This window comes from Halostagnicola sp. A-GB9-2 (assembly GCF_030068615.1).
GTDB lineage: Archaea > Halobacteriota > Halobacteria > Halobacteriales > Natrialbaceae > Halostagnicola.
On sequence record NZ_JASJOC010000005.1, the window covers coordinates 172,833 to 288,175 of the forward strand.

Genomic DNA, 115,343 nt, shown 5'->3' on the forward strand with positions numbered 1-115,343 from the left:
GAACAGAGCCTTGCCAGTTGGGCTGCGGGCTTGGCCATGAATGTACAGGAGATCAGCGCCGACGGCATCGGCGATGGAGACGAACGTCTCGCCGGTATCGCCGACGCCACCGCGAATCTCGTATTCGATCCCAGCGTCAGCAAGGCGGTCCGTTAGCGACCGAATCGTTGCCGAACGTGCCGCGAGTTCGTCCGGCGTCGCGTCACCCTCGAAGTCATCCAATGCGGCCTCGTAATCGTCTTCGGGGTGTCCGACTCCAAGGACAACCGTCGCGTCCGACGGACCGGCGGTCTCGAGGGCAGTATCAAGTAACGATTCGTGGTCGTCGTCTTGTCCCAATGCAACGAGGATTGTATCGAGAGCCATTACACTGTCACTGTAGCAACAATGAGCCAATAATACTTGGTACGGTCGTTCAGCGATACGGTCAATTGTCTGATACAGGCCGACAGAGCCACAGCGTGAAACTTCGCCGAGCAGAACCGACATGCCGACTGTCTCACAGCGACGGTATCACGTCGTCACGCATTACCTCGAACAGTCGCTCTGGATCCGGACTCGTGTTCGCGACGGCGATACGGTCGAATCCCATCTCGGCGTACCCCTCGAGTTGGCCCGCGATCGACGACGGATCGTCGGCGATCAGAAATTTGGCTTCGATCTGTTCGCGGGTCGCGTTCTCGCCTTCCGCTTCGATCGCTCGCGGATCGGCGATCGCTCGGTCGAAGACGTTCTGGGTCGTTGCCCACCACGGACGGGTCGCCTCGAGGGCCGCCTCGTAATCTGGATCGTACGACGCAGTGACGAGCAGGGTCGTTTCGATCTCGTCGGGGTCGTTGCCTTCCTCCTCCGCGTAGCGACGAATCGCGGGATAGAGCCGGTCTGTGTATTCCTCGCCTTTTTTGACGGTGATAAAACCGTCGGCATACCGCGCCGCGAGCCACGCGGTGCTCGGGCCGTTGGCTGCGATGTGAATCTCCGGCGATTCCGCGGGCTTGGTGTACAGTTTCGCGGTATCGAGATCGAAGCGCCCGCCGTCGTAGGACACGAACCCGTCCTCGTCTATCTGCTCACGGATATCGTCCTCGAGCCACTCTCGATCTTCCCACAGCGCGCGGATGATCTGCAGAGACTCCTCGAGTCGATTCCGTCGCTCGGGATACTCGGGCCAGTCGAACCCCAACGGCGTTTCGTTCATCGCCTCGCCAGTCGAGAGTCCGAGTATCACCCGGTCGTCGTGGAGGAGTTGAAGCGTTGCGAACGCTTGAGCGATTTCACCGGGATGGTAGTGTCCCGTCGCCGGCGTCACACAAGTTCCGATCGGCCCGTCGAGTCGCTGGGTGGCGGCTCCGAGCCACGACCACGCGTCGCCGGACTCAGCGTCCGTGTGGAACCACGGGTGGAAGTGATCCGAGGTCCAGACGGTTTCGTATCCGGCGTCTGTCGCCATATCGCTGTATGTTAACAACTGTGCTGGGTCGTACTGCTCCTGATGTGCCATATAATCGATTTCGACCATCGTACCGCCAAGTACGAACAACGGTGCATTAGGTTTTGTGCTCCTCAACAACCAGATACACGCTTTCGGTGGCCACACCGGGGCATGCAATCACGTGCGTGTCGATGGCTCTACAAAACAATGTACGAAAGCAATCGGAATCAGAATAAGCGAGTCGTCTCGTCAGGACGGCCGTTTGCGGTGCGTTTCGACGGCGTCCCAGTCGAGTTCGATACCGAGACCCGGTTCGTCCGGCACCTCGAGTCGGCCGTCCTGGATCAGCGGTTCGTCGTTGATCACGAGGTCATCCCACCACGGCACCTCTCGAGCGTGGTATTCAAGTGCCACGAAGTTCGGGACAGTCGCCCCCACGTGGGCGGTCGCGACGGTCGCGACGGGGCTGCCGATGTTGTGTGGCATAAGCGCTTGATAGTACGTTTCGGCCATCTCGGCGATTTTCTTCGTTTCGGCGATGCCGCCGGTTTTCGGAACGTCCGGAGCCAGAAAGTCGACCGCCTGCGTTTCGATCATGTCGCGGAATCCGTGCCGGCCGTATCGGTTCTCGCCAGTCAGAAGGGTCACATCGACGCTTCGTTTGAGTTCCCGCATCGCGTCGGTGTTTTCTGGCGGAAGGGGATCCTCGACCCACGCCAGGTCGTAGGGTTCGATCGCGCGACAGAGTTTCTCCGCCGTTTCGGGGCTAAAGTTCCAGTGGAGGTCGACGGCGACTTCCGCTTCGTCGCCGACCTCGTCGGTTACTGCCTCGACGACCGAGCGCTTGTGTTCGATCTCCTGTGGATCAAAGTGTCTCGAGAGCGTATCGATGTCGCGACCGGACGGAACGTCGAGATCGAACTTGATTATGTCGAATCCGTCGTCAACGGCGCTTCGTGCTCCCTGGGCGTACGCCTCCGGCTGGTAGACGTCCGCTTCCTGTCCGTCCTCCGCCGAGGAAACCATTCCTTCGCCGGCGTGACAGTCCGCGTAGACTCGAACGTCTTCGCGGAGTTTGCCGCCCAGTAACTGATAGATGGGCTGATCGAGGAGCTTTCCGGCGGCGTCCCAGAGCGCGATTTCGACGCCGCTTATCGCGATCGTTCCAACTCCCCACTGGGAACCACGGCCGGAGAGGCTCTCGCGCATGAGGTTATAGAGGCGCTCGACGTCGAGCGGGTTTTCACCGACGAGAACCGGCCGAAGGTAGTCGGTGATGATCTCGTGAACGCCCGGCGAGGGATACGCTTCGCCGATTCCCATCACTCCTCTGTCGGTCTCGAGCGTGACAATGGTCCACGGGAAGTTCCCGTCGATCACGAACGAGTCGATATCGGTTATTTCGGCCGTGGGGCCGTCTCGAGCGGGCGTTTCGTCGAAATCTGCCCACATCGTCGCTGCGAGCGTGGATGCGAAGTCTTCGTACATATCTGTTAGCTGGTAACGTGTGCGTGAGCCGCGTGTCTCGACGGTACGTCGTCGGTCGTAACCGGGTCGGTTCCACGATGGCGTTCGGGGCCAGCAAGTACGGGACGACCCGTTTGCCGAGCCGATCCGCAGCGCTTCGACGCACCGCTTTCACGACATCGGGTTCCGACGAAACCGTACGACTCGAGCCAAATAAGATCGAAACACCCCGTCGAGACAGCCACGGAGCGATCACGATCGTGAATCTCGAGTCGCATTATCACACGGATTGTAGGAGGTGAGTGTTATAGTTTCCGGTGAACTGATACTCCCGGCTGTAACTATGTGAATATTCTCGCACCCCCGGGGAGACGAGAATTGTGAACGACGTACAGCCGGCAGTATGAGGGAAGAAACCGTCGGGAGTCGTCGATCCGACGGGGGTTGACCGCATCGACCCTCCATTTTTATATATCTCGGCCAAAGATAGTACGGTACGTTCCGATCTATGAAGACGAATGTATCGACGGCCGCCGTGAGACCGATGTCTTTCGCTCGATCACCGACGCCCCATCGCGGACTGCGTCGCGAATCGAATCCCTTCCAACCGACGCCAACTACAGGGGATCCATGACGCGTCACCTCAAGCGGGCGCTCGAGAAGGGTGACAATCCCGTCGGGAACTGGCTCTCGATCGGTCATCCCGCCATCGGGGAAGTGAGTTCCGCCCTCGAGTTCGATTTCGTTCTTATCGACACCGAGCACACGACGATGAGCCTCGAGACCGTCGAAAACGTCTCCAGAGCGATCGACGCGAAAGACGCACCCACGGAGTCGATCGTGCGGGTGCCACGAAACGAGCCATCCCGAATTAAACGCGTCCTCGATATCGGCGTGGCCGGGGTGATGGTGCCGATGATCGAGTCCGCCGACGAAGCGCGTCAACTCGTCGAGTCGGTCCACTACCCACCGGAGGGGGTCCGCGGCATCGCGAGCGGCCGCGCCGCGGAGTACGGGATGGATTTCGTCGAGTACGTCACCGACGCGAACGGCTCCATCGTGACGGTCGCACAGATCGAGTCCGAAGCGGGACTCGAAAACGCGGAGGAGATCGCCGCCGTCGACGGGATCGACGCCTTGTTCGTCGGGCCGGCGGATCTCTCGGGAGCGCTCGGTATCTTCGCACAGTGGGATGCGAGAGAGCTCCAGGAGGCGATGGATCGTGTCCTCCGGGCCGGGGCTACCCACGAAACGCCCGTCGGAACCCTCACCGTCTCGCCCGAACAGATCGACGACCGGGTCGAGGCCGGCTTTGACTTCCTGATCGTGGGCAAAGACACGGCGTATCTCGCGAACTCGAGCCGGGACGCAAAAGAGCGGTACGAATCTGCACTACAGCGTCACGAGGAGTCAGTAACGCAGAACGAATAGCGCCTCGGTAACGCGAACGCGATCACTCCGGAATCGCTGGCGGTTCGATCTCTCCTGTTTCGAATAGAACCTCTCCGACAGGTTAGCTGTACCAGCGCTCGATCTGGATCGTTTTCTCCGTGTAGAAGTTGACGGCGTCTTCGCCCTGTGCGTGGAGGTCGCCGAAGAACGACGCCTTGCGACCGCCGAAATGGAAAAAGCCCATCGGCGCGCAGACGCCGACGTTGACGCCGATGTTTCCGGCGTCGACCTCGTACTTGTACTGGCGAGCCTCGCTTCCCGATTCGGTATAGATGGACGACGCGTTGCCGTACTTCGTCGAGTTGACCATCTCGATCGCGTCGTCGAGATCGTCGGCGGCGGCGAGACAGAGGACGGGACCGAATATCTCCTCCTGAGCGATTTCCATATCGGTCGTCACTCCCTCGAGCAGTGTCGGGCCGAGGAAGTTCCCTCCCGAGAGTTCCTCGCCCGAGTGTTCGAAGTCACGGCCGTCGAGGACCAGTTCTGCCCCCTCCTCGAGCGCGGTGTTTATCAGATCGAGAACGCGCTGGCGGGAGTCCCCGGTAATTAGCGGTCCCACATCGGTATCCTCGGCGACGCCAGCCCCGACGGTGAGTTCCTCGGCGGCGGCGATCAGTTGCTCGCGAAGATCATCGTACGCGTCGCCGACGCCGACGACGACGTCGTTGGCGAGACAGCGCTGGCCGGCGTTGCCGTAGACGGAGCCGGTGATGTTCGGCACGCATTCCTCGATGGCGGCGTGTTCGGTGACGACTGCGTAGTTCTTCGCGCCGCCCTGTGCCTGCACGCGTTTGCCGTGCTGGGCCGCCGTTTCGTAGACGTGTTTTGCGATCGGAGAACTGCCGACGAACGAAACGCCAGCGATATCCGGATGCTCGAGGAGCGCGTTGACGGTGTCCGCGCCGCCGTTGACAAGGTTAACGACGCCGTCGGGAAAGCCGGCCGCGTCGACGGCCTCGAAGATCAGTTGCGAACTCAGCGGCACTTTCTCGCTCGGCTTAAGAACGAACGTGTTTCCTGTCGCGACCGCGTACGGGAGAAACCAGAGCGGGATCATCGCCGGGAAATTAAATGGCGTGATCGCCGTGAAAACGCCCAGCGGCTGGCGAACCGCGTACTCGTCCATCTCGGGGGCGACGTCCTCGACGTTGCCGCTCCCCTGCCGGATCATATCCGGCATCCCGCAGGCGACGTCGACGTTTTCGATTCCGCGACGGATCTCTCCTCGAGCCTCCCCGACGGTCTTTCCGTGTTCGCGGGACAGCGCGACCGCGATTTCGTCGATGCGATCCTCGAGTTCCGTCTTCAGGTCGAAGAGATACTGGACTCGCTCGACGACGGGCGTCCGTCGCCACTCCTCGAAGGCGTCGTTCGCCGTCCGAACCACGTCGTCGACCGATTCTTCGGGCGAAAATTCGATCGTCGTCAGCGATTCGTTTGTCGCGGGATCGATGACCGGATGAGATTTTTCGCCGGATGGGCTCTTCCACTGACCACCGATGTAGTTGTCGACGCGCGTACGGACTGCTGGTGAGACGGCTTGCTCTCGTTGCTCGGACATACGTGCCAACTGTTGTGATACGAGCACAAATACGTTACGCTCACTACATCGACGGCCCGACTCCGCAATCGCCTGCAGTCGTTGGCCAGGGGACGATGCCGAAGGGGGCGCTCGTTCGTCGGTCGCAAACGAGAGAGAACTGTTCGTAACACACAAACAGTTTAGTGGGAGACGATACAGATAGGCGTATGGGCGAAACGACGGAACCACGGACGATCCAGGCGGTGGGGATCACACTGGAGATTATCGATTACCTCCACGAGACTGACGGCGCTCGAGTCACCGAGATAGCGGAGGGAATCGGCCGATCGAAAGGGACGGTCCACTGCCATCTGGCGACGCTTCTCGATTATGAACACGTCATCAAATCCGGGGAACGATACACGCTCGGCCTTCGCTATCTCGAGCTCGGAGAGGGCGTAAAACAACACCTCGGAATCTACGATGTGGTTGCTGACGAACTGGACGACCTTGCGGGCGAGTGCGAGGAGCTGGTCCAGTTTGCGACGGAAGAACACGGACGAGCGGTCTACCTGTACAAAAAGGGCGGAGAACGAGCCGTTCAAACGGCTTCGACGGTCGGAAAACGAGAACACCTTCACTGTATTTCACTCGGCAAGGCGATGCTCGCACATTATCCACGAGAGCGCGTCGAAGAGATCATCGACCGGCACGGATTGCCAGCGTACACGGAAGAGACTATCACTTCGCGCGATGAACTCTTCAGCACACTCGACACGATTCGGGAGCGCGGCTACGCCTTCGACGACGAGGAGAAAATCGACGGACTACGGTGCGTTGCCGCACCGGTAAACGGTGCGAACGACGAAGTGATCGGTGCAGTCAGTATCTCCGGTCCGTCGAGTCGAATGACGGGTGATCGCTATTACGAGGAGCTTCCGAACAAAGTCATCCGATCCGCGAACGTCATCGAAATCAACGCGAAGTTTTCTTAAGCCGTCCGTAGTGCGTTCATCGCCTCGACGAAATCGATCGACGGAGCGCGAATCGACGGTTCATAGCGGTTTCATCGGAAGGGATTTTCCCTCCCGTTTGCGAGTCACCGCATACTACGATGGCTCGACTCTTGTTTGAGAAACGCAAACGAGGACCCCCGGGTAGCTCCAAGAATTCCTGTTCCAACTTCGGCGAACCGTTGGGATGATTTTTGACCAGTTATTTACACACATACCTGTGTAATCGAATTACACGTTCCCTTGGGACACTAAGACAATCGGTGGATTACGACCATACTAGCGCATCCGCTAATGGTATTCAAGTAGATAATAGACTTTTGTGTAGCAAGAAAGTTAAAGATGATTAATGGAATAGTTGATTTCGATACGTACACAACTGCCCGGAAGAGGTGGTGTTCACAACTATTAGGAGAGAGAAGGCACAATCCAAGCCTAAGCAAACCAAATATGTTCGATTATATACTTTATCGGAAGACACGAAAGGGAATGGACGCGAACAGAACACCCCTGAAGTCGTCTCCAGAACCAATTACGAGTCAGAACATTTTTTGCAGTAAGCCTCTACTGGTATACCAGTGACTGAACAAAACACCGAATCGGAATCGACCACCTCCTGTGGCTGTAAACTCGGTCGAGTTAGCAACCAGTACGGGCTGGCAGAGCTCGACGATGACCTCGTCGCACGCTGGACCGGGAAAGCCGAGCAACAGTACAGTACGCGGAAATTAGCGAAATACGTCAACGAACTCGTTCTCGAGCAGGCCCTCGAAGAGGCAAACGTCGCGGCGAAAGAAGGGGAGATCGAAAACACGTATCGCTTGCTCACCGACGACGACGTCAGTAGCGGGACGCAGGTCCAGACCCGAAACGAGCTCGAGCGCGACGGCGTTCCGGTCGAAGAAGTTGAATCGGATTTTATCTCCCACCAGACGGTCTACAACCACCTGACGAAGTGTCTCGAGGCATCGCTTGAGGAACCGACGGACGAAGAACGACTGGAACGGAGCAGAGAGAAAGTGGGCTCGTTGCAAAACCGAACCGAAGCGGTTACCGGGGACACCATTGCTCACCTTGAGCGAAACGATATCCTCGACATCGGGGAGTACAACGTGGCAGTTTCGATCACAGTGACGTGCGAGGATTGTTTCGAAGAATACACTGTACGGGAACTGCTTGACCAGCAGTCCTGTCGCTGTGGCGGGTTGAGTGATTGAACGGGTTGACAGAAAATCGTCTCAGTAGCCATACTATTCACCTGAGCAACACGTGCAGGTGAAGTGGTAATGCCTATGTGTAAGGAGATAGAATGTAGGGGCATGGAAAGTGAATTAGCCACGAAGAAAGAAGAAGTCCCGACAGCGGCGACGCTCACCGTCGACAACATCGGCGGTATCGACAGTGCCGAAGTGAGCTTCCAACAGGGTGTTACCGTCCTGTCCGGCCGTAACGCAACAAACCGAACGTCGCTTCTCCAGGCCATCATGGCGGCGCTGGGAAGTGATCAAGTGAGTCTCAAAGCCGATGCGGACGAGGGCAGCGCCGAACTCGAGTTCGGCGACGAGCGATACCGACGAAAGCTCGAGCGCCAGAACGGGACGATCATCACCGACGGCAATCCGTACCTCGACGACCCGGACATCGCAGATCTGTTCGCCTTTTTGCTCGAGTCGAACGAAGCGCGCCGAGCAGTCGCTCGAGGCGACGACCTTCGGGAACTGATCATGCGCCCGGTCGATACGGCCGCGATTCAGGCCGAAATCGAACAGTACGAGCAGCGAAAGCGATCGATCGACGAGCAACTCGAGGAACTCGACAACCTCGAGCAGCGACTCCCCGACCTCGAAGCCAAGCGCAAACGCGTTTCCGACGAAATCGAAGACCTCGAGGCGGAACTCGAGCAAGCCCAGGAAGAACTCGATGAAGCGAACGTCGACGTCGAAGAACGCCGCGAAGAGCAATCCGAACTCGAGAACAAGCTCAGCGAGCTCCGAGAGACCCGGTCGGATCTCGAACGGACCAGAGATCGAATCGAAACCGAACGCGAGAGCATCGACGCACTCGAGGACGAGCGAGAGGAGGTCCAAGAGCAACTCGAGTCCCTCTCGACCGGCGAAGAGACCGATATCGGCCGGATCGAGGCCGAAATCGAGACCCTGCAGGAAGAAAAGGCGGACCTCTCGAAAGAGATTTCCCAACTCCAGAGCACCATCCAGTTCAACGAACAGCTCCTCGACGAGCCGGATTCGGTTCTCGCGGACGCGAACCAGCCGGTCGACGACGGCAACGACGACGGGGCGATCACCGACCAGTTGCTCGACGATTCCGAGACGGTCACCTGTTGGACCTGTGGCTCCTCGGTCGCCAAAGAACAGATCGAGACGACGATCGAACAGCTCCGCGACGCGCGCCAAGATCGGATTCAGGAACGAACCGAGATCAACAGCGACCTCGAAGACCGTCGAGAGACCGTCTCGAACATTAACGAAAGTCGAAGTGAGTACCAGCAGACACAGCGGCGACTCGACTCGATCGACGACGAAATCGAGAACCGAACGAATCGGATCGACGAGCTGACCGACGAGCGCGAGGAGCTCACCGACGAAATCGACGACCTCGAGGCCGAAATCGACGACCTCGAAACCGAAGAGTACGACGGCATCCTCGACCAGCACAAGGAAGTCAACCAGCTCGAGTTCAAACTCGAACGGAAAGAGCGAGAACGAGACGATATCGAGGACGAGATCAGTTCTATCGAAAAGCAACTCGGCAACCGCGAGGATCACAAAGCGCGCCGCGAGGACGTGACCGACGAACTGACCGACCTCAGAACGCGGATCGACCAGATCGAGGAAACCGCGGTCGAGGCGTTCAACGAACACATGGAAAACTTGCTTGAAACCCTCGAATACGGGAACCTCGACCGCGTCTGGATCGCGCGAACGACTCGAGAGGCTCGCGAAGGACGCAGAAAGGTAACGAAATCGTCGTTCGACCTGAAAATCGTCCGGAGCACCGACGACGGCGCGGCGTACGAAGACTCGATCGAACACCTGAGCGAGAGCGAACGGGAGGTGACGGGGCTCGTCTTCGCACTCGCGGGCTATCTCGTCCACGACGTCTACGAGACGGTTCCGTTCATGCTTCTGGACTCCCTCGAGGCGATCGACTCGGATCGGATCGCCTCGGTTATCGAGTACTTCGAGTCGTACGTGCCGTACCTCGTCGTCGCACTGCTGGACGAGGACGCCCAGGCAATCGAGACCGAGCACGAACTGGTCACCGAAATCTAACAGTAGTAGACGCGGAAGTCGTTGATTTTTGTCGGATCGAATCGCCCCTTCCTTCGAGTCACTCAGTATCGGTGACAGTCGTCAACGAAACGCCCAAAGGACAGCCCCAAGAGGGCCTCGAGACGGAGGTGTCAGGTTTGTGGACCCAATCTAACTTACCGTCCAAAAGACGGAGAAACGCTTAACAACCAGATAACCACTGTTTCACTCACATTCTTTCATCTAAAAGAATTACGTTCGTCGAATTCGTACGCGGCCTCGGAGCGAACGGTTAAATAACAGACAGGCTGATCCAGTGGATGATGGTGAGAGAGTTGTTCTACCCACCCCGAATCCGGTGTGACCGGAAATATTACGAGTAAGTCATGTTCACTTCGATGACGTTTGCGGTACTCAAGACGCTCTTCGGTATCTCTGCGTTGAACGTCGACTCGTCGAATCGGTTCGTCGGTCCTGAAACGCTGATCGCACCGATTGGCCGTTCGTTCTCGTCGCAGATTGGTGCCGCGACACAGCGCATTCCGATCACTCGCTCTTCGTCGTCGATTGCGTACCCTCGGTCGCGGATTTTCGCCAGTTGTTGTTTCAGTTCCTCGATGTCGGTGATCGTCTTTTCGGTTACGCTGGGGAGGCCGTGTCTCTCGACGATTTCGTCGACGACTTCCTCGGATTCTCTCGAGAGAATTGCTTTCCCCAGTGCCGTCGTGTGAAGATGCACGCGCTTGCCGATGTGCGTATCCAGATTGACGGCGTCGGGCCCCTTCGACTTATTGAGGAAAATTCCCTTTCCGTGTTCCTCGATCATCAAATTCGCATGCTCGCCCGTCTCCTCGGCTAATTTCTTGATTTCGGGAGATGCGACCTGATACAGTTTCATTTGGCTACGGGCGAACCCACCCAGTTCGAGGAATCGCGCACCGACGTGATAGGTTCCATTTTCGTTGACCAGGTATTCCGCTTCAGTCAACGTCTGTAGGTGATCGTGAACCGTGCTCTTTGGCATCTCGAGGGCTTCTGAGAGTTCGGAAACGCCCGCGCCATTGAGTTGATGGAGCGTCTCGATAACCCGGAACGTCGTCGCGGCCGCCTGAACTGGGTAGCGTGATTTGCTCGCCATGTACGGTATGTTAAAGCACATCCTATATAATAGTTGTCCGGCGTGGCCGGAAAAATTTGGTCGAGATCCCACCACTATGGAACCGTGGCGGTAGGTGAGAACCGACAATTAGTTCACAGTGAAAAGTTGCATATGTCCGGTAATGCCGGATGGGGTATTTTGCCGCGGTGTTTCCATCGGTTTCAGTATATAATGATGTAACGCGCACAATCACCGTTGTGTGCACCAGAGAAGCAGAGAGGACAGTTCGTCCAAGAGACCAAGACTGGATCTTGAGTCACTCCTCCCAACCACGACCGAGAAAGTAAATTTATATAGTAGAACGCTAATTTGTGCGTATGGCAGACAGAGGCAGTCGTGGGTTTAGGGGTAGTATGCACGATGAGAACAGTATCTCTCGCCGAAACGTTCTTGCGGCGACCGGTGCCGCCGGGATTATCGGGGCGGCGGGTTGTCTCAGTGACAATGGAGACGAGGAACTGGACATTCCAGAATACGACGGCGAAGAGGTGACGGTCGAATACAGTACCGCGCCGCTCTTCGGCGACGTCGAAGACCAGATTCAGGAAGCGCTACGCGATGCGGGTCTACACGAAAACATCGAGGTCGACGTCTCGACGGGCGTCTGGGGGGCAGACGATCAGGAGGATCAGTACAACCAGATCCTTCAAGCCGGTCAGTCCACCCCGGACATCATGTTGACCAATTTCGCGTACACGTCCTCGTTCGCACCTCGAGGGTGGTTGGTCGACCTGAACGAGGCACTCCCCGAGGAGAAACTCGACGAACTCGAGGACGACTACCACCAGGAAATGGTGGATTCGATGCGCTACGACGGAGGATTGTACGGAGTCCCGCAGTTCGTGGACATTCCGGCGATCCTCTACCGCAAGGATTACGTCGAAAATGCGGGATACGATCCCGAAGGAGAGAATTGGGCGACGGAACCGATGTCGTGGGAGGAGTTCGGTGATATCGTCAGCGACTCGGTCGAAGCGAACGACGTTGACCACGGCTATACGACGACGCTGGACCAGCGGACCGTCGGTCACCAGACTGGATACGAAAAAGTCGTCACGATGGGTGGGAACTACTTCGGTGACATGGAAAATCAACACGGGCCCGTTGGCGACCGGCCGGTAACGATCGACGAGGAGCCGGTGATCGACGCGCTTCGTTTGCTTCGGACGTTCATGTACGGCTCCGACGACGAGCACGCAATCGACGGCATGACGGGCGATATTTTGCCTTCCGAAGCGCTCGGCTGGGACACCCAACCCTCCCAAGAATCGTTCGCCGCGGGCGAGGCCGTCTTCCACCGAAACTGGTCGTACGCAATCGCAGACTTCGCGAGCGAGGACGCCTTCGGCGAGGATATCGGCCTCATGCCGTTCCCGTACGGCGTCTCCGAGGACGAAGCCGAGTACGAGGGAACCGGCGGGACGAACGCGACCCTCGGCGGCTGGCACCTGTCGCTCAACCCGAACTCCGAAAAGCTCCCGGCCGCCGTCGAACTGCTGAAAGTTATGACCTCCGACGAGTTCTACCTCGATATTTTCGAAATTACCGGCTCGACACCTCCAAAGCCGGAACTGTTTGGATCCGAGCAAGCGGAGGAGGTTCCGGTGATGAGCCGGTATCTCGAGACGCTTCAGTTGCAGTCGGAAAACCAGTGGGTTCACCCGATCAACGCGGTTTGGGACTCACAATCCAGTTCGATTGCCGAGGAGTTCCACGCCTGTCTCAATCAGGAGAAGTCACCGCAAGCGGCAGTCGAAGCCGCTCAAGCGGATGTCGAAACGATCGAATCCGAAGAGGCGCAGTAACCCCACCCGATCCACTCACGACACAACGAAAGGTACAAGATTGTTCACAATCGCCATGATTACTGTGCAATGATAGAGAAGCTATATCGAACCGTATCGCCCATCCTATACAGGATCGAACGATTAGACGAGGATAAGTACGGCTATCTTCTCATTGGCCCGATGATTCTCGTGCTTTCGGTCCTGGCGTTTTATCCCCTCGTTCGGACGTTCTGGTTGTCGCTCCAGAGTGACGACCTGTACGGAGAACATCCGATCGGCGAGTTCAGGGGGATCGACGGCTACGTAGAGATACTCACCGGTGAACTGAACATCATCCTCAACTATCCCTTTTTCAGCTTGAGCGATCCGCTCTCGAGCGCGTTAGTTGTTACGCTACTGATTACGGGATTCAGTGTCGCGATCGGGACTGTTCTCGGTCTCGGGATGGCACTCATCCTCAACAAGGAGTTTCGCGGCCGTTCGGTCGCCCGGATGATCGTAATTCTTCCGTGGTCGATCCCAATCGTCATTCAGGGAATGATGTTTTACTTGATGTTTCAACCTAGCATCAGTCCCTTCGTCGAGCCGCTCAACCAGCTCGGGATACTCTCTTCGAGACCGCTCGGCAGCACTCGAGATTCCATTATTATCGTTATTCTTATCGATGTCTGGCGAAAGATCCCGTTCATTGCGCTCATCATCCTCGCTGGCTTAGCGAGCGTCGATCAGAGTCTGTACAACGTAGCGAAGGTCGCGGGAGCATCGAAATGGCAACAATTCAGGCTCATCACGCTTCCGTTGATCAAACCCGTCGTGCTGATCGGGATGATCTTCTACACGATCAGCTCGATGAAGGTTTACGGCGTCGTCGAAGCGTCTGCGGGCTGTAATACGGTTCCAACCCTTACGTGTCTCGTAGTGGACACGTTCCGCATGCAGCGATGGGCAACCGCCTCAGCGATTGCCTTCCTGACCGCACTCATCATCGCGGGGATCGTGATGGTGTATCTGGTCAAATTCCGTGACGAGGTCGATACCTATGAGTAATGCAGTGACAGACGAATCGAAAGGTCGCGTCGGACAGTTCGTGGATCTGATGGTCAACAATCCGTACGACACCTACCGGATTCTGTTCTACGTCGGGCTCACGTCGTTCCTCATGATCACCCTGTTTCCGTTCTACTGGCTGCTCGTTCTGGCGGTCTCTGGCGGGGGTACGTACGGAATGGGCTTTCTCCCGGACAGTGTCAACATCGGCGTCTTCGTCGAAATATTTAGCCAACAACCGATTCATCTCTACATCTTCAACAGTATCGTCATCGCGATGATTACCGTGGTCATCTGTCTCGTCATCGGGAGTCTCGCAGGATACGCGTTCGGTCGCGTCGACTTCCGCGGCAAAGGACCGCTAATGCTCTTGCTACTGATCGTCTCGTACTTCCCCGGAATCGCCTACCTGATTCCGCTGTACGAGATGTTAACGGGATCACTCACGGTTGGTCCGTTCATGACGCCGGACCTCTATAACACGCCGTGGGCGATGGCCTTCCCGTTCACCATGCTCACGCTACCGATTACGATCTTTATTTTGACGACGTTCTTCAGTCAGATCCCCGACGGACTCGAGGACGCCGCGAGGGTTGAAGGGACAACGCGACTGGGGGCGTTGTTCCGGGTTATCCTCCCCCTCTCCGCACCGGGGGTCGTGACGGCCGCGATCATCGTGTTTATCAGCGTCTATCGAGAGTTCTTCTTCTCGTTCATGATGAGTCGCGGTAACCCCGACGACTGGGCCGTGCTCGTCTACGGCATCCTCGCGTTCGAACAGCAATCCGGCAGCCAACACCACTTCATGGCAGCCGCAAGTATCGTCGGGGTCATTCCGGTCGCGGTACTAGTAATATTCGCACAGAAACACATCGTTAGAGGCTTAACGCAGGGCGGTCTAAAGGAGTGATATCATGGGACACGTTACACTTACGGACACGACGAAGCGCTACGAAGAGGTCGTCGCAGTCGACGAAATGAATCTCCAGATCGAGGACGGCGAGTTCCTCTGTCTCGTCGGTCCCTCGGGGTGTGGCAAGTCGACCACCCTCGAGATGATTTCGGGCTTGACGCTCCCGACGAGCGGAACGGTCGAAATCGCTGGCGAGGACGTTACGAACGAGCCCCCTAAAGACCGAAACATCTCGATGGTCTTCCAGAACATCGCGTTGTTCCCGCACATGGACGTTCGCGACAACATCAGCTTCGGCCTCCGTCTCCGCGATTTCGAGGACGAAGAGATCGAACGACGAGTCCAACAAGCGGCCAAAACCGTCCAACTCGAGGGAATGCTCGATCGAACGCCGAGCGAACTCTCCGGCGGTCAACAACAGCGCGTCGGAATCGCCCGAGCCATCGTTCGCGAACCAGCAGTGTTCCTGATGGATGAGCCGCTGGCCAATCTCGACGCGAAACTTCGCGTCCACATGCGAACCGAGATCCAGCGTCTCCAGAAGGAGTTAGACATCACGACGATCTACGTCACGCACGATCAGGAGGAAGCGATGACGATGGCGGATCGGATCGCCATCATCAATCAGGGGAACCTCCAGCAGTGTGCACCGCCGCTGGAGTGTTACGACCGGCCCGCTAACAGGTTCGTCGCGAGCTTTATCGGAAGTCCGTCGATGAACCTGTACGACGGGAGTGCGAGCGGCGACGTCCTCGATCTGACTCACTTCCAGGTCGATCACGCACTCGATCTCGACGCCGATCACAACGACGTGACGGTCGGCATCCGTCCCGAAGACGTCTACCTCGTCTCGAGCGAGGACGAACCCGCGACGCCGAGTACCGCGTTCGAAGCGGTCGTGGACGTCCTCGAGCCGGTGGGCGATCAGACGTACGCATACTTGACGCCACAGGGCGCACAGAGCGACTCCGATTCGGTCATGGGCGAAGGTGGGCCAGAGTTGCTCGTGAGTATCGATCCGGATACCACAATCGAAGAAGAAGCGACGATCGAAATCGTCTTCGACCGGGAGAAAACCCACGTATTCGACGGGGAGACTGGCGATGCAATCGCCCACGGAGTCATCGATGAAACGGTCGCCGAGCCGACGGCAGTCTCCGCCGAAAACGAGGCCAGGGGGGACTGATCGATGGTCACAACCGCAGAAACGATGTTCGTCGGCGCGGCGTTAGTGCTGTTTTTCTTCTGGTTCTACGGCATCGTCTCGTTTTACTTCGATCTGCGGTACCAGTTCGTCCCTGCAGTACGACGGTACTTCCGCGACGGGGATAACGACGAGACGAACAACCGTCCGGACCCCGAAGAGTACCTCTAAGAACGCCTCGTCCCAACGCTTCGTTTTCTGCCGTCGCAATTCTCGTCGCCGTCGATACTCGCTCTTCGAGGTGAGAAGTAATAAGTGAGAAGTGACAAGTGACGAGCCATCGCGCGTGTAAGTGCCCCCTCGACAGTCGAGACTTGAATCGATCAACGCATTTGACACCGTCTCGACGAGCGGAACCCGAGACGATGGCCAAAACGGTCGAATGGGCCGTTCGTCGGTCGCATTCACGTAGGCGTTGATTTTCTCGCTTGCGGGCTACAGTCGTTCGAACGTCCAGATCTGGTGGGCCCCGCCTTCCCACTCGCCGGCACGTACCGTCGCTCCGGACTCATCCGAGGCGTCGGCGACCTCGAGACGCCCGTCGGGAACGTCGATCTGGAAGCCGTTCTCGTAACGTTCCATCCGGTATTCCTCCGGGGTTCCCTGAACCGCATCGGCACCCGAGAACGCGATACCCATCCCGCTGTGTTCGGCGGTGAGGGTGAAATTGCCCTGCCGACCGTCCATCTCGCCCTCGACCGTCCAGCGTTGGTGTGGCTGGTCGTTCCACTCGCCTTGCTGGATCTGTGCTCCGGACGACGTGGAACCGTCGGCGACTTCGAGCACCTTGCCGCTGTGTTCGGCGACGACTCGATACGTTCCGGGTTCGATCGATTGGACGCCGTCCTCCCAGATCGCATCTCGATCTACGTCGCGCTCGACGGTCGTTCCCGGCTGATCGACGACGTAATCGACCTCGAGACTCGTCCCGGGATCGGTTCGCCACTCGAAGACGAGGTCCCACGCTTCGGACTCGGCGTTCCACTCCGGATAGCTCTCCCACGCCGCCGACGCGCCGGCACCGTCGGACGGAGCCGTTCGAGCCTCGAGCGTCGACTGATAGTGTTCCGAAATCCCTTCGACGCGTGCAGCCGGTGACGCATCCGGCTCGAGCGTTGCGGTTCCCCGATCAATCCCGCCGCCGACGTTACCGTGGACGACGGTCGTTTCGGATGCGACGTGGATCCGGCCTGCTTCATCGTCGTCGCTCCCGCCGTCAGATCCGGGGACGCGAACGTCGTTATTGATGAACTGGTTGTACAGACACGCACCCCGTTCGTTGATCGCCCACGGCTGTTCGGGCTCGTCGCGGTCGTCCGTTATCCGGAGATTCGCGAGCGTGACTCCTTCGTTTATCTCCGAGGATTCGCCCATGAGTCCGAGCGACCAGAAGTTCACGCCCGGGCCGTCGGTGTTCTTGATGACGCCGCCGAGGACCTTGATATTCCGAACGTCAACGAGGAGGATACCGGCCTTCGACGCCCCCTGGACGTTAACCTCGCCGACGGTGACGTCTCGAGTACCCGTGATAATCGAGAGACCGCGAACACCGCCCCGACTGACAACGCGACCGACTGAAACGTTCTGACAACCGTTTGCGAGCCGGAACGTGGCGTAATCGAACTGTGGATTCTCGCCGACGACCTGCCCGACCGACGCGTCGAACGTCTCGTTCAACAGGAGAACACAACTCCCCGGATCGACGCCGAGCACCTGTCCGATCTGGATCCGTTCGACGTCGTAGGTCTCTATTCCGTGGTGACCCGTGTTCGTAACGTACGCGGTATCTAACTGAACGTCGGTACAGCCGCCCTCGAGGCGAACGCCCTGGCTGGTGACGCCGTCGATCCACAGCCGTCCGAATGCGAGGTTCGAGGAATCGTCCGCGAACACGGCTCTACTTGCTTCTCCGTCGACGGTGAGACGCGGGACGTGAACGTTTTCGACCCCGACCATCGAAAGGACGTCACCGGTTTCTCCATCGATCGTTACCGTTCCCGCGATGTCGAGTCGGGTGTGGCTCGGCACGTCGACACCGTGTACGTCGTGGTCCTCGCTGACCCCGAGGTCGCTCGTCGCGCGAACGGTCGCTTTCGTCGTTCGATCGTCCTCGAGCGAATCGAGTGCGTCCTGCAGGATCGCCATCGGCTCCTCGCCACTCGAGATCGTTTCGGTCGCGGTATCGGCGTGATAGGTGCCCTCACCATCACACCAAACTGTCACGTCGGCGTCTCCGGACGGCGTATAGGTGTGATCGGCCTCGAGCGACTCGAGATTGTATAATCCGTTTTCTCCCGCGTCGACATCGGCCTCCCACTCGTACCACGGCTGGTTGCCAGTATTCGGAGTGGACCTTCCCCCTTGCCCCGTTGCGCTTCCCGAACCGCTGAACGCGGCACCGAGACCCGCTGCGCCGAGTACTGTCAGTGCGCCACGGCGTCCCATCGAAATCGGAGACGGCGCGGCTGAACGAGTCGATTCCCCTGTCTGGTGGTCGCCAGTCTCATCAGTCATGATATGCGCTGTCGCGTTATTGCGACACACCCACATATCGGAGCAATTGACCTTAATTCTTTGCAGATAGTCACTATATTTGACTTGATAGGAGTCGTCAAAACAGCGATATGGTGCGAGAGTACTGATGGAGCCGACTCCAATCGGAGTGGTGTACGTCGGCTAGTACGAAGACGGCGGTTCGACGACCGAAATCGTTATCCGTCAGTTGGGAGACTATCCGACAATGGCTGTCGAGCAACGCAACTACATCGACGGAGAATGGATCGAGTCCGAAACCGACGACACAGTCGCAGTCGAGAACCCGGCATCGCCGGACGAAACCGTCGCCACCTACCAGTCCTCGAGCGCCGCGGACGCAAATCGGGCAATCGAAGCCGCAACGGCCGCAGCCGACGACTGGGCGGGCATGCCCGCCCCGGAACGAGGACAAATCCTCACCGAGACCAGTCGTATACTCGCCGATCGAAAGGAGGAACTGACCGAACTGCTGGTCCGTGAAGAGGGCAAGACCACGGGCGAAGCGGGCGGCGAGGTTCAACGAGCGATCGACATTTTCAGTTATTACGGCGCGAAGGCGAGCGACCTCGGTGGAACGGTTAAATCGGCCAGCGGCTCGCGGACGAACCTTTATACCGTCAACGAACCCCTCGGCGTCGTGGGGCTGATCACGCCGTGGAACTACCCGATCGCCATCCCGGCCTGGAAGCTCGCACCCGCACTCGTGACCGGAAACGCCGCCGTGCTCAAACCGGCGTCACTCGCGCCCGGCGTCGCACACGCGATTTTCGAGGCACTCGACGAAGCAGGCCTTCCCGACGGCGTCGCTAACTTCGTGACCGGCTCGGGAAGCGAAGTCGGGAACGAACTCGTCACGAGCGACGCGGTCGATGCGATTTCGTTCACGGGGAGTACCGCAGTTGGAACCAGCGTCTACGACCAGGCGACCGAGGACGGCAAACGCGTCCAGCTCGAGATGGGCGGGAAGAACCCGACGATAGTCGCCGACAGCGCGGACGTCGAGGAAGCCGCCGAGATCGTCGCAAGCGGCGCGTTCGGCGTCACCGGGCAGGCCTGTACCGCCTGCTCCCGTGCGATCGTTCACACGGATGTCTACGACGAATTCGTCGACGCCGTCGCCGACCGCGCCGCCGCGATCGAGCCCGGGCCGGGAATCGACGGCTCCGATATGGGACCACACGTCTCCGAAAGCGAACTCGAGGGAACACTCGAGTACGTCGATATCGCCCAGGACGAAGGGGCGAGTCTCGAAGCAGGCGGGAGCGAACTCGACAGGGACGGATATTACGTCGAGCCGACGGTCTTCGCCGACGTCGATCCGTCGATGCGTCTCGCACAGGAGGAAGTGTTCGGTCCGGTGCTCGCGATCCTCGAGGTCGAGGACTTTGAAGACGCACTCGCCGTTGCGAACGGCGTCGACTACGGCCTCTCCGCGAGTATCGTCACGGACGACCACACGGAGGCGAACCGCTTCATCGACGAGATCGAAGCGGGCGTCGCAAAGGTCAACGCGAAAACCACGGGACTCGAACTCCACGTCCCCTTCGGCGGGATGAAAGGCTCCTCGAGCGAAACCTGGCGAGAGCAGGGTGACGAGGGCCTCGAGTTCTACACGATCGAGAAAACCGTCTACGACAACTACTGAACGGAATCGGAATCCGCGCAACAAATCCGGTCCACGATATCGATTCGAACGCGCTCGCCGACGCGGAAAACTCGTTCGATCGACCAATTTTTTTTAGTACGCCAGAGATCCGCCGCGCCGCGTGCCGACCAATGGCAAGACCCAAAACCGTGGCATCCGTTAGTCACACACAACTAATGACAACCCAACTCGAAACGTTCGAAACGAGTCTCGAGGAGGTCCGGACGGGGGTCACCCGGACGACGCCGGACCGGTTCCGAGAAACGCTCGGCGAGATCATCACGGAGCCGGCGATCGGTGCCGAACTTCCCTTCGAAACCGTCTCGCTCGAGGGAACGAACGTTGTCCTCGAGCCGACGCCAGATCAGCTTCGTGAGGCCGCTTGTGGCGTCACGAGCGCCGCGCTCGGTGTCGCCGACTACGGGACCGTCGTCCTCGAGTCGACTCCCGCAGGGGCGGAACTCACCGGTCTCTTTCCCGACCAGCACGTCGTCGTCGTACGCGAACAGGATCTCGTCGACGACATGGCGAGCGCGTTCGAACGCATGGGGGAACGCTTTCGCAACGGGCACGACGACGCCGTTCTCGCCACCGGTCCGAGTGCGACCGCCGACATGGGCGAACTCGTCTACGGCGTCCACGGACCGAAAGAAACGCACGCGATCATCGTGGAGGCATAATGTCGAGCGAACGATCCCAGAAGGCCGAACGAATCCGCCACATCATGGAGACCGAGGGCGACAGCGTCGAGCGAAACGCGCGCGGGTTCAACGAAGGACGATACGAGTCGGTGGACCGACTCGAGGACTACGACGCGTACAAGGATCGAGCGCGGGCGATCAAAGAAGACGCGATCGAAAATCTCCCCTCGCTGATCGAGCAGGTTCGCGAGACCGTCGAAGCCAACGGCGGCACCGTCTACCTCGCCGACGACGCGGCCGACGCGAACCGGTACGTCCGCGAACTCGCCCGCGAGCGCGAGGCCGAAACCGTCGTCAAGTCCAAATCCATGACGACGGAGGAGATAGACCTTAACGAACATCTCGAGACGGAAGGCTGTGAGGTCTGGGAGACCGACCTCGGCGAGTTCGTGCTGCAGGTCGCAGATGAGGCACCCAGCCACCTGGTCGCACCGGCGATCCACCAGTCTCGCGAAGAGATCGCCCACCTGTTCAACGAACAGTTCGATCCGGCTGAGAAACTCGAAACGGCCGAAGAGCTGACCGCGTTCGCTCGAGAGTACCTCGGAGAGCGAATTCAGGACGCGGATATTGGCGTCACCGGCGCGAACTTCGTCACCGCGGATACGGGAACGATCGCGCTCGTGACCAGCGAGGGCAACGCCAGAAAGTCGATCGCCGTTCCCGACACGCACGTCGCCGTCGCAGGCGTCGAGAAGATCGTACCGACGTTCGAGGACCTCCAGCCGTTTGTCGAGTTGATCGCGCGCTCGGGAACCGGCCAGGACATCACCTCCTACGTCTCGTTGTTCTCGCCACCCGTCGACACGCCGACGGTCAATTTCGACAGCGACGAGCCGATCGATTCGGATGCTTCGGATCGTGACTTCCACCTCGTGCTCCTCGATAACGGCCGGATGGACATGCGCGACGATGACCAGCTTCGAGAAACGCTGTACTGCATTCGATGTTCGGCCTGTGCGAACTCGTGTGCGAACTTCCAGTCCGTCGGCGGTCACGTCTTCGGCGGCGAGACCTACTCAGGCGGAATCGCGACCGGTTGGGAAGCGGGCGTGCACGGACAGGAGTCCGCCGACGAGTTCAACGACCTCTGTACGGGCTGTTCGCGCTGTGTCAATCAGTGTCCGGTCAAGATCGACATTCCGTGGATCAACACCGTCGTCCGGGATCGGCGGAATCGAGGGGCCGACGACGGGGACCTGGACTTCCTCGTCGAGGGGCTTACGCCGGATGAGGAGCCGGCAGGACTCGACCTGCAAAAACGCTTTTTCGGCAACTTCGAGACGCTCGCGAAACTCGGCTCCACGACCGCACCCGTTTCGAACTGGTTCGCCGGAACGCCGCCCTCGAGGTACCTTATGGAGCGAGTGCTCGGAATCGACAGCCGCCGCGAACTGCCGACCTTCGAGCGCGAAACGCTCGTCGAGTGGTTCCGGAACCGGGACGAACCTCGACCCGTCGACGCGGAGTACCACGCGGTCGTCTATCCCGACCTCTACACGAACCACGTCCGAACGGAGCGAGGAAAGGCGGCGGTTCGAACGCTCGAAGCCCTCGGCGTCGCCGTCGAAGTCCCCGACGTGGCCTCCTCCGGCCGCGCACCCCTCTCTCAGGGCATGATCGCCACGGCCGAAGAACACGCACGCGAGGTGCGCGACGACCTCGACGCCCACATCGACGCCGGCTACGACGTGGTCGTCATCGAACCGAGCGATTTGGCGATGTTCCGCGGCGAGTACGAACGGCTGCTCGAGGAGGACCGCTACGAATCGCTCGCAGAACGGAGTTACGAACTCTTCGAGTACATCTTCGGACTATTCGAGAACGGCGCGTCCGCGGAGGCACTTCGCGACGCCGAGAGTATCGGTGCTTCAACGGATGTCGCCTACCACTCACACTGCCAACAGCGGACGCTCGAACTCGAGACGTACACGACGACTGTCCTCGAACGACAGGGATTCGACGTTCTCACGTCCGACGTCGAGTGTTGTGGCATGGCCGGCAGTTTCGGCTACAAGAGCGAGTACTACGACCTGAGCGTGGACGTCGGCGAACGGCTACAGGCGCAGTTCGAGATGCCCGATGCGACGAATCGAACGGTCGTCGCGAGCGGCACGTCCTGCCTCGAGCAACTCGACTCGATGTTGACCCGTCAACCCCGACATCCGATTACCCTCGTGGATCCGAAGCGCTGATTGATACCTTCGAGCAGTTTCTCGGATTAGGCGATACATCCAGAAACGTTGCGTTCTGATACTGTTACAATACTAACGGAAAGTTATATTACATCTAATGGTGATTGTCATCACGTGTCACGAGTAGTGGCACGACAAATTATGAGTGACAACACGCCACCGCAGACGGAGCAAGCGGAGCGGACGAATCGAACGGGGTCGGCGATTCCGAGACGAGGCGCTCTCGGACTGATCGGGGCCGCGGGGCTCGGAGCAGCGTTTTCTGGGGCCGCGAGTGCAAGCGGATCGACGAGCGGGGGACCGGAAACAGGAAACCAGCCGTGGTACAAGTGGGACGCCGATGTCGATGCGTGTGATAACGGCCTCTACGATCTGAACTCTCTCGAGGTCGATCACACGTATACGGGCGCTCGAGAACCGGACGTCATTGTCTGGCAGGACGACGACGGGACGTATCACGCCGACGGAACGGACGACTACGTCGCCAGCGGCGACGACTATCTCGGGATTATTCAGGCCGCCGTCGACAGCCTCACCGAGGATCGAACCACGAAAGAACGCGTCCTCGTAACCGCGGACGGAACCGTCGAGGCGACCGACGAACTCGAGCAAGTCGTTCTGCCGAGCTACACCGTCGTCGACGTTCCGGCGACGATTCACGTCGAAGACGAGGGGCAATCGCTGGTCATCCCCTTCCGCGGCCTCGCCGAGGAGGAGATCGAGATTCCGCGCCTGAACGTCACGGGCAACCCACGTTTCGGGCTCGTCCTCCAGAACTGCGATAACGTTCGGCTCGGACACATCAACGTCCAGTTCGAGAACCTCGACGTCCTCGATCCGTATCAAGATCACCCGAACTTCGATCCCGATAACGACGACTTCCCACCCTCACACGAACCCGACCGACCTCGCGACGAACAGCTCGCCGATCCCGTCCACGTGGGAGAGATCAACGAAGGAATTCGCGTCTCCGGGCGTTCGCGCGAAGGCGATGCGACCGATATTCTCCTCGAGTCGGCTTACATCGAGAACGCGAACCACCACGCGGTCGAGTTCTACGACATCGACCGGGTCCAGATCGGCCGGGTTTTAGGCAACGAAATGCAAGGATGCGGACTGATCCTCAACGGTATTACCGACGCCACGGTCGACAGCGTCATCGGGCGAAATCCGAGTTCGAGTACGGCTTACGCGACGTTCCGATGCGCGAACGATTGTGAAAACGCGACGATCGGAAACGTTCTCAGCCGCGACGCGCCGCGAGGGATCCACATCACGTCCGGTTCGGACGATATCACTGTCGGGAACGTAAACATCATCGGCGCAAGAAACAACGCCGGGATCGCTATCGACGGCGTCGAAAACATCACCATCGGCGGCGGCCTCATCAAGAACACCGACGGCGAGGGCGTCCGTGCCTGGGGCAACACCGTCACGATCACCAACCTTCGAGTCGTCGACGAACGAGACGAAGACGAGCGCAATCAAACTCACGGGATCGAGTTCACCGGATCCAACGGCCGAATCGTCAACAACGACGTCAGGGACGGCGGCACGGTGGCCGACCTCCACATCGACGTCGATGACGAGACCGTGGTTCGGGGCAACATCGGCGGCGGACTCGCAGCCGGGACGACGACCCTCGAATCCGACGCGGAGCCGGCAGCCCGCGTCGAAGGCGTCAGCGACGACTGGGCCGGATCGCTCTCGGCTCGAACGCACCTTCAGGACGAACCACCAGGGCAGTACGCTCTCGATCACCGGTTCGAGTGGACCGGCGAGGAGTGGGACCTCGTCTTCGAATGGGAGGCCGACCCGGGATCGAATCTCGAACTCGAGTACGTCGTCGACCGACTCTAGCGATTCGACTCGGCGAACGACTACACTCGGCTCCCGAGTAGACCATCCACAGCTTTCTTTACGGAACTGCCGGCAACGACACGAGACTCGAGGACTGGGAAATCCGAGCAGACACCAGTACCGATCAGACACCAATATTTCGTGAGTTGCCACTCGAGAGCCCCGTTCGATCCATCCGTTATTCGCCTGATTGCTCTCGGATTACCCTGGCCGAAAATTCGACAACCGACAGAAAGATTCAAGGTCCAGCCCTTGGATTTGAACACGATGCAATTCATTCGATTCGCGACTAGCGGCGGCGTCCGCTGGGGCGTCATCGTCGACGACCAGCCGTACGCGCTGGACCGATTCGGAGAACCGACCATCGAAGACCTCGCGACTCCGGGGTACCGCCGGCGCGTCGAGCGCGCCGTCGAGATCGGAGCGCTTCCGGCTATTGACGAACCGACGGATTATCTCGCGCCGATTCCGTCGGTGGAACAGATCATTTGTGTTGGACTCAACTACTACGATCACGCCGAAGAGCAAGACGAGGAGATCCCCGAAAAGCCGATGCTGTTCGCGAAGTCGCCCTCGAGCGTCACGGACCCTACCGCACCCATCGTCCACCCCGACGACGTCGAGCAGGTCGACTACGAGGTCGAACTCGGCATCGTCATCGGACGGACCGCCTGCGAGGTCAGCGCCGACGAAGCCGAGGAGTACGTCGCCGGCTACACGGTCATCAACGACGTGAGCGCTCGGGACGCGCAGTTCGAGGACGAACAGTTCTTCCGCGGGAAGAGCTACGACACGTTCGCGCCGATGGGGCCCGCGCTCACCGCCCCCGAAGCGATCGATCCCAATGATGTGGACGTCGAACTTCGCCTCAACGGCGAGGTCAAGCAGGAGTCGACGACGGCAGAGTTCATCTTCGACGTCGGCGACACGATCGAGTATTTAAGCCACGTTACGACCCTCCAGCCGGGGACCGTCATCTCGACCGGAACGCCGGGGGGCGTCGGTATCTTCCGCGATCCGCCGGAACTGCTCGCACCGGGCGACACCGTCGAAGCCGAAATCGAAGGGATCGGAACGCTCGAGAATCACGTCGTCGAGCAGTAACCCGACGGGACGGCAGATAGCCGCTCAGATATCGGCGACGGTCCTGAACGAGCGGCCGGTGAGCCACGTTCGATCTTTTTTCGAGAGACAATCGACATGCTCGAGCCAGCGTAGGCTCTCCTCGTACGTCGCCTCGTCGCTGACGTTCGGGAAGTCCGAACCCCACGCGATCCGCTCGCGGCCGAACGTCTCGAGCAACCAACGGACGTGATCGTGCACGTCTCGGTACGGAAACTCCGCTTCGGAGCGGTGGACGACTTCGGATATCTTTACAACGACCTCGTACTCGTCGGCAGCGAGTGCCTCGAGAGCGCCGAACTTGCTTTCTTCCGGCGGGACGGTCGGATCGGCGTGACAGAAGTGATCGAGCGCGTACCGCAGGTCGGGGTACGTCTCGACCAGTTCGATAACGTCCTCGAGTTGGTCGATATCGGCGAGGATCTGTACGAGTGCGTCGGTATCCCGGGCGGCCTCCCAGAACGACGTCTCCTCGATCGACTCCCGTAACCACGAGACGGACGGATCGAAGGTCTCCCACATCCGATCGTACGGGCAAATTGCACCCAACCTGAAACCGAGGACGCCCTCGACGGCCATCCGGTCGCGCAATCGATCGGCCGCGCCGTCCGCGAACTGATCGAGCATGACGATTCCCGAGAGCCGGTCGTTCGCTTCGACGCACTCGAGCGTGTAGTGATTATCCGTCCACTCGCAGATCGGGTAGCCGACGACGACCGCCTCGTCGACGCCGACCGCATCCATATCCTCGAGTAGCTTCTCGGCCGTGTAGACGGTATCCACGCCGAACTCGTCGACGGTTTCGACGAGCGGGCCGTTGACCCAGGGATGGTCTCGTGTCGGTCGCGTCCACGCGTGTGTGTGAGTGTCCAGCACCATCAGTTACGAAACGGTCGTCTCGAGTGATACTAAACGTTTTGTTATACGGGTGTTGGTCGAAACTGTACCACGTACATCGAGACAGAAAGCGCAACGACGAGACCGCGTGCTCGCGATGAGAACGAAGCGATAACGCAGAAATTGAGCGCACGGAACCTGTCGGAAGCGGGACTCAGAGATCGGTGAACGAAAAGACGGGTTTGCAGGTTTCGGACTCGAGGAACGCTTCGAACGCCGACGTCGGTTCGTCGATGCTGAACGAGCGATCGATGATCGCATCCGCGTCGATCGCTCCGGCAGACAGCAGTCGGATTGCCTGTTCGAAGTTCTGCCAGGTCGAGCCGTAGGACGTATTCAGATCGACTTCGCCGCGGACCACCGGCGTCATGAACACTTCACTGGGCGCTCCGGGGAGGCCGACGACAACGACCTGTCCGCCTTTGCGCACGTGGTCGATAGCTATCTCGACGCCGCTTTGATGACCCGTCGTATCGAATACCACGTCGAATCCGATCTCGTCGGTCCGTTCGTCGACGGTTTCTGACAGATCACTCGTCTGAATATCCACCGTCTCGATGCCGAGTCGTTCGACCAATGGAAGGCGATATTCAGTGTCTTTGCCCAGCCCGGAAACGATGACGTCAGCGCCCATCGCGTCCGCAACGGCCGCTACGAGAACGCCGATCGGGCCGGGACCTTCAACGAGGACGGTGTCGCCGGGAGTCACGTTCGATTGATCGAACACCGCTCGCGTGGCGATGCTGAGCGGTTCGGTGATGCTCGCCTGGCCGAGCGGAACGTTCTCGGGAATCTTGTGGAGATCTCGAGGTTTCACCGTCGTAAACTCGGTATAGGCACCGTCTTTGTGCATGCCCGTGATCTCGAAATTTTGACAGACGTTCGGTTGGCCGTTCTTGCACTGAAAGCACGATCCGCAGTCGTGGATCGGTTCCTCGACGACGGAGTCGCCGACGGCAAAGTCGGTCACGTTGTCGCCGACAGCAACGACTTCGCCGGAGTATTCGTGACCCATAATCCGCGGAATCGGGATCCACTCGTAGCCGTCTTCGTACTTGTAAGCGTGTGCATCACTGCCACATAACCCGGCTGAATGGACGCGGACGAGTACTTCGCCGTCGTCGGGAACAGCTTTCTCGCGCTCTCGGATTTCGATAGATCTAGGACCGGTATGGACTATAGCCTTCATGTAGGGTTACCTCTCGCTCTGGTCAAGCTATCAGTAGTTGGGGGACTCTCCTACAAATATCTTTAGGTGTGAGAACCGTCGCCGACATTCCGTTGGCGGCGCTCGAGGCCGTCGATTCGTCCCCACGGGCTCGAGAACACCGCCCAGCATATCAGCTGGTGATATTGCCGTCGACGACGGTACTGCTCGAGTACACCTCGAGCTCAGCGGTCGTGCCGCCGTCGCGGACGTCGTTATCGAGAATCTCATTATCGGACGTGTCCGGGCCGGTTTCGCGGATCCCGTATGGTTGTTGTGGGTCATCCCGATCGTCGACGACACGCAAATTTTGGACCGTGACGTCCTCCGCGGGGTGGTGTTCCCCGTCGTCGCGCGAATCGATTCGGACGCCTTCCGCGCCATTGTTGCGAACCAGTCCGCCGTCGACGAGGACATCCTGACAGTCCTGAATCAGTACGCCGTGTTGGCTGGACTCGTAGACATCGAGGTTCTCGACGGTAACGCCGTGGCTCCCCGAAACGCCGAACACGCCGCGACCGCTTTCGACGCTGGTTACCTCGCCGACGTGGATGTTCGGTCCGGCGCCGTTGGCGAATCGGAAGGCCGCGTATCCGCCGCCTGCGTCGGCTCTGAAAGCATCGACGCTGTCGACGGTCGCGTCGGCCGTATCGTTCAGCAAAAGGCCACACCCGCCGGTATCGAACGTCTCGACGGTCCCGATATCGAGGCCGTCGACGCCGTACGTTTCGACGGCGTGGTGTGCGGAACCCGCGATAGTGGCCGACTCGAGGGTGACGTTCGTCGAGCGACCGCCGTCGGCGTCGTCGATGCGGATGCCCAGCCCCAAATCGGTCGTCTCGGAGAGATCCATTCCGATCTGTCCGAGAAACACGTCGGAACAGCTCTGAATCCACACGCCGTACCTCGGGTTCCCTTCTATCTGCAATCCCGGAACGGCGATCGATTCGGCGCTCCGGGCTCGGATCGGAACGACGAGATCCTCGCCCGTGTCCTCGACGTATATTGTCCCGCGAAGATCCAGTTCGGTGTAACTCGGGAGGTCGACGGCCTCGAGTGAGTCCGTCGGGCCGAACGTCCCCGAGTCCATGACGACGACGGTTTCCATCCCGGTGCGACCATCCGAGAGACTGTCGACGCCAGCTTGGATCGCAGCGCGCATGCTCGGTCCGTCGTAAACTGGGTCGCCCGCGTTGTCGGCGTACCACGTACCGCCGTCTTCCCAGACGGTCGCTTCGTGATCGTCAGCTCGTACACTGCCGATGAGTCCGAGTGTCGTTCCAGTGCTGACGCCGATCGTCGCGAGCACGTGCCGCCGTGAAACGCCAGCGCCTGGAGTACTCGTTCGATTCGAATCCGTCGTGCGGTGAATGCCATGTTCTGGCATAGTCAATTGGTATCACAAACCAACTAATATAATTTTTGATTATAGTCAACGGTTGCGTAAAACCCCGCGCCAAATGGACAAGAATCGACGAACAAGGTTCTTTCAATCTGGCTTCGAAACTATCGGTTGGACCGGCTCACATACGGACCGACAATGGATTCAGCAGGAACTGCTGAGCGGTTTTCTCACTATAAACACTTATGGGGCTGTTGAACGCATCTCAGCATGAGTCTTCGAAACGTGATTTGAACTTATGGAAATAACAGATATCAGCGTCACGAAGGTTAGTACCGATTCCTGGGGCGAGTTCGTCGAGTTCCCGCTCGTCACCGTCATGAGCAAGTTCGACGAGTACAACAACGCGGACGGCGACAACCCGCAGGCCCGCCGCAAGTGGATGGGGCCGGTCGGCGACGTCGTCGTCGAAGTCGAAACCAACGCGGGCATCACCGGCGTCGGCGTCGGCAACTGGGCGACCGGCTCGATCGAAACTATCGTCAACGAGACGCTCTCGAAGCTGATCGTCGGCGAGGACCCACACGAACGCGAACGCCTGTGGGACATGATGTACCGCGCGACGATCCCCTTCGGTCGAAAGGGTGCCGCCATCGAGGCAATCAGCGCGGTCGACCTCGCACTGTGGGACATCGCCGGCAAGGAGGCGGAAAAACCCGTCTACGAACTGCTCGGCGGTCCCGTAACCGATGATATTCCGTGTTACGCGAGTAACCTCCACCCCGTCGACCACGAAAAGCTCGAGGAAGAAGCACTCGAGTACGCCGAGAAGGGATTCGAGACGATGAAGCTTCGCTTCCTGCACGGCCCCGAAGCGGGTCGCGAGGGGATGAAAGAAAACGAGGAGATCGTCAAGACGGTTCGAGACGCCGTCGGCGACGACATCGGAATCGCAGGCGACGCGTACATGGGGTGGAACGTTCGCTACGCCAAGAAGATGCTCAAACGCTTAGAGCGCTACGACATGGAGTGGGTCGAAGAACCCGTCATTCCCGACGATATCGACGGCTATGCGGAGCTTCGAAAGGCTTCGAACGTCCCGATTTCGGGCGGCGAACACGAGTTTACCCGATGGGGGCACAAGGAACTGCTCGAGCGCGAAGCCGTCGACATCCTCCAACCGGACGTCCACCGCTGTGGCGGCCTGACTGAACTGCTGAAGATCGACTCGATGGCGAGCGCTCGGGACGTGCCGGTGATCCCTCACTCGGGAACGAACCCGCACCTCCACTTTATCGCGGCCTCGACCAACGCGCCGATGGCCGAGTACTTCCCTATCCCCGAGTGGTATCAAGAGCGCCAGGGCGAGCAGGAATCGACCTACGCCGATGCGATCTACGCGAACCCGCCGAACGCCGAGGACGGGTCGATCCCGATTCCTCAGAGCGTCGGCCTGAGCTCGGAAGTCAACCGCGACGCATTAGAACACTACGCGGTCGAGTAACATGAGCGCGACGGACATCACGTTCGAATACAACGTGCCGGTGTTCGCTGGCGCGCCGGAATCGGGAACCGATCCCGTCCACCGCGACACGCCGTCCTACGAACGACTCGAGTGGGAGACCACCCGAGACTGCGTCCTGAAAGCCGAAGAACTCGGCTTCGACGCCGCCTGGGCTCCCGATCACCTCATGCTCGGGCGCGACCACGCCGAGTACGAGTGCTGGACGCTCCTTTCGGCGCTCGCCGGCTGCACGGACGAGATCAACCTCGGCTCGCTCGTCCTCTGTAACGACTACCGGAATCCGGCACTCGTCGCGAAAATGGCGGCGACACTCGATGTCATCTCCGGCGGTCGCCTCGAGCTTGGACTCGGTGCCGGCTGGCACGAACCCGAGTACGAGGCCTACGGCTGGGAGTACCGGGACGGGTTCGAACGACTGATGCGCCTGGACGAGAGTATCCGCCTGGTGAAGGAGATGTGGAGTGCCGACCCCGACGAAGGCGGCTCGTTTTCGGGCGATCACTACGAGATCGACGGCGCGTACTGTGAACCGGGCCCGGTTCAGGACCCGCATCCGCCGATTCTCGTCGGCGGACAGGGCGAAGAAGTCACCCTGAAACTCGTCGCCAAACACGCCGATATCTGGAACACCGACGTGTTCAACGGGACGCCCGAAACCTTAGCGCACAAGATCGACGTCATCGAAGACCACTGCGACACCGTCGGTCGTAATCCCGACGAAATCGAGTACTCCTGGGACGGTCACGTCATTTGTACGCGTGAGGAGGAGAAAAAAGAGCGCTTGCTCGAGCTCATGCTCCCGATCCAGTTCGAAGACGAGTACGTCGATCAGGCTGACATCGAAACCGAAGCGGACGCCCGCGAGTACTTCCTCCTGGGAACGCCCGAGGAGTGCGCCGAAGCGATCGAACGCCGGATCGACGCCGGTGTGACCAAGTTCCAGTGCTGGTTCGTCGACGTGCCGGACACCAACGGAATGGAACTGTTTGCCGACGAAGTTATCTCGCAGTTCCGCTAACTCCGCCTCGATTTTTGTCGTCGGGACTACCGGGGGACCGATCCGGTATTCGAAGCTTCCTAACAGAATACCTATGGGACTCCCGCTCGATGAACAGGACGCATGGCACGGATTGCATTTCATCTGAAGATCGCCGACGGACAGCGAGACGCCTACCGAGAAGCCCACGAAAACGTCCCCGAGTGGCTCGAGGAGAGCTACCTCGACTCCGATGCCGGACTCGAGACCTACAGCGTCTTCGAGTCGGACGGGCACGTCTTCGGATTCATGGAACTCGACGATCCGGAGGCGATTCACGACGTAATGGAAACGAGTGACGCTCAGGCTCAGTGGGCGGAAACGATGGACGGTATTACGGTCGACGATGACTCCGATCAGTGGATGGACGAAGTCTATCGGATGATTTGAGAACGTAATTGAAACGTCAACTCATACTGCCGGCTGTAACTATGTGAAGATTTTCGCACCCCGGGGCGACAAAAATTGTGAACGACGTACAGCCGGCAGTATCAACGGACCGCGAGCACCGAATGCGTTCCCAAATCGTTCGCCTTCTCCGGATAGAAACACCACTCTGTCCGTAGTAGTCCGCTAGTTGGACGGCTATACTCGCGTTCGACGGCCTCTCGGTTCGTTTTCATTCCAGATCGTTCGGTACTACCGGATTCGTAACTTGAGAGGGGTATGTGTACCTCTCCGTCAGGAATCCATCGTTCGTCGAAGAGAGGTTGTCATGACACGCAGAATATTTACACCCATACTAACGTAAGATACCTCCCACAATTCCCGCGAGCATAATCGGCAGTGTCCGGCACAACCGGACGATTGTCGGTCTGGGGAGGAACGTAACCCAGTTCACAAGATCAATAGAGACCGTAACACTCAGAACAGGTCCATTGGGTGAGTACCTGCCCAATCCTCCGTATTTCCGAAGAGAGTACGACTCGAGCGCAAACGATCGACTACCGGGTTCGAGAACGAGCGAGGACAAAACAGGCGTCTCGGAGAGCGTCCAACTGAAATCTACTGCTCAGAGGATTCGATCGAGATCGGACTGCAATCGTTCGTATAACTCCTCTGCGTCGGTTTTCTCCGACTCGGTGAGGGGAACGATCGGCTCTCGAACGTCACCGCCGTTGTAGCCGGCCAGTTCGAGGCCGTACTTGACCGCCGGGACGCTGATCGCGTCCGCGAGGGAGTTGTCCTCGCCCGTTCGAGTCCGGAACTGCTGGTAAGGAACGGCCGCGTTCTGAAGTTCTCGAGCGCGTTCCCAATTTTCTTCGCGCAACGCCGTCAGCAATGCGGTTCCGAGTCGAGGTTCGAAGTTCGTTACGCCGGCGGTAAAGCCTTCGGCCCCCTGGGACCAGAACGACAGCGCGTACGGTTCTGCCATCCCGTCGACCCAGATCACGTCGTCGTCACCCGCTGCTATCGCCTGGCCGAGTTTTACCTCGTCCGGAATCGCGTACTTGATCCCGGCGACGTTGTCGATCCGGGTGAGATCCGCGAGAAACTCGACCGAGGGTTCGAATCCTCGAACGTACGGCACGATGGCGCTCTCGGCCGTTTCGGCGAGCGCTTCGTAGTACTCGAGGAGTCCGCGCTCGTGGAGGTACGTGTGATCCGGGGGCATGATCATCATCGCATCGACGCCGAGACGGTCGTAGGTCGAGACGAGGTCCTGTGCAGTCTTCGTACTTCCCCCGACTCCCGCGAGCACGCAGTCGTCGTCCGACAACGCTTTTACGCTGGTTTCGGTGATGTCGATTCGTTCCTGGTGGGTCAACGAATGATACTCGCTGATATTCGCACACGCCAGAAAGGTACCGAGTCCCTCGCTCGAGAGGGCTTCGGCGTTTGCGGCCAGCTTTTCGTGATCGATTCGGCCAGCTTCGTCGAACGGTGTCAAGAGACCGACTGCAACGTCTCGTAACCCGTCCCGCAGCTTTGTAGAGGCCATACCAGGCAATTGGATGGCTTTCAGATAAAGATATCGTCACCGGCTCTCGAGCGATTCGCCACTACTCGGTTCGCCGAACTTCGCGATTGGCCGAATCGATCACAATCGGTCACGGTCGCGCCGTCAAGCAAGATTTATCATGTGTCCGTGGGAGTATTAGCTATCGTTACTATGACTGAGTCCCTCGAAGAGGCAGTCTCGAACGTCGCATCGTACACCATCGATCACGACATGGAAAACGAAGTCTGGCAAAAAGGCGTCGCGATCAACGGACTCCTCGCGACGGAGCGCGAGGACTGCGTCGAACGTGCCAGAGATCTCGTCGACCGCGCCGTCGAAACCCAAGACAGCAACGGACAGCTGTCGTACGGCCCGAGCTACCCCATCGAAGTCTTCCAGCACGGGAAAGAGTACGACGCCCACTGGCATATCGACGAGCGAAAGGCGATGAACACCAACAATACGACCTCCATCGGTCACGGGGTTCTGGACTTCTACCGACGAACCGGTGAGGAGCGATACCTCGAGGGCGCGCGAGGCGAGTACGACAACCTGCAATCGATCGAGCGCACGGAAGACGGCGGAATCCCCCACCACGTCCCCGAGCTCTCGGGCGTGAAAGGACTCTGGATCGACTCCGTCTACATGATGTGCCCGTTCTTCGCTCGCTACGGGGCCGCCGCCGACGAATCGGAGGCGTTCGACGAAGCTGCCAAACAGATTATCGTCCACGCGAAGCACCTGCAAGACCCCCACACCGGTCTATTTCGACACATCTGGCACGAACAGCCCAACAGCTACCCCCAGAGCACCTTTTGGGCCCGCGGAAACGGCTGGGTGCAGGCCGCGATCGTCGACGTCCTGGAGTACCTGCCGGAGGACCACGAGGACCGGGACGAACTGATCGAGATTTTCCGGGACGTTTCCTCGTCGATCATCGAACGCCAGGACGATAGCGGAATGTGGTACAACGTAGTCGACGACCCGCACACGCCCCTCGAGAGTTCGGGGACGCTCATGTACACCTACGCGTTCAAGCGCGCCCTCGAGTTAGGAATCGTCGACGACGACGCCTACGAGGAGGCGGCCGCGAACGCGATGGACGTTGCGGTGGGACTCGTCGACGACGATGGCGCGGTGCGTCGAGTCGCCGGCCCGCCGGGCGGACCGGGCGCGCCGCTGACGAGCACCTCCTACGGGCAAGGCTTCTTCCTGCTCGCGGCGAACCAGTTCTAGACGTTCCGTCGGACTTTCAACTCGCTCATCTTCGGGCCCACACCCATGACTCAGCCGGCGACGCGTTCTCACGTAGTGTTTCATAGGGTCGGTTGTAACTGTTTACCGGTCATTCGCCAGATCGGGGTGGCGAATGGCCTGAAATGACTGACAGCCGACCCTATCACGCCAGCCTCGACGAGATTACTGCGAGAAGAACATGATCAATGGTAACATAACGCTTTTAGTGGTCACTCGAGTATCGTTCGACCGTCGGGCCAAATGAAGTAATGCGTCGCGTAGCGCTCGCGCGCGACGCGCTTCGATGGCTTGGCAACGAGTCGTTCCATAGCACGTCTCGAGACCGGATCGGCCGCGGTTTCGGTGCCGATATCGAGTCTCCGAGGCGATCCGGATCGGACGCGATCTCCGTGACGACGCGAATCCGCGTCTTTGGGCCCGTTCGAAGTGATTTACGGCAGCGGCTGCACTAGAAATCGAACGATTATAGTGACGCCCGTCCCTGCGTACCTCTGTGAACGTTTTATTGACTGGCGCGTACGGCCGGTGTGGAACCGCTATCATCGACCACCTCCACGACGAACCCGCCTACGAGTTTACCTATCTCGACCGGGACGACCCCGACGGCGGCGAGGATTACGGCAGTCACGAGACCGTGGCCGCAGACGTCGCCGATGGACAGGCGCTTCGAGATGCGGCGACAGGACAGGACGCGATTATCCACCTCGCGGGCTATCCGTTTACCGACGGAACGTGGCAGGACGTTCACCAGCCAAACATCATCGGGACGCTCAACGCCCTCGAGGCGGCCCGCGAGGCCGAACTCGAGACGGTCGTCTTCGCCTCGTCGAATCACGTCATGGGGATGTACGAATCCGAAAACGCACCCAAACTGTACTTCGGAAGCGACGCTCCGTTCCGACTCTCTCAGGAGGATCCCGTTCGACCGGATTCGTACTACGGTGTCTCGAAGAGTTTCGGGGAGGACCTCTGTCGGTACTACGTCGAGAACCACGAGTACCCGAAGCGGGCCCACGCGATCCGTATCTGTAGCGTTCGCATGCCCGAGTACGACCATCCCTACGGTGACGCCGAGAACGACGTCGATAGCGGCGAATACGAACGCGGGAGCGACGAGTACGAGAAACAAGTTGCCCGTATGAAGGGGATGTGGCAATCGCGTCGCGATTTCGCCCACATGATCGACCGCTGTCTGCAGACCGACGAGAACGGGTTCGAAATCTTCAGCGGTGTCAGCGACAACGACCGGCGCTGGTACAGCATCGAAAACGCTCGAGAAACCATCGGCTACGATCCACGGGACAACGGGGAGGAGTGGGACGCGCCGCCCGAGTAAAGCGGGTCGGATCGATGGGATAGCGGCGGTTTCAAGTGAACTCGCGAGAAAGTGGCCGGTCATGCAGGTAACCTGCGAACTCTACGGGCCCCTTCGGGAAGCGGTCGGCGGAAAGTCACACGAACGTGAGGTCAAGACTGACGCGACCGTCGGTGACGTTTTCAAAGCACTCGCCGCCGAGAACCCCGAACTCGAGGGCTTCCTGTTCGATGACGAGGAGGACTTCAGCGACTCGGTTTCCGTGATTCGAAACGGGCGAAACGTCGCGTTCGAAGACGGGATCGAAACGCCCGTCGACGAGGGGGACGTGCTTCGTGCGTCGCCGCCGGCGGAGGGCGGGTAAGATCGCGGAGAAAGTTCCTAATCAGCCTGTGCGTACTCCGCGACGGTCCCGGACGGGACCGTGCCGTCGTCGTTCCAGCCGCGGAGTTCGTAGTACTCCTCGATCGATGACTCGAGGTCCGGGAGGTCGTAGGGCAGTCGGTCCTCCTCGCCGCCGTGTCCGCGCTGGTTCCGGAAGTGGCGCTCGAGTTCGACGATCCGGGCACCGACCTCGAGGATGTCGTCGTACTCCGCGTCGAACAGCGCCTCGAATCGGTCGCTTTCGACGGCGCGACCCACGCCGAACTGGCAGATGACGCCGCTGTCGCGGAACGCGTTTCGGTTCTCGTTCTCGACCACGAGTTCCGCCTTCCCGGCGGTCCCACGGGGGTCGACGTCACCACCGTACTCGTCGGCGAGTGTCGTCGAGTACATGTGATCGCCGCCACGGTTCGCGACGGCGTAGGACAGGCCCTGTCCATTGATCGCGCGCCCGTCGTGAGCGGCGAACTCCATACCTTTCACGGAGAAGTTCTCGACGCCGAGTTCCTCGTGGCTTCGCGCGACGCCCTCCGCCAGCAGGTCGCCTTCGTCCTCGCGGAACGCGATCTTCTCGACGATGTCGTGGACGAGTTCCGCGTTGCCGAACTCCTCTTCGCTCGCCAGATACGCCGCAACGACGTTTCCACAGGAGATCGTGTCCATGCCGTACTGGTCACACAGTTCGTTCGACTGCATCACGTCGACCAACTCGCCGACGCCGCAGTTCGAGCCAAAGGAAAAGACCGTCTCGAGTTCGGGTCCCTCGGTTTCGATCCCGGTTTCCTCGTCTCGAGTCGGCAGTTTGCAGGCGAAGGCACAGACCGAACAGGAGGCCTTCTCGTACTTTTTCTCCTCGACGGCGTCGCCGCCGATATCCTCTGCGTGTTCGAACGACTGTTCGGAGAAGTATCGCGTCGGGAGCGAGAAATTATCGTTGACGAACTCGATCGAGTTCGTCGTTCCCTGTCGGCGCATGATGTGATCGCTGGTCGCGGCTTCTCGGTGAACCGACGACTGGACGTCTTCGGCCGGTATCTCGACTTCGGGGGCCGAGTCACCCTGGAAGGTGATGCACTTGACGTTCTTCGAACCCATGACCGCCCCGAGTCCACCGCGGCCGAACGCTCGACTGTCGTAGGTCATCACGCATGCAAATCGCACGCCGTTTTCGCCCGCCGGGCCGATCGTCGCGAGGTTCTCGCTTTCGAGGCCGTGGCGTTCGTTCATCACTGCGGAAACTTCGGGGACGGTTGCCTCCTCGAGTTCGGGGACCTCCTCGAACTCGACGCCCTCGTCAGTGACGTGGACCGCGAGCAGTTCGTCGCTCTCACCGGTGAGTTCGACCACGCTGTGACCGGTTCCGACGAAGTTTCGGGAGAGATACCCGCCTGCGTTCGCCGAGGCGACGCCGTCAGTTAGCGGGGAGAGCGCGGTGCAATTCATTCGACCGGTAAAGCTCATCTGGGACTGCTGGAGCGGACCGGTCGAGAAGTAGAGTCGGTTTTCCTCGCCGTACGGATCCGCATCGAAGGGGATCCGGTCGTGCGCGAGTTTGGTTGCAACGCCTCGACCGCCAACGAATTCGGACAGTTCGTCGTCAACCGTTTCCGTCCGAGCGGCTCGGTCGCCGACATCAATCGTACACAGTGTACCTTTTGCGTGAAGCATTATCGGTGCCAACGGAGTTCGTAGTAAAAAAGGTAGGGATAACGATCGTATTATCGCGGTGAGATTGCGCGTGAGCCGAACACCAAACAGCGCGCGTGAGCCGAACACCAAACAGCGCTTGCGGCTTGCCGGGGAAGTGTGGGTCCAACGGATTCCGCAGTGATCGAAATCGGAGAGTCTAAAACCGTGCTGTTTGTCGATGGTTGTAGATGACCATAGGCGTCTGTTACTTCCCGGAACACTGGCCGGACGAACGATGGCGAACCGATATCGAGCAGATGGCCGAGGCGGGAATCGAGTACGTCCGCATGGCGGAGTTTGCCTGGTCGAGACTCGAGCCCGAACGCGGCGAGTTCGATTTCGAATGGCTCGAGCGGGCGCTCGAGTTGATCGGCGAACACGATATGCAGGCGGTACTGTGTACGCCGACGGCGACGCCGCCCCGGTGGCTCGTCGACGAACATCCAGAAATACTACAGGAGGAGCCGGACGGAACGACTCGACACTTCGGCAGTCGACGCCATTATTGCTTCAACTCTCCCGAATACGCTCGGGAAACGGACCGCATCGTCGAGCGGATGGCCGACCACTTCTCGGACCACCCGGTCGTCGCCGGCTGGCAAACCGACAACGAGTTCGGCTGTCACGGCACGGTTCGGTGTTACTGCGACGACTGCTCGAGGGCGTTCAGCGAGTGGCTCCGCGAGCGCTACGACGACATTGAGACGCTCAACGAGGAGTGGGGAACCACCTTCTGGAGCCAGCGCTACGACGCGTTCGAACAGATCGAGCCACCTCGTCACACGGTAACTGATCACCACCCGTCGTTGTTGCTCGATTTCTATCGCTTCTCGAGCGACAGCGTCGTCGACTACAACGAACGACAGCTCGACGCCCTGAAGGCCGAAAACGACGACTGGTTCGTCACCCACAACTTCATGAGCCACTTCGGCGCACTCGACAGCTACGACGTCAGCGAGCGCCTCGAGTTCGCCTCGTGGGACTCGTACCCGACGGGTCACGTCCAGCAACAGGGAGAGCCCTCCGTCGACGAACTCCTCGCCGGCGACCCGGACGTCGTCGGACTGGATCACGACCTCTACCGGTCGGCGGCCAACGCGCCGTTCTGGGTGATGGAACAACAACCAGGGGACATCAACTGGCCGCCGTACTCGCCACAACCGGCCGAGGGAGCGATGCGACTGTGGGCCCACCACGCGGTCGCCCACGGTGCGGATGAAGTGGTCTACTTCCGATGGCGGCGCTGCCGTCAGGGTCAAGAACAGTACCACGCGGGGCTTCGCAACGCAGACGGCACTCCAGCGCGGGGCTACGACGACGCCTCGGCGGCAGCTTCCGAACTCGAGGAGCTTCCAGCGCTTTCGAACGTCGACGCCCCTGTCGCGATCGTCCACGAGTACGACAACCTCTGGGCGCTGGACAATCAGCCACACGCTCCCGAGTTCGACTACTGGAGTCACCTCGAGACCTACTATCGGGCGCTGCGGGCACGCGGCGTCTCGGTGGATATCGTTCCGCCAACCCGCGATCTTTCGTCGTACGACGCTGTCGTCGCACCGACGCTCCATCTCGTCGACGAGAATATCGCGGACACGCTTCAATCCTACACAGAGGACGGCGGCGAACTCCTCTTGACGATGCGTTCGGGCGTCAAAGACCGTGCGAATAAGCTACTAAACGAACCAGCCCCGGGTCCGCTCGCGGATATCGTCGGCGCGACGGTTACCGAGCACGGAGCGCCGCATCCGAACATGGAACGAGTACTCGAGTACGACGGCGAAACGTTCGAGTACACGGTCTGGAACGAACGTCTCGAACTCGAGTCGGCGACCGTCAAAGCGACCTATCAGGGCGGGGGAGCGCCGGGAACGGCAGCAATCACTCAAAACGAAATCGGCGACGGCTGCGTTACCTACTGCGGCGTCTGGCCCGAGAGCGAACTCGCCGACGCACTGATTTCGACCGTCCTCGACCGGGCGGAGATTCCGAGTACCGACGAGGCGCTCCCGACGAACGTTCGGGCGATCGAACGAGACGGGTACACGTGGGTTACGAACTTCTCAGGCGAGAAGATTACACTCGACCTTCCCGAACACGCGTCGATAATCCAGGGCGATCGAAGGGTTCCCGAATACGATCTCGCGGTCCTTGACGCGCCCGTATCCAGTATCCAGGTCGAACGCAAATAGGGGGAAGCTTCGAAAAGAGACCCACCAAACAAGTGTCCGCCAATACCGGATGAAATCTGCCGTCAGCCAATATTTGTGACGAGAGCGGTTAGACGGGACCACAGGAAGGACGTATAGCACTGATTACAGTCAGTGCAAACGCGGCAATGAGAGAATTTTATTACATCCATATATTTGTAATGGGCTGTGAGCAGAATCATACGGTATCGTCGGACAACGAGGTGTTTCATCGATACCCATTTTTGGGTGGAACTTCGTTACAAACGCGGCGCACGCAGGACAGAATAAATGGGATCAGAACCGAAGACGAGACGAAAAGTAACCACGGAAAAACCCGAAACTGGGGTCAAGACACGGACTGACCGAACACTCAGATCAACAGCTCTCTTCGATAATCCGATGTAGCCGGATCGCGATAGCTGTTCAGCATCATCTCTCTGGCATCGGTTGGACCTAGAAATCGGCTGACGCAACGCTTCGCTATTCCAAAGACAGTTTATAGGGAGACGTTATAGTTGTGTGTGTAATGCAAAGCCAGCAGACAGTTTCACTAGACGAATCGAAAGAAATCTTAGACGCCGCAGAATCGAAAGCACAAGAGCTCGGAGTTCCGATGAACCTCGCCGTGACGAACAACGAAGGCAACTTGATCGGATTTCGCCGAATGGACGGTGCGAAACTCGTCGCCGCGAGTATCGCCCGCGACAAAGGCTACACCGCGGCGGCCGTCAAAAAGCCGACCGAAGATCTCAAAGAGGGATCCGAACCGGGTGGCGACGTCTACGGACTCCAATCGACGGACGACAACCGAGTCGTTACGTTTGGCGGTGGAATCCCGCTCGAGGTCGACGGCGAGGTCGTCGGTGCGGTCGGTGCAAGCGGTGGCGACGTTTCCGAGGACATCGCGATCGCCGGAGCCGGTGTCGAGGCGTTCGAAGCCTCGAGGTAAGCGAGTAATCACGTGAGTTCGTCGATTGGATTCGAACAGATCGAAGCTGATTCGTCATATTCTGCGCCACGGGCGACCGTCGGTAACTGGTTTAGAGTCGCGCTCTTTGCAAGTATATCATATATCTTGATATTCGAATTTATTGGGTTTTTCGGTCATCACCGGCGCAGTTGTTCGGTTCTATAGTCGTATCGAATACGATCGGTGCTTCGTTCATGAGCGAATATCCGAGGGGTATCCTGGCACCGTGTATTTCACCGGGTTTTTAGACGTCGTTATTGGTACGACAACGATTTGTCGTCGGGTACTGTTTTTGGAGGACAAACGCTCCACATCGAAGGTCTTCGAGTTGCTGTGCAGTATCGAACCTGCAATATAATCGAAAGTGCCTATTTCAACAAGTGGTTGGTAGCTTAAAGGAATTTATAAGAATACGCTGAGTGACATAAGTGTAGTTTAATACAGAGGTATCGGATCGACGCATCGGCCGAAAAAACGAGCGGTGCGTTCGTTCGAACCGGACCGGACGAGAGAGCGGTTCGTTACCTGGTGTAGGAACTCTCACCAACTACTTCCAGAAACTCACCGCGACCCGTCGCGGTCGCCTCGTCGAACTCGGTGATCCGAACCCGAACGCGTTTCTCGACGGTGTCAAAGCCGGCGCCTTCGACGATAAGTTTGGTGTCGCCGACGTACGCGTGGCCGTTTCCATCACCGTTCGCTTCGGCGATGAAGACGGCTATCTCGTCACCGACATCGAACGACGGCGTGGTGCTACGGAACGTCCATCCTTTGAGGTACTTCGTGAACAAGCTCATATTCGTGCCACCTCCTCGCTTTCGCGGTCGGTAACGTACTCTCTCCCAAACCCGGTAATCGCTGCGATAACGAAGACTGCGACCAACAGCCAACCCTGAAAGACGAACGGAACCACGTCGATGGGCGTAACGAGCATGTCCGCCTCGAGCCAGTCGTAGGCCTCGGGGAGATCCCGCATCGCCGTATAGCCGGCCAGCACACCCCCGGACCACGGGAAGATGTAGCCGAGTGCGGCGGTCTGTCCGTCCAGAATATTCGCCCGGCGGTAGCCGTTCAAGTTGAACCGCTCACCGATCTTCGAGATGTAGGGGCCGATCGCGACCTCCGCGGCCGTATTAATAGTGATGACGCCGTTGATCAGTGCCGCGGAGCCGACCATCGTCAGTTCGGCGTTGCGAACGTTCGTCGCGAGGTTCTCGATCGACCACTCGAGGATCGCATCGAACGCGCCGCCTCGTATCATGATCTGTGCCGCCGCGATGATAAACAACACGAGGATCGCGAGTTCGAAGAAGCCCGATGCGCCGGCGATGAGGCTCCCACTCACGCCGACCGCGTCGGCGTCCTCGACGACTGTCAAAAACGGAAGCGCGTCTAGCGGCCCGGCAAAGGGGGCATCCGGTGGGGCGTTGAACGAAATGATCTCACCGACCGTCGTCAACTCGAGGACGAGATTGGCGACGATCGCGGTCACGATTCCCCAGGAAATGGCTTCGACGATGTGACGCCCTGCGACGGCGGTCCCGATGACGACACCCATCGAGACGAGGTGAACGAGACCGATCACCTGGCTTTCTTGGTCGAGGATCGCCTGCGCATCGACGCCGATATCGAGACCGGTCATCGCCGAGCCGGCGACGAGGTACCCGCCGAACGCGACGACCGCGGCGATGATCACGTACTTGAATCGAGAGGCGACGACGCCGCCGATATCGGAGTCCTGCGTGACGGCACTAACGATCGTCGTGTCGCTTACTGGTGCGAGGTTGTCGCCGAAAATCGCCCCCGACAGGATCGCACCGAACATGAGGACGGGATTTGCTCCGAGTAAGATGCCAGCGGGAAAAAACAGGATGACGAACGCAACTGCCGCCCCGTATCCGGTCCCGATACCTGTCGTGAACAGCGCCGCCAGTACGAACGTCACCGCGGGGAACAGCGTTGCCCCGATCCCGGCGATATCAGCGAGCCAGATCAATCCACCGACGAACCCTCCGTCCTGAAGCAGTTCGGCGAACATCCCGGCCCAGATCCAGGCGACGATAGCCGTCACCGCCACGGGTTGAGTCATCCCTTCGAAAATCGTGTTCGCGTAGGACGCCCAATCGCCGCGGACGAAGAACATTCCCACGATAAGCCCAATCAGAATGCCGACGATCAACCCGCTCTCAGACTGGATGCGCAACAGCGCAGTCTGAAAAATTGCCCAGACGATGAAAAACACGATCGGCAGAGCGCTCGTTCCTCTGCCACCGTAAAATGTGATTCGTGGTTCGGTATCGTCGTCACCCTGGACGAATGAATCGGTTGGGTCGCCTGTCGACGGAGTATCATCGATTCCGCTCATTGGAAATCACGATTCGTATAACTAAATCGATCTTGATAAGTCTTACCAGAGGTGCCCCCAAATAGCTATAGCAGACGGCAGTACAACACTCGGGGAGACCGAGTCGAGAGGAAGACCAAGTCGAGCGGAAGACCGAGGGAGTTACCCGACCGCAAGCGGCTAATGACTGGAGGTCGCACGGATAGACATGCAATTCACACCCGGACCGACGACGGTGCCGCCGGCAGTACGGGAGGCGATGGCATCCGAGCAACCGAACCCGGATATCGAAGCCGCGTTCGCAACCCGCTACGACGAAACATGTACGAAACTGGCGGAAATATACGGAACGACCCACGATATCGTCGTCCTCGGCGGTGAGGGAATCCTCGGGCTCGAGACGGCAATCTCCTCGCTGGTTTCGCCCGGCGACCGCGTCCTCTGTATTTCTAATGGCCTCTACGGCGACGGGTTTGCGGATTTCGTCGACGCTTCCGACGGTGACGCGACGCTCGTTTCCGGGTCGTACAACGAGGGGTACGATATCGATGCCATCGAAGCGACGCTCGAGTCGGCAGCGGCCGCTGACGATCCGTTTTCGCTCGCGACACTGGTTCACTGCGAAACGCCGACGGGTGCGCTCAACGATTTGGGGCCCGTTCTGGACCTCCTCGAGGAGTACGACGTCCTCAGCGTCGTCGACGCCGTCTCGTCGCTCGGCGGGACGCCTGTTCCAACCGATCGAATCGACGTCTGTCTCGGGGCCTCCCAGAAGTGTTTCAGCGCGCCGCCGGGGCTGACGACTGCGGCGATCAGCGATCGAGCCTGGGATAGGATGGAAGAGCGAGAGCCGGCCTCGCTATATACCAATTTTCTTCCGTGGCGGGACGTCTCCGATGGGTTTCCCTACACCCACCTCAGCGCGAACGTCGCCGCGCTCGAGACAGCGCTCGACTTGCTCCTCGAAGAAGGACTCGAGAACGTCTTCGCTCGTCACGAGAACGCAGCGACGCGATGTCGCGAACGCGGTTCCGAACTGGGCCTCGAGTGCTACTCCGACCCCGAACTGCAGTCGCCGACCGTGACGGCGTTTCGTCTGCCGGGAGAAGCCAAACGAGTACAGCGACGAATCGCAGAAGAAGAGAATGTCGTTTTGGCAACCGGACTTGGAGAACTGGCCGACGATATCCTTCGGATTGGGCACATGGGATACAATGCCGACGGCGAGAAAGTAGATCATGTAATGGATGCACTCGAAGCCGTTCTCGAGTGAGTTTTGAGCTGTACTGAAGTAGTTTGGTTTTTCGGTTTTATGTATGAGTCATTATATATTACTTACGAGCCACTTTAGTAGTGGAATGGGATGTACAATTCTGCCACATTATAAAAGCCCTCGGGTCAATCATACAATACCCAGTAGTTGGAGAGAAAAAGTCATACATTCTCGATTTTCGAATGAAATATACCAAAAGGGTCTCTCTTCACCAATTTTTAAATTTTGGATACAGAAGCCACCGGGGAACTCGTGGATATAAATGCCAAGAGTATCCGCTAGAGGATTCTATAACCAGTTATCGGTTGAGCCGAACCAATATGGATCATCGATATTCGAAGAGATTCACCCATATTATATTGTTCTAAATATCCAATATTACTTAGATCCACCGATGGCAGAAACTCATCATGAAACGCCCACGAGAGTGTCTATCTAAAGAGATAGTTACCGACGGGTGAAGAAGTCAATTGCGAGCTTTTTAGAAGGGAATCGCGAGTGAGTCATCAGACAGTGGGTCGACAGTATCACGACGGGTTTGCTCCGTAGAAATCGATCAATCTCCCGAAACAGATAACATCGTTCGGAATGATATCGAAACATGTCCGTCGATGCCACTGACGAGCAGCGTTCGAACCAGTCCAACTCGACCAGCCCCACATCTTCGTTCGGCCTGGGACTCGCCGAACCGCTTCGCGGGTCGCGTTCGTTACAGGTCGCCCTGATCGGGTTGGTAGTGACCGTCGTCGCGGCCATCGTCAACACAGGCGTGTGGCCGGCAATTATCGGCGTCTGGGGAATCGGTCTCATCCTGATCGGTGTGATTTCTCACCTAGCAATCCGGTATTCACGACGCAGTTCTCGAGACTGAGAAACGATCGACGTCGTTCTCGGACTATCAGCACTCGTTTGGCACCGGCGGCGATTCGCCGCCGGACCGAGCCGACTCGTTGAACTGTCGACCTACGGACGAGCGACGAACATCCCCCGGAAACGATGGTGACCGTTCGCGAATTCGAACCGCGAGACAGATAATTCTCGTGTCCGCCGTCGACGATCACACTCGAGAGCGGTTGTAACCGTCGATACGTTTATTAAAAATAGTCGTGTGATCTATCGTATGACGCGAAATTCCTCGGCACCCATAGCTGACGTTTCCGATCCGGGCGTCCCGAGTCGGTACGACGGGTGTCGATCGGCCCCCGAATCAGCATTCCGTGGGGCGTTGATTGACGCGCTCGACGGGATCGATTCCAATCTGGTGACGTTTCACGATCGGTTCCCGACGGCCTCGAGCGACGACCTCGTCTATCCGTCGACGGATAACTCGAAGGGGTGGACCAGCGGATTCTGGACCGGGCAGTGTTGGCTCGCCTATGAGGTGACTGGAGACGAGCAGTATCGAAATGCGGCACAAACGCAACTCGAGACGTTCGATCGACGGCTCGAGGACGGCGACATGGAGACACACGACTTGGGGTTTCTCTACACGCTCTCGGCGGTCGCCGGCTACCGACTGACCGGCCAGTTCGAGTACCGGGAACTCGCGGTCGCCGCCGCGGAGTTGCTGACAGATCGATACTGGGATGACCTGGGATTGATCCAGGCGTGGGGACCGCTCGACGCGTCGGCATCCGACGAGTGGGTGCAGGGCCGGATGATCGCCGACACCATGATGAACCTCCCGCTGCTGTTCTGGGCCAGCGAGACGACCGACGAGCGACGGTACGCGACGATAGCCGACGCCCACGCCCGAACGAACGTGCGACACATCGTCAGGGATGACGCCTCGACCGCTCACACGTTCAAATCCGATATCGAGTCGGGAGCGCCACTCGGCGTGGAAACCCACCAGGGATACGCCGATGACTCCTGCTGGGCGCGCGGCCAGGCGTGGCAGCTCTACGGGTACGCGATCGCGGCGACGTACACGGGCGAGTCTGCCTACGCCGAACTCGCGTCGAAACTGGCCAACTACTACCTCGAGCGCGTCGAAGCGGATCACGTTCCGCGGTGGGATTTCGACGCCCCGGCCGACGACGGAGTACGTGACTCTTCCGCCGCCGCAGTCGCCGCGTGCGGCCTCGACGAACTCTCGAGAATCCTCCCGAGCGCTGACGATCGAACACGCCAGTATCGCACCGCCGCCCTCGAGACGCTCGAGTCGCTCGCCGAGAACTACACCACGGATCCCGACAGCTCGAACGGGCTTCTAATGGAGGGTTCGTACCATCGGACCGACGACGACTTCGACGAGTGTTGTCTCTGGGGCGATTACTTCTACGTCGAAGGGTTGGTTCGGGCGACCGAGCAGTGGGAGCGATACTGGTAGGGGCGAAGACCATCGTCTCCCACAGTGTCGATTCATTTGACCGCGTCCAAACCAGTTACAGACTCGACGGCTGTGACGGTCTGTGCCGTCTAGGCGGAAACGTTCACTATTCGTGTTCAACAATAGTGCTCGCTATTCGCGTTCACACCGAATCAGTTCCTCGCCGTCGACATCAGTCACGACGAGCGGGTCGGCGGACGCGAGTTGCGGTGCCCGATTCCATCGGTCGTCACCGTCGGCGCGAGCCGCCGTGACTGCACCAACTAGCCAGTGAGTTCCCGGCTCGTGCTCTCCGACGAGCGTCGGCACGACCGTTCGCGGGTGACAGACGTTCGTGTTCGGATCCTGCCCCGTGGTTTTGCCCTCGCGTCGCTCGAAGAGATCACGAATGCCGCTCGTTCCCCCCGGCGACCGACACCGCGCGCTCCCGCCGCTCGTTTGGCGTCCGTTGGGCTCCGATCGACCGTCATCGCCCCGAGGCAACGCAAAGCCGCCCTCGGCGCTGTGGACCGATCGGTCCGTCTCAAGCCGGTGGACGCGGACGTGCCACGGGGTGGCGGGAGCGAGCCACGTTTCGACGCAGACGTCGTCCCAGGGAGTCCATCGGGAGTAAAGCGTTCCGTCCCGGACGGCAGTTTCGTCGACTGCGAGTCGGATTCGATAGTTCCTGCCGTCTTCACTCAACGCGAGCGCGCTGTCGTGACCTGCTCCCTCGAGGCCCGCACGACGGCTTCTGACGCCGAAGCCGAACGCGTTCGAGTACGCGAATTTGGTGTATTTCTCGAGATAGGGCGTCGACTGCCCTGCGGCGAGTGCGTAGTGATGATCGGCTGTCTGATCCCGACAAACGACCAGCTTCGGTTCGGATTGGACCACCTGCTCGGGTAACTCCGAAAGCGGCTTCGGCTCCGCCTGCCAGAAAGGGTGATCCGACTCGAGCGCGAGCGGGAGAAATACTTTGAGCGCCCAGTAGGGCGAACTGGCCGAGTTGTACGGCTCGCTCACTTTCAACGTCGGGTACCGATAGCCGACCGAGAGCACGCCGCCGTCGGTGAAGATTGGCTGGGTAGCCCACCACCGAAGGTTTCGGAGCCACAACCCCTTGATCTCACCCCACGGGAGCGCTTTAACGTCTGCGAACGCGAGCGCACCCCAGAACGCCGCCTGTGCGAAACGGTAGGTCAAACTTCGACCGTAGGGAAGCGCGGCACCGTCCCGACGGAACCAGTGTCTGAACTGCGGCGCGAACTCGGCGGCTCGCTCGCGGAAGCGATCGGCTCGGTCGGGGTCGATTTCCTCGGCGACCGTCGCGTAGATGAGTCCGTACGTGTGCATCGCCCAGGGAACGTAGTAATCCACCGCGTTTTCCTCGGGCGATCCGTCCGCGTACCAGCCGTCTTCGATCGCGAACGACTCGAGTTTGTCGAGCGTCTCCCGGGACAGTTCGCGGTCGTACTCCACCCCGACGCGCTCGAGCCCGAGGTGAACCAGCTCTCGGAAGAACAGCCAGTTACAGTCATAGAGCGAGGCGTCGTCCACCTGTCGGAGGTACGCCGCGAGGCGGTCTTTTGTTTCAGCCTCGAGGGGATCCCAGAGGATTTCGGGGACGAGTGCAAGCCCGAATCCGATGGCGGCGGGCTCGACGTGTTTCTGGGAGTTGTCACCCGCAGGTCCCCAATACTCCGGATGGTCAGGGTCGGTACCGTGTTTGATCCCTTCGCGGATCCGCGGCCAGCCGTCGAAGTCGCCGCCGCCGGCGGCGAGTGGCACGAGTCCCCACAGCGGACGGGCGAACCCTTCCAATTCCGCCGCCGTCTCGGGAAACCAGGCGCTCGCCGGCCCGGGTTTCACGCGGGCGGAGCCCGGACTGCGGTGTGTCTCGAGTGGTTCGGTCAACTGTCGAACGGCTCGTTGAACGTCAGTTCGTGACGTTAACGGATTATCGGCGAACGGGTTCATACAGAAGACTCTCGAGCGAATCAGTTAACCCTTCCGCGCCAACCGCTTTGTCGCGTATCGCTGATCGACCACTCGTCGGGCGCTTCGACTCGATCACGGATTACTCGAGTTCGAACCGGTACCGACCGGATTCGACGTCGATCGAAACCGCTTCGCCGAGTCGAGTCGCGGTGACACCCTCGAGAGCCGGTCCCGAAGACGGGTCCGGTTTCGATGACGAACTGTCGGTGGTCGAAAGCACCGTTCCGTTGACTCGCACGGCGTCAGCGTCGACGGGAAGAACCACTGAGGCAGTCGCATTCCAGGGCACCGTCACTTCGAGGTCAAACGTCTCCCCTTCTCGACTCCAAGAGACGTCCACCGTTCCCCGTTCGGTCGGGACCCGTCCGGACGCGGCCTCGAGGCCCGACGCCGGCGGACGAATCTCGAGGTGACTTCCCTCGCGCTCTGCGAGTCGAACGCCGAGTAAGGCGCGCTGGATGCTCACCAGAACCGGCCCGCCCATCGCGTGGGACTCGCTCCGGTTTCGCCGCTCGCTCGTCGGGAGGTCGGGATCGCGACAATGCCAGGTTTCCCAGGTGAACGTCCCACCCTGTTCGAGGATGTTCGCCCAGCCGTCGTCGTCGGGGTTCGTCAACAGGTCGACCAGCGCGTCGGTTCGATCCGCGGCCTCGAGCGCTTCACAGAGCCAGGGGACCATCATCGGTCCCATTTGCATACCCATTTCCGCGACGTGGTCGGCAACCCTGTCGATCGCCTCGTCGGGGACGAGTCCAAACGCGAGTGCGAGGGCGTTGGCGTGCTGGGACCGACTCTCGCTCCTTCCGGAGGCTCCACAGCCGTCGACGTACAATTCCCCGTCGAAGAGGTGTTCTTGAACGGCGGACTCGAGGGCCGCCCGCCGTTCACGATAGCGCTCGAGTTCTCCGCCGGGACACTCGAGTTCCTCGGCGATGGCCGCGGCTTTGGCGAAAGCGTTGGCACCGAGAATGTTGATCGTCGTTCGGGCGGGCCAGTCCCGATCGTAACCGTAGCGCATCTCGGGGGGCCAGTCGACGATCCCCTCCTCGTAGGGACCTCCCTCGCCGCCCGAGAGGTTCATCACGAGACCGGTTTCCGCGTCGACGTGGTCGGCGATGTACTCGGTGATCGCTCGCACGACGGGGTAAGCGGCCTCGAGGATCGACCGGTCGCCAGACATCCGATAGTACTGCCAGACCCACTCGGGGAAGGCTTCGGTGAAGTCGGGAATGTCGCGCTTGCCGTCGCCGTTGGGATAAACGGCGTTTATCCGCCCCTCGGCCACCCAGTAGCGGTAGTGCGAGCGAACGAATTCCCGAATCGCCTGGCGGGTTAGCGCACGCTCTCCGAACGCGCGCGTCGACACCGCAGAGATATTCAGCGCGTCCACGAGGAACTGTCCTTTCTCTCGCGTCGGTGTATCGATGAACTGCTCTTGACACCCGTAGAGCGTTGAGTGGCGCGCGAGTTCGAAAACATCGTCGACGGTTTCGTTGGACGATTCGAAGGTCGCCGCGTGCTCGTCAGGTACCTCGTTGTGAAGCGCCCGAAGCGACACCTGTTCGGGATCGAGTTCCTCGCCCGGCGCGTCGATCTGCAGGTACCGAACGCCGAGGTAATTAAACGGACGGAACGTGCAATCGCCGTCGCGCTGGACGTACGCATAGTGCATGTCGGTCCACTGGGTCCCCTCCTGTTCGTCCACCATTCTGTCACCTCGGAGGCGATATCCCGCCCGCACGTCGACGCGGTGGCCTGCAGTTCCGCCCTTGAACGTGATCTCTGGGATCCCGGCGTAGATCCGACCGAAGTCGGCGACGTAGGTCTCGTCGTCGACCCTGGTTACGGTCACCGGTTCGACCTGCGAGCCGACGACCTCGCGATTCTGGGCGATGAGTCGCTCCCAGGGCTCGGTCGGGTGCCGGCCGATGACACCGGCCGGCTTCCACGTCTCGTCGTCGAACCCCGGTCCGGCCCAGTCCGAGGGCGCGTCGCGGCCGTCGATGAGTTCGACCGCCTCACCGACTTCTTCGTTCCGTACCGGGGCGTCCTCGTCCCATTCAGCTTCGCGAAGTCGCCACGCTTCGTCGGTGACTATCGTGCGTTCGCTCCCGTCGGCGAGTTCGATCTCGAGCTGGCAGAGAAAGCCGGGCTCGCCCGTTGGACGCCCCTGACCCTCTCCGTGCCACGTAAAGAGCGCGCCGATAGCGTTCTCGCCGGTCTCGAGCGCGTCGGCCAGATCGATCGTCTTGTAGTAGTGGTGATCAGGATAGGAAAACGACTGGCCGCGGTCCACCCGCTCGCCGTTGACCGAGAGCTCGTACTGGTGGGAGGCGGCCACGGAGGCGCGGGCTCGTTCGACGGAAGCGTCGTCGGGGAGGGCGAACTCGCGGCGGGCGTAGGTGAACTGTCCGCGTTCGAAGTCGGTTGCACCATCGATATCGATCTCGGAGGGACGGCGGATCCAGTTTGCGTCCCAATCATCCGACTCGAGCAACCCCATTCCCCACATCGCCGGATCGCTCCAGGGACTTTCGTCGTCGCCGTCCCAGATGCGCACCTTCCAGTGGTAGTCCGTGCCGGACTCGAGCGTCAGTCCGTCGTAAGGTATCGAAGGTTGCGAGCTCTTCTGCTTGCCAGTGTCCCAAATATCTCCCTCGTCGTCGGCCAGTCGTTCCCGACTCGAGGCGACGAGTACGCGGTAAGCGGTCTGGTGTGCACCGCGTCGGTCCGTGTCGACCCGCCAGCAGAGGTCGGGCTCGCGCTCGTCGATGCCGGGGGGATCCGAGACGAATTCGGTTCGGAGATCGGTCGGCCGGGTCAGCGTCATCTGCGTGGTTTTTTTCGGCGACTCAGTAATACGTGCCGGGTTACCCAACGAGAGTTGCCGGCACGAATGAGTGTCTGCCGAGACAACTACCGCTATACGCCGACACATCCCTGGGCGGGTAAATCGCGGCCGAAATCATCCCGTGAACGCCCGACACCTAATCCATCGAGCCGACCCGCGCGACCCTCGAGGCCGACGGCGAGGAAGGAGACGTCGAATCCGGTGTTCTACACCGATGTGAAACCGGTATTATGAATAGCGCACTGTTGACTCGGCCCGCGGTATAGGAGGCCACTCGAACGCTAATCGACGACGGAGCCACGTCGGAGAGTCCGTCCGCCGTCTCCGGACGGGCCACTTCGCGTGCTATTACAGTAGTTGTGAGAACATCGCACGAGACGCTCGAAGCCGGCCGAATCTGTTCTTGAAGCGTTACCGTCTCTCGTTCGTGATAAATAAACATCCGCTGTGAGCGGAGTGACCGACACTCGCATTACACAAGTACCTATGTAATCTCGCAGGGCAGTGACCACAATTTTGGAAATTCCGGCCGCTATCCCCACGCTACCCCCTCTTTAACGAAAACGAGTCGGTGACGAGCGACGATTAACAGAGAAAATGACATCCGACCTGACCGGATGAATGCTTATAGATCATGAAAGTTCGACAAAACAGACTTTCGAGAATTGTCTCCGAGCGGTTCCCTCACCTAAAGTTATATGTGGGCAACCCACACAACTATCAGTAGCTCAATGACAGAGCGAGGGAGCTTCATGATGAAGGCTATAGTCCATACCGGTCCTAGATCTATCGAAATTCGAGAGCGCGAGAAAGCTGTTCCCGACGACGGCGAAGTACTCGTCCGCGTCCATTCGGCCGGCCTATGCGGCAGCGATGCCCACGCGTATACGTACGAAGAAGGCTACAAATGGATTCCGCTCCCACGAATTATGGGCCACGAGTACTCAGGGGAGGTCGTCGATATCGGCGACAACGTAACCGAGTTTTCGGTGGGGGATTCGGTCGTCGAGGAGCCGATCCACGACTGCGGGTCGTGCTTTCAGTGCAAGAACGGACAACCGAACGTTTGCCAGAATTTCGAGATTACGGGGATGCACAACGACGGTGCGTACGCCGAATACACGACGGTAAATCCTCGAGACCTACACAGGATACCCGACGACATGGCGCTCGGTCAGGCGAGCGTTACCGAACCACTCAGCATCGCCACGCGAGCCGTGTTCGACCGGTCGAACGTGACACCGGGCGATACGGTCCTCGTCGAAGGACCCGGTCCGATCGGGATACTGGTTGCGACCGTCGCCGATTCGATGGGCGCGAACGTCCTCGTCTCAGGGCTGGGTAAGGACACGGCGTATCGTCTCCCACTGGCCGAACAGCTCGGCATGGACACCGTCAACGTCGAACGAACCGATTTCTCAGAACTCGTGGACGAGAAGACCGACGGCATCGGATTCGATGTCGTTTTCGATACGACGGGTCACCAAAGCGGCGTCGAAATGGCGGTCGAGCACGTCCGAAAGGGCGGACAGGTCGTCGTCGTCGGCCTCCCCGGTGCCCCGAGCGAACTGTTCATGACGCCGGTCGTCCGCGGCGAGATTGACCTGAACACGTCCTACGGCTCGACCTGGCGGAACTTCGAACAGGCCATCCGATTGCTCTCGAGCGGCGAGATAGATGCCGAACGGATCATCGACCGGTCGTTCAGCGTCGACGAACCCGCCGCCGCCTTCGACGCCTTCCTCGCCTCCGAAACCTGCAAACCAGTCTTCTCCTTTTCGGATCTCTGAGCGGGTTGGTATGGACACCTACTGCGATACCATGATCGCTATTATCACCCGTGAAAGGGAGACGACGAACGCCTCTCTGAACGGGAACACTTTTGGGCGTCTCAACCCCTCACGGTAGTATGCACCAGCTCAGTGCCACGGGCACATCGTTCCCGGAGAGCGTCTCAGACGTTACGATCGGCTACATCGGCGGCGGTAGTCGAGGATGGGCACACACCCTCATCAACGACCTGCTCCAGTGTTCGGACGTCTCGGGGAATGTTGCCCTGTACGACGTCAATTACGAACCGGCCGAACAAAACGCGAAACTCGGCAACGAACTGGCGACTCGCGAGGACGTCGTCAGCGACTGGACGTTCGAGGCACACGAGAGCCTTGAGAACGCCCTCGAGGGAGCCGACTTCGTTATCTGTTCGATTCAGGATCCTCCGGAGGAGACCTTCGTTCACGATATCGACGTCCCACAGGAGTACGGCTGCTATCAGACCGTCGCCGACACCTGCGGTCCCGGCGGCGCGGTTCGAGCCCTTCGCGCGATTCCACAATATCGCGAAATCGCCGCCACGGTACGCAAGCAGTGTCCCGACGCGTGGGTGCTCAACTACACGAATCCGATGACCGTCTGTACGCGGGCGCTCTATGAAGAGTACCCCGAGATCAACGCCATCGGCCTCTGTCACGAGGTGTTTCACATCCAGGAGATGCTGGCCGAAATCGCCGAGAAATACGTCGACGAAGCCGAGAACGTCTCCGGGAGCGAAATCGACGTGAACGTCAAGGGCGTCAACCACTTCACGTGGATCGACGAGGCCTCCTGGTACGGACATGACATCTACCAGTACCTCGATGCGGAACTCGAGGAGCGAAAGCCCCTCCCCGGATTCGATCCCAGCGATTTCGAGGGGGCAGATTACTGGATCAATCACCACCAGGTCGCGTTCGATCTCTACGACAAATTCGGGCTCCTCGGTGCCGCGGGCGACCGCCACCTCGTGGAGTTCGTTCCGTGGTACCTCTCGATTGACGACCCCGAGGAAATCCACCGGTGGGGGATTCGGCTAACGCCGAGTTCAGCCCGCGTGGGCGAAAGCGAGGAGGGGCCGGCGAAGATGGAGCGATATCTCTCCGACGCCGACGAGTTCGAGTTCAAGCAGTCCGGTGAGGAAGCCGTCGACATCATCCGCGCCCTGCAGGGATTGGACTCCATGAAAACCAACCTCAACTACCCGAACGTCGGCCAGACGCCGGATCTCCCCGACGGGGCGATCGTCGAGACGAACGTCCTCGTCACCGGCGGCGGCATCAAAACGATCACCGCCGGAACGCTCCCTCGAGCGGTTCGGAACATGGTCACGACCGCGATCCACAATCAGGAAACGCTCGTCGAAGCCGGCTTCGCCGGCGATCTCGACCTCGCGTTCGAGGCGTTTCTGAACGAACCGCTCGTCACGCTTTCTCGAGAAGCGGCCCAGGAACTGTTCGCCGAGTTGATCGACCGCGAGCGCGAGTACTTCGAGGACTACGACCTCGAGACCGCAGCCGTTCTCGAGTCGCGCTAACCCAGCCGTAATCTGTCCCGCAGTTGGCTCGCACTCGAGGGCGATTATCGGACGGACGGCAAAAGCAGGATACCACCGCCGGTACCCGTTCCAGACCAGTACAGCGCGGTGCGATCGGCTCAGTTCTCAGGAGGACGCTTCGAGTTCGAGGGTAATCTCTTCAGCCTCACCGTCCTCGAGCGTCACGTCCGCCTCCGCGGATTCGTACGCCTCACCTTCGGCGACAACCGTGTACGAACCGGCCTCGATGAATTCGGGTTCGGCGACGCCGTCCTCGATCCCTTCGTCAACGATGTACCGGTGATTTTCGTTTTGGGCGTCGATCTCGACGGCAACCCCCTCAGACACCGATTCGCCGTCTTCGTCCTCGAGAAACACGACGAGGCTCCCTTCCTCGACATCCTCGCCCCCGTCGGAGTCGTCGTTCACACCGGGTTCCGTTTCGTTCCCATCCGCCGAATCGTCTCCGTCGTCATCCGTACAACCGGCGACGCCGATTGCGAGTCCTGTGCCGATAAGCGAACTCACCTGTCGTCGCGTGAGATAGTCTCGTTGTCCCATATTCGCAGTTGTACAGAGCAAATAGAGCGAAATAATACTATCGACCAGACTGGGGCGAAGAGGATACTGTGACGGAAGGAGAACGGACGAACGAAACCGCTCCGCAGTCCGATCGTCGGTTCGTGATGGCGGCGGGATGAGGCACAATTGGGCAAAGCGACGACCCTACCAGATCACTGTCGACTAGCCGGAGACGTTCACGTGATCGTCGTCCTCGTCCCCGTCGACTGCATCGTCCGTAATCGGTTCGCTATCCCAGTACTCGTGATCGTCGTCAACGCGGAAGCAAGCGGTCCGTTGTACTCCATCCTCGTTACTGAGATCGACCAGTTCCGGTTTCTGGGTTCGACAGGTTTCTCTGGCGTCGGGACAGCGCGTGTGATATCGACAGCCCGACGGCATGTTCTTCTGGTCGGGGACGTCGATCGTTCGGATCGGGTTCTCGTCAGGGTCGTCGTCCTGCTCGAGTTCGGGCGTCGCCCAGCGCAACGCCTGCGTGTACGGATGCTGGGGATTCTGAATGATCTGTTCGGCCGACCCGATCTCGACGAGTTCCCCAAGGTACATGACTCCGATTCGGCCGCCGGTCTTCTCCGCGAGATACCGGGCGTTCGAGAGGTCGTGCGAGACCGACAGGAACGACGTGTCGAACGCGTCTTGCAGTTCGATCATCAGGTCCATAATGCTCACCCGGAGGGATACGTCTAAGGCAGACACCGCCTCGTCGGCGAGGATGAGGTCGGGGTTGACCAACATCGCCCTGATGAGCGCGACCCGCTGTTTTTCGCCGCCCGAGAGCTGGTGTGGATACCGTTCGATGTAATCCTCGGGCGGACTGATCCCGACGTACTCTAACATTGCCAGGATCCGTTCGCGTCTGTCATTGCCGTCAAGGTCGGGATGCCATCGGTTGAGCGGGGTCGAGAGGATCGATCGAACCCGCTGATGCGAGTTCAACGAACTGCCGGGATCCTGGTGAACGATCTGGAGCGCCCGGCGAATTTCTTCGTCCTCGAGCGTGCTACTGCCGGAACTTCCCTTCCAGATGTCTCGGTCTTTGTACTCGATTGTCCCGTCCGTCGGTCGCTGGAGGCCGACCGCGGTCTTTCCGAGCGTGGTTTTCCCACAGCCGCTTTCGCCCACCAGAACGACCACGTCGTTCTCGTAGATGTCGAACGAAATCCCGTCAACGGCTGTTACTACGTCGGACTCGCCGAAATCGAGCCAGCCGTCGTTCTCGGATCCGAACTGAACCTCGACGTCCTCGAGCGACACGAGCGGCTCCGCATCGTCCGAGTGAGAAGCGTTCCGCGTCGCGGGCGAATCATCGGAATTCGACTCCGTAAACGCCCTCTCGAGGTCGTCGATCGACTGCTCCCAGTGATGGCAGTAGACGTCGTGATTCCGGGAGTCTCCGGCGTCGTACGGACCGGGATCGATTGACTTGCACTGCTCGTCAGCCAGCGGACAGCGAGGATGATACGAACAGCCGGGTGGAATATTGACCGGATCCGGACTCTCCCCTTCTATCGGGCGCATCTGCTCGAGCGGGGCCGACAGGTTCGGCGTGGCGTTGAGCAAGGCCCGCGTGTAGGGATGAGCGGGGCGCTCTAAGATCTCGTCGGCAGGCCCAATCTCGGCAAACTCAAAGGCGTACAGGACGGCTAGCCGATCGGAGAGATCCGCCACCAGCGGCAGGTCGTGCGTGATAAACACGATCGTAAGATCGTGTTTTTCCTGGATCTCGTTGAGCAACGAGATGATCGATTGTTGCATCAACAGATCGAGCGCGGCCGTGGGTTCGTCCATCACGAGCATTTCGGGCTCAAGGACGAGGCTCAACGCGATCAACACACGCTGTTTCATCCCGCCGCTTAGCTCGTGGGGATAGGACTCGAGCATCCGCTCGGGCTCGAGGTACAGATCCTCGAGGAGGTCTTTAGCCCGTTCGATGCCGGCATCGACGTCGTAGTCGTGTGCGCTTAGTGTCTCGACGAAGTGCGTTCGAACGGACCGAACAGGGTTGAACGAACTCATCGCGCCCTGAAAGACCATCGAAATCTCCTCCCAGCGGAACTGTTTGAGTTCCGACTTCGAGAGCCCGGTAACGTCTACCGGATCGCCGTCTTCAGGGTGATAAATGACGTCACCGGTCGTCGTACCGGGAGCGGGAACCGCATCGAGCAAGGCCGAGGCGAACATCGATTTCCCCGACCCACTCTCGCCGATTACACCGAGAATCTCGTTGCGTTCGATATCGATGTTGACCTCGTTGAGGACGCGCGACTCGCCCCGATCCATACCGAAGCTGACGGACGTGTCCCGAAGTTCCACGATGGTGTCGGTTCCGGTCGAGTCGACCAGACTCGCATCTGATTCTGATATCGTCATCTGTACACCTCGTTTCGAACGGCCGGTTGATCGTCGGTTCGATCGTGGTCAGTGTCGTGATATTGCTCGTTCATAACGTAGCTCACATCTGCGTAACGTTAGTTGTGTTCGGTTCCGACTCCGGCTCCGATCCCTTGCCGTCGTCGCTTCGCTCGTGTCGCGCTCTCGCACGAGGGTTGAACACTCGGTCGAGGGACTGACCGAGCAAAACGAGCCCGATCGAGATCCCCGAGATAGCGATCATCGGGACGAGGAGCCAGTGAATCGCGTCTGGGCGATACACGGCACCGGCCCGGTACGCGCTCTCGAGCATCACGCCCCAGTTCGCGTCCGAGTACGGAAGGATGCCAAGGAAGTACAACGCAACAGCTGCGAAGATGATCCGCCTGGCCGCGTTGACGAGGTTCACCACGATGTACGGCATGAGGTGTGGCAGGATTTCCTTGCGAAGGAGAGAGATCGTTGGGACATCCATCGCTCTCGAGGCTTCGACGAACGCCTCGCCTCGGAGGGTAAGTACCTGCGATCGAATCGCCCGCGCGAGCCCCGCCCACGCGGCCGCAGCTAGCAGGACCCCGACGAGCGCCGGATGCTCGGGCTCGAGCAGGACCGACAGTACGATCACCAGCGGGAGACCCGGGATATTGATGAACACGTCTGTAATAGAGCTCAGGACCGTGTCCACCATTCCGCCCTTGTATCCCGAAACGAGACCGAAGCCCGTCCCGAGGACGATGGTAAACAGCGCACCCGCACCCATCATCTGCAGGATGGGGACCGTCGAGTAGACAGTCATCGACAGGATATCCTGGCCGGACTGGTCGGTTCCGAGCGGGTGGCTCCAATCTTCGAACGGCCCGACGAGGGACTCACCGTGGGTCGGATGTGTCGGGTCGATCAAGTACACGCCGACGGTTCCTATCAATAAGTACACTACGAGGATCGAAACGCCGACGATCGCGCGCCAATCGTTTCGCATGATCGACCACGGCGTCCACAGGTAATCCTTCAGCTTTCGGTCGATTCGATCCCGTCTCGTTTCCTCCACCGTCGCCGTCCGCTCGAATGGCGAATCCACGGTTCCGCCATCACTTCGGAGAATGTCTTCGACGCTGTCGGGTTTCGTCTCCAAATCACCGCCGCTATCCAACCCGTCCGAAGTGCGTCCGTCGAATTGATTGGTATCCTCAGAACGCTTCACGGTTCTCACCCCCTGCGCGCGGATCGATTTTTCCGTACGTGAGATCTGCGATCAGTAACGCGATCACGACCGCGATCGTGATGACAGTAAAGGCCCCCATCATTAGCGGGTAATCCCGAGCTCGAACCGCCTCGATCAGGTACCAGCCCATGCCCCGATAGACGAAGATTTCCTCGAGCACGACGGCACCGCCGAACATGCTCCCTATCGCAATCATGAGGCCCGTGTACATCGGAAGGATGGCGTTCCGAGCGACGTAGTGGATCGCGATGGTCGGGTCCGAAAGGCCCCGTAGCCGCGCGACCCGTAGATAATCGGAACCGAGGACGCGGATGCTGTTTCCACGCATGGTTAGTGCGGCCATCCCGGAGGTAACGAACATCGAGAAGACGGGGAGCATCGCGTGGTGGACGATCCCCGTGAGATAGAGGAAGTTGAACCCAGGTTCGACGCCCTCCGGTTGCCTTCCGCCGGTCGGGAACCAGTTAAGACGATAGGCAAAGATCGTCAACAGCACCAGTGCGAGGACGTAAAACGGGATCGAGGTGATGATCGTCGCATAGCCCGTAAGCGCCGTATCGAACTTGCCGCCTTCCCAGTAGGCCATAACCGCACCGATCGCGATTCCGGCGGTAAATCCGAGGAAGACCGCCCAGCTCATGACGAATAGCGTCCACGGGATGGCGATAGCCAACACCTCCTCGACCGGCATGTTCATGCTCATCGACCGACCGAGGTCACCCTGCATGAACGCCGTCATATAATCGTAGTACTCGATGTACAGGGGATCTTCCGGGTTGATGTTCATGTACAGTTCAGCCATTTCGTACGCTTGCGCGGGATCGTCCAGGTCCGGCCCGACTTCGACCAGAAAGTAGTCGATCGGATTCCCGGGCATAAAACGCGTGAGGACGAACGTCAGCGTCATCACGGCCCAAACCGTGAAGACAGACTGCCCTAATCGCCTAATTCTCCAGTCCATTGTGGATATGAGTGGTATTCTGTATCATCGGATTTAAAAATGTCTATCCGGCGGCTCGGTACCGTCGATCTATTGCTCGTACGGAATGAGATCCGCGTCTTCTAACTTCAACAGGTTGTACTCCGCGACGCGGTTGTCGATGATCGAGTCCGGACCCTCCACGTGCCAGTGGTCCGCTCGAATGCCACCGTGGTCGAGTCCGGCGACGACTTCGAACTGCGGTAACACCTGGTTGTACATCCAGGTCAACCGCTGAAGGTGAACGTCGTCGTCACCCGTCCGGTGCCACTCGCCGAGTTCGTCGCCGAGGACGATGTCTTCGGTTCCGTCCGAACCGCTCGGATCGCCGATGGGCATCGGAACCTCGAACGAGTCGTTGTACCAGTCGACGTGCATCAGTTCCGAATACCAGTTCCAGACGGCATCGATCCACATGATCCCTCGAACCGAGAAGCCGCCACCGTCGTCCAACAGGATGTCGTACTCGCCGTTCAGGCGTCGATTCCCGTAGGTTGCCTCGTCGACGATGTTGAGTTCGGGATCGAGCCCGAACTCCTCGAGTTCGTAATTGATGGCGTTCAATCCGTTCCGCTGAATCCCCGACCCGGTGTTCGCCATGAGGATGATTTCGACGGTCTCACCGTCCTCATCGTACCAGAGTTCGTCTCCCTCGTCGTACTCGTAGCCGGCGGCCTCCATATGGTCGTGTGCCGCGTCGAGATCGGTTTCGTAATGATCGTAGCCGTCGAGGTCGACGATCCCATCGTTGGCGGCCTCCTCGGTGAGCCAGCATGGCGGGAGGTCGATCGGTTCGTACGAATCACCCGGTGCGGTTTGTGCGACCGAACTACGGTCGACGGCGTACGCGATGGCTTTCCGGAAGTTCCGATCGTCGGTGTAGGGATCGTACGCACCATCATCCGCCGCCGAGGCGGGAATATCGTAATCCCCGAAATTGAACAGGACGGAGTGGTAGTGCAGGTAATCCCCGTTGATTTTGTGATAGTCACCCAACTGTTGTTCGATGTCGGCGGGAGCAGGGAGCGTCACGGTGATACCATCCACCTGCCCCTCCTGGAAGGCGATGTGCTGGTCCTCGTACTGTTCCCAGACGTAATCGGTGAACAGGACGTTCTCCGCGTTTGGATGCCCTTCGTACAGCGTGGCGTGCATGGTGTTATCGCCAATATCGTCGAGTTCGAAGACGCCGTTTCCGATCGCTTCCTCCTGATTCCACTCGAGGAGATCGTTCGCCACCTGTTCTTGCTCGTCCCCGTCGGTGTTTTGTAGTTCCTCAAGCCACTCTGCGTACGTCCGGTCGTCGCCCAGGTCGGCTTTGACGATGTTGAGGTCGTTGCCGAGGGCGTTCGCCATGATGAACTGCTCGCCAAACTCGTCGTGGAGGTGGAACCGAATCATGTGATCGTCGACTGCTTCGGCCTCGTCGACGAAGGCGTTCGGATCCTCGTCATCGGATAAGATGCGTCCGAGTTCGAGGTGGAGGTTCCACTGAGTCGCGTAGTCCTGAGCGACGACGGGGTCTCCGTTGTGCCACTCGTAGTCGTCGCGAAGTTCCATCTCGAGAACGTCGCCGTCCATCTGCCAGTCCTCGGCGATCACCCCTCGCGTTTCATCTGCGCTGTGAAGGTAGACGACGTACGGATCGTACAACAATCCCGGCGGATCGAAATCCGACATCGAATTGTTCGGATCGTACGGACTCCAGTGAGCCGTCTCGAATTCGTAGGCCCCGCGATGGTTCGCGACCCGAAACTCCTGCTCGACGCGCTCTTCGACCGGATCACCGACCGGACCGTCGCCGTTCGTCGCACAACCCGCGAGTGCGACAACCCCACCTGCGATCCCCGTCTTAAGGGCAGTTCGTCTGCTAATTGGACTGCTCAACCCATTGCTATCAGTTGGCATCGAGCACACATTCATGATAGACCCATATATATTTTCCTATCAACTTGTTCCGATGACGTTTTGCAACACCGAGGAATCTCCAGCCGAGAAAGACGTTGCTGGAAACAAACTTATTTCTCTGTCGATTCGGATAGTCTACTCAATGAATCGTACTCGATCCGTTCTCAAAGTGGTGTTCGGAATCAACGTCTTCTTTTTAGTTATGCTCGCCTTCTCGTATCCCTACCTCGAGCCCGGTACCGGGTCGTACGTCGCTGCGACGATGACGTTCGTGCTGTGTCTACTCATGTTGCTCCTCGTCGTCGTCCTGACGTACTTCGAGTTGGATCTCTTCGACCGGATTTGAGCGACTTCGCGGTCAGGACACGACTTCGAGATCCTCGAGCCTCGGTAGATCCTCGAGGTCGTCGGGGACATCGACGACGTAAACATCGCTTTCGTTTCCCCCACGCGAACTATCGAACGCGATCCTCGAGCCGTCGGGGCTCAGGCGACCGTGCGGGTGGACATCGTCATCGCCCGTCCAGTCGTGAGTCGCGAGCGCCCACGGCCCGTCGTAGCCATCGGCGTCGGCGTTCCACCGCCAGAGAAGCAGATGCGGAACGCCGCGGTGAGTGCCGTCCCCGACGATCAGATCGCGGGTGATGCTGTGAAAGTGAGTGTAGATGTCCGGCGCGGGCCACTCGCGCCGATCGGTGCCGTCGTATCGAACCTGTCCGAAGAACGCGTCGGGATCGTCGCGGGAACCGCGCCAGCCGTGGTAGCCGACGTGTTCGCCGTCGGCGAGCCAGTGCTCATGGCCGACAGCCTCGTCCGCATCTGTCGGCCGAACCTGCCAGGTCTCGTCAGTCTCGAGATTCAACCCCCAGATCCTGTCTGCCTCCTCCCATGGCCCTTCCTCACAGTAGGTGATCAACTCCGGATTCGTCGGCGACGTATTGACGTGGGTCAGCCAGCGCTCGGTATCGACGTGAACACTGGGCTCGGCCGATCCGTCCTCGATCGGCATCGAAATTACCTTCGAACGCGGTCCCGCTTCCATCCGCGCGTTCATCCAGACCTCCCTGTTTTCGGGATCTCGTTCGTCGTCGAGGTCGAGCGCCTCGGACAGCGCGACGACGGCGCGGGTCCCGTCGGCCGTCCCGCCGAGGTGTCCGCCGTAGTATCCCTCGGGCCGCTCGTAATGAGTGGCAATCTCGAGCGTCTCGAGGTCGAGCGAAACCAGCCGTCGGCCACACCAAAACAGCGCGGTATTTCGATCGGGGAACCGCGTCGTTCCGTCGATCTCCTGCGGGAGATCGGTCAACTGCGTGAGTAAACCGGACTCGAGATCGACCGAATAGAGGTCTCGAGACCCGTCACGATCCGAGCGAAACAGCAGCCGGCGGCCATCGTCATAGAACGCCGGCTCGGTGAAGTAGAGGTGGCGGTTCGTGGTGTTCGGATAGTTCGTGAACCGTCGAACGGTCGTCCCAGTGATTGGATCTTCGTACGTCTCGGCTTCGGCCGGCCAGTGTCGGCCAGCTTTCGGGCCCTGCTGAAGGATCGTCTCCATTGGATGTTCGATGACAGAGGGCGGGTAAAAAGATTCGCCTCTGGTGTGCACACGTCGAACCCTGTCAATCGGGGCCCCGTCTCGTCCCCGACCAGTCCTCGACAATTCCAATTTTTGCCGTCCAGATTACCTGGAACGACTCGAGACCACGGAGCCGGAACGCCGGCTATCGCCTCGGAGACCGAACGACTGCTATCGACTAACCGTTCGTTCGGGGCTCACGACTCGTCTAGCCGGTACCGCTCGAGCGCGTCCTCGTCGACCGCGATTCCGAGCCCCGGCTCCTGCGGTACCTCGAGGGTGCCTCCCGACGGGTCGAACGGCGTCTCGAGGAGGTCGTCCCGAAGCGGGTTCTCGCTCCGATCGAACTCCACGAGCATCGGCTCCGGAACGTTACGGGTGTGGGGATAGTCGGGGACGCTCGCGGCGAACTGCACCGCGGCGGCTAACCCGACGGCTCCGTTCCAGACGTGTGGCCTAACGGCGACGTTTTCGGTCGTCGCCATATCGGCGATCAATCGCGCCTCCGAGAGCCCGCCACAGCGGCCGAGATTCGGCTGGACGACATCGACCGTTCGGTCGTTGATGAGTTCTTTGAACGCGAACCGGCCGTAGTGGGCTTCGCCGGCCGCTATCGGGATGTCGATCGCTCGTTTTACCTCCCGATAGCCGCTCGTGTTCTCCGGCGGGACGGGCTCTTCGATCCATGCGACATCGTAGTCGGCGATCGCATTTGCCGATTCGATCGCCTGCCGAGGTCGATAGTTCCCGTTCATGTCGACCATCACCCGACCGTCCTCGCCGAGAATCTCGCGAGCCACACGGACCCGTTCGGCGTCGTCTTCCGGATCCGCACCTATCTTGATCTTTACCGCCTCGAACCCCTCCTCGACGGCCTCCTCGATGGGTGCCTCGAGCGAACGATCCTCCTCCGTGAAATACATCGTCGACGCGTAAGGAACGAGCGAGTCGCGGCTCCGGCCGCCGAGAAGCTGATGAATCGGGCGTTCGACCGTCTTCCCGATGATGTCCCAGCAGGCGACGTCGATCGCGCTGACGACGCTCTGGACGAACACGTCCCCGCCGAAGTGGTACGGGTCGGTGTAGGAGTCGATCGCCAGCGACTCCACGGCGAATGGGTCCATCCCGAGGACGTCGTCGACGAACAGTTCTTCGAGCGTCGCCTCGACGATCCGACCGGGCGCGAACGCTTCGCCCCACCCCACGACGCCGGTGTCGGTCTCCAGCCGGAGCAGGGACGTCTTTCGCGTGTGTCCGAATCCGCGAGCGTCGCCGAGGCCTCGACCGTCGGGCAGCGAGTGTCCGAGCGAGATCGGTTCGATGTGAGTGATTTCCATGCATACTGACGCGATTCCGCGTCCGATATAGCTTGTGTTTTTTCGGCTCGAGACGGACAAGTAGTCGCCTACCGGGACCGAACACTCCTTCAGCCACCCTTCTCGAACGAGGCGACGAAGTCGTCCCGGGCGTCCCGCCAGCGCGCGATGAGTCGATCGTCGAATTCGACCTCGTCGCTGTCCCGAATTCGATCGCGTTCCTCCAACCAATCGACCGTGCGCCTGACGCCCGTCTCCCAGTCGATCGTGTACTCGAAGTCGAGATCCCGCCGAGCCTTCGAATTGTCGAAAACCGCGCTATACTGCAGGAAATCCTCGAGATGGTCTGTCCGGTCCGGCGCAACCGCCCGCAACACCTCGGTCGGAATCGTCACCAGTTCCGGGTCGGGAGCATCGAGCGCGTCCGCAATCCGCCGGTGGTACCGTCGCCAGGACATGTTGTCGTCGCTTGTGACGAGGTAGGCTTCGCCGAACGCTTGCTCGTTCCCCACGGCGTTGACGAACGCTCGAGCGACATCGTCGCGATGGCAGGGGCCCCAGACGCCGCTTCCGTCACCGTGGACGACGATGGGTTTTCCGCGGCGAATGCGATCGATATAATAGGTGCCGTCCCCGAACGTGTGCAAGAGAGAACCACCTTCGCCGTAGGTCTGCCACGGGCGAAGTATCGTCGCCTCGAAGGCACCGTCTTCGTACGCCTCTCCCAACAGGTCCTCGCAACGGGCCTTGTCCGCGCCGTATTCGGTAGTCGGTGGTCGTCGAGGCGCGTCCTCGGTGACCGGCATCGATCGAAACGGTCGACGATGAACCGACTCCGTGCTACAGAGGACGAACTGTTCGATCCGTCCCTCGAATGCTCGGATCGCGCTTCGGGCGTCAGCGGGACGGAAACACACCATATCGATTACGCAATCGACTTCGATATCGGCCATCCGCGTTTCGAACACGTCGTAATCGGTCCGGTCGCCGTAGACGTGTTCGACCGAATCGGGAAGTGGAGTGGTCGTTTCCCCGCGATGGTACGCGGTCACGCCGTGACCCGCCGCGACCAACTGTCGGACGATTCCAGTGCTGATGAGTCCCGTACCGCCGATGACGAGTACGTCCATACTGGCGGTTCAGCGCTAAAACGGATAATAATTCGGATGGGAGCGGGTCGAGATCAATGGTTCCAGGCACCGAAATCGGGATCGATGAGCCTGTGTTCCCGTTCGAACGCGTCGATCCGCTCGAGATCGGCGGCGTCTAGCTCGAGCTCTGTCGCCTGCAGATTCTCACGCATGTGGGGTTCGCTACTGGCTTTCGGAATCGCTGCGACGTTGTCCTTCGAGAGCAACCATGCCAGCGACACCTGCGCGGGCGTCGTTTCGTGTTTGTCCGCGATTTCGCTCAGCGCGGAGACGTCGAACTCGACCGGCGTCGCGAATGGATCCGCGATGTCGCGGTCGCCCGATGTGGCGAACACTTCTCCCTTCGCGAGGGGACAGTACGCCACCAGCCAGTGATCGTGTTCACGAGCGTAGCGGCGCAGTTCCGTTTGCTGGCAGAACGGGTGACATTCGACCTGGTGAGCGACGATTGGCGCATCGAGGACATCGCGCGCTCGATCGAGCTGGTCCGGCTCGAAGTTCGAGACGCCGACGTGGCGGATCGCTCCCCGATCGCGCAATTCGTCGAACGCCGACAGCGTCTCTTCAGGTTCGTAGGTCTCGTGGGGCCAATGAACGTAGAGCAAGTCGACGTAGTCCGTCTCGAGACGATCGAGACTCGCCTCGACGGACTCGAGGACGTCGTCGTACGCGAGGTTCCCCGTATCGACCTTCGTCGCGAGGAAGATATCGTCCCGGTCGACGGCCGATTCGGCGATTCCCTCCCCGAGGTACGCCTCGTTCTCGTAGCCCTGTGCCGTGTCGACGTGTCGATACCCGACCTGAAGCGCAGTTTCGACGCGCTCGGTCCACTGATCGCGATCGTTCTCGGAGTACGTCCCGAGGCCGATCCTCGGTAGTTCTTCGGGTGGCATAAATAACGGTGTGTGAGAATCCAACATGATTCTTTGGGTGGCAGAAAGATCGACGGGAGCGCAACCAGACGAGCTACCGGTCCAGTCGACGATCGCGCGTCTCGAGCGGACCGAGAGGCGATCGACGCACATCGTCTTCGGTGTAGACGATCACTCGATCGAAGACGACGTCGGGATCGACCGCATACAGCGACAGCACGTGTCTATCGGACCCGCTCAGTCCGTGATCGGTCGTCGAACGGACGCAGGATCTGAGGACGTTTCGCTGCCACTCCGGGTCGTGTTCGCCCCCGTTCGCGTCGAAGTCGACTATCGTCGGGTCGGCGTCGTCGATCGCGACCGCGTACCGGTGGGGCGTCGAGTCCGACGACGCGTGGGTCGGCAACAACTGTACCTCGACGCGAACGTCGCCCGCACTCGCCTCGAACACGTACTCGAGTCGGGCCGCTCGCTCGCGAACGTCAGTCGCATCGACAGTGCCAGCACCGGCACCGATTCGCGGCCCGTCGATCGGACGACTGGCCATCGCAGTCCCGGTCGTTCGGCTCAGCCCGTCGACCGGCTTCCAGCGCGTCGCACCTTGCACGAGTTCCGTCGGGTGATCCGCCTCGATAGCGACCCGGCCGTTCGATTCGACGAAGACCGGTCGCTGATCCGGTTCAGAGGAGGACAAAGATTCGGCTCGAGAATCCGGCGCCGACGACGTTCGCGGCCGGATCGGTACTTCGACCTCGAGTTCGCGTCCGGCACCCTCGATCCGAATTCGGCCCGTCGTCTTCGAATCGGGAGCTGCCTCCCAGTCGATAGCCACGCGGAGCCGTCGATCGCCGTCGAACGCTCCCGACGAGTGCTCGAGGTCGATCCACTCCTCAGCTGTCGCCGTCCACTCGATAGTTCCCGTTCCGCGGTTGTAACAGTCGACGAATCGACAGCGATCGACGCCCTGAACGAACGCTGGGAGCCGCCGTCGGCGCGGACCCGTTCCGGCGACCCCGGACGAGCCCTCAACGGCGACCTCGAGCGTCGGCCCCTGTTCTTCGGTCACGCCCGCAGTCGCCGGCTGGTCGAACACCGGGAGATCGCGCGGACTCGCGGACATCATTCCTCGCCACTTCCCGTCCGAAGAGGCGTTGTACCGCTCGGTCTCGGCGGCGACGCGCTCGAGTGCCGCTCGCGACCGCCGCGCGTAGTTCGTTGCGCTCGTTCTCCCCTGTCCGGCGTAGAGGCGACTCCGCATCGCCTCGAGAGCCGCCTCGTTCATCGCCCGCGCACACCGGACCGGATAGCCGACGAGGTGGAAAAACGCCGTTCGGAAATGCTCGGGGAGTGTTTCGTATAGCTCCGTCGCCGTTTCTTCGATCCGTTCGTAGGCCTCGAGCCGTCGCCGAGCCTCGTCACCGTAGTGGATCGCGCTGAACTCGGGTTCGTTTTTCTCCGTGTTCGGATATACGCCGTTCCAGCCGACGTGTTCGGGTTTGCGGGCGAGCGCGAGTCGATAGTACTCACAGAGCACGTCGGCGATTTCCGCCGCGTGGCTCTCCCCGAACTCGCGGGCGGCCCACTCCCTCAGCCACTCCCGTGCCGACCGTTCTCCGACGCCGTCGATATCCCAGGCCAACTCGAGGAAGTACTCGGTTTCTTTCTCCGCCGGCTTGAGATCCCCGACGTTCGCGATCCACAGCGTCTCGGCTCCGTGGTGGTACGCCCGTCGCATCTCCTCGCGGATCAGCGCCGGCGGAACCGAACAAAGCCACTGGTGGTCGTGAGGACGCCCCCAGTAGGAGAGGTGGTAGTAGACACCGTGACCGCCGCTTTGCTCCCGCTTTGCTTTCGTCGGGAGCCGTCGAAGGTAACCGAAGTTGTCGTCGGGCCAGACCACACAGACGTCATCTGGGATCTCGAGGCCGTTACGGTAGAGTTCAAGCGTCTCCTTGTACGGGCAAAACGCCTGTGGAACGTCCGCGACATCGGGTTCGAGAGTCTCCTCGAGCAACTCGCGCTGGTCGTCGATAACCCGCTGGAGCAGGTCGACGCGCTCCTCGAGGGTGTCCCCGCCGGGCATACCGGAGTCGTGGATCCCGCGCATACCGATCGTGAAGATGTTTTCTCGGCCAGCGACTTCTTCGACGCGTTCGGCCCAGTACTCTCGGACCGCCTCGGCGTTAGTCTCGTAGTTCCACTCGCCTCGGCTGTCCGTCTCCCACTCGTCGACGTTGTTTCGGTGCATCGGCTCGCAGTGGGACGTGCCGACGATGATTCCGTACCGGTCGGCGGCGTCGCGGTTCCCGTCACACCGGTAGAAGGCTTTCGTGCCATCGTGCATCGCCGGCCAGATCGTATTCGCCTTGAGCCGCAAAAGGAGTTCGAACACCCGCTCGTAGGTCTTCGGACCGATTCCGTCGGGCGTCTCCGGATCGTACGTTTGTTGGGCCCACTCGCGAATCCCAAAATCCTCGTCGTTGATGAAGATGCCACGGTAGCTGACCGATGGAGGTCCTGCCTGCTCGATGCCCCTCGTCGCATAAAGTTGCTCGCACTCGTCAGTCGGAACGTCTCCCCACCAGTACCACGGCGAGACGCCGATTCGCTTCGACAGTTCGTAGATTCCGTAGGCCGTCCCGCGCGAATCGCTTCCTGCGATCACCAGCGCTTCATCCACGTCTTGCGGTTCTTCGCGGGCCCCGTCCCCGACGACCCCGAGAAGGAAGCTCTCGGTCTCCTCCTCGAGTCCGTGGTCGGCTACGATCCGGTCGACGTTTCGGTCGAATCCATCGTGAACTCCGTACGTCCCGACGAGAATCGCACGTTCCCCGAGGCCGTCGAACCCGCGACGACAGTTCGGTCGGTGCCCCGTAACGCGCTCGATGTCGTCTCGAAGGTCGCGCGACGCAATTTCGACGACCGGTTCGGCGGCGACGTATCGAATCGGTGCCACGGACTCTGCGACCAGCGTCATCGCGTCCGCTCTGCGCTCCTCGAGGATCGAAATCCGGTTCGTGTCCATTGAGAACGATGTTCTTCGCTAAGCTAATAGTCTATTGGGATATGGACCCTCTCGAGACGGGCCCGGATCGGATTCGTTCCGGAACTCGAGACGCCGCTCGTCGTATCCCTCAGGGGCATCGGTACCGATCCGGAGTAGCCGTTGAAATAGCGCGTTACTGATTGGACCGCCCGAAGACATATTGTCCGGCACAACCGGAAAGGAGAGGGTTATCGACAGGATTCCCCGTGGAGATATTACAAGAATATGATTGTAAATAAACTACCAATCGATCGGTCATTCATACGTGATTTTTCGGTGAAACCGATTCTAACAGCTTAATAATCACGGTATCGATAATATCCGCTCTAGCCGAACGAGATATGATACCGTATGACTCGACAAATCGAACAATTCAACGACCCGCAGAGAGACGAACGACTCTATTGAGTGACGACGTTCTGTCACAAAGAATTCTCTCTGTGAAGAGGACCGGGTCCCAAAAGTCAAGGGAACGCACGAATATCAGAGGACAGGCAAAATGGAGCGCCGTTCGTGCCGAACGCGAGTCGAAGCCGCAACTCGAGTTATCACGTGACCACACACCTCGTAGGCGGTTAAGGATACGAAACGTAGCGGCGACGACAGCAGTCGTGACAGACAACCAATACGGACTTGTATAAATGCAAAATTTTTTATTATAGTCGAGTAATAATCCGATCGTCGCAAACGCGACAACACTACCCATGACAGAAGACAGCAATGATCAGGTTGCAAAGAGAGACAATCGAATGGTTGCAAACGGTGCCGAGCAACCAGAGCGAACCGCAAATACGGACAGGAGCGGTCTCGACGATGGATCACTTTCGATGGGGCGACGGGGAGCGCTGGCCGTGCTCGGAGCGACAGGGCTCGGCGCCGCACTCGCTGGGAGTACAACCGCTACCCGGGACCCATCGACCGCCCCAGAGACCGGAAATCAACCCTGGTACAACTGGGACGGAGACGTTGATGCTGCCGATAACGGGCTATACAACCTTGACAGACTGCAGACGAACCATCACCACACCCCGGCTCGAGAGCCCGACGTGATCGTCTGGGAGAACGACGAGGGCTGCTATCAGGTGGATACCGACGAAACAACCGTCTACAGCGGCGAGGAGTACGTCGAAGCGATTCAGACCGCCGTCGACAGCCTGAGCGAGGATCGGACGGTAAAAGAACGAGTGCTTGTTACCGCGTCCGGAACGATCGGGCCCGTCGACGAACTGACCCAGATCGTTCTGCCGAGCTATACGATCCTCGACGTCGCAGGAACCATAAGAGTCGAAGACGACGGCGATCAGCCGCTCGTGATTCCGATTCGAGCGTTCGACGAGGAGGAAATCGAAATCCCGAGACTAACGATTACCGGGAATCCGCGGTTTGCGGTCTGGCTGCAGGATAGCAACTCGATCAAACTCGGCGACATCGACATCCGGTTCGACGACACCGACGGATTCGTAAACTACTGGGAGGTCGACGAACCCGATTGGCCGCCGACATCGTTCGATCCGGACGCCAGTCGAGCGGAAATCCTGAACGATCCGGGGTGGGTCGGCGACTTCTTCGAGGCCGTCAGGATCGACGCCCGCGCTCGAGAGGACCTCGCTTCGGACGTGTTCATCAGTTCGGTCTACGTCGAGGGCGGTCGACACCACGCCGTCGAAACGTACGACGTAGAGCGCGTCGTCGTCGACCAGGTAATCGGCGTCGACATGGGAGGCTCCGCTGTCATCCTGAACGAAACCGAGAATGCGGTAGTAAACAGCGTCGTCGGCGAGAATCCCGAGTCGCCAACCTGGTACGCGACGTTCCGCTGTGCCAACGGCTGTGAAAACGTCTCCGTCGGACAGGTCGTCAGTCGCGACGCCCCGCGCGGAATGCACCTCACGACCGAGTCGAACGAGATTACGGTCGGCGAAGTCAATATCATCGGCGCCCGGTTCAACGGGATCGTCGTCGACGACGTCGAGAACATCACGATTCAGGGCGGCCTCGTCAAGAACGTCGTCAACGAAGCCGTCACCTCGACGGCGGACGGATTCTCCCTCTCGAATCTCCACGTTGTCGACGACCTCTCCGAGGCGGAACGAGACGAAATTACCCTTCCCGATGGTGACGGTGCACCGGACGATCCGACCCAGACACACGGAATTCGCTTTTTCGGACAGAACGGCCGCATCGTCAACAACGACGTTCGCAACGCGGGAACGAAAGCGGACATCGAGGTCGAAGCACTGAACACGATCGTCAGGGATAATCTCGGCGGTGGAATCGCATCGGGAACGGTCACGCTCTCGTCAGGCGCCGACGAAGCCGCACGGGTCACCGATATCCACGGTCGCCCCAATGCCGCGTTCGACGTCCGAGCCGAACTTGAGTCCGTTCCGTCCGAGCCGACCGCCTGGACGCACTACTTCGAGTGGGCCGGCGACGGCTGGGACCTCGTCTTCGAGTGGCAAACCGACCCCGGCGAGGCGGTCGAACTCTCCTATATCGTCGACAAGACCCAGGCGGGAGACGGCGACCCCGAACTCGATCCGATCGAGCCCGGCACCTATCGAATCAACGCTGGACACACTGGAATGCCTCTGACAGTTTCGGACGGCACCCTCGAGATGGATGACTGGGACGACGGTGACGACCAGCGCTGGATCCTCGAGGAGGACGGCGATCACTATCGCCTCGAGCTCGAGGCGACCGGTGAGGTTCTCGAGGTCGAAGATGGCGAAATCGAAAACGGATCGAACGTGCAAGTCGCCGAGGACAGCGGTGGGGATCACCAGCGCTGGGACATCGATCCGATCTTCACTCCCACCGGTGAGTTCCGCTATTCCATGCACCCGGCCGGTGAAGACGTAGGGTTAGACGTCGAAGGCGGCAACGAGGAGCCGGGAACGGACGTGCTCCTGTGGAGCCACACCGGCGTTGCACACCAGCAGTTCGAGTTCGACGGACTGTAAGATCCGCGACGAACTAGACGCTCCCGTTCGACCGCACCACAGCGGTCGACGGCAATCGACGGCGGAACGTTTCAGGAAGTGTTCGAACCGAGTCAACGTGTTCGAATCGAGACAACGTGTTTCAACCGAGGCAAATCCACTCGAGCGCCCGATTACGACGGACCGGATTCGACTGCGTCGATGACACCGCGAAGGTAGCCGACGGTGTAGCCACGGCCCCGGTGACGCCAGTCGGTATCACCTGCCATTTCGGGGACGTGATCGGGGATAACGACGCCGTCGTATCCGATCTCATCGAGCGTTTTGATGACCTCTGCCGGGTCGAAATTGCCCGCATCGACGAACGTCTCGTGGAAGTTCGGCACGGTCCCGACGACGTCGCGAAAGTGAACGAACCCGATCTGGTCGCGCTCGCCGAAAATGCGAACCACGTCGGTCACGTCTTCACCTAACTGCGAGAAACAGCCGAGACAAAGTTTGAGACTGTGGATATCGCTCGGGACCGAATCCATCGCACGTTCGAAATTCTCCACGTTCCGGCAGAGACGCGGGATACCACACATCGACTCGAGACCCGGCGGATCGACCGGATGGAGCGCCAACTCGACGCCGGCGGATTCGGCGACGGGGAGTACTTCCTCGAGAAACGATTCGTAGTTGTCCCAGAACTCGTCCTCGGTGTAGACCCGATCGAGACCCGGCGCGAGTTCGTCCGGGTCCTCGAGCGCGTCGTAATCGAACGCCGTGCCGCGTGCGCCGCCGCGAAGTTCGGCCGTTCCGGTCCGCATCGGAACGACGCCGCGCGGATTCCACTGATAACCCAGAATCGGAATGTCCGCCTCGCCGAGGTTTCGGACCAGCGTCGTGATTTGCTCGAGCGCCTCGGTTTTCCCATCCCGGTCGAACATAATGTCGCCGTACAACGAGTAGGGTAACGACTGGATCCCGATCAGCGCGAGGTCCGATGCTTCGACGCGGGCTTTCGCCGCCTCGAGTTCTCTCACCGACGGAATCGCGTTTCGGCCGACCTCGAGGGTCGCACCCGCGTCGCGGTCGTTGAATTCGTCGGGCTCCTCCTCGACGTCGGCGTGATCGACAAAGACGTCCGTCGCACCCAACTGGCGGATGTACTGAAGCCGCTCGTCCGTCAATGAGCGCGTTCGAACCCCGACTCGGATGGTCGTCTCAGTAGTCATAGTGGTATGATCGTACGGTTTCCGTCGTAAGCATCGTATATAATAACTAGCATCACCGACAGCAGAGAGAAACGCGCCGGTAACCCACCTCCGAAACGGCCTCCGAATTTTACGGCTGATCCGCTGGCAATTCAGCGCTATCGACGGATTTCATCAGACATCAGGCCGAATGGAGACGCCCGTCGAAGTTTGCGAGTCTGTCTATGACACATTCCAAAAGGTGAATATAGCGGGGCCACTACTCGACCGGTAGCCCATGCAAATAACTGATTACGAACTATTCGAGGTTCCGCCTCGGTGGCTGTTTCTCAAACTGACGACGAGCGACGGCACCGTCGGGTGGGGAGAGCCGGTCGTCGAAGGGCGAGCGAAGACCGTCCGAAGCGCCGTCGAAGAACTGCTGGACAACTACCTCCTCGGCGAAGATCCGGCGAGAATCGAAGACCACTGGCAGCGAATGTATCGTGGCGGGTTTTATCGCGGCGGCCCGATCCTGATGAGCGCGATTGCGGGTATCGATCAGGCGCTGTGGGACATCAAGGGCAAACGATACGACGCGCCGGTGTTCGAACTGCTGGGCGGGCGCGCTCGAGACCGGATCCGCGTCTATCAGTGGATCGGCGGCGACCGACCGGAGGAAGTCGGCGAAGCGGCCGCAAAGAAAGTTGATGCTGGATTTACGGCGTTGAAAATGAACGCGACGGCAGAGCTCCAACGAATCGATTCGCCCGACACCGTCGCGGCGGCGCGCGACCGACTCGCCGAAGTACGGGACGCCGTCGGAGACGACGTGGATATCGGCGTCGATTTCCACGGCCGGGTCAGCAAGCCAATGGCGAAGCGACTCGCGAAGGCACTCGAGCCGTACGAACCGATGTTCATCGAAGAGCCGGTACTGCCCGAGCACAACGACGCACTTCCGGAAATCGCCCAGCACACGACGATTCCGATCGCGACAGGGGAACGAATGTTCTCTCGCTGGGACTTCAAACCCCTCCTCGAGAGCGGTGCGGTCGATCTCATTCAGCCCGATCTCTCTCACGCAGGGGGGATTACCGAAGTAAAGAAAATCGCAGGGATGGCGGAGACGTACGATGTCGCCATTGCACCCCACTGTCCGCTCGGTCCCATCGCCCTCGCATCGTGTATCCAGGTCGACGCCTGTACCCCGAACACGCTCATTCAGGAACAGAGCCTCGACATCCATTACAACAAGACCAGCGATGTGCTCGATTACCTCGCGAAACCGGATATCTTCGAGTACGACGATGGGTACGTGAGCCTCCCCGACGATCCCGGGCTTGGCATCGACGTAGACGAAGCCGCAGTCCGCGAGCGGTCACAACAGGATGTCAATTGGCACAACCCGGTCTGGAAACACGAGGACGGAAGCGTCGCAGAGTGGTAACATCCCGGGTCACAGACAGCGACCATCCTGAGTCGCCTCGCGAAACCGGACGTCTTCGAGTGCCGAGTGTGCCTCTCTAAAACTGAGCGTCAACGGGAGCCCCAGCTCGGGCAGGATAGATATATCCGACAGCCGCCCATCTGTACGCGATACAATGACCGACGAACAACGATACGGTGCGCGAGTCGTCGACGGAACGCTCGCTCTCGAAGGCGAAAACGATTCGCTCGAGATCGGGCCAATGGCGGCCGTGGTCGATTTGATCGGTGGTGAAACCTACACGATCGAGTACACCGCTCGACAGGGAGCGGTTTCCTGGCTCGAGACTGATGACGATGATACGCTGACACTCGACGTGCGAACGGAATTGACAGATTGGGCCTACACACCCGAGTTCGTCGCCACGCTCGAGGACTGTTCACTCGAGGAAACGGGCGAGCACGGCTACCCGATTCGGACCGAGGTTTTCGTCGACCTCGTCACCGAAATCTGGGACGCGAAAGGCAACCTCGATACCTGAGATGCCGATAGATGTCGAAATGAAACGCGAACCCCAACAACGTCCCCAACCTCGAGACGCCAGGAACAACTATCGAGTCCGAAACAGCAACTAAACTTATTAATCGGGGAGTCTATGGGTTTGGATATGGATCGTGGATTAGTCGTTATCAACGACACGGAAGCACACAAGCGGCTGCTCCGGGAGGCCGGACAGTTCATCGCGGGTACCGACGCCGAACTCGTGTTGTTCTCCTGGATGACACCCGAACAGTACGAGGCGGGAATCGACGCCCTCGAAACGATCGGCGACGTCGAGCACACGACCTACGACGAGTCGACTGCCCTCGATATGACGACTCGGTTCGCTCGAGAACTCGCCGACGAGTCGTTCGTCGAGGGAGACGCCGATATCGACTACGAGGTCGAAGGAGTCGTGACGGAGGATGACGACATTTCTGACGAGGTTCTCGACGCAGCCGAGCGCCTTGAGTGTGATCACATCTTCGTGGTCGGACGAAGCCGTTCCCCCACCGGGAAAGCGATTTTCGGCGATATCGCCCAGCGGATCATCCTCAACTTCGATGGATTGGTAACAACCGCGACGACATAGCACAGCGGCCCTCGAAACGCTGTAATCCGTCGCCGTATTTCTCGCAACCCGACTCCCGCTCCGTACTCGCCCGAGTGCCAATTAGTCCAGCGAGTTGGTTGAACAACACTAAGATAAGAATCAGATTTCGATAGAACTAATTTCTCGTTCAAGTGGGGCTGTTCCAACGGAAACACCGATAATTGTACCGGAACGACAACTCGGCAGTTCATCGAACGAAGGCGTATAGTAGCGGTAAACACGAGAGATTAAATCATTCGTTCCGATCGATGTACGGGAGATTTCAGTTACTTGTAGACGATTCTCGGATACCAGACACAGTAAATTTTTCTATTATATTCCACACATAATATAATCATACGCGAGACAGGCCCAGTGTTCAGAAGTTCATCAATTAGTTCATGCAAATATAGTCGATTTATCCAATTATATAGCCAATCACAGAATCAGTGAACACACCAGTGCACTCTCGGCGTGAGGTTATGCTATCGCCTCCCCATTGGCAACGGACAAAGACCTCCTCATGATCACTCGACCGGAACGACTAATTTGATTGCACATCGAGTGATTTTTTCTAATAGAAATATATTAGAGACGGCATCTGTTGAGCTATCTCCCCGTGCTACTAGAAGACGCGTCCGCTTGGTAAGCAAAGTGTGGAAAAGAAATACCAATACCTCGCTCACGTTCGATTCTGTTTTCTTGGAGCCCTTCCGTACCAATCACATGCGACACGACCGAGAAGCAGGAACGGTCACGGAATCATTCGTAACCGTCTACAAGCAAGAACCCCCGAGTCAGCACCTACTCACTCGAACGGGAGACAGCACGACGATACTGTACCGGCCACTTCGTTTCGGCGTCTTCGATCCCTAACTCGTCTGCCGCGTGCGTCCCGAAGTAGGGGTCTCGAAGGAATTCTCGGCCAACGAGGGCGAGATCCGCTCGTCCGTTTCGAATCACGGCATCGGCCTGCTCCGGTTCGGTGATCCCGCCGACTGCGCCGACAGCGATTTCAGTTGTCCGTGCCGATCGGATCTGTTCGGCGAGTGGGACCTGAAAGTTCGGCCCGCCGGGGACCTCCTGATCGGGATGGATGCCGCCGGAACTTACGTCTAGGAGATCGACGCCAATATTCTCGAGATCGCCCGCGAGTCGAACCGAATCATCGATATCCCACGAGTTGCGATCGGCGAGCCAGTCCGTACCGGAAATACGAACGAACACCGGTTTTTCGTCCGGCCAGACGTCACGGACCGCCCGTGTTACTTCACGCAGGAGCCTCGTCCTGTTCTCGAAACTGCCGCCGTACTCGTCCTCGCGTCGGTTCGTCACCGGCGAAAGGAACTCGTGGAGCAGATAGCCGTGAGCGGCGTGTACCTCCGCGATTTCGAAGCCCGCCTCGAGCGATCGAGTCGCGGCATCGCGATAGGCTTCGATCACAGCGTCGACGTCATCCAGATCCGCTTTTCGCATCGCAGGCGGCTTGCCGCCGAAATCCGGGTACGCTTCGGGTGACGGAGAGAGAACCTCCCAACCGCCCTCTTCGGGCTGAATCGGGTCGTTTCCCTCCCACGGTCGGCTCTTACTCGACTTGTGGCCGGCGTGGGCGAGTTGAATAGCGGGGACCGAACCCTGTTTTCGGATAAATTCGATCGTCGGTGCCAACGCGTCGGCGTGTTCGTCGCTCCAGATACCCAGATCGTGAGGAGTAATTCGACCTCGCGGCTCGACGGCCGTCGCTTCGGTAATCACGATTCCGGCGCCACCAACGGCACGACTGCCGAGGTGAACGCGATGCCACTCCGTCGAAAGCCCATCTGGGTCACAGGAGTATTGACACATCGGAGAGACGGCGAGACGGTTCGGAATTTCGTAGTCGTCCAACGATAGCGAAGTAAACAGATGAGACATCGTCGTTGTTTACTAGCTGTCGAGTAAAAACGATCCCGAAGTGCGAGCCCTTTGCCGCTGTTCGTGCATCTTTGGTACAGGGCCGACCAGACCGATCATGAAACTCCTCGAGCAATTCGACGGTGACCGACCGATCATTGGGATGGTTCATCTCCCGGCACTACCCGGATCGCCTGGGTTCGACGGTGATCGCGATGCAATTCGTTCTCGAGCACTCGACGATGCGCGGACGCTCGAGGCGGGCGGCATCGACGGAATTATCCTCGAGAATTTCGGTGACGCGCCGTTTTATCCGGAAACCGTTCCGACGCACGTGGTCGCGGAGATGACTGCCCATACGAACGCAGTGACAGACGCCGTGGACGTTCCCGTCGGCGTCAACGTTCTGAGAAACGACGCCGAAGCGGCGGTCTCTATCGCGGCCGCGACGGGTGCCTCGTTCGTTCGCGTCAACGTCCACATCGGCGCGGCAGCAACCGACCAGGGGGTCCTCGAAGGGAAGGCTCACGAGACGATCCGGCTGCGGGAACAGATCGACGCCGACGTCGGAATTCTCGCAGATGTCCACGTCAAACACGCGACGCCTGTCGGCGAAACGTCGATCGAACAGGTCGCACTCGAAGCGACCGAACGCGGGTTAGCAGACGGTGTCATCGTCTCAGGGGCTGGAACCGGAGTCGAAACACAACTCGAGGATATCGAACGCGTTTCGGACACGCTCGGGGAACTCGAGGACCCCGTGCCGGTCTTCGTCGGAAGCGGCGTGACGGCCGAGACGATCAGCGACTGTTTTGAGGAGGGCTCAAGCGGCGTTATCGTCGGAACCGCACTCAAAGAGGGTAAAGAGACGACGAACCGGGTCTCGAGAGAGCAGGTCGAAACGATCGTTGAAACACGGCGAGATCCGCAGTAGGGCGGTTTAACCACGCGTCGTCGACCGAATTTTTCTCTCGTATCAGCTACTCGGGTTCTCACTCTTACTGGCAGTGTCTAGTTAGGCCAGTTTGAGGGACGAGCAGGTCGTGGAGTTAATTTGGACCAATGCTCGCAGACCTGCTAAGCGATTCTTACGCAGCGGGATTTGATGAATGTTGGGAGCGTGAGCGGACGGCAACGCCCGCGGGGGTGTTCGCCGTCCGCCTCCACGCAACCGGATGTTAGCTTCGAGAGACACAAGCGGTTCTTCGCTTGATCGGCGTTGAACGGTCTCATCAAGCGATCTGTCAGTGGGTACATCGGCTAGCTGACAGCGTGCCAGACCCGCCGAGGGCGAAGCCCTCGCGGGTCGCGGTTGATGAGACTGCTGTCAAGATCAACAGCAACTGGTCTTGGGTGTACGCTGCAATCGACCTAGACTCATGGCTCATTCTCGATGTCGCAGTCTTCGGACGGCAAGGTACCGATTCAGCTGCTGCATTCTTGCACCGACTCACCGAGAAACACGATCTCGCCGACACCGTGTTTCTCGTCGATGGCTACGGCTATCTGACTGCCCTCTCTCGTTTAGGGTTGAACGGTCAGCTCGACTACGTCGAGCGAAATCTCATCGAAAAGTGGTTCCACACGCTGAAGACGCGAGTCGATCGCTTCCACAACTCATGGGTGAGCAGTCAAGCAAGCGTTAGAAGCTGGCTTGAACAGTTTATACAGTACTACAACACCCAACGACTGCACCAGTCACTCAACGAACAGACACTAACGGAGGTGTAAACTAGACAGCGCCCGACATGCTCGGTTCTACAAACTTCACAGTCTCAGGCGGGTTGGGTCGCTCTATTATACAACCCCGTTTCCTCATGAGAAACACTGGTCGGGGCAAATGAGAAAGACGTGAAATACACACATACAGGTGTAAAAGTAAATGTTGCATCAACAACTCACGATGACGGTGTTTCCATAGTTTGGTGGGTTGCGCAGTTGAAGAGGGGCATTTTCGATTTAAAATCGACATTACACTGCCAATGGGAAGGGAGATCGATATTCTAACAACACCGAGAGGACGGGTTGGGACACCATCACCATTTCCATAATCGATTGCGTTTCCTATTTCGAAACGTCGTTCCAGAATCACACCTCCTGAAGGAGTGAGACCTCCACAGCATTACTCGCGCTGATTACGAGTCCAGCGATGTCTTCCTCGAGTTTCTTCCCGCTCATTTTATCGATATTTCCTGCTGCTGTGATCGAAGCAACACTCCCCGAAGGCGTCGTAATCGGTGCCCCAACACACTGAATCGAAGGAACGTGCTCACCGCGTTCGAACGCAAGCCCGCGGTCGCGAACAGACTGGAGTTCTTCAGTAAGTTCATCCTTCGTCGTGATGGTTTTTCCCGTACACTCGGTGAGACCCCGTTGCTCGATTACTTCGTCTATTTGTTCCGTGGAGAGCTGAGAAAGAATCGCTTTGCCGCCTGCTGTGGCATGGAGATAGACAGAACCACCGACTGGCGGAAGAAAGCCACCCGTATCGTAGGTCACACCGGCTCGATACGCATAGACACCGAGATCGTGTTGGTGAATCATTAAACTCACCGTCGCACTCGTGGTTTCAGCCAGGTTGTCGATCGCAGGTCGTGCCGCAAGACAGAATTGATTGTGACTTCGTACCCGCTCTCCGATCCCGAGGAACCGGAATCCGAGGCGATACGTTCCGTTATCCCGTTCAACGTAGCCTAACGACTGAAGCGTTGACAGGTGCTTGTGAACGGTCCCTTTCGAAATGTCGAGTTCCCGGGCGAGTTCCGTTACGCCTGCTTCTCGACGATCTTCGAGTGCTTCGATAAGTCGAAAGCACGTTCCGACAGCCCGAATCGGTAACTGATCTTGCGTCGTTTCCATAGGAAACGTCCACGCCGAACCATAATAATTGTTTATCATCGAGAAACAGAGACAGCCATGGATACCGTAAACACCCTTTATTGACACAGACACGGATCCGAGTCAGTAGATATCCCGTTCAAGCTTGGACAGCGTATCACTATAGTGAACATCGATTACGATCGATTGACAACGCTCAACGTGGTTCGCTACCTCGAGATGGCAACATCGTTACCACTCAGCAACGCTCCCGTCATCATTCCACCAGATGGGATTGTGCCAGTCCACCACTCGTTGGGCCTGTTGTTTGACGTACTGTTCGTTGATCTCGATTCTCAGCCCCGGCCCCTCCGGTACGTCGACGTAGCCGTCGTCGTACTGGAACACGTCAGGGTTTACGAGGTGATCTAACACGTCGCTAGACTCGTTGTAGTGTATGTTGAGGCGCTGTTCCTGAATGAACGCGTTGGGCGAACACGTATCGACGTGTATGCAGGAAGCGAGCACAATCGGTCCGAGCGGACAGTGGGGCGCGACGGAGATGTCGTGTGCTTCAGCCATCGCGGCGACCTCCGGCAGGGCTTCGTTGTTCTCCGGCAGAACTGGCTCTTCGATAAACAGCGGCTCGTGTGGCTCGAGCGCTTTCGCGAGTCGTTTGGCCATAGTTTTGGACGCACGACCGTGGAAATCCACGTCGATATCCACCTCGATAGAACCCGCCACGATACATTTGCTGCCAGTGGTCCTCGATTCGAAACGGATCTTCCCCCAGAAGGCAATTATCCAGTAGTTCTTCGATAGCGGCGCGGACGGGTTTCGAGCGACCTTTCACGATCGGTTGACCCCAGCCGACGATACCGCTGTTTGTCTCGATACGGAGGAAAAGCCATCTTGGCGGGACTTCGTACAGATCGTAATCGATACTCTCGGTCATTGGCTTATCTCAAGTTACCGTTTGTGTCACTTTCGGCAAATACGGTTCGTTCACGAAAGTCGAGGGTCGATTTAGTAGCTGCGGTGGTATTTCGACACAGCCGACGACAACAGACTGTCCGCATTACGGACGAAAACGACCGCACCCATATCGCCACTACAGCCGTTATCTCCGCCCACTGTATCGCGATATCCGATCCGGACGCTGTTGGATACGTAATGGGAACATCGGGTGTTACGATAAAATGATATATAGGATTTACCGAAACGTTCATTTAATACCTTCTCTAACATGAGTTTGGATGACAATGACACGCAGAACCACTCATAGTGTTCGCCGTCGTAGACTGCTTCAGGCACTCGGAATCGCCGGTGTGTCTGGACTGGCAGGCTGTGTAAGTACAGGCGGTGACGACGATACCGACCTAACCGGATGGGGATGGAACATCGCGGCGCAATCTCTCCAGGACGCCGCGGTGCAATACAACGAGGAGAACGGGACCGACATCTCGGTCGACGAACTCGGGGATGACGCGTGGGAACAGCGGTTCCAGACCGCGATCACGAGCGGCGAAGGAGCACCAGAATTTTCACCAGTTCAAAACTACGAAGTCGCATCGTTCGCCGACCTCGGCGGGCTAACCGACCTCACCGACCGAATCGATGAGGCGGAGATACGGGACGATATCATTGACGGAAAGTGGGATACGGTCAACATCGACGGTAACGATTACGCGCTTCCGTGGGACCTGGGGCCGACCGGTGTATTCTATAACCGAGAACGGTACAGCGAGGCGGGAATCGATCCCGATAATATTGAAACGTGGGACGACTTTATCGAAGCGGGAGCGTCCCTTCCAGACGATATCGCGATGCTCGACCTTCCGACCGAAGAGATACCACAGCTTTGGCGAACGCTGTTCCGACAACTCGGTGGACAGTCGTTCACCGAAGACGGCGACGTGAACATCGCCAGTGGGGAAAGCGTTCGTGCCGCAGAACTGATCAAAGACTTGGACGATGCAGGCATTACAACGCGCGTAGAGATGTGGTCTGGCGGTTGGTTTACCTCCTTCGCTGAAGGCGATATTTTATCGATGATATCGGCAGCCTGGATGGACGGAACGCTTCGCGCGGAGCTTCCCGACACCGAGGGGAATTGGGGAGTCTACAAGTTGCCCGCGTTCGAAGAAGGTGGTTCCCGTGCATCGAATCGGGGCGGCTCCAATCTGGTTATCCCATCGCAGATACAAGACGAGGAGGTCGTCGAGGAGGTCTGGGAGTTCTGCCTCTGGAGCATGACGACTCCCGAAGTACAAAACACGATGCTAGAGGAGTACGGGTTGTTTCCGTCGTTAGCTACTGCTTACGACTCATCGATTTACGAGGAAGAACAGGAGTTCTACGACGGACAGGCGGTCTGGGAACTCTTCGCGGAGGTTGCCGAAGAGATCGAACCGTATCGATATACGCCAGATACGCCTGAAGTCATGAACGCACTCGAGACGGAACTCAATGATATGCTCGACGACGAACAATCACCGGAAGAGGCGATGGAAAACGCCGCAGAAACGGTCGCAGACCGCACTGACCGTGATCTGGCATAATATGAGCACAACCGACGGACAGAATCACGCGAACACGACCCGGAATCAGTAGTAGCTATGGATACAAGACAAACTCGTATCAATACGCCAGAAGGATCGAAGCCGTCGAATTCGCCGGCTTCGGTCCGCTCGAAAAACGACTACTTCCGCCACGACATTCGATCGGTATCCCGTTCAAGCACTCGGGCGGAGAGACAGATGAACGATGTGGACGCTGAGAGGCGTCGAACTGAATGTGAGCAAACCGAGATTTCAATAGAGACAGATAACACGGTCGTTCTGGTATGACCCTTGGAGCTATTATTTCGAAGATTCAGTCGTCGCACTCGTATAAACGAGCGTCCGATCAGCTTCGGTACAAGCGTCAGACTATTGCCGAATGGCTACCGACGCTTCCAGGGCTCCCTTACCTGTATATTTCGCCGTTTTTCATCCTCTTCGGGATATTCCTGCTGTTTCCGACGGTGTACACGCTTTATTTGTCCTTTTTCACATATCTCGGCGTAGCCGATGGAAACCTCTTCGAGATACAACTGGGAGCAGTCGAAATTGCGATTCCGCGGATAGCAAACCTGGAATTCGCCGGTCTATCGAACTACGAGCGATTGCTACTCAGAGATTCGCTCTTCCACCGGTCGATGTACAATACAGCGTTTATTTTCTTTGTACAGGTGCCGCTGATGGTCATCCTCGGTATGGCCACCGCGCTCGTGTTGGACGCCAAATTCATTCGCGCAAAGGGGCTATTTCGGACCCTAATTGCGCTTCCGGTCGCGACTGGCCTCGTCGCGTACTCGACCATCTTCCTCTTGCTGTTCAACGACGACATCGGGCTTATCAACTACATGTTAGAGTCCGTCGGCGCGACGGCGATTCCGTGGTTGACGGACGGGTTCTGGGCGCGAATCACGCTCGTGATTGCAGTCACCTGGCGGTGGCTTGGATACAACATGATCATCATACTAGCCGGGTTACAGACGGTTCCACAGCAGTTGTACGAAGCGGCCGAAATCGACGGTGCGAGTCGTTGGCAGAAGTTTCGGTACGTGACCCTGCCCCAACTCCGTCCAGTCCTGTTGTTCGTCGTGGTCACTTCGACGATCGGAACCTTCCAGATATTCGCCGAGCCGTACGTCATTACCGGCGGCGGCCCGGGCAACGCAACGATTACCGTCGTACAGTACATCTACGAACAGGCGTTCTTGCAGTTCAACCTCGGATACGCGAGCGCGGCCTCGGTGATTCTGGTTACCATGGTTAGCATCCTATCAATACTCCAAATAAAATACGGAGGGGGTGAAGACTGATGCGCGAGGATACCAGGAACAAAGCGCTCTGGAAATTCGGGAGCTACATCTTCTTGCTCATCGTCACCGCTCTCGTGACGATTCCGATCTACTGGATGGTGGTCACCGCGACGATCCCTCAATCCGAGTTCTTCTCGTGGCCGCCGCGGGTCATCCCTGGGACGTACTACTTCGAAAATCTCGCGGCGCTACAGGAGAACACGAACTTCATCAGGAGTATCGGGAACAGCCTCATTATCGCGATTTCCTATACTATCCTCTCCTTGCTGCTCTGTTCGATGGCCGGCTTCGCCTTCGCGAAGTACGAGTTCCGGTTCAAAGAGCCGTTGTTCTACTTTATTTTGGCGACGCTTATCCTCCCGATTCAGCTGCTGATTATTCCGCTGTTCCTCCTAATGGTCCAGTTCGGGTGGACGAACTCGTTCCTCGCGGTGATCCTTCCGTGGGCGGCGAATCCCCTCGGGATATTTCTGATGCGCCAAAATATGCGAGCGATACCCGATTCGCTCCTCGAGTCGGCTCGAATGGACGGCGCAACGGAGTTCCAGCTGTACTACAAGATCGCGTTGCCGACGATGATCCCGTCGTTGGCGGCGCTTGCGATTATTCTGTTCTTGTTCCAGTGGCAGGCATTTCTCTACCCGCTGGTTATTCTCCAGGAACCGGAGATGTACACGATTCCGCTCGCGTTGGCGGATCTCGTCGGGGCACAGCGAGTGTACTACGACCAGATAATGGTCGCGACATCGCTCGCGATTATTCCGATCTTCGTGGTGTTCCTGACGCTCCAGAAGTACTTCATCAAAGGGATCCTCGCAGGGTCCGTCAAACAATAAGGTGATCAACAATGGCTACAATCGACATTACGAATTTACGAAAGGAATTCGGTGACGACGGCGAACAGATCGTGGCAGTCGACGACGTCGACCTCACAATCGAAGACGGTGAGTTTCTCGTCTTCGTGGGGCCGTCCGGCTGTGGGAAAACGACGACGCTTCGGTGTATCGGCGGCCTCGAGGACGTTACGGAGGGCACCATCGAATTCGACGGAACCGACGTAACGGACGAACGTGCCCGGGAACGAAATGTCGCGATGGTGTTCCAAAATTACGCCTTGTACCCGCACATGACCGTCGAACGGAACATCGGCTTCCCGCTGAAGCTATCGACGAAGCAATCCTCCGAAGAAATCTCCGCTCGAGTGACGGAGGTCGCGGAGTTGCTCGGGATCGAACCGTTGTTGAACAAAAAACCGAAGGAGCTCTCCGGCGGGCAACAACAGCGCGTCGCGCTCGGTCGGGCGATCATCCGCGATCCCGAGGTGTTCTTGATGGACGAACCGCTCTCGAATCTGGACGCGAAGCTCCGCTCGACGATGCGGACGGAGCTTCAGGAGTTACAAAAGGAACTCTCGGTGACCACCGCGTACGTAACTCACGACCAGACCGAAGCGATGGCGATGGGCGACAGAATAGCCGTTCTCAATCACGGGCAGCTACAACAGGTCGGCACGGCCGAAGAAGTGTATCGATCGCCGACCAACGAGTTCGTCGCGGGATTCATCGGCAGTCCGAGCATCAACCTCTTTACGGCGGCGGTCGACGGAAACACGCTCACCGGACCCGACGGATTCACCTACACGCTCGAGGACACCGCGCCGCTCGAGGGCAGGGACCGCGTCCGCGTCGGCGTCCGGCCGGAAGACCTGACGCCCGTTTCGGACGGGAGCATGCCCTGTGACGTCACCGTCGTCGAGCAGATGGGGAACGAAAACTTCCTCTACGCGGAGATGGGCGACATCGATCTAACGGCGCGTATCGAAAGCAGGCTCAATCCGGCGGAAGATATCGGGATCACGTTCGGATTCGAGGAGGAAGATCTCTACCTCTTCGATCCGCAGACCTCATCAGCCCTCAAAACGAAGACGAGCGAGACGAACGTCGACTACCAACAGTACGTCCAAACTGGGAACGTCTAACGGTAGCGAAGACGGAACCCAAACTCAAAGTCGGTTTTAGGACGAGGGCACCCGCGTAACGACAGCGACGGTAAATCGGTCGGAAACGCTCTCTCGCGATGATTGTATTGTTTACCTGAATTACGGAAATAGCTATATGTATCGATCGCCAATGGTCGATAGACCATGTTAGACGAAGATATACTAGGCGAAGCCGTTAGCCGACGAACGATGCTTTCGTCGGTTTCGGGTGTCGCATTGAGTACCATCATCGCCCCCAGCGTGGGCGCTCGCGACCGAACCCCCGTCGAAGCGGACGAGGTTCTCTCCAGTTTCAATGGGGATACCGTTCCGTCGGTTTCGCTCACTCCTCGGCCAGCAGAGCCGGAGCGTCGACGATCGCTGAACGGAGAGTGGGAGTTCACTGAACGCGCGGGCACTGACATCCCGGAGACGGACGACTGGGGATCCGAGGACGTTCCGGGACAGTGGAGATGGGACGAAGTCCTCGAGGACGAGAGCGAATGGTACCCGCCCGACGACGCCAGCGGCTGGTATCGGAGAACGTTCACGATACCGTCGTCGTGGGACGGTGATCGACTCAAACTCCGATTCGGAGCCGTCTACAGTCAGGCAACGGTGTGGATTAACGAAACGGAGGTCGGCGAACACACGGGCGGTTACACCCCCTTCGAAATCGACATCACCGACGAGGTTTCGATCGGCTCGGACAATACCGTCACCGTCGCAGTCTCTCACCGATCGGTCGCCGACGATCTCAGTTGGCAGAACGTCACCGGCGGAATTACGCGAGACGTGACGCTCTATAGCGTCCCGTCGGCCTTCGTCTCCCGGTTCCACGTGGACACCGAACTCCACGACGACGGAACGGCGACGGTGTACGCGGAAACGACGGTTTCGAACGACGGGGGTGAGACCGTCGAAAACCCGGTCGTCGACCTCGGGTTGACGAACCCGGACGGAGAACACGCCGGTTCCACCGAACGCGAACTCGAGCCCCTCGAGAGCGGTGAATCGAGGACGGCGGTGCTCGAAATACCCGTTTCGGATCCGGTCACGTGGAACCCGGAGCAACCCCGATTGTACGATATCGAATGTACACTCGCCGCCGGTGACCAGCAAACAAACCTCGAGAAACGGGTTGGCATTCGCCAGCTGACCGTCGTCGGAAACGAACTCCGACTCAACGGAACGGCGCTTACGCTCCGGGGGATTAACTGGGAAGAGATCCACATCCCCGAGCACGGCCACGCGGTTCCGGAGGAACTGACCCGCCGTGACGCCGAACGACTCCGGAAAGCGAATATCAACTTCGTTCGGACGGCCCATCACCCGACCTCCGAAGCGTTTCTCGAGGCCTGTGACGAACTGGGAATCGTCGTCGAGGTCGAAGCGCCGCACATGTTCGTCGGACGGGGCCGCCCCGATCCCGAGTACGATCTGGTTCTCCAACAAACGGCAGAGATGGTCGAGCGCGACCGAAGCCGAACCTCGGTCTGTCTGTGGTCCATCGCGAACGAATCCGAGTGGTACCAGGCGTTCGAGGACGCCGCGACGCTCATCCGCGAACTCGATCCGACCCGTCCGACGATTTTCCACTACGACGTCTACGACGAGGGGCAACCGTGGGAAGAGCACGTGGACATCGACAGCCACCACTATCCGGCCAAGCGAGTTGATTCGACGGTCGACCAGTTCGAGGACCACGACGATCCGATCATGTTCGGAGAGTACGCCCATCTTTACTGTTACAACGACCAGGAACTCGTCACCGATCCCGGCCTCCGGGACGAGTGGGGCCGCCTGTTCGACGAGATTTGGGAGCAGTGTCGATCGGTCGAGGCGTGTATGGGTGCGGCGATCTGGGCGGGCGGCGATCACTTAGAGCAGTGGGGAGATTACCTCTGGGGCATCGTCGACCGACACCGACGGCCGCGGCCCGAATACTGGCACGTGAAGAAGACGTATTCTCCGGTCAAACTCGCGACGACGGAGTGGGTCGACGACGACGAATCGGTTCAGCTTACGATCGAGAATCGCTACGAATTCATCAATCTCTCCGATCGTCGCCTCGAGTGGGAACACGCCGAGGGCGAAGGTGTCGTAGACGCGGACATCGAACCCGGAGAACGCGGAGAGGTCGTCATCCCCGCGGAGAACGCGGACGAAGTTACCGTTCGCGCCTGTCATCCGGACGGATTCACGATAACGTCGTTCGGGCTTCACCGAGAGGAGCCGGAATCGGAACGGACGAACGAGACAGGGGGCGGTCCCCCTGACGGTGCCGGATCCGTCTTCGAAGCCGACGGAGCGGTTCGCGCGGAAACGCCGACCCACGCGCTGTCGGTGGACTGTCGGTCGGGGGAGCTTGCTGTCGGATCGGGGGGTAACGACTCGGTCGTCTCCGGAGCCCTCGAGCTCGCCGCAACGCCAATCCAGTCTGACACCGGGAGAGCGTACGACGAAGCCATCGACTACCGCCTCGAGGAACGAACGGTCGACGACGTTCGGATCGGAGACGACGGCGAGACGATCGTCACGGAAGTGAGCTACGAGACGGCAACTGGTGAGTTCGTGATCCACCCCCTCTCGGGGGGTATCGAAATCGAGTACGATTTTACGCTCGAGGAGTCGCTTTCGCTGCGAGAAGTCGGCCTCTCACTGCCGGTTACGGACGACCACACCACGCTTTCGTGGACGCGGGATGGACACTGGAGTACCTACCCGGCGGATCACATCGGTCGACTGTCGGGAACCGCAAGCGCGTTTCCGACCGGCGGTCGGCCGGACGACGACACGAAGCGACTCGACCCCGATCAGCCGTGGAAAGACGACGCGACAATCCGTGGGTCCAACGACTTCCGGAGCACGAAACGGAACGTGCTCGCCGCAGACCTCAGGAGCGACGACGAGGACGGAGTAACGATTCTCTCCGAAGGCGACCAACACGTTCGGTGTCAGGTTCGCGACGACGCCGTCGACGTGCTCGTTCTCGATCGATCGCTTTCGGGCTCCAGCGCTGACTGGATGGACCGGTATCCAGTTCTGGATCAAGAGCCGGAACTCGAGTCGGGAACGCAGTTATCAGGGAGCGCACGATTTCAGGTAACCGGATCACGCGCCGGTGATCTTCCCGCAATGGACTGATCTGGACTGCTGTGAGTAGGGAGGTCGAAAGACGCTGGCAGTCCCTCGACAAGCGGCGGATCTCACCGAGAACGTGCCAGATAGATTGTTTTTCACCCGACCGTTTATGATCGATCGATTCGTGGTGTTCCTATGGCTCGACGCCCAGTAGAACGAAGCTCGCTCCCCGAGTACATCGAAAACCCGGCTCAGCTCGGCGAGAACGTCGAACCGGTCCACTGTCCGACGGTCGGCTACGAAACGATAGCGAACGCGGTCGCCGCGAACGAACCACTGACAGAACTCGAGTCCCGATGGGAGGAATCGAACTACTTCGAACGGCTCGACGGGGAGTGGGAGTTCTGTTGGGCCGAAACGCCAACGGACCTTCCCGAGGAACTCCCGGCGGACAGCGACTGGGACACGATTCCGGTTCCGTCGGTCTGGCAACTCCACGGATACGACAGGCCGATCTATCGGAACCACGCACTGACATGGGAGCGACTGCCCGAGGTCGAGACGCTTCCGGATGCGCCCGACGTCCCGTCCGAATTTAATCCGGTCGGAACGTATCGACGAACGGTGACCGTTCCCGAAGCTTGGGAGGGAAACCGGCGCTCGTACCTCCAGTTCGAGGGCGTCAAATCCGCCTGTTTCGTCTGGATCGACGGCGAGTACGTCGGGTACGATCAGGGATCGATGACTCCCTCCGAGTTCGACGTGACCGATCACCTCGATCCGGGTTCGGATCACGAACTCCTGGTCCAAGTATTCCGGTTCTCCGATGGAAGCTACCTGGAGACCCAGGATATGATCCGATTCAGCGGTATCTTCCGGAGCGTATTCGCGTATTCGAAGCCGGAGAGACACGTTCGAGATTACACCGTCCGAACCGACTTCGACGAGGCGCTCGTCGACGCCACGCTCTCCGTCGACGCCGATATTCGCTGGCCGCAAACCATCGAAGACGAACCGGAACTGACGCTCGTCGGCGAGTTGTACGATCCGAGCGGGTCACTCGTCACGACGATGGAAGCGCCCGCCGAGCGCGGAGACGGAAATTCCGTGCGGCTGGAAGCAGAAATTTCCGATCCAGAGAAGTGGTCCGCGGAGGATCCGACACTGTATACCCTGGCGATCGCGCTCCGAACGGCGGCCGGCGAGACAACGGAGGCGCTCACCCAATTCGTCGGCTTCCGCGAATACGAGATCGACGACGGAGTCCTCACGGTTAACGGGAACCCGGTGACGATCCGCGGGATGAACCGACACGACCACGATCCGCGGGGCGGACGAACCGTACCGTTCGATCGGGCACTCGAGGATCTCAGAGCGATGAAGCGCAACAACATCAACGCGATCAGGACCGCACACTATCCGCACGATCTCTCGGTCTACGCCATCGCCGACGAACTCGGGCTGTACGTCTTCGACGAAGCGAACGTCGAAACCCACTTCGATCTGAACTTCGTCAACGACCACCCCGAATTTCACGACGCGTTTCTCGAGCGATTCGAGCGGATGATCGCCCATCACAAAAACGTCACCAGTATCGTCGCCTGGAGCACCAGCAACGAGGCGGGAACCGGGCCGGCACACGAGGCGATGGCCGAACACGCCCGCGACGTGGACGAGACGCGATTCGTCTTCCATCAGGGCGACGGCGAAGCGCCTTACGAGGAGTTCCACGACTCGATGACCGGGACGGCGCCGTTTACCGACATTTCCGGGCCGCGATATCCGATTCCGGATACGCTCGCGCAGTTCAGTTCTGTCGACGACCGCCCGCTGATCATGGGAGAGTACGCCCACGCGTTCTGTAACAGCCTCGGTTTGCAGGACGCTTACTGGGATCTCGTCAATACGATCGACGGGGTGCAAGGCGGATTCATCTGGGAGTGGACCAATCAAACGCTTCGGGCAGATACCGTGGCGGACGGGAACACGCGGAGTGACGGCGTGTGGTTCGACGGCGACAGCTTCCTCCTTGACGGCGTCGTTTTCTCGGACCTCTCGGCCAAACCATCTCTCGAGCAGGTGAAATGGACTCAGCGACCGATGTCGGTAGAACCGGTAACACCGCGCGACGGCGTCGTAACGATAACGAACGGCTTCGATTTCACGAATCTGTGCGAGTACGAACTTCAGTGGGAACTCGCTATCGACGGCGTAGTCGATCAGAGGGGCATCGTTGACGTAGATATCCCCGCGGGACGCACTCGAGGAGTCATACTCCCGTTCGAAGAGCCGTCCCTCGACCCGGGTCAGGAGTGTCTGGTGACGGTTAGTCTTCATCTCGGTTCCGACACGGAGTGGGCAGATCGCGGGCACGAGATAGCGTTCGAACAGTTCGAGGTGCCGATTCGCCCTTCGGCGAAATCGTCGAGCGATGGCGAGGTCGAACGCGGGGCGCTCGAGGTCACCGAACTCAAGGAGGAGATTCTGTTCGCCAGCGATCAGTTCGAGTACCGCTTCGATCGAACTCGAGGGCGGTTCCGGGACCTATCCATCAGGGGACAATCCGTCGGACAAGACGGGCCGATATTCGACGCGTATCGCGCACCCGTCCCGAACGAGGGCCTCGTTCGAACCGCGACAGAGTGGGGGTACAACAATGGAACGGAGTGGACCGAACTCGGACTCGATAGACTCACCCACGACGTTCGGGAGGTGACTCTCGAGCGGGGTTCGTCAGATCACGCGCGTCTCGAGGTTCGGACGACGGTCAAAAACACGCAAGGAGATCGCTTATTCGACGTCGCCTACGGGTACGGCGTTCACGCGACGGGAGCCATCGATGTCAAGGTTGCCGTCGAGCCGACCGAAACGCTCCGTGAACGGCTTTCGTCGTGGCTACCACGGATGGGTATCGACCTCGAGTTACCAGCCGCGATAACCGACGTCGAATGGTACGGTCGCGGGCCACACGAAACGTATCCCGACAGGAAGACCGGAGCGAAAATCGGGCGGTACACCGGTCAAATCGAAGACCAGTTCGTCCCCTACCGCGTGCCACAGGACAACGGAAACAAAACCGACGTTCGATGGGCGGCGATGACCGGTTCGGAGGCCGGCATCATCGTCTCCGGTGATCACCCGCTGAACGTCCGCTTCGACCGGTACCGGAACCTCGATGCGGCCGAATACCTCGGGGACCTGATTCCGAGCGACGAGACGACGCTGTCGGTCGATGCGCGCGTTTCGGGAGTCGGCGGAACGCCGGTAAAACCGACCGAGGAGCACCGAATCGAACCAGATCCGCTTTCGTTCTCGTTCGTTTTGCGACCGTACACCCCGAATACCTACTCGCCGGAATTATCGGGAAAAGGCGAATCGGGCAACGGAGATAACACTCCTGAGAGTTGAATACCGAGCAGTCAAAGCGATCGAGATAGATCGACGTTTCAGGTCTTATTCGGGCCGTTTCGGCGTTCCAACGCGCCCGAACACTTGCTGAGGACAGTCCCGGCCGTTCACAAGAGTTGTTTGCCATTGTAGTGTATATATTTGTCAATATAGCACTCTTCTATAGAATTGAACAGAAGCAGTGAAAAATCCCTATTTGAATTCGATAGCGCAACTATATCCATAGATAGTGAATATACTAGCCCCCGAGTGGCAAATAAGCACAATATATGGATTTCTCTTTCGGTTTCGGAAAGTAACAAAAAATCAATGCAGAAAAACACGAAAGCGATCATTTGAGCATCAATTCGGTGCTCTACAGAATTTTAGTCCGTAATCGCAGAAGTCAGAAAGCTCCTTATTTCTCATAATATTCACAATACTACCCAGTAATACAGTGAAGCTTCCACGACGGAGACGAGACTCCCGCTGACTCAGTGAGAATCCGGCTCAGAACCGATGCCGGTGACAGTGGACACTCCAGGTTCGGCTCCGAACTGACCGTTGTCGCCATCGTCTTCGCCGAGAAGCATCGTCGCGGTACCGAACATACCACTTCCCTGATTGATTCGCGTACCCCGGAGTAACACGAAATTGTGCGGGTGCTCGGTTTCGTGGATACGTCCCTCTTCGAACGCTGTTTCTGTCCGAATGCTGGTCCTGTCCGAACGCTGTTCCGTTCCGATCACTGGGCCGCGGCTCTATCACGTCGATCGACGAGCACACGAGAGACGAGAGCAAGCGGTTCCGATTGCCGTTGACGGGGAAGCTAGCTCGAGAGAGAAACTCGTTTCTCGAGTCAGTCGATCGGCATCTCCTCGGGGTTGTACGGTTCCAGCGGTTCGGATCGGAACGATTCGACCAACCCAAAGTCCCCGTCGGGGTAGTACTCCGGCGGCTCGAGCTCGAACTCGCTGTAGATTTGTGACTGATTATCGAGTTCTCCCCAGTCGCTGTACTCGAGCGGGGTAGAAAAGAGCGTGTCGTGTTCGATGTCGCGAATCGCCGCGCTGATCTCGGACGGGTCCTCGGAATCGGCCGCTTCGATTCCGGCGGCGATCAGGTGCGTCGTTACGTATCCGAGCGCTTGCGTGCTGCCGAAATACTCACCCGTCTCCTCGTAAAATCGATCCGCGACTTCCACGTACTCCGCAGCGTAGACATCCGGTTGGTGGAAGAACGCGAACCCGCGGGAAATGTCGTCGCCGATGGCGTTATAACTCGCCGTCGGTTCCTGTAGACCGGCGGTAAAGAGGTCCGGTTCGATGCCGATCTCGAGCATCTGAGAGAACATCGCGTGGACGCCGGACGGGTGACCCGAGCCGACCAAAAACTCGACGTCATCGGAGAGGTTTCGGAGGTACGGATTGAAGTTATCCTCTTCGAACGGTGCGACTTCGATCTGGACGTCGACGGGGAAAAACTCCTCGATGGACGCTTCGACGGCTCTTCCCCACGCGTAGTCGCCGATGATTGCTGCGACCTCGTCGTACCCTTCCTCCTCGACGACCTCCGCCTGCGCCTGAATGGTCGTCGGTGCAGGGAGGTGACCGACGCGAAACGTGTACCGCGAGTCGGTCGTCAGAATCTGGTGATCTCCGGCCGCGTGAAGGAAGAGCGGAACCTCGAGATCTTCGACGGTGTTCGCCGTGGCGACCCCGACGTCGCTCGATACCGGCCCCACGAGGGCGACTGCACCGTCCCCTTCGACCAGTCGTGTCGCGGCGGTGTTCGCCTCCCTCGGATCGGTTTCGGTATCGATACTCTCGTATGACACCTCTTTGTCGAGGACGCCCCCGTCGTCGTTGATTTCCTGGAGAGCGAATTCGATCCCCGGGTCGTAGGCTGCCGAGAAATCGGCAAACGGCCCACTGTACGGCTGTAATCCCCCGATCGTGATGGTATCGTCGTCGCCACCGCGGAGTTCACCGAGACAGCCAGCGAGTGTCCCGAGGGTCGCTCCAGCGATGCTCGTCTTGAGAAACGTCCGACGACGTGCTTGCGAATAGTTCATGTTGTGTTTTACCACACCACAAGCAATTTGATTTCTAACTTACTTAAATCTTGGGTCGTCCGAGGACGACGTTCCTCACACGGGGCAAAGGTGGCGTGACGCCGAAAGGGCGTAATCCGCCCTGCGGAATGTTTGTTGTGAGAGAACGCACGCCCACCCCAATAAAGTAGACGGTGGTCCCGCGAAGTTCTTCTTTACACAAGTACAATTGTATAGAATCTGGAATCGCCCTCCCTATATCAGTATTGTTCGGCGATAACAAACGAACACAAATGCTTTTCGTCGACCGGCAAATACCTCCCGCCGCTTTCCATCGACGCCGAAGCGATCGACTCGCTGAATGCGTACTAGCAGCGTATAGCGTCACGGCATCTAGTACCGTTCTAACGCCGAGCGCGGGGTGAAATCGAAGGTGTTCGTCCGGTTTCGCTCAGCAGTCGACACTCGAAACGGTACTGGTTCCGTGCACCCGAATCGTCGGCCGACGGGCACGGCGAGTGTCGCTCTTGCACGTTCGTACACCGCCGAACCATCGAGAGTACCACCCCGGATACGTCACGTCGCAGCGACCGGGAATAGCTCCGCGCCAACGGATAATACTAAATATCTCGTCTGCATTATCGACACACATGGCAACAGAACAGGTGGATACAGATTTGGAGATACCAGCGGAGGCGAGGGACGTTCGAATCATCGATCTCGACTTCCACATGAACCCGACGGAGGACCAACTCATCGGGTACGTCGAGGACGACGCCGCTCGAGAGAAACTCTCGACGGAGTTCGGAATGCTTCCGCGGAAAGCCAAGTCGGACGCGGCGTACGCCATTCCCGGCGGTAACGAAGGGCTGTTCACGCAGGGAAAAGCCGAAGCCGCCGAGGACGTTAAACTCGCCGCCGACAAGTTCGCAATAGACGAACCGATCGTCAACGTTGGCCTCAATAACACGCCGACTCAGCACAATCCCGTCCTCAAGAACGCGATCGTTCAGGCCGCAAACGACTTCGCACTCGATCAAGTCATTCCCGAGGACCTCTACTGTCTGATGATGGTTCCACAGTGGGATCCAGAGCACGCCGCCGAAGAGATCCGTCGCGTCGGTGACGAAGACGGCTTCATCGGCGCGTACGGCTGGTTCGGGCCGTTCGCGCTGTTCGGAGAGACACGGTTCGACCCGATGTTCGAAGCCCTCGTCGAACACGACCTCCCGCTGGTCCTCCACGGCTCGCTGTCGATGTGGCCCCAGAACACGCCCGTGGGCGATAACATGTTGAGCTGGACGGAGATGCTCGGTCTCGATTGGCCCGTCTTCGCGCAGGTAAACGTGGCAAATATGATTATGTCGGGTCTGTTCGACAAGTTCCCGAGCCTGAACGTCATCATCGAAGAGGGCGGTCACTGGTGGATTCCGTTCCTCCGGTACCGACTCGACGAGTTCTACGAGATGCACCCGGACGATATCATCATCCAGCCGCGCAAACACGAGATGGGAGAGCGGCGGCTTGGTCGCAAACCGAGCGAATACCTTCGGGACAATGTCTACGTGACGACCCAACCGATGGCTCCGCCGGAGCGGACTCGAGACACGAAACAGATGCTCGAGCAATCCATGGCCGAGGACACCTTCCTCTACTCGAGCGACTGGCCGCACCAAACGCTGGATCCGGCGACATGGGCCTTTCGGAACCCCGCGTTCGACGACGACCTCTCGAAGGCAATCTTACACGAAAACGCGGAAGACCTGTTTGGGATCTAATATGAGTTCGAACGAATACACGAAAGTGACGACCGTCGACGACGTGGAGCCGGAACGAGGAATGAGCGTCACCGTGGACGGGATCGAGATCGCGCTGTTCAAAGTCGACGGCGAGTATCACGCTATTACCAACCGCTGTCCGCACCAAAACGCCCCCCTCGACAAAGTCGGTGAAAAAAAGATCAACGGCGAAAAGTGCTGGAACGAGCGCCGAGGTGGATTTACCGACCAGCCCGCGGTTACCTGTCCGTGGCACCTCTGGGAGATCGGTCTCGAAACCGGCGAACACGAAACGTCAGGCAAACGAGTAAGCGTCTTCGATGTAAAGGTGGAGGGGGACGACGTGCTCGTCAAAGTGTAATCGTACCACTCCGTATCACTCGGGCAGCGGGTCGACGAATACACCCATCTCATCCGATGACCGCGCCGAAACTGCCGCTAGGGGCGTTCCAAGCGTCGACCGATGAGTGAAATCGACGAACGCAATCGATTTCACCCCCGCAGTTCAGGCTTGGAACGGGACTAGTATATAGAGTGCGCTCGTTCGAAAACCGTTCGGCGGAGTAATTCACGCGCTTGTAAAGCGGATAACGGGGTGGAAGCGAGGCGGTCCGCGTCAATCCGATCGAAATGTTAATGTTTGATGTTAGCAAAAGCGAGAGTATGGATACGACCCGAAAAATCAAGTCATCGGAGACGATGTTTGCCATCGTCGACCAACTTCGGGCTACCGACGAGGCGGGCGTGACGGAACTGGCCGACGCCCTCGACATGTCAAAGAGCAACGTCCACCACCACCTTTCGACGATGCAGGATCACGGGTTCGTGGTCAAGAAGGCCAGCGGGAGGTACTCGATCGGTCTCGAGTTCTTTTCGGTCGGCTTCGACGCTCGAAACAGGTACCAAGTCTATCAACCGGTGAAACAGAACCTTCCGCAACTCGCCGAAGAAACCGGTGAAACGGCCTGGTGTATGGTCGAAGAGAACGGACGAGGGATTTTCATCGACGGCTACTCGTCGAAAGCGTCTCTCAACCCGCACGGTGTTATCGGCACGTGGAAGCCGCTTCACTGTAGTTCCACGGGAAAGGCGATTCTGGCGAATTTGCCAGCGGAGCGACGAGACGCATTTTTAGACCGGGATACGCTCCCGGCGATGACGGAGTACTCTAGCACGGATCCCGAGGCTGTTCGCGAAGAACTCGGAGAGATTCGTCGTCAGGGGTTTGCAAAGAACTGGGGCGAAGACATACACGGGATCCACGCCGTCGGTGTTCCGATCTTCGACGGTGCTAACGAACTCGTCGGTTCGATTTCCGTCGGCGGCGCGGCGAATCGTCTCACGGAAGAGTACTGCGTGGAGGAACTCGTCCCGCTCGTCAAAGCGACCGCGAACGATATCGAGCTGAACTTAGCGTACAAGTAAGCTCGGTGGCGATCCCCGCGATGACCGATGTGAAAATCGAATTATATTTCGATCGAAAACGGACGAGCAACCGCTCAGCCGACGTCGACACACGGTATTCGGTGCGAGAGACGGTGTCGGAACGCCGATAGCTGTGAAAAACGAATACCGTAGCCGCTCTGGGATTTACGGAACAGATGTGAACTCCTCGTTGACGTTCGTTACCTCGAATACCACGTCTCAGTTCAGATAGGCGACTTATTTTGCGCCGAACGGAGGACCTACCAAGATTAAACACATATCATAAGGGAGAGATAGTATGAGAAGGGTGCCGACGCGAACGCTATCAGGTGAGCAGCACCCAGACTATTCTACCGCAGTAAGAAGCGGTCGACGGAGGAGATTCTGCAGGGAGATCGCTAACAGAATAATGAGGGACCGATTTTGAAGAGTGTTTGGTTTCTTCAACGAATATTCGTATACCTTTAGCTAAAGACAAGTTCTCAGCGGTCGAGGTGCGGTTTAATCGGATTATTCTACGGAAATTGATTGTATTTCCGACCACACCCACGACGAAAAAGTATAGGTCTGATCCTCGTCATTATTATATAAGTATCAGTATTTATTTGGGTACGACAGTCGTGGCAAACTGAACTCGGTCTAGGTAATTTTAACACGGGTAGTAGAATGGGTACAGTATGATCGTTGAAGACAACGGGGGCAGACGAACGATTACGTTCGACCGACCCGAATCGCTCAACGCAGTTACGGCGACCGTCGCCGAAGAGTTGGCAGACGCCATCGAAGCAGTCGACGTCGACGGTCACGACGTGATCGTCCTCACCGGCGAAGGTGACGCCTTCAGCGCCGGTGGCGACCTCGAGGCGATGTTCGAGCGCGACGAAACGCCGAAAGAATCCGTCGACAGGGTGAGCAACACGCTCGGTCGAGTGGTCGAAGCAGCGCTCTCCTCGGAAGTACCGATCGTCGCCAAAGTCAACGGCGACGCTGTCGGTGCCGGGTTAGCGATCACCGCCATCAGCGATTTCGCCTACGCTGCAGATTCGGCGTCCTTCAGTTGCGCGTTCGTGCGCGTCGGGCTGGTTCCCGATACGGGCGGGACCTTCCTCCTTCCGAAGCTGGTCGGCCTCCGAGCCGCAAAACAGCTGGCGCTTACCGGCGAGTTTATCACCGCGTCCGAGGCCGCGGAGTTGGGTCTCGTGAACGAAAGCGTACCGAGCGGCGAACTCGACGAGACCGTCGGAGACCTCCTCGAAACCCTCGAGAAACGGCCGACGCGCACCATCGGACTCACCAAGCGAGCGATCCACGAGAACATGGGTCGACACTGGCAGGACGCACTGACCCACGAAATCCACGCGCAATCGCTCGCTTACGGCTCCCCCGAACACGAAGAGGGAGTTCGAGCGTTCTTAGCGAACGAAGAACCGGATTATTGAGCGGGGGTAGACCCGTTCCGAACCACAGCCCGGAAAATCCGATGACGTACCGACTCATCGTGGTCGCATCAAGTAATATACCTGTTTGATAAAATAAGTAGGGTTTTTATTTGGAGGACTTACCAATATCTGGTAGCAAGCATGGCAGGGAACTACATCACATCGGAAAACAATTTACCGGAGGATCCTGCAGGGGAAGAAACCAGATTACAGATAAGTGATGCACAAACGAAGGAGATTTCCAGCGTTCGAGCCAGAATAGATACGAATCCGGATAACCTTACGGATCCTGACATACTGACCGTGGTTAAGGGACCACACGAGAACACCGAAGAAGAGTGGTATATCGATATCATCGAGACAGACGAGGCGGACAACATCGACGTCGAACTTCTCGAGGCGACGATGGAGGAAATCGAGGGTCAGTCAACCGTTATTAACACCCGATCGAAAGAAGTGAAAACGCTGTTACAGTACCTGGCCGAGAAAGGGGAGTTTCAATCCGTCTCCGAAGCGAGCCGATCCATCATGTTACAGCATCTTTCGGAGAACTACCCGGCTCTCGTCCGCGAATATATCGACCTCAAGGTCCAGTCAGAGCGTTCGGATCTCGCCGAAGAACTCCACGAGCACGAATGACCATCAATAGTCTCCGAAAGTACGTACAAACCATAGAATCGAACGGGGATCTCCATCGAATCTCCGAGCCGACGTCCTGGAACTTAGAAGCCAGTGCGGTGACGATGCTGTTGAACAAAGAAGACAGCAAGATCCCGCTGTTCGACGATGTCGGCTCAGCACGGTTGGTGGGCGATCCGTTCCGTGGAACGCAGGACAGACCCTGGGATCGAATCGCACTCGGACTGGGACTCCCGCCCGACCTCTCCGCTCGAGAGTACTACGAAATCGTCATCGATCGCCTGAAAAATCCGCGCGATCCCGTGACGGTTTCGGCCGACGAAGCCCCGTGTAAAGAAACCGTCGTAGACGGGGACGACGTCGACCTGTTGGATTTTCCCTGGCCGTACATCCACGGCGGCGACGGCGGCCGGTACTCGAACTTGCACACGCTGATCGCACCCGATCCAGACTCGTCGTGGGTCGATTGGTCGACCCACCGCTCGATGATCCACGACGGGGAAAATGCGAGCGTGTTACTGCTGGCCGGAGAGCAAACGCCCAATCTCTACTACTACAAATACGAGCGAAGAAACGAACCGATGCCTGTCGCGATTGCGGTCGGTGTCGAGCCGGCGGTGCAGTACACGTCGGTCATGTGGATCCCGACGGGACGAAGCGAAGCCGAGTTCGCGGGCGGACTCAAACAGGACCCGGTCGAACTCGTTCCCTGCGAGACGAACGACCTCATGGTTCCCGCAACGGCGGAACTCGTCATCGAGGGCGAAATCGTCCCTAACGAACGCCGAGACGAGGGACCGTTCGGCGACTATTTCGGATACATGCACGGCCCCAGGCGGTCTATGCCTCTCCTCCGGGTCACGTCGATAACTCATCAAGAGAACCCGATCATTCCGTTTTGCGTCGAGGGGACGGGTGTCGGCTACTCCGAGAACTCGACGAGTTCGATGGAAGTCGGCTGCGTCGGCCCCGACGCGACGCTGGGGCTTCGGGCGGCGGGATTCGACGTCGAAAGCTGCGTCCCCTGGAAATCGACGCCGAGAACCGTCTACGTCATCTCGACCGACACGACGAACGGCGGCTACCTCCACGAGCTGGCGAATTTTATATTCACGACCTGGGGGATGCTCCACGTGGATTTCTTCGTCTTCGTCGACGGCGACGTCAACCCGCTCGATCAGCGGGCGGTGCTCGAGGCGCTTTCTCTCCACGCCGACCCGGACAGCGACTTCCACCAGTTCGGGGTCGAAACGATGCCGAAGGTTCCGTTGAACATTTATCAGACGCCAAACGAGAAGGGGGACGTACAGACGGGGACGTCCAAAGCGAAATCGGCGAAAGCGTACATCGACGCCACGCGCGGGGGGACTGAGACTGACGCGGAGGTGGATGTGACCGAGTTGGGGTCGGCGGGTGACGTCGAACCCGAGTATCGAGCACAGAAGATCCTTGAGCGCGCAGGTGTCGAGTTAGAAACCCTCCCGTTCGACGGTCAGGACGAAGGAGGCCACGAATGACGCTTCGAACGCAACTCGACCGACTCGAGGAAACGGAGGATCTCGTGTCGATCACGGAACCCGTCCACTGGGACGAGACGGCTCCGAGCGTCGCGCGAGAGGCGGCCCGTCACGACGGACCCGCGACGCTGTTCGAGACCACGCCCGGAACGGTACGGCTCGCGGGCGGCGTCTACGGCGGCCCCAGTCAGTTCGCAAGCCGATCACACCAGTCGGGCCAACGAATCGCCCAGGCGCTCGGACTCGGGCCGGACTGTTCGTACGTGGAGTTGCTCGAGCGGCTATCCAGACGCGAAACAGCCCCGATCGGAGAGTCGATGACACCACCGGCAGCGACGAACGTTCAGGCGGACTGTGATCTCCACACGCTCGGACTGGCAACGATCGGCGACGAACGGTACCCGCTCGTCTCGCTTGGCCTGCTCATCGTCGAGCGCCGGGGAACGACTACCTGGGTTCCGATCCGAGGAGAGGCCCTACACAGCAGGAAGATTCGCCTCTCCGTGCCGAAAGCGTTCACCGACTGGTGTGAGCCCGAGACGGAAGCGAGCGTGGTGCTCGGCACCTCCGCGTGTTCACTGATTGGTGCACTCCAGGGCTGGACGCAGGATCGGACCACGCCCGACGTTCCAAAATTCGCGGCGGGTCTGGCTGACGTCTCGATGGCGACCGTCGACTCGCGTACCGTTCCAGCGGACGCGGAGGTTCGGATCGATGGACGCCTCACCGTCGTCAACACCGACTCTCACGGGCCGGAGGCGGCCTGGGAGCTGGCGTGTGAAACTGCAACCGTCGAGCTACGGGCCGAGACCATTGCCACGCGCGAGGAACCCGTGGTCGCGTTCGCGCCGCTCGGTGCGCCGCTGACCGACGACATGCACCTCATGAGCCTCGTCGAAGCCGCACAGCTGTTCAGACGGGTAAACAACTACTGGGGCGTCTCTCCGGTCAAATGGATACAGCTCCCGGTCGAGGCGCGACTCGGGCTCTGTATCGTCTCGAGCGAAATTCTGTACGCTGGATTCGAGTGGCAACTGGCGAATACGCTGTTTTCGTTTTCGAACCTCTTCGACAAGGTCGTCGTGCTGGACGAACAGGCCGATCCGACGAATCTCGCTCGAGCGGTCAACGATATGTGGGTGAAAGCTCACCCCGCCAACGACTGGATATTTAGCGAGCCGAACGCGCCTGCGGCGACCGCGACGCGGTACCGTCGCGGCGGCGAAACCGGATCCCGGCTCTACGTCAACGCGACGTGGGACCCGCGGTGGGACGAGGAGTACATCGCTCCTCGAGTGAACTTCGAGACGACGTTCTCGGAGAACATTCTCGACGCGCTGAGCGAACGGTGGGACGAACTGGGTCTCGACGAACTGCTCGGCGACCGAGACGAGACGGCGATTTCCGATGACTCATGAGTGAACACGTTCGAATCCCGGTCGGCGAAGGATCACCCGAAGGAGTAAACAGCGCATATGTGCTTCCGGAACGCGGTGTCGTAATCGACCCCGGGCCGCCAACCGACGACGCGTGGTCGGCGCTTCGATCCGGAATCGGCGAGGCCGGCCTCGAAATAGCCGACGTCGAGCACATCTTCGTCACGCACTGGCACATCGATCACGCGGGGCTTAGCTGTCGGTTGGCCGAGCGAGCAAATGCCACGGTACACGTCCATCGAGACGATAGCGCGCTGATCGGCGACTACGCCAACGCGCGCGAACGCCGACTCAAGCGCGACGGCCGAACGCTGGAGTACTGGGGCGTTCCCGACTCGATTCGAAGGCGGGTTCTCGAGCGGGATACGCCCTCCCGGATGCCCGAGACGTTCCCGGTCGAGTCACACGCCGACGGCGATGTCGTCGCAGGCGTCGAGTTCGTCTACACGCCGGGCCACACGAAAGGTCACGCATCGTTCCGGGCGAACGGACGGCTCTACTTAGGCGACGTGTTGTTACCGACGTACACGCCGAACGTCGGCGGGAGCGACACGCGGCTTTCCGATCCACTCGAATCGTACCTGCAAGCCCTGGCTCGGATCGAATCCCGTTTCGAACGCGGGGAGCCGGGTCACGGAACAGAAATCGAGATTCAGACGGCCGTCGACGACGTTCGGCGGCATCATCGAGAGCGGGCCGAGGCATCCTTCCGGGCGCTCGAGGCGGCCGAGCGGCCGGCAAGTACGCCGTGGGAAGTCGGCCGCGAACTGTTCGGCGAAATGCGCGGAATCCACGCGAAGTTCGGTGCCGGTGAAGCGGCCGCTCACCTCGAGCGGTTAGCCGAACTGGGAATCGTCACGTCCACAGCAGACGAACCGGTCCGATTCCGTCCGGCTGCCGACGACTATCCGGACGTCACGACGCTGTTGTAGCGTATGGAGATGCCAGTTTTCGTTGTCAGAACCTGCGGAGACAGCAGTTTCTCGAGTCGTAATCGAGCGTTGTGACTGGGAGACCGACGATCCAAAGAATAGTTCGGTAGTATCGAGGGGGCGAGTCTACTCGTCGGCGCCCGGATCTTTGTCCCCGAGTTCGACGCCCAGGAAATCCGGTTCGCGGTCGTCGAGGAAGGCGTCGACGCCTTCTTTGGCGACATCGGAACCGAGCAGACGGTTCTGGAGTTCCCGTTCGTGGGCCAACGCATCCGAAAGCGGCATCTCGAGGCCCTCGTTGACGGCAAGCTTGTTGTTTCCGACTGCGACGCTCGACTTCGAGGCGATCAGTTCGGCGAACTCGAAGGCCGCGTCTTCGATCTCTTCGGGCGGGTGGATCTCGTCGAAGATTCCCTTCTCCGTCGCTTCTTCCGGCGTGAGCGTCTCGCCGGTGATCATCATCTCGAGCGCCTCGGAGCGGTCGATGTACCGCGGGAGCAACTGCGTTCCGGCCTCGCCGGCGATCAGTCCGAGGTGGATTTCCGGCATGCCGATGTTGTAGCTCTCGTCGTTCCCGACGTATCGGAAGTCACAGGCGAGTGCGAGCTCGAGCCCGCCGCCCATGCAGTGGCCGTTGACCATCGCGATGAAGATGGTGTCGGTCGTCCGCATCTTCATGATGATCTCTTTGCTCGTCTGGCTCGCGTAGCCGACTTGCCGGCCCGACTTCTCCTGGAGGACCTTGATGTCGAATCCGGTCGAGAAGAACTTGTCATTCGAACTCCCGAAGAGGACCGCGCGGACGTCCTCGTCGAATCGAACCGATTCCACGGCCCGCTGTAGTTCCAACAAGACGTTGATGTCGTGTGCGTTCGCCGGCGGTCGATCCAGCCGGAGGACACCGACGTGGTCGGTTACCTCTGTGGTGAAATACTCCAGATCCAGCTCACTGAACGGTCGGAGTTGCATACAAGATACCAATTGTCGTCCACATATAAGTAACTTTCTTTCTCGCCCAAGGTTTCATAGAATTGAATGGTTTCGATAGCTCTCGCTATGGGCGCGGAGACGAATTCCAGCCGGCTCGAGAGCGTTATCGGCCGGTTTCCGGATTCTCCCCGTCGTACTTGATCCGTTCGAACATCGTGTTACAGCCGTTGCAGTAGTACTGCGTCTTCGAAATCTCGCTTCCGAAGGCGGACTCCTGTTCCGTGTCGGCAGCGCCACAGAACGGGCATAACACGGGTGAATCTGAAAGCTGATCGTTCATCGTGGTTAGTTCATCGTAAACAGCTTGTTTTTCTCGCCGCGAAGCTGCTCGACGTCAGTTTGACTGATCGAACCGGAGCCGGTTCGTCGTCTGGTTTCGTCCCAGTCCTCGAGGGCGGGTTGGTCCCAGTCGACGTTCTCGAGCGAAACGTCGGTACCGTCGAAGAGGCGTCGGTAGTGTTCGATGTACGCCGCCCGGATCTTGGCGATCGGGCGGTCCGTAAATCCGGTTTCGAAGACCGGATCGGCGTCCTCGTCGTAGGCTTCCGGACCGATCAACGCGAGCGCCTGCGGTAACGTCGTCTCGAGCGTGCGCTGGACGGTCTCAGGATTGTCTTCCGCGAGCGTCTCGAGACGGGCGTCGTGGTACTCGAGGTGGAAGTACTCGTCCTCGCCCATCTTGGTGATCAGTCCATCGAGGTCATCCCGATCGATCGCATCGAGCAGGTACCACGCGGCGCGGTCTGCGGGTGCGATAGACGCGACGTACTCCGTCCAGGTGCCCTCGATGCTGTCGAGGCATGCGGCGTTCGAGAACGCCTCGGGCTCCCGTTGGCCGTTCAACCAGTCGAGGTCTCGTCCCTGGCTTTCGAGTTCCCGGGCCAACTGGCGGACGTGGCCGATCTCTTCCTGGGCCGCGCTCGCACCGCCGATATCGTCCTCGAGCGAGGGACCGGAGAGGCTCCACTCCGCGTACCGGTGTCCAAGGACGAGCTTCGTATCGGAGATCGCCTGCACGTAGTCGACTGCCGGTTCGGGCCACTCACTCACCGGCGGCCACCTCGCGTTTGGGCTGCGTGCCGGTCACTTCCAGGAGGTTTTCTTCGCGAACCACGGTCAGGTAGTTCCAGTCTTCCTCGTCGAACGTATTGTAGGCGTACATCTTTGCTAGTCTGTCGCTCTGTGCGGTGACGTTACCGATGTGCGTGGTATCGTCGCCTTGATTGATTCGTGCGAATACTTCGTACTTCATAGTTAGAGGCTGATTCCCGACTTGCGCATCTTTTCACGAACCGGTTCGGAGAGCATGTCCTTCGACCAGACGGGGTCCCAGACGACCTCGACATCGACGTCGTCGACGCCGTCGGTCAGGGACAGGCAACTGTTGATATCGTTCTGGATCATGTCGTAGGCGGGACAGCCCATACAGGGGTAGGTCATCTCGACCGTGACCCGACCGTCGATCGCCTCGACATCGTAGATCATGCCCATTTCCACGAGGCTGACGGGAATGTGCGGGTCAGGGATTTCGTCGATCATGTCCCAAAGTTCCCGTTCGAACGGCGTCGCGTCGGCGCGGCGGCGCTCGACGAACTCGCTGATCTGGCCGCCCCCTACCGACTCCGCTGCGTTCGCGCGTGCACTCGACATCGTTACCCCTCGAGCTCGACTTTTCCGGACTGAACCATGTTCACGTACTTTTCGTTGGCGGGACCGCGCGAGCGCCACCGGTCCATGACGGCGGACCACGAAATCGGTTCGTCGAAGCGCCACTCTTTGTTAGCGGCGTCGAACGCGACCGGAAGATCGTACTCGAGGACGTATTCGTCGCGGTCCTCGCTGTAGTGGGCGGGAACGTCGAGATCCAGTTCGTCCATGAGCGGGAGCGTCCGCGAGAGCCAGTCCTGACGGAGTTCGTCGTTGGACTTGCCTTTGATGCGGTACTCGAGTTGGTCGTCGTGTTTTTTCTTGTCGTCGGGCATGCCAAACCACTCGACGCCCATCGGGAACATCCAGTCGATCGCTTCCTGGAGGTGTTGTTTGGTCTTCTCGCTGTTGTTCGCGAGCCGACGCATCCAGGTTTCGCCGTGACGGAGGTGGAACTGTTCTTCCTTGCTCACCTTCGTGAGCGCGCGCTTCCACGGCGCGTAGGAGGTGTTCTCGTGGATATCGCTGAGGAGCACGATACCGGCGCGATCGAATATCCCGTGTGCCGTGACGAGTTCGGCGAAGTTGTCGATGTGCTGGTCGAACCCGTACGTGTTACGGAACTCGTGGGGTTCGCGTTCGTAGATGAGTTCCTCTCGGTCCTCGCCGAGGTCCTCGAGCAGGCGATAGGCGATGTGGCCGTGACCGAGTTCGTCCTGAATAACGCTGATACACGACGCGCGTGCGTCGAGCGACGGTGCGTTGAGCGACTGATCGTAGTACGCTGGCGCACTCATCAGCTCCGTATCACCCGAAACCAACAGGATCTGTTTGAGGGCCTCTTTGTACCCGTCGGTCATTTCGTCGGTCGATTCGATCATCTTTCCGTTCTGGAGTTCGTTCTTGAATTGCTTTTCCGTGGGCATAGCTCGTTTCGTCCAACTATCTGTTGACACCCCAGGGTTATAATTGTTTTCTGTATACGCTTAGTGTATTTTCCGGCCGAATTACCGACGGGATTGCCCTGTTAGCGCGCCCGTATGACCGCCACGAACGTTCCACACCCACGTCGACCTCGAAGCCGTAACTACTCCGGTGCAGTAGCGAACCGACTCGGACCGCCCCCATATGTCAGCGCGTACCATTTTTCTATCAGTGCCTTTTTTGGTAGTCCAACTCAGACAGTAGTACATGTCGTACGAAATACGCCAAGCGAGTGCCGATGACGGCGAGGAATTACTGGAACTCTGGCACGGGTTTACCGAGCACCTCTCGAAGTACGATGAGCGGTATCAACACAAAGAGAGCGCAAACGATCGGTGGCTCCAGTACTTCGAGAGCCAGTTGCTCGAGTCGAAGTACGGAACGGTGATCGTCGCCGAACACGAAGCGTCGGGAGACCTCGTCGGCGTGCTCGAGGCGCGCATCATGGGGAATCATCCGATCTTTCGGCTCCAAAATCACGGATACATCAACGGTCACTTCGTCTCGGAAGGACACCGAGGGAACGGCGTCGGCACCGCACTGCTGGACGAAGTTCACGAGTGGTTCTCCCAGTCCTCGAAGGACGTCGACTTCTATCGCGTCGACACCATCGAGGGCGACGACCAATCGCAGGGGTTCTACGGATCCGAGGACTTCGACCCCGTCGAACACGTCTTCGAAAAATCGATCGATCAGGACCACTGACTATGGTCGAGAGTTACACAGTCGAGTTTGTCGACGAAGGGCGGACGATCGAAGTGCCGGCGAACAAGCCGGTACTCGAGGCGGCCGAGGAAGCGGGACTCGCACCGCCCTACCAGTGTCGAATGGGTGTCTGCGGGGTCTGTTGTGGCATGGTCGTCGAGGACGGCGAGGTCGAACAGACAGAGGGAATGTTCCTCTCCGAGAGCGAGAAAGAGGAAGGGTACGCGTTGACCTGCATCGCGAAGCCGAGATCCGACCTCCGCATTCGGACCGACGAGAGCCCCTGATAGACGGTCACCAAGTTCGTTTTCGACAGTTTTTGAACGATAGTGCCAACGCTGGTGAATGGAACCGCTCGCCACAGGGTGTAAACGACAGCCGGTCCGTCACGGAATGGCTGCAGTATACGATTCCCAATAGATTGTATACGGTTTACGTATACATTGCACGTCTACGGAGAGATCGATCCTCACGCCACTATCGAACGAAACGGAGACGGTACCGTTGCGTGACTCGAGCATTGCAACGGAGAGGTTTACATTCGTATTGGTGTAATCTCATTCTCGTCAGAACATGTGGTTAGTGAACATTTATCGTGATGAATAACCCAATTGGTAGAGAACGGCCGCCAGAGGCCCTGAAAATCTTAAATACGGATACCGTATACACTATGTGTTTACGCCCTCCGTATTCCCTCCAAAACCCGGTATCTCGGGGCAAAACCCGCGGTTCGTTACACGTGACCGGAACTTACAACGACCGATACGGCTCGAGAAGAGAGAGAACGTCCGGATACGCGGCGAAACGTCGTCACACCGTTGAACGAACAAAAATCGATTACCCGATCGATGGACACGGTTCGACTGTCCCGTACAGCAGCCGGATCCGAGGTGGAGACAAATGCTAGCGAAACGGTATCATGGAACGGGCCATTTCGATGTCGGCGGCGTTACTACTGTTCACGATCACGCAGTTCGGTTCGGCGAATCTTGCCCGTTTCCGTTCGCGGGAGCGTTTCCATGAACTCGACCGCTCGAGGGTACTTATATGGCGCGAGAGTATTCTTGACGTGATTCTGAATTTCGTCGACGAGGTCGTCGCTTCCCGTCGCGTCCTCGGTCAGGACGACGAACGCTTTCACGATTTCGCCGCGTTCTTCGTCAGGACTCGCGGTTACGGCGACCTCCGAGACTGACTCGTGCTCTTGAACGACAGCTTCGACCTCGGGGCCGGGGATGTTGTACCCGCTCGAGATGATGAGATCGTCGCTTCGCGATTTGTACTCCAGTCGGCCGTCTTCGCGCTGGACAAAGATATCTCCCGGCACCGACCAGCCGTCTTCGACCGCCTCGAGTTGTTTCTCCGGACGGTTCCAGTACTCGATACCGGTCGGGCCGCGAACGGCGAGCAGTCCGGCCTCGCCTCGAGAGAGTTCCTCGCCCGTGTCGGGGTCGATAATCTTGCACTCGTAGCCCGGCACCGGGAATCCGGTCGCGCTGGGGTCGATCTCATCGTCGTGGCGATGGCTGATGAAAATGTGAAGCATCTCCGTGGTCCCGATGCCGTCCAGCAGCGGAATCCCGTACTCGTCTTCGAAGCTCTCGAAAGTCGTCGGGGTTAGCGGTTCACCCGCGCTGAGGCCGACCCTGAGCGACGAAATATCGTATTCCTCCGGTCCGTCAGGATGTTGGGAGAGCATCTGATTGAATCCCGTCGGAATCGAACAGAGGACCGAAACGCCGTGATTTTCGACGGCCTCGAGGAGGTCGCCGGGTGAGGCGTCCTCGACCAGGCTCGTGCTCGCACCGAACCGGAGCGGGAACGTCACGAGGTCGCCGTATCCGTACGCGAACGGGAGCGGCGGGTTGCCGCCGAAGACGTCTTCCTCCGTCGGTTCCAGACAGTACCGCGCGTAGGTGTCCGCGGATGCCAGCACCTGCCGGTGGGTGTGAACCGCCCCTTTCGGTCGACCCGTCGTCCCGCTCGTATAGAGCATCAGTGCTAGATCCTCGCGGGCGGTTTCGTAGGTCTCGAGTTCCTCGTCTCCGTCCTCGAGGAGGCCGTCGTAACTGTGATAGCCATGCTCGACACCGTTTCGCTCGGCGACGACGACGTTCTCGACGGTTTCGAGTTCGGGAAGCGCATTTTCGACTTCCTCGAGGAGGTCGTCGTACACGATGACCGTCGTCGCTTCGGCGTTGTTGATGATGTACTCGAGTTCTTTGGCTCGAAGGAGTTTCATCGACGGCAGTGCGACGGCTCCGATCTTTTGGATTGCCAGACACGAGACGACCGCCTCCGGTCGGTTCGGGAATCGAACGACGACTCGGTCGCCGGCTTCGACGCCCGAATCTCGGAGCGCGTTCCCCAATCGGTTCACCCGTGACTGTAACTCCTCGTAGGTGATCGTTCGATCTTCGAAGCGGATCGCGATGTTATCACCGCGGCCCTCTCGAACGTGCCGATCGAGTAGTTCGTCGACGACGTTCAGCTGTTGGGGGTAATGGGCTTCCGGAACCGGATAGATGTAATCCGGGGCGTCCTCCTCATCTGGTAGAGACTCAGTTGAAACGTTTGGCTGCATGTACGATTAGTTTATCATAGCTTAAAATGATATACCTAACGGTTCTTCTCTCGAGAAATAGGATGGAAGTTACGAGTGTGAAAAAACGCGGAAGGATCAATCACGACGTGGTACTTTCGAGGACAGTTCGGTCGAACGGCCTCGAGTCTCGACTCGTGATCGGTCACTCGTCCGTCAGGTCCAGAACCCGTCAGGGTCGAACGTCCGGATCAACTCGAGTTCCGCCGTCGCCGGCTCCGCGGTCGTCGTCACCGAGCCCTCATCGACATCTTCGGCCGTGTTCATCTCCCACGGGAAGTCGGCGACGACTTCCGACTCGCTGACGCCTGGATGGAGGCTTCGGAGGTAGAGTTCGCCGTCGTCGTCGAACCCGAACGTTGCCTTCGAGGTCACGAGTGCGCTCGGCCCACCGCCAGCTTGCGGATGGGTATCCCGACCGCTCCCGTCGCTCGAGTGACCGGGGCTCGTAACGTAGTTTACCTCCTCGACAAACCGACGAGGTTCGTGGGGCATGAGCAACACCGTTCGATCTGCCATGCAAGCGATATCACAGGCACCACCGCTTCCGGGGAGGCGGATCTCTTGCTCGCCGCCCTGAACCCAGGTCGTGTTCAGGTTGCCGTACCGGTCGATTTCGGCACCGCCCAGGAAGCCGACGTCGACGTCACCGCGCTGGAGACGGGACATGATGTCGATCATTCCCGTCGTCGACACCGCCCGGTTCAGATTCGGAAGATCGCACATCGTGTGAATAAACCCGTCGGCGGGGGAGTCCCGGACGACGCCGCTTTCGTAGACCGCCATCGAATTCGGGGCGTGCGTACTCACCGCGACCTGAAACGCGATAAGGGGTAACCGCATTCCGACGAAGACTGTATCGCTGTCCTCGATCTCGCTCGCGGCCGCGGTGACCATCAACTCACGGTCCGTGTACGTCTTACTGGCCATACTGCACCTCCGCGGCGATGGTCGGCTCGGTTATCCCGAGCTCTCGTTCGACGAGAGACTCGTACTCTTCGCGGTCGGAAACGCCATACACCCACTCGTCTGCCCACTCGTCATAGGCCGACTGCGTTTTCGTCTGGGTGCTGTACTCCAGATAGTACTCGTTGTCCCGGTTGTAGTAGCCCGCGACTGGCGACGGATGTGCCCCGAAGGGACACTCTGCGACAGCCGTCACCTTGTCTCGAGTGATTCCGACCCTGCTCGGGTCGCTCTTGATGACGTCCGGATCGACGATTTCCTCGGCGGTGACGAGAACGTTTTCGGCGGCGCCCACCGCGGGGTCGGTAATTCCCATGTTCCCCCAGAGGTGGGCATCCCCCGCGGGACTCGCGCGCTGTGCGTGAACGATCGTCCAGTCGGGTTCGATCGCCGGGACGAGCGCGAGTTGATCGCCGCCGAAGGGATCGGATTCCTCGAGGAACAGGTCACTTCGTTCGAAGATGTCGCTTCCAATCAACGACTTGGTTGGGAGGTAAGGGACCCCCATCGCCCCGGCTTTTAGGGCGAGCGCGATGCTAAAGTTCGAGTGGTCCTCGACGTCGACCGTTCCGTTCTCGACGGCTTCCCTGAATCGATACCCCGTCCCGGCGCTGACGTTTCCAGCCCAGGCGGCCCGAACGCGGGAAACCGCGCCGCCGCCGATTAGCTGATCGAACAGCAAGTCGCTGATTGGTCCGATCATCGTGAGGTCGTCGGTTCCCTGCCGGAGCAGTTCGTGTCCTGCCGCGAAGGGGATCGAATGCTCGAGTGCGAGCCCGGCCGCGATCGAGCTGCCCGAATCGATTCGAGAAACGGCCTGCTCGATCGTCTCAACTTCTCCTGTCATGTAGTAGCGCATACCAAGCGGAGATATTTAAATCCACGCGATAGCGATCGTATCGGTGATTCACCCACGTACATTAACAAAAGTTATATATACGTGTGGTGTGCACACAACTCATATGTCTCGCAGAGACACGGATATGACTAGCAATCAGGGGGACGGTAGTACGAACCAGGGGAGCGGAGGGGCCTCATCGATGCTCTCTCGTCGAAAGTACCTGGCAGGGACCACCGCGGCCGGTATCACCGCGACGTTTGCAGGCTGTATGGGAGGAGGTGACGACGGGCTCACAGTCGGTTACGCGCTCCCGTTCACCGGAACGTACGCGTTCCTGGGGGAAAGCATCGTCAACGGGTTCGAGATGTTCCTCGAGCAACAGGGCGGAGAAATCAACGGCGAGGAGGTAAACACCGTCCAGCTCGATACCGAAGCGGACACCGACCGCGGC

88 protein-coding genes and 2 pseudogenes (2 of these 90 cut by a window edge) are annotated in these 115,343 nt (G+C 59.1%); 51 read left to right on the forward strand and 39 right to left on the reverse strand.

Features of this window, described 5'->3' with window-relative positions; genetic code table 11:
- The 3 genes from QNM96_RS14220 to QNM96_RS14230 form a co-directional block, all read right to left on the reverse strand.
- Nucleotides 1–366, reverse strand: the 5' portion of a protein-coding gene (locus QNM96_RS14220) for a universal stress protein (RefSeq protein ID WP_283837149.1). 63 nt of this gene lie to the left of the window's left edge; 366 of the gene's 429 nt are visible here — the first part of the coding sequence; the start codon lies at nt 364–366; its stop codon lies off the left edge, out of view.
- 133 nt (nt 367–499) lie between these two features.
- Nucleotides 500–1,519 (reverse strand): LLM class flavin-dependent oxidoreductase, encoded by a 1,020-nt coding sequence (locus QNM96_RS14225; protein WP_283837150.1) that lies wholly within the window; start codon nt 1,517–1,519, stop codon nt 500–502.
- 162 nt (nt 1,520–1,681) lie between these two features.
- Nucleotides 1,682–2,920, reverse strand: a complete 1,239-nt coding sequence (locus tag QNM96_RS14230) for a mandelate racemase/muconate lactonizing enzyme family protein (RefSeq protein ID WP_283837152.1) — start codon at nt 2,918–2,920, stop codon at nt 1,682–1,684.
- Between the two features lie 609 nt (nt 2,921–3,529).
- Here QNM96_RS14230 and QNM96_RS14235 point away from each other — a divergent pair.
- Complete coding sequence (locus QNM96_RS14235) at nt 3,530–4,330, forward strand: aldolase/citrate lyase family protein (protein WP_283837153.1); 801 nt, start codon at nt 3,530–3,532, stop codon at nt 4,328–4,330.
- A gap of 82 nt (nt 4,331–4,412) precedes the next feature.
- Here the strand turns inward: QNM96_RS14235 and QNM96_RS14240 are convergent, their stop codons facing one another.
- Complete coding sequence (locus QNM96_RS14240; RefSeq protein ID WP_283837154.1) at nt 4,413–5,915, reverse strand: CoA-acylating methylmalonate-semialdehyde dehydrogenase; 1,503 nt, start codon at nt 5,913–5,915, stop codon at nt 4,413–4,415.
- Between the two features lie 188 nt (nt 5,916–6,103).
- Between QNM96_RS14240 and QNM96_RS14245 the strand changes: the two genes are divergently transcribed.
- From QNM96_RS14245 to QNM96_RS14255, 3 genes are all read left to right on the forward strand, one after another.
- The gene (locus tag QNM96_RS14245; protein WP_283837155.1) at nt 6,104–6,871 is read left to right on the forward strand and encodes an IclR family transcriptional regulator; all 768 of its coding nucleotides are present in this window, start codon (nt 6,104–6,106) and stop codon (nt 6,869–6,871) included.
- 596 nt (nt 6,872–7,467) lie between these two features.
- On the forward strand, nt 7,468–8,106 hold the full coding sequence (gene rdfA, locus QNM96_RS14250) for a rod-determining factor RdfA (RefSeq protein ID WP_283837156.1): 639 nt from the start codon (nt 7,468–7,470) through the stop codon (nt 8,104–8,106).
- A 102-nt stretch (nt 8,107–8,208) separates the two neighbouring features.
- Nucleotides 8,209–10,182 carry an archaea-specific SMC-related protein gene (locus tag QNM96_RS14255; RefSeq protein ID WP_283837157.1) on the forward strand — a complete coding sequence of 658 codons (1,974 nt, stop codon included), beginning with the start codon at nt 8,209–8,211 and terminating at the stop codon, nt 10,180–10,182.
- A 352-nt stretch (nt 10,183–10,534) separates the two neighbouring features.
- Here the strand turns inward: QNM96_RS14255 and QNM96_RS14260 are convergent, their stop codons facing one another.
- Nucleotides 10,535–11,299: an IclR family transcriptional regulator gene (locus QNM96_RS14260; RefSeq protein ID WP_283837158.1), complete on the reverse strand. Its 765-nt coding sequence runs from the start codon at nt 11,297–11,299 to the stop codon at nt 10,535–10,537.
- Between the two features lie 374 nt (nt 11,300–11,673).
- Between QNM96_RS14260 and QNM96_RS14265 the strand changes: the two genes are divergently transcribed.
- The 5 genes from QNM96_RS14265 to QNM96_RS14285 all read left to right on the forward strand — a co-directional run bounded on the left by QNM96_RS14265 (nt 11,674) and on the right by QNM96_RS14285 (nt 16,442).
- Nucleotides 11,674–13,125 carry an extracellular solute-binding protein gene (locus QNM96_RS14265; protein WP_283837159.1) on the forward strand — a complete coding sequence of 484 codons (1,452 nt, stop codon included), beginning with the start codon at nt 11,674–11,676 and terminating at the stop codon, nt 13,123–13,125.
- Nucleotides 13,126–13,194: 69 nt separating this feature from the next.
- A complete protein-coding gene (locus tag QNM96_RS14270; RefSeq protein ID WP_283837160.1) occupies nt 13,195–14,154 on the forward strand; it encodes a sugar ABC transporter permease in 960 nt (319 codons plus the stop codon).
- Entirely contained in the window at nt 14,147–15,064 is a 918-nt protein-coding gene (locus QNM96_RS14275) for a carbohydrate ABC transporter permease (protein WP_283837162.1), read from the forward strand. The genes QNM96_RS14270 and QNM96_RS14275 overlap by 8 nt, the downstream gene beginning before the upstream one ends.
- Before the next feature lie 4 nt (nt 15,065–15,068).
- Nucleotides 15,069–16,253, forward strand: coding sequence for an ABC transporter ATP-binding protein (locus QNM96_RS14280; protein ID WP_283837164.1), 1,185 nt, complete (start codon nt 15,069–15,071; stop codon nt 16,251–16,253).
- Between the two features lie 3 nt (nt 16,254–16,256).
- On the forward strand, nt 16,257–16,442 hold the full coding sequence (locus QNM96_RS14285; protein WP_283837165.1) for a hypothetical protein: 186 nt from the start codon (nt 16,257–16,259) through the stop codon (nt 16,440–16,442).
- 264 nt (nt 16,443–16,706) lie between these two features.
- Here the strand turns inward: QNM96_RS14285 and QNM96_RS14290 are convergent, their stop codons facing one another.
- Nucleotides 16,707–18,785, reverse strand: a complete 2,079-nt coding sequence (locus QNM96_RS14290; RefSeq protein ID WP_283837167.1) for an RICIN domain-containing protein — start codon at nt 18,783–18,785, stop codon at nt 16,707–16,709.
- Nucleotides 18,786–19,011: 226 nt separating this feature from the next.
- Here QNM96_RS14290 and QNM96_RS14295 point away from each other — a divergent pair, with 226 nt between their 5' ends.
- From QNM96_RS14295 to QNM96_RS14315, 5 genes are all read left to right on the forward strand, one after another.
- A complete protein-coding gene (locus QNM96_RS14295) occupies nt 19,012–20,451 on the forward strand; it encodes an aldehyde dehydrogenase family protein (RefSeq protein WP_283837169.1) in 1,440 nt (479 codons plus the stop codon).
- Between the two features lie 176 nt (nt 20,452–20,627).
- Nucleotides 20,628–21,131: an LUD domain-containing protein gene (locus QNM96_RS14300; protein ID WP_283837171.1), complete on the forward strand. Its 504-nt coding sequence runs from the start codon at nt 20,628–20,630 to the stop codon at nt 21,129–21,131.
- Nucleotides 21,131–23,347: an LUD domain-containing protein gene (locus QNM96_RS14305; protein WP_283837173.1), complete on the forward strand. Its 2,217-nt coding sequence runs from the start codon at nt 21,131–21,133 to the stop codon at nt 23,345–23,347. The genes QNM96_RS14300 and QNM96_RS14305 overlap by 1 nt, the downstream gene beginning before the upstream one ends.
- A gap of 141 nt (nt 23,348–23,488) precedes the next feature.
- Nucleotides 23,489–25,207 (forward strand): right-handed parallel beta-helix repeat-containing protein, encoded by a 1,719-nt coding sequence (locus QNM96_RS14310; protein ID WP_283837175.1) that lies wholly within the window; start codon nt 23,489–23,491, stop codon nt 25,205–25,207.
- Nucleotides 25,208–25,474: 267 nt separating this feature from the next.
- The gene (locus QNM96_RS14315; RefSeq protein ID WP_283837176.1) at nt 25,475–26,311 is read left to right on the forward strand and encodes a fumarylacetoacetate hydrolase family protein; all 837 of its coding nucleotides are present in this window, start codon (nt 25,475–25,477) and stop codon (nt 26,309–26,311) included.
- Between the two features lie 24 nt (nt 26,312–26,335).
- On the opposite strand, the gene QNM96_RS14320 is transcribed toward QNM96_RS14315, so the two are convergent.
- From QNM96_RS14320 to QNM96_RS14330, 3 genes are all read right to left on the reverse strand, one after another.
- On the reverse strand, nt 26,336–27,205 hold the full coding sequence (locus tag QNM96_RS14320; protein WP_345782534.1) for an amidohydrolase family protein: 870 nt from the start codon (nt 27,203–27,205) through the stop codon (nt 26,336–26,338).
- 175 nt (nt 27,206–27,380) lie between these two features.
- Nucleotides 27,381–28,415, reverse strand: a complete 1,035-nt coding sequence (locus QNM96_RS14325) for an alcohol dehydrogenase catalytic domain-containing protein (protein WP_283837178.1) — start codon at nt 28,413–28,415, stop codon at nt 27,381–27,383.
- A 151-nt stretch (nt 28,416–28,566) separates the two neighbouring features.
- Entirely contained in the window at nt 28,567–29,820 is a 1,254-nt protein-coding gene (locus tag QNM96_RS14330; protein WP_283837179.1) for a right-handed parallel beta-helix repeat-containing protein, read from the reverse strand.
- Between the two features lie 253 nt (nt 29,821–30,073).
- Between QNM96_RS14330 and QNM96_RS14335 the strand changes: the two genes are divergently transcribed.
- The 3 genes from QNM96_RS14335 (at nt 30,074) to QNM96_RS14345 (ending at nt 32,726) form a co-directional block, all read left to right on the forward strand.
- Nucleotides 30,074–31,279 carry an enolase C-terminal domain-like protein gene (locus QNM96_RS14335; RefSeq protein WP_283837180.1) on the forward strand — a complete coding sequence of 402 codons (1,206 nt, stop codon included), beginning with the start codon at nt 30,074–30,076 and terminating at the stop codon, nt 31,277–31,279.
- A gap of 1 nt (nt 31,280) precedes the next feature.
- Entirely contained in the window at nt 31,281–32,318 is a 1,038-nt protein-coding gene (locus tag QNM96_RS14340) for a TIGR03560 family F420-dependent LLM class oxidoreductase (RefSeq protein WP_283837181.1), read from the forward strand.
- 102 nt (nt 32,319–32,420) lie between these two features.
- Nucleotides 32,421–32,726 (forward strand): L-rhamnose mutarotase, encoded by a 306-nt coding sequence (locus QNM96_RS14345; RefSeq protein ID WP_283837182.1) that lies wholly within the window; start codon nt 32,421–32,423, stop codon nt 32,724–32,726.
- Nucleotides 32,727–33,348: 622 nt separating this feature from the next.
- On the opposite strand, the gene QNM96_RS14350 is transcribed toward QNM96_RS14345, so the two are convergent.
- Nucleotides 33,349–34,278, reverse strand: coding sequence for a dihydrodipicolinate synthase family protein (locus QNM96_RS14350; protein ID WP_283837183.1), 930 nt, complete (start codon nt 34,276–34,278; stop codon nt 33,349–33,351).
- A gap of 171 nt (nt 34,279–34,449) precedes the next feature.
- Here QNM96_RS14350 and QNM96_RS14355 point away from each other — a divergent pair, with 171 nt between their 5' ends.
- The 3 genes from QNM96_RS14355 to QNM96_RS14365 all read left to right on the forward strand — a co-directional run bounded on the left by QNM96_RS14355 (nt 34,450) and on the right by QNM96_RS14365 (nt 37,214).
- Nucleotides 34,450–35,514 (forward strand): glycoside hydrolase family 88 protein, encoded by a 1,065-nt coding sequence (locus tag QNM96_RS14355; RefSeq protein ID WP_283837184.1) that lies wholly within the window; start codon nt 34,450–34,452, stop codon nt 35,512–35,514.
- Nucleotides 35,515–36,028: 514 nt separating this feature from the next.
- Nucleotides 36,029–36,871, forward strand: coding sequence for an NAD(P)-dependent oxidoreductase (locus QNM96_RS14360; protein ID WP_283837186.1), 843 nt, complete (start codon nt 36,029–36,031; stop codon nt 36,869–36,871).
- 61 nt (nt 36,872–36,932) lie between these two features.
- Nucleotides 36,933–37,214 carry a ubiquitin-like small modifier protein 1 gene (locus QNM96_RS14365; protein WP_283837187.1) on the forward strand — a complete coding sequence of 94 codons (282 nt, stop codon included), beginning with the start codon at nt 36,933–36,935 and terminating at the stop codon, nt 37,212–37,214.
- A 17-nt stretch (nt 37,215–37,231) separates the two neighbouring features.
- On the opposite strand, the gene QNM96_RS14370 is transcribed toward QNM96_RS14365, so the two are convergent.
- Nucleotides 37,232–38,902 carry an aldehyde ferredoxin oxidoreductase C-terminal domain-containing protein gene (locus QNM96_RS14370; protein WP_283837188.1) on the reverse strand — a complete coding sequence of 557 codons (1,671 nt, stop codon included), beginning with the start codon at nt 38,900–38,902 and terminating at the stop codon, nt 37,232–37,234.
- Nucleotides 38,903–39,111: 209 nt separating this feature from the next.
- Between QNM96_RS14370 and QNM96_RS14375 the strand changes: the two genes are divergently transcribed.
- Nucleotides 39,112–41,112, forward strand: coding sequence for a beta-galactosidase (locus QNM96_RS14375; protein ID WP_283837189.1), 2,001 nt, complete (start codon nt 39,112–39,114; stop codon nt 41,110–41,112).
- A 526-nt stretch (nt 41,113–41,638) separates the two neighbouring features.
- On the forward strand, nt 41,639–42,061 hold the full coding sequence (locus QNM96_RS14380) for a heme-binding protein (RefSeq protein WP_283837190.1): 423 nt from the start codon (nt 41,639–41,641) through the stop codon (nt 42,059–42,061).
- Between the two features lie 542 nt (nt 42,062–42,603).
- Here QNM96_RS14380 and QNM96_RS14385 read toward each other — a convergent pair.
- The gene (locus tag QNM96_RS14385; protein ID WP_283837191.1) at nt 42,604–42,879 is read right to left on the reverse strand and encodes a TRAM domain-containing protein; all 276 of its coding nucleotides are present in this window, start codon (nt 42,877–42,879) and stop codon (nt 42,604–42,606) included.
- Nucleotides 42,876–44,447 (reverse strand): Na+/H+ antiporter NhaC family protein, encoded by a 1,572-nt coding sequence (locus QNM96_RS14390; protein ID WP_283837192.1) that lies wholly within the window; start codon nt 44,445–44,447, stop codon nt 42,876–42,878. The genes QNM96_RS14385 and QNM96_RS14390 overlap by 4 nt, the downstream gene beginning before the upstream one ends.
- A 187-nt stretch (nt 44,448–44,634) precedes the next feature.
- On the opposite strand from QNM96_RS14390, the gene QNM96_RS14395 reads away from it, so the two are divergent.
- The 3 genes from QNM96_RS14395 (at nt 44,635) to QNM96_RS14405 (ending at nt 48,031) form a co-directional block, all read left to right on the forward strand.
- Entirely contained in the window at nt 44,635–45,699 is a 1,065-nt protein-coding gene (locus QNM96_RS14395) for an alanine--glyoxylate aminotransferase family protein (RefSeq protein WP_283837194.1), read from the forward strand.
- 601 nt (nt 45,700–46,300) lie between these two features.
- Nucleotides 46,301–46,570: a hypothetical protein gene (locus tag QNM96_RS14400; RefSeq protein ID WP_283837195.1), complete on the forward strand. Its 270-nt coding sequence runs from the start codon at nt 46,301–46,303 to the stop codon at nt 46,568–46,570.
- Between the two features lie 249 nt (nt 46,571–46,819).
- The gene (locus tag QNM96_RS14405) at nt 46,820–48,031 is read left to right on the forward strand and encodes a glycoside hydrolase family 88 protein (protein ID WP_283837196.1); all 1,212 of its coding nucleotides are present in this window, start codon (nt 46,820–46,822) and stop codon (nt 48,029–48,031) included.
- Nucleotides 48,032–48,163: 132 nt separating this feature from the next.
- On the opposite strand, the gene QNM96_RS14410 is transcribed toward QNM96_RS14405, so the two are convergent.
- On the reverse strand, nt 48,164–49,990 hold the full coding sequence (locus tag QNM96_RS14410) for a DUF2264 domain-containing protein (RefSeq protein ID WP_283837197.1): 1,827 nt from the start codon (nt 49,988–49,990) through the stop codon (nt 48,164–48,166).
- 100 nt (nt 49,991–50,090) lie between these two features.
- Complete coding sequence (locus tag QNM96_RS14415; RefSeq protein WP_283837198.1) at nt 50,091–52,841, reverse strand: family 78 glycoside hydrolase catalytic domain; 2,751 nt, start codon at nt 52,839–52,841, stop codon at nt 50,091–50,093.
- 776 nt (nt 52,842–53,617) lie between these two features.
- Here QNM96_RS14415 and QNM96_RS14420 point away from each other — a divergent pair.
- The gene (locus QNM96_RS14420) at nt 53,618–54,652 is read left to right on the forward strand and encodes an alcohol dehydrogenase catalytic domain-containing protein (RefSeq protein WP_283837284.1); all 1,035 of its coding nucleotides are present in this window, start codon (nt 53,618–53,620) and stop codon (nt 54,650–54,652) included.
- Between the two features lie 119 nt (nt 54,653–54,771).
- Complete coding sequence (locus tag QNM96_RS14425; protein ID WP_283837199.1) at nt 54,772–56,211, forward strand: glycoside hydrolase family 4; 1,440 nt, start codon at nt 54,772–54,774, stop codon at nt 56,209–56,211.
- A 126-nt stretch (nt 56,212–56,337) separates the two neighbouring features.
- On the opposite strand, the gene QNM96_RS14430 is transcribed toward QNM96_RS14425, so the two are convergent.
- From QNM96_RS14430 to QNM96_RS14450, 5 genes are all read right to left on the reverse strand, one after another.
- Nucleotides 56,338–56,772, reverse strand: coding sequence for a PEGA domain-containing protein (locus tag QNM96_RS14430; RefSeq protein ID WP_283837201.1), 435 nt, complete (start codon nt 56,770–56,772; stop codon nt 56,338–56,340).
- A gap of 183 nt (nt 56,773–56,955) precedes the next feature.
- Nucleotides 56,956–59,163: an ABC transporter ATP-binding protein gene (locus QNM96_RS14435; RefSeq protein WP_283837203.1), complete on the reverse strand. Its 2,208-nt coding sequence runs from the start codon at nt 59,161–59,163 to the stop codon at nt 56,956–56,958.
- 82 nt (nt 59,164–59,245) lie between these two features.
- Nucleotides 59,246–60,364: an ABC transporter permease gene (locus tag QNM96_RS14440; protein WP_283837204.1), complete on the reverse strand. Its 1,119-nt coding sequence runs from the start codon at nt 60,362–60,364 to the stop codon at nt 59,246–59,248.
- Nucleotides 60,351–61,346: an ABC transporter permease gene (locus QNM96_RS14445; RefSeq protein WP_283837205.1), complete on the reverse strand. Its 996-nt coding sequence runs from the start codon at nt 61,344–61,346 to the stop codon at nt 60,351–60,353. The genes QNM96_RS14440 and QNM96_RS14445 overlap by 14 nt, the downstream gene beginning before the upstream one ends.
- Nucleotides 61,347–61,415: 69 nt before the next feature.
- Nucleotides 61,416–63,272 (reverse strand): ABC transporter substrate-binding protein, encoded by a 1,857-nt coding sequence (locus QNM96_RS14450; protein WP_283837206.1) that lies wholly within the window; start codon nt 63,270–63,272, stop codon nt 61,416–61,418.
- Between the two features lie 142 nt (nt 63,273–63,414).
- On the opposite strand from QNM96_RS14450, the gene QNM96_RS14455 reads away from it, so the two are divergent.
- Nucleotides 63,415–63,618 (forward strand): hypothetical protein, encoded by a 204-nt coding sequence (locus QNM96_RS14455; protein ID WP_283837207.1) that lies wholly within the window; start codon nt 63,415–63,417, stop codon nt 63,616–63,618.
- Nucleotides 63,619–63,630: 12 nt separating this feature from the next.
- Here the strand turns inward: QNM96_RS14455 and QNM96_RS14460 are convergent, their stop codons facing one another.
- From QNM96_RS14460 to QNM96_RS14480, 5 genes are all read right to left on the reverse strand, one after another.
- The gene (locus tag QNM96_RS14460; RefSeq protein WP_283837208.1) at nt 63,631–64,827 is read right to left on the reverse strand and encodes an oligogalacturonate lyase family protein; all 1,197 of its coding nucleotides are present in this window, start codon (nt 64,825–64,827) and stop codon (nt 63,631–63,633) included.
- 218 nt (nt 64,828–65,045) lie between these two features.
- Nucleotides 65,046–66,185 carry a mandelate racemase/muconate lactonizing enzyme family protein gene (locus QNM96_RS14465; RefSeq protein WP_283837209.1) on the reverse strand — a complete coding sequence of 380 codons (1,140 nt, stop codon included), beginning with the start codon at nt 66,183–66,185 and terminating at the stop codon, nt 65,046–65,048.
- An 89-nt stretch (nt 66,186–66,274) separates the two neighbouring features.
- Nucleotides 66,275–67,294 carry an NAD-dependent epimerase/dehydratase family protein gene (locus tag QNM96_RS14470; protein WP_283837210.1) on the reverse strand — a complete coding sequence of 340 codons (1,020 nt, stop codon included), beginning with the start codon at nt 67,292–67,294 and terminating at the stop codon, nt 66,275–66,277.
- A gap of 53 nt (nt 67,295–67,347) precedes the next feature.
- Nucleotides 67,348–68,208, reverse strand: coding sequence for an aldo/keto reductase (locus tag QNM96_RS14475; RefSeq protein WP_283837212.1), 861 nt, complete (start codon nt 68,206–68,208; stop codon nt 67,348–67,350).
- Between the two features lie 73 nt (nt 68,209–68,281).
- Complete coding sequence (locus QNM96_RS14480) at nt 68,282–71,212, reverse strand: glycosyl hydrolase 115 family protein (protein WP_283837213.1); 2,931 nt, start codon at nt 71,210–71,212, stop codon at nt 68,282–68,284.
- Nucleotides 71,213–71,937: 725 nt separating this feature from the next.
- Here QNM96_RS14480 and QNM96_RS14485 point away from each other — a divergent pair.
- Nucleotides 71,938–74,196, forward strand: a complete 2,259-nt coding sequence (locus tag QNM96_RS14485; protein WP_283837215.1) for an RICIN domain-containing protein — start codon at nt 71,938–71,940, stop codon at nt 74,194–74,196.
- 152 nt (nt 74,197–74,348) lie between these two features.
- Here the strand turns inward: QNM96_RS14485 and QNM96_RS14490 are convergent, their stop codons facing one another.
- Entirely contained in the window at nt 74,349–75,392 is a 1,044-nt protein-coding gene (locus QNM96_RS14490) for a mannonate dehydratase (RefSeq protein WP_283837217.1), read from the reverse strand.
- A gap of 256 nt (nt 75,393–75,648) precedes the next feature.
- Here QNM96_RS14490 and dgoD point away from each other — a divergent pair, with 256 nt between their 5' ends.
- From dgoD to QNM96_RS14505, 3 genes are all read left to right on the forward strand, one after another.
- Nucleotides 75,649–76,800 carry a galactonate dehydratase gene (dgoD, locus tag QNM96_RS14495; RefSeq protein WP_283837218.1) on the forward strand — a complete coding sequence of 384 codons (1,152 nt, stop codon included), beginning with the start codon at nt 75,649–75,651 and terminating at the stop codon, nt 76,798–76,800.
- 154 nt (nt 76,801–76,954) lie between these two features.
- Nucleotides 76,955–77,320 (forward strand): hypothetical protein, encoded by a 366-nt coding sequence (locus QNM96_RS14500; protein WP_283837220.1) that lies wholly within the window; start codon nt 76,955–76,957, stop codon nt 77,318–77,320.
- Between the two features lie 126 nt (nt 77,321–77,446).
- A complete protein-coding gene (locus QNM96_RS14505; RefSeq protein ID WP_283837221.1) occupies nt 77,447–77,911 on the forward strand; it encodes a universal stress protein in 465 nt (154 codons plus the stop codon).
- 804 nt (nt 77,912–78,715) lie between these two features.
- Here QNM96_RS14505 and QNM96_RS14510 read toward each other — a convergent pair.
- A complete protein-coding gene (locus tag QNM96_RS14510; protein ID WP_283837222.1) occupies nt 78,716–79,825 on the reverse strand; it encodes an NADH:flavin oxidoreductase/NADH oxidase in 1,110 nt (369 codons plus the stop codon).
- Nucleotides 79,826–79,922: 97 nt separating this feature from the next.
- On the opposite strand from QNM96_RS14510, the gene QNM96_RS14515 reads away from it, so the two are divergent.
- Together QNM96_RS14515 and QNM96_RS14520 are read left to right on the forward strand one after the other, a co-directional pair.
- Nucleotides 79,923–80,738, forward strand: coding sequence for a BtpA/SgcQ family protein (locus QNM96_RS14515; protein ID WP_283837223.1), 816 nt, complete (start codon nt 79,923–79,925; stop codon nt 80,736–80,738).
- Nucleotides 80,739–80,866: 128 nt separating this feature from the next.
- Nucleotides 80,867–81,535, forward strand: a pseudogene (locus QNM96_RS14520) (IS6 family transposase).
- 357 nt (nt 81,536–81,892) lie between these two features.
- On the opposite strand, the gene QNM96_RS14525 reads toward QNM96_RS14520, so the two are convergent.
- Both QNM96_RS14525 and QNM96_RS14530 read right to left on the reverse strand, forming a co-directional pair.
- The gene (locus tag QNM96_RS14525) at nt 81,893–82,663 is read right to left on the reverse strand and encodes an IclR family transcriptional regulator (RefSeq protein ID WP_283837224.1); all 771 of its coding nucleotides are present in this window, start codon (nt 82,661–82,663) and stop codon (nt 81,893–81,895) included.
- 210 nt (nt 82,664–82,873) lie between these two features.
- Nucleotides 82,874–83,576, reverse strand: a pseudogene (locus QNM96_RS14530) (enolase C-terminal domain-like protein).
- 373 nt (nt 83,577–83,949) lie between these two features.
- Here QNM96_RS14530 and QNM96_RS14535 point away from each other — a divergent pair.
- The 6 genes from QNM96_RS14535 (at nt 83,950) to QNM96_RS14560 (ending at nt 94,959) form a co-directional block, all read left to right on the forward strand.
- Nucleotides 83,950–85,182 (forward strand): extracellular solute-binding protein, encoded by a 1,233-nt coding sequence (locus tag QNM96_RS14535; protein WP_283837225.1) that lies wholly within the window; start codon nt 83,950–83,952, stop codon nt 85,180–85,182.
- 284 nt (nt 85,183–85,466) lie between these two features.
- Nucleotides 85,467–86,489 carry a sugar ABC transporter permease gene (locus tag QNM96_RS14540; RefSeq protein ID WP_283837226.1) on the forward strand — a complete coding sequence of 341 codons (1,023 nt, stop codon included), beginning with the start codon at nt 85,467–85,469 and terminating at the stop codon, nt 86,487–86,489.
- Nucleotides 86,489–87,325: a carbohydrate ABC transporter permease gene (locus tag QNM96_RS14545; RefSeq protein ID WP_283837227.1), complete on the forward strand. Its 837-nt coding sequence runs from the start codon at nt 86,489–86,491 to the stop codon at nt 87,323–87,325. Before QNM96_RS14540 ends, QNM96_RS14545 begins: the two co-directional genes overlap by 1 nt.
- Nucleotides 87,326–87,336: 11 nt before the next feature.
- Nucleotides 87,337–88,467 carry an ABC transporter ATP-binding protein gene (locus QNM96_RS14550; protein ID WP_283837228.1) on the forward strand — a complete coding sequence of 377 codons (1,131 nt, stop codon included), beginning with the start codon at nt 87,337–87,339 and terminating at the stop codon, nt 88,465–88,467.
- 165 nt (nt 88,468–88,632) lie between these two features.
- Nucleotides 88,633–91,614, forward strand: coding sequence for a glycoside hydrolase family 2 TIM barrel-domain containing protein (locus QNM96_RS14555; protein WP_283837229.1), 2,982 nt, complete (start codon nt 88,633–88,635; stop codon nt 91,612–91,614).
- Between the two features lie 132 nt (nt 91,615–91,746).
- Complete coding sequence (locus QNM96_RS14560) at nt 91,747–94,959, forward strand: glycoside hydrolase family 2 TIM barrel-domain containing protein (protein WP_283837230.1); 3,213 nt, start codon at nt 91,747–91,749, stop codon at nt 94,957–94,959.
- An 838-nt stretch (nt 94,960–95,797) separates the two neighbouring features.
- Here QNM96_RS14560 and QNM96_RS14565 read toward each other — a convergent pair.
- Nucleotides 95,798–97,027: an ABC transporter substrate-binding protein gene (locus QNM96_RS14565; RefSeq protein ID WP_283837232.1), complete on the reverse strand. Its 1,230-nt coding sequence runs from the start codon at nt 97,025–97,027 to the stop codon at nt 95,798–95,800.
- A 614-nt stretch (nt 97,028–97,641) separates the two neighbouring features.
- On the opposite strand from QNM96_RS14565, the gene QNM96_RS14570 reads away from it, so the two are divergent.
- The 8 genes from QNM96_RS14570 (at nt 97,642) to QNM96_RS14605 (ending at nt 106,157) form a co-directional block, all read left to right on the forward strand.
- Nucleotides 97,642–98,769, forward strand: a complete 1,128-nt coding sequence (locus tag QNM96_RS14570; protein ID WP_283837235.1) for an amidohydrolase family protein — start codon at nt 97,642–97,644, stop codon at nt 98,767–98,769.
- 1 nt (nt 98,770) lies between these two features.
- Nucleotides 98,771–99,130, forward strand: coding sequence for a Rieske (2Fe-2S) protein (locus QNM96_RS14575; RefSeq protein WP_283837237.1), 360 nt, complete (start codon nt 98,771–98,773; stop codon nt 99,128–99,130).
- A 302-nt stretch (nt 99,131–99,432) separates the two neighbouring features.
- Nucleotides 99,433–100,194, forward strand: a complete 762-nt coding sequence (locus QNM96_RS14580; protein WP_283837239.1) for an IclR family transcriptional regulator — start codon at nt 99,433–99,435, stop codon at nt 100,192–100,194.
- A 677-nt stretch (nt 100,195–100,871) separates the two neighbouring features.
- Nucleotides 100,872–101,633 (forward strand): enoyl-CoA hydratase-related protein, encoded by a 762-nt coding sequence (locus QNM96_RS14585; RefSeq protein ID WP_283837240.1) that lies wholly within the window; start codon nt 100,872–100,874, stop codon nt 101,631–101,633.
- A gap of 303 nt (nt 101,634–101,936) precedes the next feature.
- Nucleotides 101,937–102,272 carry a hypothetical protein gene (locus QNM96_RS14590; protein ID WP_283837241.1) on the forward strand — a complete coding sequence of 112 codons (336 nt, stop codon included), beginning with the start codon at nt 101,937–101,939 and terminating at the stop codon, nt 102,270–102,272.
- Complete coding sequence (locus tag QNM96_RS14595) at nt 102,269–103,789, forward strand: UbiD family decarboxylase (protein WP_283837243.1); 1,521 nt, start codon at nt 102,269–102,271, stop codon at nt 103,787–103,789. Before QNM96_RS14590 ends, QNM96_RS14595 begins: the two co-directional genes overlap by 4 nt.
- A complete protein-coding gene (locus QNM96_RS14600; RefSeq protein ID WP_283837244.1) occupies nt 103,786–105,207 on the forward strand; it encodes a UbiD family decarboxylase in 1,422 nt (473 codons plus the stop codon). The genes QNM96_RS14595 and QNM96_RS14600 overlap by 4 nt, the downstream gene beginning before the upstream one ends.
- The gene (locus QNM96_RS14605) at nt 105,204–106,157 is read left to right on the forward strand and encodes an MBL fold metallo-hydrolase (RefSeq protein ID WP_283837246.1); all 954 of its coding nucleotides are present in this window, start codon (nt 105,204–105,206) and stop codon (nt 106,155–106,157) included. Before QNM96_RS14600 ends, QNM96_RS14605 begins: the two co-directional genes overlap by 4 nt.
- A gap of 126 nt (nt 106,158–106,283) precedes the next feature.
- Here QNM96_RS14605 and QNM96_RS14610 read toward each other — a convergent pair whose 3' ends face one another.
- The 6 genes from QNM96_RS14610 to QNM96_RS14635 all read right to left on the reverse strand — a co-directional run bounded on the left by QNM96_RS14610 (nt 106,284) and on the right by QNM96_RS14635 (nt 109,720).
- Nucleotides 106,284–107,126, reverse strand: coding sequence for an enoyl-CoA hydratase/isomerase family protein (locus QNM96_RS14610; RefSeq protein ID WP_283837247.1), 843 nt, complete (start codon nt 107,124–107,126; stop codon nt 106,284–106,286).
- Between the two features lie 124 nt (nt 107,127–107,250).
- Nucleotides 107,251–107,427, reverse strand: a complete 177-nt coding sequence (locus tag QNM96_RS14615) for a hypothetical protein (RefSeq protein WP_283837249.1) — start codon at nt 107,425–107,427, stop codon at nt 107,251–107,253.
- 5 nt (nt 107,428–107,432) lie between these two features.
- Nucleotides 107,433–108,197, reverse strand: a complete 765-nt coding sequence (locus QNM96_RS14620) for a Phenylacetic acid catabolic protein (RefSeq protein WP_283837250.1) — start codon at nt 108,195–108,197, stop codon at nt 107,433–107,435.
- Nucleotides 108,190–108,399, reverse strand: a complete 210-nt coding sequence (locus QNM96_RS14625; protein ID WP_283837252.1) for a phenylacetic acid degradation PaaB family protein — start codon at nt 108,397–108,399, stop codon at nt 108,190–108,192. The genes QNM96_RS14620 and QNM96_RS14625 overlap by 8 nt, the downstream gene beginning before the upstream one ends.
- A gap of 2 nt (nt 108,400–108,401) precedes the next feature.
- Entirely contained in the window at nt 108,402–108,797 is a 396-nt protein-coding gene (locus QNM96_RS14630) for an iron-sulfur cluster assembly protein (protein ID WP_283837253.1), read from the reverse strand.
- Between the two features lie 2 nt (nt 108,798–108,799).
- The gene (locus QNM96_RS14635; RefSeq protein ID WP_283837255.1) at nt 108,800–109,720 is read right to left on the reverse strand and encodes a Phenylacetic acid catabolic protein; all 921 of its coding nucleotides are present in this window, start codon (nt 109,718–109,720) and stop codon (nt 108,800–108,802) included.
- A gap of 265 nt (nt 109,721–109,985) precedes the next feature.
- Here QNM96_RS14635 and QNM96_RS14640 point away from each other — a divergent pair, with 265 nt between their 5' ends.
- On the forward strand, nt 109,986–110,483 hold the full coding sequence (locus QNM96_RS14640) for a GNAT family N-acetyltransferase (protein ID WP_283837257.1): 498 nt from the start codon (nt 109,986–109,988) through the stop codon (nt 110,481–110,483).
- A 2-nt stretch (nt 110,484–110,485) separates the two neighbouring features.
- Nucleotides 110,486–110,770: a 2Fe-2S iron-sulfur cluster-binding protein gene (locus QNM96_RS14645; protein WP_283837258.1), complete on the forward strand. Its 285-nt coding sequence runs from the start codon at nt 110,486–110,488 to the stop codon at nt 110,768–110,770.
- Nucleotides 110,771–111,435: 665 nt separating this feature from the next.
- Here QNM96_RS14645 and QNM96_RS14650 read toward each other — a convergent pair.
- The 3 genes from QNM96_RS14650 to QNM96_RS14660 form a co-directional block, all read right to left on the reverse strand.
- Nucleotides 111,436–113,067, reverse strand: a complete 1,632-nt coding sequence (locus QNM96_RS14650; protein WP_283837259.1) for an acyl-CoA synthetase — start codon at nt 113,065–113,067, stop codon at nt 111,436–111,438.
- Between the two features lie 174 nt (nt 113,068–113,241).
- A complete protein-coding gene (locus tag QNM96_RS14655) occupies nt 113,242–114,015 on the reverse strand; it encodes a CoA-transferase (protein ID WP_283837260.1) in 774 nt (257 codons plus the stop codon).
- The gene (locus tag QNM96_RS14660) at nt 114,005–114,898 is read right to left on the reverse strand and encodes a CoA-transferase (RefSeq protein WP_283837261.1); all 894 of its coding nucleotides are present in this window, start codon (nt 114,896–114,898) and stop codon (nt 114,005–114,007) included. Before QNM96_RS14660 ends, QNM96_RS14655 begins: the two co-directional genes overlap by 11 nt.
- Nucleotides 114,899–115,013: 115 nt before the next feature.
- On the opposite strand from QNM96_RS14660, the gene QNM96_RS14665 reads away from it, so the two are divergent.
- Nucleotides 115,014–115,343 carry the 5' portion of an ABC transporter substrate-binding protein gene (locus QNM96_RS14665; protein ID WP_283837262.1) on the forward strand. 945 nt of this gene lie beyond the right edge of the window, so 330 of the gene's 1,275 nt are visible here — the first part of the coding sequence; its start codon is at nt 115,014–115,016; its stop codon lies off the right edge, out of view.

What these genes read in the sequence shown, in the direction of transcription:
- QNM96_RS14415 (WP_283837198.1), bottom strand. Translation starts at nt 52,841, where the DNA reads ATGACGCTGACCCGGCCGACCGATCTCCGAACCGAATTCGTCTCGGAT.
- QNM96_RS14650 (WP_283837259.1), bottom strand. Translation starts at nt 113,067, where the DNA reads ATGCAGCCAAACGTTTCAACTGAGTCTCTACCAGATGAGGAGGACGCC.
- QNM96_RS14635 (WP_283837255.1), bottom strand. Translation starts at nt 109,720, where the DNA reads ATGCCCACGGAAAAGCAATTCAAGAACGAACTCCAGAACGGAAAGATG.
- QNM96_RS14275 (WP_283837162.1), top strand. Translation starts at nt 14,147, where the DNA reads ATGAGTAATGCAGTGACAGACGAATCGAAAGGTCGCGTCGGACAGTTC.
- QNM96_RS14425 (WP_283837199.1), top strand. Translation starts at nt 54,772, where the DNA reads ATGCACCAGCTCAGTGCCACGGGCACATCGTTCCCGGAGAGCGTCTCA.
- QNM96_RS14545 (WP_283837227.1), top strand. Translation starts at nt 86,489, where the DNA reads ATGCGCGAGGATACCAGGAACAAAGCGCTCTGGAAATTCGGGAGCTAC.
- QNM96_RS14605 (WP_283837246.1), top strand. Translation starts at nt 105,204, where the DNA reads ATGAGTGAACACGTTCGAATCCCGGTCGGCGAAGGATCACCCGAAGGA.
- QNM96_RS14380 (WP_283837190.1), top strand. Translation starts at nt 41,639, where the DNA reads ATGCAAAGCCAGCAGACAGTTTCACTAGACGAATCGAAAGAAATCTTA.
- QNM96_RS14420 (WP_283837284.1), top strand. Translation starts at nt 53,618, where the DNA reads ATGAAGGCTATAGTCCATACCGGTCCTAGATCTATCGAAATTCGAGAG.
- QNM96_RS14290 (WP_283837167.1), bottom strand. Translation starts at nt 18,785, where the DNA reads ATGACTGATGAGACTGGCGACCACCAGACAGGGGAATCGACTCGTTCA.
- QNM96_RS14430 (WP_283837201.1), bottom strand. Translation starts at nt 56,772, where the DNA reads ATGGGACAACGAGACTATCTCACGCGACGACAGGTGAGTTCGCTTATC.
- QNM96_RS14570 (WP_283837235.1), top strand. Translation starts at nt 97,642, where the DNA reads ATGGCAACAGAACAGGTGGATACAGATTTGGAGATACCAGCGGAGGCG.
- QNM96_RS14600 (WP_283837244.1), top strand. Translation starts at nt 103,786, where the DNA reads ATGACGCTTCGAACGCAACTCGACCGACTCGAGGAAACGGAGGATCTC.
- QNM96_RS14490 (WP_283837217.1), bottom strand. Translation starts at nt 75,392, where the DNA reads ATGACTACTGAGACGACCATCCGAGTCGGGGTTCGAACGCGCTCATTG.
- QNM96_RS14660 (WP_283837261.1), bottom strand. Translation starts at nt 114,898, where the DNA reads ATGACAGGAGAAGTTGAGACGATCGAGCAGGCCGTTTCTCGAATCGAT.
- QNM96_RS14230 (WP_283837152.1), bottom strand. Translation starts at nt 2,920, where the DNA reads ATGTACGAAGACTTCGCATCCACGCTCGCAGCGACGATGTGGGCAGAT.
- QNM96_RS14305 (WP_283837173.1), top strand. Translation starts at nt 21,131, where the DNA reads ATGTCGAGCGAACGATCCCAGAAGGCCGAACGAATCCGCCACATCATG.
- QNM96_RS14240 (WP_283837154.1), bottom strand. Translation starts at nt 5,915, where the DNA reads ATGTCCGAGCAACGAGAGCAAGCCGTCTCACCAGCAGTCCGTACGCGC.
- QNM96_RS14630 (WP_283837253.1), bottom strand. Translation starts at nt 108,797, where the DNA reads ATGTCGAGTGCACGCGCGAACGCAGCGGAGTCGGTAGGGGGCGGCCAG.
- dgoD (WP_283837218.1), top strand. Translation starts at nt 75,649, where the DNA reads ATGCAAATAACTGATTACGAACTATTCGAGGTTCCGCCTCGGTGGCTG.
- QNM96_RS14245 (WP_283837155.1), top strand. Translation starts at nt 6,104, where the DNA reads ATGGGCGAAACGACGGAACCACGGACGATCCAGGCGGTGGGGATCACA.
- QNM96_RS14575 (WP_283837237.1), top strand. Translation starts at nt 98,771, where the DNA reads ATGAGTTCGAACGAATACACGAAAGTGACGACCGTCGACGACGTGGAG.
- QNM96_RS14260 (WP_283837158.1), bottom strand. Translation starts at nt 11,299, where the DNA reads ATGGCGAGCAAATCACGCTACCCAGTTCAGGCGGCCGCGACGACGTTC.
- QNM96_RS14315 (WP_283837176.1), top strand. Translation starts at nt 25,475, where the DNA reads ATGCAATTCATTCGATTCGCGACTAGCGGCGGCGTCCGCTGGGGCGTC.
- QNM96_RS14470 (WP_283837210.1), bottom strand. Translation starts at nt 67,294, where the DNA reads ATGGACGTACTCGTCATCGGCGGTACGGGACTCATCAGCACTGGAATC.
- QNM96_RS14525 (WP_283837224.1), bottom strand. Translation starts at nt 82,663, where the DNA reads ATGGAAACGACGCAAGATCAGTTACCGATTCGGGCTGTCGGAACGTGC.
- QNM96_RS14460 (WP_283837208.1), bottom strand. Translation starts at nt 64,827, where the DNA reads ATGGAGACGATCCTTCAGCAGGGCCCGAAAGCTGGCCGACACTGGCCG.
- QNM96_RS14365 (WP_283837187.1), top strand. Translation starts at nt 36,933, where the DNA reads ATGCAGGTAACCTGCGAACTCTACGGGCCCCTTCGGGAAGCGGTCGGC.
- QNM96_RS14410 (WP_283837197.1), bottom strand. Translation starts at nt 49,990, where the DNA reads ATGAACCCGTTCGCCGATAATCCGTTAACGTCACGAACTGACGTTCAA.
- QNM96_RS14625 (WP_283837252.1), bottom strand. Translation starts at nt 108,399, where the DNA reads ATGAAGTACGAAGTATTCGCACGAATCAATCAAGGCGACGATACCACG.
- QNM96_RS14655 (WP_283837260.1), bottom strand. Translation starts at nt 114,015, where the DNA reads ATGGCCAGTAAGACGTACACGGACCGTGAGTTGATGGTCACCGCGGCC.
- QNM96_RS14435 (WP_283837203.1), bottom strand. Translation starts at nt 59,163, where the DNA reads ATGACGATATCAGAATCAGATGCGAGTCTGGTCGACTCGACCGGAACC.
- QNM96_RS14450 (WP_283837206.1), bottom strand. Translation starts at nt 63,272, where the DNA reads ATGCCAACTGATAGCAATGGGTTGAGCAGTCCAATTAGCAGACGAACT.
- QNM96_RS14555 (WP_283837229.1), top strand. Translation starts at nt 88,633, where the DNA reads ATGTTAGACGAAGATATACTAGGCGAAGCCGTTAGCCGACGAACGATG.
- QNM96_RS14560 (WP_283837230.1), top strand. Translation starts at nt 91,747, where the DNA reads ATGGCTCGACGCCCAGTAGAACGAAGCTCGCTCCCCGAGTACATCGAA.
- QNM96_RS14235 (WP_283837153.1), top strand. Translation starts at nt 3,530, where the DNA reads ATGACGCGTCACCTCAAGCGGGCGCTCGAGAAGGGTGACAATCCCGTC.
- QNM96_RS14265 (WP_283837159.1), top strand. Translation starts at nt 11,674, where the DNA reads ATGCACGATGAGAACAGTATCTCTCGCCGAAACGTTCTTGCGGCGACC.
- QNM96_RS14300 (WP_283837171.1), top strand. Translation starts at nt 20,628, where the DNA reads ATGACAACCCAACTCGAAACGTTCGAAACGAGTCTCGAGGAGGTCCGG.
- QNM96_RS14390 (WP_283837192.1), bottom strand. Translation starts at nt 44,447, where the DNA reads ATGAGCGGAATCGATGATACTCCGTCGACAGGCGACCCAACCGATTCA.
- QNM96_RS14540 (WP_283837226.1), top strand. Translation starts at nt 85,467, where the DNA reads ATGACCCTTGGAGCTATTATTTCGAAGATTCAGTCGTCGCACTCGTAT.
- QNM96_RS14375 (WP_283837189.1), top strand. Translation starts at nt 39,112, where the DNA reads ATGACCATAGGCGTCTGTTACTTCCCGGAACACTGGCCGGACGAACGA.
- QNM96_RS14350 (WP_283837183.1), bottom strand. Translation starts at nt 34,278, where the DNA reads ATGGCCTCTACAAAGCTGCGGGACGGGTTACGAGACGTTGCAGTCGGT.
- QNM96_RS14585 (WP_283837240.1), top strand. Translation starts at nt 100,872, where the DNA reads ATGATCGTTGAAGACAACGGGGGCAGACGAACGATTACGTTCGACCGA.
- QNM96_RS14340 (WP_283837181.1), top strand. Translation starts at nt 31,281, where the DNA reads ATGAGCGCGACGGACATCACGTTCGAATACAACGTGCCGGTGTTCGCT.
- QNM96_RS14515 (WP_283837223.1), top strand. Translation starts at nt 79,923, where the DNA reads ATGAAACTCCTCGAGCAATTCGACGGTGACCGACCGATCATTGGGATG.
- QNM96_RS14485 (WP_283837215.1), top strand. Translation starts at nt 71,938, where the DNA reads ATGACAGAAGACAGCAATGATCAGGTTGCAAAGAGAGACAATCGAATG.
- QNM96_RS14330 (WP_283837179.1), bottom strand. Translation starts at nt 29,820, where the DNA reads ATGCCAGAACATGGCATTCACCGCACGACGGATTCGAATCGAACGAGT.
- QNM96_RS14455 (WP_283837207.1), top strand. Translation starts at nt 63,415, where the DNA reads ATGAATCGTACTCGATCCGTTCTCAAAGTGGTGTTCGGAATCAACGTC.
- QNM96_RS14610 (WP_283837247.1), bottom strand. Translation starts at nt 107,126, where the DNA reads ATGCAACTCCGACCGTTCAGTGAGCTGGATCTGGAGTATTTCACCACA.
- QNM96_RS14645 (WP_283837258.1), top strand. Translation starts at nt 110,486, where the DNA reads ATGGTCGAGAGTTACACAGTCGAGTTTGTCGACGAAGGGCGGACGATC.
- QNM96_RS14480 (WP_283837213.1), bottom strand. Translation starts at nt 71,212, where the DNA reads ATGGACACGAACCGGATTTCGATCCTCGAGGAGCGCAGAGCGGACGCG.
- QNM96_RS14465 (WP_283837209.1), bottom strand. Translation starts at nt 66,185, where the DNA reads ATGGAAATCACTCACATCGAACCGATCTCGCTCGGACACTCGCTGCCC.
- QNM96_RS14345 (WP_283837182.1), top strand. Translation starts at nt 32,421, where the DNA reads ATGGCACGGATTGCATTTCATCTGAAGATCGCCGACGGACAGCGAGAC.
- QNM96_RS14550 (WP_283837228.1), top strand. Translation starts at nt 87,337, where the DNA reads ATGGCTACAATCGACATTACGAATTTACGAAAGGAATTCGGTGACGAC.
- QNM96_RS14225 (WP_283837150.1), bottom strand. Translation starts at nt 1,519, where the DNA reads ATGGTCGAAATCGATTATATGGCACATCAGGAGCAGTACGACCCAGCA.
- QNM96_RS14370 (WP_283837188.1), bottom strand. Translation starts at nt 38,902, where the DNA reads ATGCTTCACGCAAAAGGTACACTGTGTACGATTGATGTCGGCGACCGA.
- QNM96_RS14400 (WP_283837195.1), top strand. Translation starts at nt 46,301, where the DNA reads ATGTCCGTCGATGCCACTGACGAGCAGCGTTCGAACCAGTCCAACTCG.
- QNM96_RS14640 (WP_283837257.1), top strand. Translation starts at nt 109,986, where the DNA reads ATGTCGTACGAAATACGCCAAGCGAGTGCCGATGACGGCGAGGAATTA.
- QNM96_RS14270 (WP_283837160.1), top strand. Translation starts at nt 13,195, where the DNA reads ATGATAGAGAAGCTATATCGAACCGTATCGCCCATCCTATACAGGATC.
- QNM96_RS14355 (WP_283837184.1), top strand. Translation starts at nt 34,450, where the DNA reads ATGACTGAGTCCCTCGAAGAGGCAGTCTCGAACGTCGCATCGTACACC.
- QNM96_RS14310 (WP_283837175.1), top strand. Translation starts at nt 23,489, where the DNA reads ATGAGTGACAACACGCCACCGCAGACGGAGCAAGCGGAGCGGACGAAT.
- QNM96_RS14405 (WP_283837196.1), top strand. Translation starts at nt 46,820, where the DNA reads ATGACGCGAAATTCCTCGGCACCCATAGCTGACGTTTCCGATCCGGGC.
- QNM96_RS14615 (WP_283837249.1), bottom strand. Translation starts at nt 107,427, where the DNA reads ATGAACGATCAGCTTTCAGATTCACCCGTGTTATGCCCGTTCTGTGGC.
- QNM96_RS14385 (WP_283837191.1), bottom strand. Translation starts at nt 42,879, where the DNA reads ATGAGCTTGTTCACGAAGTACCTCAAAGGATGGACGTTCCGTAGCACC.
- QNM96_RS14500 (WP_283837220.1), top strand. Translation starts at nt 76,955, where the DNA reads ATGACCGACGAACAACGATACGGTGCGCGAGTCGTCGACGGAACGCTC.
- QNM96_RS14595 (WP_283837243.1), top strand. Translation starts at nt 102,269, where the DNA reads ATGACCATCAATAGTCTCCGAAAGTACGTACAAACCATAGAATCGAAC.
- QNM96_RS14325 (WP_283837178.1), bottom strand. Translation starts at nt 28,415, where the DNA reads ATGAAGGCTATAGTCCATACCGGTCCTAGATCTATCGAAATCCGAGAG.
- QNM96_RS14285 (WP_283837165.1), top strand. Translation starts at nt 16,257, where the DNA reads ATGGTCACAACCGCAGAAACGATGTTCGTCGGCGCGGCGTTAGTGCTG.
- QNM96_RS14335 (WP_283837180.1), top strand. Translation starts at nt 30,074, where the DNA reads ATGGAAATAACAGATATCAGCGTCACGAAGGTTAGTACCGATTCCTGG.
- QNM96_RS14510 (WP_283837222.1), bottom strand. Translation starts at nt 79,825, where the DNA reads ATGTCTCATCTGTTTACTTCGCTATCGTTGGACGACTACGAAATTCCG.
- QNM96_RS14280 (WP_283837164.1), top strand. Translation starts at nt 15,069, where the DNA reads ATGGGACACGTTACACTTACGGACACGACGAAGCGCTACGAAGAGGTC.
- QNM96_RS14505 (WP_283837221.1), top strand. Translation starts at nt 77,447, where the DNA reads ATGGATCGTGGATTAGTCGTTATCAACGACACGGAAGCACACAAGCGG.
- QNM96_RS14475 (WP_283837212.1), bottom strand. Translation starts at nt 68,208, where the DNA reads ATGCCACCCGAAGAACTACCGAGGATCGGCCTCGGGACGTACTCCGAG.
- QNM96_RS14295 (WP_283837169.1), top strand. Translation starts at nt 19,012, where the DNA reads ATGGCTGTCGAGCAACGCAACTACATCGACGGAGAATGGATCGAGTCC.
- QNM96_RS14580 (WP_283837239.1), top strand. Translation starts at nt 99,433, where the DNA reads ATGGATACGACCCGAAAAATCAAGTCATCGGAGACGATGTTTGCCATC.
- QNM96_RS14445 (WP_283837205.1), bottom strand. Translation starts at nt 61,346, where the DNA reads ATGGACTGGAGAATTAGGCGATTAGGGCAGTCTGTCTTCACGGTTTGG.
- QNM96_RS14255 (WP_283837157.1), top strand. Translation starts at nt 8,209, where the DNA reads ATGGAAAGTGAATTAGCCACGAAGAAAGAAGAAGTCCCGACAGCGGCG.
- QNM96_RS14395 (WP_283837194.1), top strand. Translation starts at nt 44,635, where the DNA reads ATGCAATTCACACCCGGACCGACGACGGTGCCGCCGGCAGTACGGGAG.